We start from the raw sequence: 104,644 nt of genomic DNA, 5'->3' as shown, positions 1-104,644 counted from the left end.
AGGCCCTGGAGGGCCTCATCTAAACCTCGCCGGGAGGGGGGCCCGGCCCTGATCCGGCAAGGGAGGCATAGAGGATGGCAGTCAAGAAGTTCAAACCCTACACCCCAAGCCGCCGTTTCATGACGGTGGCGGACTTCTCCGAGATCACCAAGACCGAGCCGGAGAAGTCCTTGGTCAAGCCCCTGAAGAAGACGGGGGGCCGTAACAACCAGGGCCGCATCACCGTGCGCTTCCGGGGGGGTGGCCATAAGCGGCTTTACCGCATCATCGACTTCAAGCGCTGGGACAAGGCGGGCATCCCCGCCAAGGTGGCGGCCATTGAGTACGACCCCAACCGCTCCGCCCGCATCGCCCTTCTGCACTACGCCGACGGGGAGAAACGCTACATCATCGCTCCCGAGGGCCTGCAGGTGGGCCAGCAGGTGGTGGCGGGGCCGGATGCTCCCATCCAGGTGGGCAACGCCCTTCCCCTCCGCTTTATCCCCGTGGGCACCGTGGTCCATGCGGTGGAGTTGGAGCCCAAGAAGGGGGCCAAGCTGGCCCGCTCTGCTGGCACCGGCACCCAGATTCAGGGCCGGGAAGGGGATTACGTGATCCTGCGCCTGCCCTCGGGAGAGCTTAGGAAGGTGCACGGGGAGTGCTATGCCACCATCGGGACCGTGGGCAACGCCGATCACAAGAACATCGTCCTGGGCAAGGCGGGGCGCACCCGTTGGCTGGGCCGCAAGCCCCATGTGCGCGGCGCCGCCATGAACCCGGTGGACCACCCCCACGGCGGTGGTGAGGGCCGGGCGCCTCGGGGCCGTCCCCCGGCCTCCCCTTGGGGCTGGCAGACCAAGGGGCTTAAGACCAGGAAGCGGCGCAAGCCCTCCAGCCGCTTCATCATCGCCCGCCGCAAGAAGTGAGGTGAGCCATGCCGCGTAGCTTGAAGAAGGGCGTATTCGTAGACGACCACCTCTTGGAGAAGGTGCTGGAGCTCAACGCCAAGGGGGAGAAGCGGCTCATCAAGACCTGGAGCCGCCGCTCCACCATCGTCCCCGAGATGGTGGGCCATACCATTGCGGTCTACAACGGCAAGCAGCATGTGCCCGTCTACATCACCGAGAACATGGTGGGGCACAAGCTGGGAGAATTTGCCCCCACCCGCACCTACCGGGGGCACGGGAAAGAGGCTAAGGCCACCAAGAAGAAGTAGCCATGGAAGCGAAAGCCATTGCCCGTTATGTGCGCATCTCCCCCAGAAAGGTCCGCCTTGTGGTGGACCTGATCCGGGGGAAGAGCCTCGAGGAGGCCCGCGCCATCCTGCGCTACACCAACAAGCGGGGGGCCTATTACGTGGCCAAGGTGCTGGAGTCCGCCGCCGCCAATGCGGTCAACAACCACGACATGCTGGAGGACCGGCTTTTCGTGAAGGCGGCCTTTGTGGACGAGGGGCCCGCTTTGAAAAGGGTGCTTCCCCGGGCCCGGGGCCGGGCGGACATCATCAAGAAGAGGACCAGCCACATCACGGTGATCTTGGGAGAGAAACATGGGAAATAAGATCCACCCCATTGGGTTCAGGCTCGGCATCACCCGGGACTGGGAGTCCCGCTGGTATGCGGGCAAGAAGCAGTACCGCCACCTCCTCCTGGAGGACCAGAAGATCCGCGAGGTCCTCACCAAGGAGCTCTACCCGGCTGGTTTGGCCCGCATCGACATCGAGCGGGCCGCGGACAACGTGGCTGTGACCGTGCACGTGGCCAAGCCGGGTGTGGTCATCGGCCGGGGCGGGGAGAAGATCAAGGTCCTGAGGGACACCCTTTCCCAGCTCACCGGCAAGAACGTGGCCCTGAACGTCCAGGAGATCCACAACCCCAACCTCTCCGCACCTTTGGTGGCCCAACGGGTGGCGGAGCAGATCGAGCGCCGCTTTGCCGTGCGGCGGGCCATCAAGCAGGCGGTGCAGCGGGTGATGGAGGCGGGGGCTAAGGGAGCCAAGGTGATCGTCTCCGGCCGCATCGGCGGCGCTGAGCAGGCCCGCACCGAGTGGGCCGCGGAGGGCCGGGTGCCCCTTCACACCCTTCGTGCTAACATAGACTACGGTTTCGCTTTGGCCCGCACCACCTACGGGGTGCTGGGGGTCAAGGCTTACGTGTTCCTGGGCGAGGTGATCGGTGGACAGAAGCCCAAGGTCCGCCCCGAGGGGCCGAGGGCGGAGGAAAAGCCCCGCCGCCGCCGCCCAGCGGTGCGTGTGAAGAAGGAGGAGTAGGCCATGTTGATGCCCAGGCGCATGAAGTACCGCAAGCAGCACCGGGGTCGCCTGAAGGGGGCCACCAAGGGGGGGGACTACGTGGCCTTTGGGGACTATGGCCTGGTGGCCATGGAGCCCGCCTGGATCACCTCCCAGCAGATCGAGGCCGCCCGTGTGGCCATGGTGCGCCATTTCCGCCGCGGGGGCAAGATCTTCATCCGCATCTTCCCCGACAAGCCCTATACCAAAAAGCCCCTCGAGGTGCGGATGGGTAAGGGTAAGGGCAACGTGGAAGGGTACGTGGCGGTGGTGAAGCCCGGCCGGGTGATGTTCGAGGTGGCGGGCGTCACGGAGGAGCAGGCCCTCGAGGCCTTGCGCATCGCCGGCCACAAGCTTCCCATCAAGACCAAGATCGTGAGGAGGGACGCCTACGATGAAGCCCAGTGAGATCCGCAAGCTCTCTTCCAGTGAGATCGAGAAGCTGGTTCGGGAGAAGAAGCGGGAGCTGATGGAGCTTCGTTTCCAGGCCTCCATCGGCCAGCTCTCCCAGAACCACAGGATCCGGGAGACCCGGCGCCTCATCGCCCGGCTCCTCACGATCCTGAATGAGAGGAGGAGGGCCAATGCCTAAGAAGGTGCTGACCGGGGTGGTGGTGAGCGACAAGATGCAGAAGACCGTCACGGTCTTGGTGGAGCGCCAGTTTCCCCACCCCCTCTACGGCAAGGTGATCAAGCGCTCCAAAAAGTACCTGGCTCATGATCCTGAGGAGAAGTACAAGGTGGGGGACGTGGTGGAGATCATCGAGTCCCGCCCCATCTCCAAGCGCAAGCGCTGGCGGGTGCTGCGCCTGGTGGAGGGGGGAAGGTTGGACTTGGTGGAAAAGTACCTGGTGCGTAGGCAGAACTACGCCAGCCTTTCCAAGAGGGGAGGTAAGGCATGATCCAGCCCCAGACCTATCTGGAGGTGGCCGACAACACCGGGGCCCGCAAGATCATGTGCATCCGCGTGCTTAAGGGCTCCAACGCCAAGTACGCCACCGTGGGGGACATCATTGTGGCCAGCGTCAAGGAGGCCATCCCCCGAGGGGCGGTGAAGGAAGGCGACGTGGTGAAGGCGGTGGTGGTGCGCACCAAAAAGGAGGTTAAGCGCCCCGATGGCTCCGCCATCCGCTTTGACGACAACGCCGCCGTCATCATCAACAACCAGCTGGAGCCCCGCGGCACCCGCGTCTTCGGCCCCGTGGCCCGCGAGTTGCGCGAGAAGGGCTTCATGAAGATCGTTTCCCTGGCTCCGGAGGTGCTCTAATGCGGGCCAAGGTGCACGTAAAGAAGGGAGACACGGTTTTGGTGGCCTCCGGCAAGTACAAGGGCCGGGTGGGCAAGGTGAAGGCTGTGTTGCCCAAGAGAGGAGCGGTCATCGTGGAGGGGGTGAACATCGTTAAGAAGGCGGTGCGGGTGAGTCCCCAGCACCCCCAGGGTGGCTTTGTGGAGCAGGAAGCACCCCTGCATGCCTCCAAGGTGCGCCCCATCTGCCCCGCGTGCGGCAAGCCCACCCGGGTGCGCAAGAAATTTCTAGAGGATGGCCGCAAGATCCGGGTTTGCGCCAAGTGTGGCGGATCTTTGGACGTGGAGGAGTAAGATGCCCCTGGATGTGGCGCTAAAAAGGAAATACTACGAGGAGGTCCGGCCCGAGCTCATCCGCCGCTTCGGTTACCAGAACATCTGGGAGGTGCCTCGGCTGGAGAAGGTGGTGATCAACCAGGGGCTGGGGGAGGCCAAGGAGGATGCCCGCATCCTGGAGAAGGCTTCTCATGAACTGGCCCTCATCACCGGCCAGAAGCCGGCCATAACCCGGGCCAAGAAGTCCATCTCCAACTTCAAGCTCCGCAAGGGGATGCCTATCGGCCTTAAGGTTACCCTGCGCGGCGACCGGATGTGGATCTTCCTGGAGAAGCTCCTTTCCGTGGCCCTTCCCCGCATCCGCGACTTCCGCGGGGTGAACCCGAACAGCTTTGACGGCCGCGGCAACTACAACCTGGGGTTGAGGGAGCAGCTCATCTTCCCGGAGATCACCTACGACATGGTGGACGCCCTTCGGGGCATGGACATCGCGGTTGTGACCACCGCCCGGACCGACGAGGAGGCCAAGGCCCTTCTAGAACTCTTGGGCTTCCCCTTCCGGAAGTGAGGCGAGCATGGCGAGAAAAGCGTTGATCGAAAAGGCCAAGCGTACTCCCAAGTTCAAAGTGCGGGCCTACACCCGTTGCGTGCGCTGTGGGAGGGCCAGGAGCGTGTACCGCTACTTCGGGCTCTGCCGGATTTGCCTTAGGGAGCTGGCCCACAAGGGGCAGCTTCCCGGGGTGAGGAAGGCCAGCTGGTAGGCCGTGGCTGGTCGAGGGGGTTCCCTCGAGACCGCATGGTCCAGGAGTGAGGTAAAAGGAGAGAGGAAATGTTGACGGACCCCATTGCCGACATGCTGACCCGGATTCGTAACGCCACCCGGGTCTACAAGGAGAGCACCGAGGTACCCGCCTCCCGCTTCAAGGAGGAGATCCTCAAGATCCTGGCGCGGGAGGGCTTCATCAAGGGGTACGAGCGGGTGGAGGTGGACGGCAAGCCGGTGTTGCGGATTTACCTCAAATACGGACCCCGGCGTCAGGGGCCGGATCCCCGGCCCGAACAGGTCATCAACCAGATCCGCCGCATCAGCCGTCCTGGAAGGCGGGTGTACGTGGGGGTCAAGGAGATTCCTCGGGTGCGCCGCGGCCTGGGGATTGCCATCCTGTCCACGCCCAAGGGCGTCCTTACCGACCGGGAGGCCCGGCGTCTGGGCGTGGGCGGGGAGCTTATCTGCGAGGTGTGGTGATGTCTAGGATTGGCCGGCTTCCCATTCCCCTGCCTAAGGGGGTCACTGTGGAGGTGGCCCCGGGGCTCGTCAAGGTTAAAGGCCCCAAGGGCGAACTTTCCGTACCCATCTCCCCGGAGATGCGGGTGGTGGTGGATGGAGGGGTGGTGCGGGTGGAAAGGCCCTCGGATGAGCGCCGGCACAAGAGCCTGCACGGCCTCACCCGGACCCTCATCGCCAACGCCATTAAGGGGGTTTCCGAGGGGTACGTGAAGGAGCTCCTCATCAAGGGCATCGGCTACCGGGCCCGGCTTGTGGGACGGGCGGTGGAGCTCACCGTGGGCTTTAGCCACCCCGTGGTGGTGGAGCCCCCCGAGGGCATCACCTTCGAGGTGCCCGAGCCCACCAAGATCCGCGTTCTGGGCATAGACAAGCAGAAGGTGGGCCAGGTGGCCGCCAACCTGCGCGCCATTAAGAAGCCCAGCGCCTACCACGAGAAGGGCATTTACTACGCGGGCGAGCCCGTCCGCCTTAAGCCCGGCAAGGCCGGGGCCAAGAAGTAGGGGGAAACATGGCACGGCTTACCGCATACGAACGACGCAAGTTCCGGGTGCGTAACCGCATCAAGCGCACGGGCCGGCTCCGCCTGTCCGTCTTCCGGAGCCTTAAACACATCTACGCTCAGATCATCGACGACGAGAAGGGCCATACCCTGGTGGCCGAGTCCAGCCTGGCCCTGAAGCTGAAGGGTAACAAGACCGAGGTGGCCCGGCAGGTGGGGCGGGCCCTGGCGGAGAAGGCTAAGGCCCTGGGGATCACCAAGGTGGCTTTTGACCGTGGGCCCTACAAGTACCACGGCCGGGTAAAGGCTCTGGCGGAAGGGGCCAGAGAAGGGGGCTTGGAGTTCTAGGTTGCCTAGCGAGGAGGAAGCATGCCCGAGACCGATTTTGAAGAGAAGATGATCCTGGTGCGGCGCACCGCCAAGACCTACCAGGGCGGCCGCCGCTTCCGCTTCGGGGCCTTGGTGGTGGTGGGCGACCGGCAGGGCCGGGTGGGCCTGGGCCTGGGCAAGGCCAAGGAGGTGCCCCTAGCGGTACAGAAGGCGGGGTACTACGCCCGCCGCAACATGGTGGAGGTGCCCATCCAAAACGGCACCATTCCCCACGAGATTGAGGTAAAGTACGGGGCCTCCAAGATCCTCTTGAAGCCTGCGGCCCCGGGCACGGGGGTGATTGCGGGGGCAGTGCCCCGGGCCATCCTGGAGCTTGCGGGGATCACGGATATCCTCACCAAGGAGCTGGGGAGCCGCAACCCCATCAACATCGCCTACGCCACCATGGAGGCCCTCAGGCAGCTTAAGACCAAGCAGGATGTGGAGCGCCTGCGGAAAGGCGGTGAGGAGTGATGGCCAAGCTTAAGGTTAAGCTGGTGAAAAGCCCCATTGGGTATCCCAAGGACCAGAAGGCGGCCTTGAAGGCCCTGGGGCTGACCAAGCTCCACAAGGAAAAGGTCTTTGAAGACCATCCCGCCATACGGGGGAACATCAAGAAGGTGGCCCACCTTGTGCGGGTGGAGGTGCTGGAATGAAGCTTACCGATCTAAAACCCAATCCTGGGGCCAACAAGAGGCGGAAGCGGGTGGGGCGGGGCCCCGGCTCCGGCCACGGTAAGACGGCCACCCGGGGGCACAAGGGGCAGAAGTCCCGCTCCGGCGGGGTCAAGGACCCCCGCCGCTTTGAGGGGGGGCGCTCCACCACCCTGATGCGCCTGCCTAAGCGGGGCATGCAGGGACAGGTGCCCGGGGAGATCAAGAGGCCCAAGTACCAGGGGGTGAACCTGAGGGACCTGGCCCGCTTCGACGGGGAGGTGACCCCGGAGGTGCTGGTCCAGGCGGGAATCCTAAAGAAGGGTTACCGGCTTAAGGTGCTGGGGGAAGGGGAGGCCAAGCCCCTTAGGGTGGTGGCCCACGCCTTTTCCAAGAGCGCCCTGGAGAAGCTGAAGGCTGCAGGCGGCGAAGCGGTTCTTTTGGAGGCCTAAGATGCTGAAGGCCTTCCGGAGCGCCCTAGCCATCCCCGAGCTGCGTCAGCGCATCCTCTTTACCCTGCTGGTGCTGGCCGCCTACCGCCTGGGGGCCTTCATCCCTACCCCCGGGGTGGACCTGGACAAGATCCAGGAGTTTTTGCGCACCACCCAGGGTGGGGTCTTCGGGATCATTAACCTCTTCTCTGGCGGCAACTTTGAGCGCTTTTCCATCTTTGCCCTGGGCATCATGCCCTACATCACCGCCGCCATCATCATGCAGCTCTTGGTAAACGTCATCCCTGCCCTGGAGAAGCTATCCAAGGAGGGAGAGGAGGGGCGCCGCATCATCAACCAGTACACCCGCATCGGCGGCATCGCTCTGGGGGCCTTCCAGGGCTTCTTCTTGGCCACGGCGTTCCTGGGGGCAGACGGGGGGCGCTTCCTCCTCCCCGGCTGGGCCCCCGGGCCCTTCTTCTGGCTGGTGGTGGTGGTCACCCAGGTGGCGGGGATCGCCCTCCTCCTGTGGATGGCGGAGCGCATCACCGAGTACGGCATCGGCAACGGCACCAGCATGATCATCTTTGCCGGGATTGTGGTGGACTGGCTGCCGCAGCTTTTCCGCACCGCGGGGCTCATCCGCACCGGGGAGGTCAACCTGGTGGCCTTCCTCTTTTTCCTGGCCTTTATCGTCTTGGCCTTTGCCGGGATGGCAGCGGTGCAGCAAGCGGAAAGGCGCATTCCCGTCCAGTACGCCAGAAAGGTGGTGGGCAGGAGGGTCTATGGGGGGCAGGCCACCTACATCCCCATCAAGCTGAACGCTGCCGGTGTCATCCCCATCGTCTTCGCTGCCGCCATTTTGCAGATTCCCATCTTCCTCACCGCCCCCTTCCAGGACAACCAGGTGCTCCAGGCCATCGCCAACTTCTTCAACCCCACCCATCTCTCTGGTCTCCTCATCGAGGTGGTGCTCATCGTCCTTTTCACCTACGTCTACACCGCGGTCCAGTTCGACCCCAAGCGGATTGCGGAAAGCCTCCGGGAATACGGGGGGTTCATCCCGGGCATCCGCCCAGGCGAGCCCACGGTGAAGTTCTTGGAGCATATCGTTTCCCGACTGACCCTCTGGGGGGCCCTCTTCCTGGGCTTGGTGGCGGCCTTGCCCCAGATCATCCAGAACCTCACCGGGGTGAAGAGCATCGCCTTTTCCGGCATCGGCCTTCTCATCGTGGTGGGCGTGGCTTTGGACACCCTCAGGCAGATTGAGAGCCAGCTGATGCTGAGGAACTACGAGGGGTTCCTTTCCAAGGGCCGCATCCGCGGCCGCACGCGTTAGGGGGGAGGATGGGGGAAGCGGTGATCTTCTTGGGGCCGCCGGGGGCGGGAAAGGGCACCCAGGCGGCCAGGCTGGCGGAGGAGCTGGGCTTTAAGAAACTCTCCACTGGGGACATCCTGCGGGACCATGTGGCCCGGGGCACACCCCTGGGGCAGGAGGTGAAGCCCATCATGGACCGGGGGGACCTGGTTCCGGATGAGCTCATCCTGGCCCTTATTCGGGAGGAGCTTTCGGAGCGGGTGATCTTCGATGGCTTCCCCCGCACCTTGCCCCAGGCGGAGGCCCTGGACCACCTGCTTCAAGCCACCGGGACCCGGCTCCTTGGGGTGGTGCTGGTGGAGGTGCCGGAGGACGAACTCATCGCCCGTATGCTCAAGCGGGCGGAGCTCGAGGGGCGCTCGGACGACAACGAGGAGACCATCCGGCACCGGCTCCGGGTCTACCGGGAGAAAACCGAGCCCTTGGTGCAGTATTATGAAAAAACGGGTGCCTTAAGGCGGGTGGACGGCCTGGGTACCCCCGATGAGGTCTACGCCCGCATCCGGGCAGCCCTGGGAATCTGATGGCCATCAAGCTGAAGAGTCCATGGGAGATTGAACGCATGCGGGAGGCGGGGGCCCTCCTCACCGAGGTGGTGGAGGAGGTAGCCCGGCATGTGGAGCCGGGCATCACCACCAAGGAGCTGGACCGGATCGCCCTCGAGGCCATAAAAAAGCGCAAGGCCAAGCCGGCCTTCCTGGGTCTTTACGGGTTTCCCGCCACGCTCTGCACCTCGGTGAACGAGGTGGTGGTCCACGGCATCCCTTCGGAGGAGCCCCTGAAGGAAGGGGATATCCTTTCCGTGGATGTGGGCCTCATCTACGGGGGGTTTGCCGCCGACATGGCCCGCACCTTTCCCGTGGGTAGGGTTTCCCCGGAGGCGGAAAGGCTCATCCAGGATACCGAGGCCGCCTTCTGGGAAGGGATGAAGTACCTTAGGCCTGGCTACCGCATCGGGGATGTGGCCCATGCGGTGCAGACGTTTCTGGAAAGCCGTGGCTATGGGGTGGTGCGGGAGTTCGTGGGCCACGGGGTAGGGCGAGAGATCCACGAGGACCCGCAGCTACCCAACTTCGGCAAACCGGGAACGGGCCCCAAGATCCGGCCTGGCATGACCCTGGCCCTCGAGCCCATGGTCACCCTACGCCCGGCTTCTGTGGTAATATTGGAAGATGGCTGGACGGCGAGCGCCGGACCTGGCAACCTCGCCGCCCACTACGAGAACACCGTCTTGGTGACGGAAGAGGGCCCGGAGCTTCTCACCGGGGTTTCCCTTGTGCGGGCGCGGTAGGAGGGGTATGGCGAAGGAGAAGGACACCATTCGGGCGGAAGGCGTGGTCACCGAGGCTTTGCCCAACACCACGTTTCGGGTGAAGCTGGATTCGGGACCGGAGATCCTGGCCTACATCTCGGGCAAGATGCGCATGCACTACATCCGCATCCTGCCCGGAGACCGGGTGGTGGTGGAGATTACCCCCTACGACCCCACACGGGGCCGCATCGTGTACAGGAAGTAGGAGGCGAGATGAAGGTACGGGCATCGGTTAAAAAGATGTGCGAGAAGTGCAAGGTGGTGCGCCGGCACGGCCGGGTGTACGTGATCTGCGAGAATCCCAAGCACAAGCAACGGCAAGGGTAAGGAGGGAACGTGGCGAGGATTGCAGGTGTGGAGATTCCCAGGAACAAGCGGGTGGACGTGGCCCTCACCTACATCTACGGGGTAGGGCCGGCCCGGGCCAAGGAGGCCTTGGAGAAGACGGGCATCAATCCGGCAACCCGGGTGAAGGACCTCACCGAGGCGGAGGTGGTGCGCCTTCGGGAGTACGTGGAGAACACCTGGAAGCTGGAGGGTGAGCTCAGGGCTGAGGTGGCCGCCAACATCAAGCGCCTCATGGATATCGGCTGCTACCGGGGCCTCCGCCACCGCCGTGGATTGCCGGTGAGGGGGCAACGCACCCGCACCAATGCCCGTACCCGTAAGGGACCCCGCAAGACTGTGGCGGGCAAGAAGAAAGCCCCTAGGAAGTAGTTCTAGGGCCAGTGGATACTCCTAAAGCTGAGGGAGAGTATGGCCAGAAAAGCGACCAAGAAGAAAGTCAAACGGCAGGTGGCCAGCGGGAAGGCGTACATCCACGCTTCTTACAACAACACCATCGTCACCATCACTGACCCGGACGGCAACCCCATCACCTGGTCCTCGGGTGGGGTCATCGGCTACAAGGGGAGCCGCAAGGGCACGCCCTACGCCGCCCAGCTTGCGGCCATGGATGCGGCCAAGAAGGCCATGGCCTACGGCATGCAGAGCGTGGACGTGATCGTGCGCGGCACCGGGGCGGGCCGGGAGCAGGCCATCAGGGCCCTCCAGGCCTCGGGCTTGCAGGTGAAGTCCATTGTGGACGACACCCCTGTGCCCCACAACGGCTGCCGGCCCAAGAAGAAGTTCCGCAAGGCTTCATAAGGAGTAGGAGAAGATGGGTCGTTACATTGGTCCAGTTTGCCGTCTTTGCCGCCGGGAAGGAGTCAAGCTCTATCTAAAGGGGGAGCGTTGTTACAGCCCCAAGTGCGCCATGGAGCGCCGTCCCTACCCTCCAGGGCAGCACGGGCAGAAGCGCACCCGCCGCCCTTCCGACTATGCGGTGCGCCTGAGGGAGAAGCAGAAGCTCCGCCGCATCTACGGGATCTCCGAAACCCAGTTCCGTAACCTCTTTGAGGAGGCAAGCCGCAAGAAGGGGGTTACGGGTACCGTCTTCCTGGGGCTTCTGGAGTCCCGCTTGGACAACGTGGTCTACCGGCTGGGCTTCGCCGCTAGCCGCCGCCAGGCGCGGCAGATGGTGCGCCACGGCCACATCACCGTGAACGGCCGCCGGGTGGACCTTCCCGCCTACCGGGTGAAGCCGGGGGATGAGATCGCCATCGCCGAGGGTAGCCGCAACCTGGCCTTCATCCGGGAGAACCTCGAGGCCATGAAGGGCCGCAAGGTGGGCCCCTGGCTCTCCTTGGATGTGGAGGGAATGAAGGGTAAGTTCCTGCGCCTGCCCGATCGGGAGGACCTGGCGCTTCCCGTGAACGAGCAGCTGGTGGTGGAGTTCTACTCCAGGTAGCCCTAAAGGGGCCCGGCTGGGCTGGGCCCATGTGTGCTGGCAAGGAGGTCTATGTTAGAGAGCAAGCTGAAGGCCCCGGTCTTCACGGTGCGCACCCAGGGGCGGGAGTACGGGGAGTTTGTCCTGGAGCCCCTGGAGCGGGGATTCGGCGTCACCCTGGGCAACCCCTTGCGGCGGATTCTCCTTTCCTCCATCCCCGGGACCGCGGTCACCAGCGTCTACATTGAGGATGTCCTCCACGAGTTCTCCACCATTCCTGGGGTCAAGGAGGACGTGGTGGAGATCATCCTGAACCTCAAAGAGCTGGTGGTGCGCTTCCTGGACCCCAAGATGCAGACCACCACCTTGGTCCTGAAGGCGGAAGGGCCCAAGGTGGTCAAGGCGGGGGATTTCGTGGTGCCCCCCGATGCGGAGATCCTGAACCCGGACCTCACCATCGCCACCTTGGACAGGGGGGGTAAGCTTTACATGGAGGTGCGGGTGGACCGGGGTGTGGGGTACGTGCCCGCCGAGCGCCACGGCATCAAGGACCGCATCAACTCCATCCCCGTGGATGCCATCTTCTCCCCCGTGCGCCGGGTGGCCTTCCAGGTGGAGGATACCCGGCTTGGCCAGCGTACCGACTTGGATAAGCTAACCCTGCGGATCTGGACGGATGGCTCCGTCACCCCCTTGGAGGCCTTGAACCAGGCGGTGGAGATCCTCAAGGAGCACCTTTCCTACTTCGCCAACCCACAGGCCTCCGCCCTGCCCACTCCGGAGCCGGTCCCGGCGGAGCGCACGGAAGGGGAGGAGGACCTGGACCTGCCCCTGGAGGAGCTTGGGCTTTCCACCCGGGTTCTCCATAGCCTCAAGGAGGAGGGGATTGAGTCGGTGCGGGCGCTTTTGGCCTTGAACCTCAAGGACCTCAAGAACATCCCCGGCATCGGGGAAAGGAGCCTCGAGGAGATCCGCGAGGCTTTGGCCAAAAAGGGATTCGCCCTAAAGGAGTGAGACCATGCGCCACCTGAAGTCTGGAAGAAAGCTGAACCGTCACTCTTCCCACCGCCTGGCCCTTTACCGCAACCAGGCCAAAAGCCTTCTCACCCACGGCCGCATCACCACCACCCTGCCCAAGGCCAAGGAACTCACCGGCTTCGTGGATCACCTCATCCACCTGGCCAAGCGGGGGGACCTGCACGCCCGCCGCCTGGTGCTCCGCGACCTGCAGGACGTGAAGCTGGTGCGGAAGCTCTTCGACGAGATCGCCCCCAAGTACCAGAACCGCTCCGGAGGGTACACCCGGGTGCTGAAGCTGGCGGAGCGCCGCCGGGGGGATGGGGCGCCTTTGGCCCTGGTGGAGCTGGTGGAGTAGGAGCGCCGAAAAAAGGGAAGGATGCCCGTGAGCGTCGGGCCCCGGGATGGGTTACCGGCGCTTATACCCCTTGCTGTTGAAACCTTCCCTCCCTTCACCTGGCGAGGGCCTTGGATACCCTTTCACCGGGGCCCCCATGCGGACAAAGTCCGCGTGGGGTGGTATTACTCGTTCTCTCCTCCCCGTCCCCGGAGGAGCCTTAGGAGCTGGTCTTCCAGCTCGCCAATATAGGCGGCCAGGGTGTTCCCGTGCTTTTCCAGGGTTTCCGCCAGGCGGGCCTCGAGGGCCCGGATCTCCTCCCTTTCCACTTCCGAAAGCCGCCTGAGTTCCTCTTCCAGGTAGCGCCTGAGCTCGGTGTAACGGCTTTCTTCCGCTTCCTCGGCCAGCTTCTTGTAGTGGAGAAGCTCCCGGGCGTAGCGCCTCACCTCCAGCAGGGCTGCGGTTTCCAAGCCGATGGTGAAGATGAGGTAGAGGAGGGAAACTATCCCCAAAGCCACCACCAGGACCAAGCCCAAAGGGGCTTCAATCCGGGTGAGCCCCAGGGACAAGGAGGTGGGTTTGGTGATCTCTCCCCAGTTGAGCCAGGAGAAGAGGACCAAAAGAAGAAGGAAAAGGAGGACAAAAAGGGTCCGCGCGCTCATAGGTCAGCCTCCATAGGACACGGGGGATTATACACTCTTGCCCATGGGCTACCTCTACCTGCTCCTGGCTGCTTTCCTTTGGGGTCTCATCGGTCCCATAAGCCGCCTGGCCTTTCAGGAGGGGCTTGCCCCCCTGGCCGTGGCCTTCTTCCGGGCGGGCATCGCCTGGGTCTTCTTCGGCCTGCACGCCCTGCTCCTGCGCCAGGTCAGGGTGGAAAGGCGGGATGCCTTGCCCCTCCTTCTTTTCGGCCTGGTGGGGGTTTCCCTCTTCTACGGTTCCTATCAGCTGGCGGTGGTCTACGGGGGGGCGGCCTTGGCCTCCGTCCTCCTGTACACGGCCCCGGCCTGGGTGGCCCTTCTTTCCCTGTTGATCCTGAAGGAGCCCTTGGACCGCACTGGCCTTTTGGCGGTGGCCCTGACCCTGCTGGGGGTGGGGCTTATGGGCGTGGGGGGAGGAAGTGGGGTACGGGTTCTGTACCTTGCCCTTCTCTTTGGGCTCCTTTCCGGCTTCACCTATGCCCTTTACTACATCTTTGGCAAGCTCTACCTTCCCCGCTACGCCACCCCCACCCTCTTCCTCTACGCCCTGCCCGTGGGGGCCTTGGGGCTTCTGCCCTGGGTAGAGTTTGCTCCTTTGAGCCCAAGGGCCATGGAAGCCTTGCTCTTTTTGGGGGTATTTTCCACGTACGGGGCCTATTTGGCCTACTACGCGGGGTTGAAGCGCCTTCCCGCCACCCGGGCCAGCGTGGTGGCCACCCTCGAGCCCGTGGTGGCCAACCTGTTCGCCTTTCTCCTCTTTAGAGAGGTGCTTTCCCCCTTGGGCTACCTGGGGGCCTTGCTGGTCCTCCTGGCGGTCCTCCTCACCGTGCGGCGGTAAACTCGGGGTATGAAGCGCTTCCAAAGCGTATTCCTCCTCCTGGCGCTGGCTCTGGCCCAGAGCCACGATCCGCAAGACCCGGCCCAGTTCTCCGCCCTGCCCCAAGGGTATTCCGTGCGCTTCCAGGCGGCGGCGGGGGAGGTCCGGGAGGCCCACCTCCTCCAGGAGGGGCGGGCTTGGCCCATGGCCCGGCAGCTCTCCCTGCCGGGGCGGGAGGTTTGGCGGGGGGTTCTCCCCGAGGCCCGGCCCTACCAGATCCGCCTGCGCACCCCGGAGGGGGAGCGGCTGCTCGGCCCCTTCCTGCCCCCCGCCCATCCCTTCCGGGCCCTCCCCTGGCTGGAGGGAAGGGTGGGGTACCAGATCTTCCCCGACCGCTTCCATAACGGCGACCCCAGCAACGACGCCCTGGCCCTGGAGCACAGCGAGTTCCGCTACAACCTGGTCTGGCAGGAGCGGGGCGGACCCAGGCCCTACCTCTCCCGCTGGGAGGATCCTCCAGGGCCCATGCACTGCTGCCACCAGTACTACGGCGGCGACCTGCAGGGGATTCTGCAGAACCTCCCCTACCTGGCGGAGCTGGGGGTGGGCCTCCTCTACCTGAACCCCATCTTCCTGGCGGGGAGCGCCCACGGCTACGACGTCCACGACCCCTTGCGGGTGGCCCCCCACCTGGGGGATGAGGCCCTCCTGGGAGAGCTCCTGCGGCGGGCCGAGGCCTTGGGCATCCGCGTGATCTTCGACTTTGTCCCCAACCACACCGGGCTCGGCTTCTTCGCCTTCCAGGACGTGGTGCGCCGGGGGCCCGCCTCCCCGTACTGGGACTGGTACTTCATCCGGCGCTACCCCTTCCGCCCCGGGGACCCCACCGCCTACGAAAGCTGGTGGGGGGTGGCCAGCCTGCCCAAGCTGAACACCCTGAACCCGGAGGTCCAGGCCTACCTCTTCGGGGTGGCGGAGCACTGGGTGCGCTTCGGCTTCCGGGGGGTGCGGGTGGACGCCCCCTTGGAGCTCCTCAACGCCGAGGCCTTTTTCCGCGAGCTCAGGCTCCGCCTGCGGGCGGTGGACCCCGAGGTCTACCTGGTGGGGGAGATCTGGGAGCGGGCCCCCCGCTGGGTGCGGGGGGACACCTTCGACAGCCTGATGAACTATGCCCTCGGCCGGGACATCGTCCTGCGCTACGCCCGGGGCCTCCACCCCGCCCTCTTCGGGGGGCCCAGGGCCCTGAGGGAGCTGGCCGAGGTTTACGCCCTCTACCCGGAGGCGGCCGCGGCCATGGGCTTCAACCTGGTGAGCTCCCACGACACCTCCCGCCTCCTCTCCGACCTCGGGGGGGACCTGGCCCGGGCCCGGCTGGCCCTGGCCCTCCTCTTCGCCCTCCCCGGGGTGCCCGTGGTCTGGCAGGGGGAGGAGTGCGGCCTTCTGGGGGAGCGGGAGCCCCACGATCTCCAGCGGCGCCCCATTCCCTGGGGGGCCTGCTCGGAGGAGATGCGGGGCTATGTGCGGGCCCTGGCGCGGCTCAAGCGGGAGGAGCCTGCCCTGCGGGCGGGGGCCTTCGCCACCCACCTGGCCGAGGGGTCCCTCCTCTCCTTCTGGCGGGGGCAGGGGGAGGGGGCCCTGCTCCTGGCCTTCAACAACGGCCAGGCCCCTGAGATCCTGCCCCTGCCCCCGGGGGAGTGGCGAGACCTCCTCACGGGGAGGCGCTTCCTGGGCCAGGCGGAGGTGCCCGGGGTGGGGGTGCTTTACCTCAAGAGGGCCTCGAGGTAGGGCTGCCAGTCCGGGGGGATCTCCTTCAGGTCGGAAAGGAAAAGGGGCGCCCTGGGCGCCCGGGGGAGCTTCAATAGGCGCATTCCCGCCTCCTCGGGGGTGCGGTCCCCCTTCTTCAGGTTGCAGGGGCGGCAGGCGGCCACCAGGTTCTCCCAGGTGCTCCGGCCACCCCGGCTTCGGGGAAGCACGTGGTCCACGGTGAGCTCCCCTCCTTGGCGGCCGCAGTACTGGCAGGTGTAGCGGTCCCGCCTCAGGATGTTGCGACGGTTTAGGGGGATGCGGCTTGGCCCTCGCCGCACCAGGCGCTTCAGGCGGATGACGCTGGGGACGGGGATCCGGGTGGAGGGGGTGTGCAGGTAGCGCCCGCTTTCCGAAAGCATCTCCGCCCCACCGGAGAGCACCAGGAGGACGCTGCGCTTGATGCTGGCAAGCCCCATTACCTCGTAGGCAGCGTTCAGCACCAGCACCCGGGGGACATCCAGGTCCAGGGCCTTGCCGGAAGAACCCACGTCCTTAGAATAGCAAAGGCCCTTCCCCTGGAGCTGTGCTATGCTTAAGGCAACGACGGGTTTGGAGGCCCTTATGACGAGACCTTTTCCCAAAGCCTTAACCCTTCTCCTGGGGCTCGGTCTGGCTTTGGCACAACCCGCTTGGGAGCGGGCGGAGTCCTTGTTCAAGGCCGGGGAGTATGCCCAAGCCGTCCTGGCTTATGAGGAGGCCCTGGCCCAGGACTATGGCCGCCTCGAGGCCCACTTGGGCCTTGGGGTGAGCCTCTTCCGCTTGGGCCGCCTCGAGGAGGCCCGCTTCGCCTTTGACCAGATGGTCCGGGTTTTCCCCGAACGTTACGAGGGCCATTACAACCTGGGCCAGGTGTACCTGCGCCTGGGAAAGCCCAAGGAGGCAGCGGAGGCCTTTGCCAAGGCGGCGGAGCTTTCCCCCACGGAGGAAGCCTACCTGGGGTGGGCCAGCGCCCTTGCCGAGGCAGGCCAGGCCAAGGAGGCGGCGGAGGTTTTGCGCAAAGGCCTTACCCCGGAGCGAAGCCCCGCCTACCACCTGGCCCTGGCCCAGGCCCTTTACGCCGCGGGGGCCCGGGCCGAGGCGGTGCCGGTGCTCTACGGCCTTCTCAACCGGGAGCCCAGGGTGGCCGAGGGTTGGGACCTTTTGGCCCGCATCCTGGCGGAGGAGGGACTTAAGGAAAGGGCCCTTAGAGAGCTGGACCGGGGTCTCAAGGCGGTGGAGGGGAAGGCCAGAGCGAGACTCCTTTTGCGCAAGGCCCTTCTTTCCTCCCGCCCGGAACCCCTCCTTAAGGAGGCCTACGCCCTGGATCCTTCCCTATGGGAGGCCGCCTACCTCCTGGGGCAGGCTCGCCTGGAGGCGGGGGACGCCAAGGGGGCCCTGGACTACCTGCTTTCTGCCTACCGGGCCAGCCCCGAGCCCCAGGTGGCCCTGGCCCTGGCGGCGGCCTACCTGCGGCTTAAGGACTATAAGAACGCCTACCGGTACGCGGAGGAGGCAGGACCCCCGGGGAGCTTCCTCAAGGCCCAGGCCGCCTACGCCTTGGGCCGGAAGGAGGAGGCTTTGAAGCTCCTCGAGGGGCTTACCTCCCCGGAGGCCCAGGCCCTTAAGGGTACGTTGTTGCTGGAGATGGGCCGCTTCGAGGAGGCCTTGGCGCTCCTGCGCCCCCTCTACGAGTCCGGCCGCGATCCAGGGGTGGGGGTGAACCTGGCGGCAGCCTTGGTGGCCCTGGGGCGCTTTGGGGAGGCGGAGCTGGTCCTCAGGGAGGTGCTGGGAAGAGCCCCCAGGCAGGCGGCGGCCTGGTACAACCTGGGCCTGGCCTTAAAGGGCTTGGGCCGGGATGCGGAAGCCGAGCGGGCCTTGAACCAGGCGGCGGCCCTAGGCTCGAGGGAGGCGCGGGCCCTGCTTCGGAGGTAGGATGCGCTGGCTACGGGAGAACTGGCTGGACTTCCTCATCTTTCTCCTCATCGCCTTGGTGGCGGCGGGCATTGTCCTTTACCTGACGGGCATCAACCCCTTCGCCCGGCCAAAGGTGGGTGCCCCCCCTGCACCTGGGCCTGCGGCCACCTCGCCTCCTGGGCCTTCGGTGGCCCAGCCGCTCCAAGTGGCGCCCGCTCCCCAGTCGCCTTCTTCCGAAGCCAAGCCCGCTCCTGAACCCGTGGTTACCGTGCTTCCCTTGCCTCAGGCCCCTGCGGAATCGGCTCCTACCAGACCCGCTGTGGAAGCCAAGCCCACGACTTCCGCCGGGTCCAGATCCTCCCCCATGGCTCCCTCCCTTCCGGCCCCTGCGCCCAGCGGGGCTTACCGGGTGGCGGTGGGGGCCTTTGCCAATCCGGAAAACGCGGCCAGGCTTCGCCAGGAGCTGGCCCAGAAGGGGTACCCGGCTCGCCTGGAGCCTTCGGGAGGCCTTACCCGGGTGGTGGTGGGTCCTTACGCCACCGAGGCCGAGGCCAAACGGGTGGCGGAGGCCTTGGCCGCCTACGGGGCTCAGGTGTACCGCGGCCAGGGAGCGGCCCCGCCGGCCTCGGGTACCCTTTACCTCCAGGTGGGGGCTTTCCAGAAGGAGGAAAACGCCCTAGCGCTGGCCGCGAAGCTCAAGGAAGTGGGCCTGCCTGTGGTTCTGGTGAAGGATGGGGTCTACCGGGTGCGGGTGGGCCCGGTGGCCGAGGAGGATAAGGAAGCGCTCAAGGCTAAGGTGCAGGCCTTGGGCCTCGAGGCCCTGGAGGTGCGATGAAGGTTCCCAGTGCAGCCATCAGCCGGTTGGTCACGTACCTGCGCATCCTGGAGGAGCTGGAGGCCAAGGGGGTTCACCGCACCAGCTCCGAGCAGCTGGCGGAGGAGGCCCAGGTCACGGCGTTTCAGGTACGGAAGGACCTTTCCTACTTCGGTTCCTACGGCACCCGGGGGGTGGGCTACACGGTGCCCGTGCTCAAGCGGGAACTCCGCCACATCCTGGGCCTGAACCGAAAGTGGGGCCTGTGCATCGTGGGTATGGGCCGTCTGGGTAGCGCTTTGGCCGACTACCCCGGGTTTGGAGAAAGCTTTGAGCTGCGGGGATTCTTTGACGTGGATCCGGAGAAGATTGGCCGCCGGGTGAGGAATGGGGTGGTGGAGCCCATGGACCTCCTTCCCCAAAGGGTGCCCGGCCGCATAGAGATCGCCCTCCTCACCGTGCCCCGGGAGGCGGCCCAGGAGGCCGCCGATCGCTTGGTGGCCGCGGGGATCAAGGGCATCCTGAACTTCGCCCCCACGGTGCTGGAGGTGCCCAAGGAGGTGGCGGTGGAGAACGTGGACTTTTTAGCGGGCCTGGCCCGGCTCAGTTTTGCTATACTGAATCCCAAATGGCGAGAGGAGATGATGGGGTGAGATTATGAAAATGCTCAAGCTGCTAGCAGGCGTTCTGGTGATGCTGCTTCTTTCGGCCTGCTCCGATGTGTTCTTCCATCAGCCCTATCGGGTGCTTCTGGAGCCCGCCCAGCTGGGCTACGAGGTGGACGACCAGGGGAAGATCACGGTGGTGGGCAACAACGCCTACGTGCAGGTGGTCCCTGGGGCTCCGGGGGGCTACCTGGAGCGTTACGAGTACAGGGTGGTGGACGATTCGGGGAACGAAATTTTCGCGGGCTCTTCCCTGGGAAGCGGCTTTGTGGGGGTAGAGGTCCCCGCCGGCAGAGAAGAGGTAGGGGGCCAGGTGGTTTACCTTTCCAAGCAGTCGCAGCCCTTTACCTTCAGCTTGGACGGGAAGGTGGCTCGCGAGCACCTGACCCAGGACGCTCCCCTCAACTGGCGCTACTTGGTGACCTGGTACGTGACCACGCATAACGGGACCCTTGTGGACTGGACGCAAGAATATCAAGTCAAGTACCCTCTTAGGAGGTGATTTTGCTATGAAGTTGCGCCTGGCGTTTGCGGTGGGGGTTGTGGCCTTCTTGGCTCTTCTTGGGGGGTGCGCAAATTGGTCAGGCCAAGGCCCTGCCTCCGGCTCGGTTTCTCTTTCCGTGGGTATTGAAAAGCCCCGCGCAGATGCGCCAACTAACTCTAGACAACTTGTGGTGAAGGCTACGGCTACAGGCGGTCGCATAGACCGGGTTGAAGTGGAGTACCAAGGGCCTCAAACAGGCAAGGTATCCCTATCTCCTCAAACCGGTTCTTGGCTGGGTGATCTTCCAGGTGCGTTGCCTTCTGGTAGTTACACACTAACCGCAAAAGCCTACTCCGGGTCTCAAGTAAAGGACAGCGTCCCGGTGAAGTTTACGTTGGATGTGGACCCTCCTACCGTTCAGTTCCTTGCCCCCAGCTTGTCTGTTTTGGGGTCGGGATCTGTTGAGGTGCGGGTAAGGGCCACCGACGCTTTGTCTGGAGTGCTTGGAGTCCAGCTTTATGCGGGAACCCGGCTTTTGGGGGATATGACTCCCACCCCCTCTAGTGAGTACGTATTTAGCCTTGATGCATCTTCCCTGGCTTCAGGATCTGTGAGCTTGCGTGCCGTTGCTAAGGATGGTGCGGGCAACCAAGGCGAGGCCACTTTAGCGATCACGGTGGACAAGACGCCGCCCACGGTGACGTGGCTTGAGCCTGCGGACGGGGCGGTGGTGTCTGGGACTGTGCCCTTGCGGGTGGAGGCCACGGACAACGTGGGCGTGGCGAAGGTGGAGTTCTTCGCCGGGTCCACGAAGATTGGGGAGGACAACTCTGCGCCGTACGAGATCAGCTGGAACACGGCGGCGTACCCTGACGGACCGGTGACGCTGAAGGCGCGGGCGGTGGACGGTGCGGGGAACGCCAGCGAGGCCACGCTTACGGTGACGGTGGCGAATGCTCCGGAGATTGTCTGGCTTAGCCCCACCCCGAACCAGAAGCTGGCCGGGGCGGTAGAGCTTCGGGCGGAGGTGCGGGCGCGCCGTGCGGTGGATCGGGTGGAGTTCTACTTCGGGGATACTCCGGAGACCTTGGTGAAGATTCCCGGCTTCGGCTCGGTTGACCCAAGCGGGGTAGTTTACACCCTCTCTTGGGATGTGCTGCGGGTGAGCCCGGGTTCTTACTTACTCAAGGCAGTAGTGGTGGACGTATCCGGGTCTAGGGGTGAAGCCACGATACCGGTGGAGGTGACTTCTACCTTTGAGATTTTCTCCCCTAAGGACGGTGACCAGGTTGGGCCGGGTGCACAACGTCAGATCGTGGCCGTCACCGTGGGGGTAAACGGTACCCTGCCCGCTGGGGTCAGCGTCAGCCGAGTGGAAATCTACATCAACGGCCAAAGCGTGGGGAACGCCACCGCCCAAACAGCCGGAGATGGTTCGCAGATCTACGTGTATGACTGGGATACCGCCGTGGCCGTGCCCGGCCATGATCCCACGGCTTCCGGCGATCGGGTGATCACCGCACGGGTGTACTACACGGGAGGGGACACCTTCACCAACGGGGTGCGGCTCTCGTACCTACCCTGAGGCAAGAAAGTGTTTTGCTGGCCCCGGGTGCACCCGGGGCCCTTGGCCTATACTGGGGGGCGTGACGGTCCTTCCCGACCTCGAGGCCCCCCTCCTCCGCTTTGAGGAGGCCCTTTCCGAGCTGGTCCAGTCCGACGTCCTCTTCGTGCGCCTCATCCACCAGGACCTGGTAACCGCAGGGGGGAAGCGCATCCGCCCCCGGCTGGTCTTCCTGGTCTCGAGGGCCCTCGGGGGGGCACCCTTTGAGATGGAGCTGGCCCTGGCGGTGGAGCTTCTCCACTCCGCCACCCTGCTCCACGACGACCTCATCGACGACGCGGAGACCCGCAGGGGCAAAGAGGCGGCCTTCCGCCGCTACGGGAACGCGGTTTCGGTGCTCTCCGGGGACTTCCTCCTCTCCCGCCTCCTCCACGTGATCGCCAAGACCGGGCGCATGGAGCTGGTGGAGCGCTTCGCCCAGGTGGCCAAGACCCTGTCGGAAGGAGAGGTCCTGCAGTTCCAGGTGACGGCTTTGGAGGACTACTCCCTGGAGAACTACGAGCGCATCATCACCGCCAAGACGGCGGTGCTCATGGAACTCTGCACGGAGGGCCCCGCCCTCCTCAAGGGCGTGGATGGGGAGGTGCGCCAGGCCCTGGCCCGCTTTGGCCTCCTCTATGGGCAGGCCTTCCAGATGCGGGACGATTACCTGGACCTCATGGGCACCCCTGAGGCCTTGGGCAAACCGGTGGGGGGGGACCTTAGGGAGGGCAAGGCCACCCTCATCACCCTCCTTCTCATGGAGCGCTTCCCCGAGGTGCGGGAGGTCCTGCGCCGCAAGGGGCGGGAGCCGGGGGACCTGGAGCGCCTCCGCGCCCTGGCCCGGGAAAGCGGGGTGGCGGAGGAGGTGGAAAGGGTCATCCGCGAACGGGCCCGCCTGGCCGTAGAGGCGCTCAGGCCCCTTCCCGACTCCCCCTACAAGGAGGCGCTGCGGAGCCTGGCCCTGAAGGAAGCCGAGCGGTTGGCCTAGGGGCCGTTCGTCCCCCTGGGGCGGGGTATAATCCCCCTCGGTGATGCTATGGCCATTCCCGCGTACCGGCCTCCGGAGGATCCTGGCCTCTGGGAGGCTTTCCTTGCGCGTTTGGAGAAGACCTTGAAGGTGGCCCAGGTCCACCCCACCACGGTGGAGTACCTGGCCCACCCCAAGCGCTTGGTGACGGTCTCCCTCCCGGTGGTGATGGATGACGGCAAGGTGCGGGTTTTCCAGGGCTACCGGGTGGTGCATGACATCGCCCGGGGGCCGGCCAAGGGGGGGGTGCGGATCCACCCCTCGGTCACCTTGGGCCAGACCGCGGGCCTGGCCGCCTGGATGACCCTGAAGGCCGCGGTCTACGACCTGCCCTTTGGCGGGGCTGCGGGGGGTATCGCCGCCGACCCCAGGCTCCTTTCCCGCAGGGAGCTGGAACGGCTGGTGCGCCGTTACACCGCCGAGCTGGTCAACCTGATCGGGCCCGACATCGACATCTTGGGCCCCGACCTGGGGACCGACCAGCAGGTGATGGCCTGGATCATGGACACCTACTCCATGACCGTGGGCTCCACCGTGCCCGGGGTGGTGACGGGCAAGCCCCACGCCCTTGGGGGCACGGAGGGCCGGGACGACGCCGCGGGGCTCGGGGTGGCCCTGGTGCTCAAGGAGCTGGCCCGGCGGCGGGGGCTTCCCCTGGAAGGGGCCAAGGTGGCGGTGCAGGGCTTCGGCCAGGTGGGGGGCAGTTTCGCCTTGCATGCCCAGGGAATGGGCTTGAAGGTGGTGGCGGTATCCACGGCCCGGGGGGCCATGTACCAGGAAGAGGGCCTCGAGGTGGCCGAGGTCCTGCGCCACTACGAGGCCACAGGAGAGCTTCCCCGCTACGACCTGGCCCCGGAGGAGCTTTTCGCCTTGGATGTGGACTACCTGGTCCTGGCGGCTCTCGAGGGGGCCTTGGACGGGGAAACGGCCAAGGCGGTGCGGGCCAAGGTGGTGTTGGAGGCCGCCAACTTCGGCCTGACCCCTGAGGGTGAGGCCTACCTCCTGGGCAAAGAAGTCTTGGTGGTGCCGGACCTCCTCACAGGGGGTGGGGGGCTTCTGGCGAGTTATTTGGAATGGGTGCAGGACCTCAACATGTTCTTCTGGAGCGAGGAGGAGGTACGGCAAAGCTTCGCTAAGAGCGTGGCCAGGGCGGTGGCTGAGGTGTGCAATCGGGCCGAGCTCCTTTCCACCGACCTGCGCACCGGGGCCATGGCCCTGGCTCTGGAGCGGGTGAACGAAGCCACACGGTTAAGAGGCGTCTATCCCTAAGAGGAGTGTCCATGAAGAGCGAGCCCCTTTCCTACCTGGGCAAGGACGGCGGTCCTTGGGAGATCTTCGTGGAGCAAGTGGACCGGGTGGTCCCCTACCTGGGGCGGTATGCCCCTTTGGCGGAGAGCCTTAAGAGGCCCAAGCGGGTCCTGATCGTGGACGTGCCCGTCCACCTGGACGACGGCACCGTGGCCTACTTTGAGGGTTACCGGGTCCACCACAACACCGCCCGGGGGCCGGCCAAGGGTGGAGTGCGCTACCACCCCGAGGTGACCCTTTCCGAGGTGATGGCCCTGGCCGCCTGGATGACCATCAAGAATGCCGCCGTGGGCCTGCCCTATGGGGGCGGCAAGGGGGGCATTCGGGTGGACCCCAAGAAGCTTTCCCCCGGGGAGCTGGAGCGCCTGACCCGCCGCTACACCTCGGAGATCGGGATCCTTCTGGGCCCGGATCGGGACATTCCTGCTCCCGATGTAAACACCGGGGAGCGGGAGATGGCTTGGATGATGGACACCTTTTCCATGAACGTGGGCCGCACGGTGCCGGGGGTGGTGACGGGGAAGCCCATCGCCTTAGGGGGTTCCCTGGGGCGGCGGGATGCCACGGGACGGGGGGTGTTCGTGACCGCCAGGGCGGCGGCGGAGAAGATCGGTCTTCCCATCGAAGGGAGCCGGGTAACCCTCCAGGGCTTCGGCAACGTGGGGAACGCTGCCGCCCGCATCTTCCACGACCACGGGGCCCGGATCATCGCCATCCAGGACCACACGGGCACCATCTACAATGAGGCGGGGATAGATCCTTACGACCTTCTCAAGCACGTGGCGGAGTTCGGGGGGGTGCGGGGTTACCCCAAGGCCGAGCCCTTGCCTAACCCCGAGTTCTGGGCGGTACCCACGGAGTTCCTCATCCCCGCCGCCCTCGAGAAGCAGATTACCGAGCAAAACGCCTGGCGCATCCAGGCCAAGATCATCGCCGAGGGGGCCAACGGTCCCACCACTCCCGCCGCGGACGACATCCTGCAGGAGAAGGGCGTTCTGGTGGTGCCCGATGTCATTGCCAACGCCGGGGGCGTCACGGTGAGCTATTTCGAGTGGGTGCAGGACTTCAACTCCTACTTCTGGACGGAGGAGGAGATCAACGCCCGCCTGGAGAGGGTCCTCAGAAACGCCTTTGAGGCGGTGTGGCAGGTGAGCCAGGAGAAGAAGATTCCCTTGCGCACCGCCGCCTACGTGGTGGCCGCCACCCGGGTCCTCGAGGCCCGGGCCCTCCGGGGCCTTTACCCCTAGATGCCGGGAGCCCGTGGGAAAGGGTGCTTTGCGCTTTGGCTCCTGCCCCGGCTCTTCGGGCGTAGGCTGGATCCTGTGGAGCGGCCCCAAGGCTTGGATCCCCTGGGCTGGCCCCGCTATGGCCGCGTGACCCTGAAGCCCTTTAGCGCGGGGCTCACCGAGGAGGAGTGGAAGGGGCTTTATGAAACCTTCCGTGACCCCGAGGTGGCGGAGTGGAATGGCTCGAGCCCCTTGCGCTCCCCCTTCTGGCTTTTCAAGCGCTTCGTCCTGGCGGAGATGCGTCGCAAGGACCGCCTGGCCTTTGTCATCCTGGACGAGAGGGGAGAGTATCTGGGCACCCTGGAGCTTTACGACCTCACCCCGGAGGAGGCCACCTTGGGCATCCTCATCGGGCGGAAGGACCGCTGGGGCCAGGGCTACGGCACGGAGGCGGTGCGGGCGGCCTTGTCCTACGCCTTCGGTCCCTTGGGGCTTACGCGGGTAAAGCTCCGCACCTTTGCCCATAACCTTAGGGCCAGACGGGCCTTTGAGAAGGCGGGTTTCCGCCAGGTGGGCCTGGGCCTGGGGCCTAAGGGAAGGGAGGATGTGTACATGGAGGTGATCCGTGGTCAGCCGGAAGGCTAGCGTGCGCATCTTGAGCCCAAGGCTTAGGGAAGAGGTCTTTGCCCTTTTACCCGAAGAGGTGGAAGTAGATTACCTGGACGAGCCTTGGCCCAAGGCGGTGGACTTCTTCCTGCCTCCTTTCGGCCAGGAGGAGGTGGTGCGGCGGGTGCTGGAACAGGTGGAGGTCAAGGTGGTCCAGACCCTGTCCGCTGGGGTGGACTGGATCCTGCCCCTTGTGCCCGAGGGGGTGGTGCTTTGCGATGGCTCGGGCATCCACGACGTGCCCGTGGCGGAGTGGGTGGTGATGGGCCTTTTGGCCCTCCTTAAGGACCTGCCTGCCTTTTTGCAGGCCCAGGGGGAAGGGCGCTGGGCTCCCAGGGTGCTGGCTGACCTCGAGGGCAAGAAGGTGCTCCTATTGGGCTACGGTTCCATTGGGAGAGCCGTGGAGGAGAGGCTTAGGGCCTTTGGGGTGGAGGTGCTTCCCGTGGCCCGGCGCCCCCGCCCAGGGGTCTACACTCCTCAGGACCTCCCGCATCTTCTGCCCCAGGCGGATGCCGTGGTGGTTCTCCTTCCCCTTACCCCCGAAACACGGGGGCTGGTGGGCCGGGACTTCCTTTCCTGGATGAAGCCGGGAGCCCTTTTGGTGAATGCTGGCCGGGGGCCAGTGGTGGACACAGAAGCCCTCCTCGAGGCGCTACGGGAGGGGAAGGTTCGGGCGGCCTTGGATGTCACCGACCCTGAGCCTTTGCCTTCCGACCATTCTCTTTGGCGGGCTCCTGGAGTCCTCATCACCCCGCATGTGGCCGGGCTTTCCCAGGGTTTCCACCGCCGGGCGGCCCGGTTTTTGGCGGAGCAGGTCCTGCGGTACCTGCGGGGGGAGCCCCTTTTAAACGTGGTGCGGGAGGGGTACTAAGTACCCCGTCGTGGCTTGCGCCACGATGGGGGCCCCAAAGAGCCCATAAGCAAGCCGCTTTGGCTTTGGCCGATGGGGTAACCTTTGCGTGGGGGTACTTAATACCACCCCGTGTGGACCTTATCCGCGTGGGAGCCCCGGTGGAAGAAGCGGGGGAAGGGTCCAGGGGCCAAGGGTAGAAGGCCCCGTTGCGGCTTGGGCTGCGGCGGGGGCCTCAAAGGGAGGGGCATATGGAGGTGATCCTGCACGGCGACCTGAGGCGCTTTGGGGAGCGCCTGGAGGTGGAGGCCAAGACGCCCAAGGAAGCCCTGGAGAAGCTGGGCATTCCCCTGGAGGAGGTTTGGCTTTTGGCGGTGGGGGAGCGGGTGGTGGGCCTGGACGAGCCCGTGGAGGGCCCCCTCGAGGTCTACCCCCCCATCGCCGGGGGTGGTATACTGGAAGTCCTGCCCTAAAAGGCAGGGGGCGCCAAAGGGGGGGAGCCGCCCGACGCCCACCCCGCGTAGAAAGGAGCAGGATGGAGAAGAAGGAACTCCTCTCTACGCCCGTGGTCCCCATCGACATCAAGGCCTTCGACGCCGGACCCATCCTCGAGGCCATGGGCAAGACCGCCTTCCAGGCGAGGAACCTCCACCGGGCGGCGGAGATCTACCTCAAGATGCTGGAGGACGACGCCACCGTCATCCTCACCCTGGCGGGGAGCCTGGTTTCTGCCGGTCAGGGCCTCATCATCCATGACCTGATCCGCAAAGGCCTGGTGGACGTCATCGTGGCCACCGGCGCCAACATTGTGGACCAGGATTTCTTTGAAGCCTTGGGCCACCGCCACTACCAGGGGGACCCCAAGGCCGATGACGAAACCCTGCGCCGCCTCTGGATCGACCGCATCTACGACACCTACATCGACGAGGAGGAGCTCCGCCACACCGACTACACCATCGCCGAGATCGCCGATGCCCTGGAGCCCCGCCCCTACTCCAGCCGGGAGTTCATCTGGCACATGGGCCGCTACTTGGCGGAAAGGGGCCTAGGGGAGGGGAGCATCGTCCGGGCCGCTTACGAGGAGGGGGTGCCCATCTTCGTGCCCGCCTTCTCCGACTCCTCCGCGGGCTTCGGCCTGGTCTACCACCAGGTGAAAAACCCCAAGGCCCACGTGACCATCGACTCCGTGGCCGACTTCCGCGAGCTCACCGAGATCAAGCTCAAAGCCGGCACCACGGGCCTGGTGATGCTGGGGGGCGGGGTGCCCAAGAACTTCGCCCAGGACATCGTGGTGGCCGCGGAGGTCTTGGGCCACCAGGTGGAGATGCACAAGTACGCCATCCAGATCACCGTGGCCGACGAGCGGGATGGGGGGCTTTCCGGCTCCACCCTCTCCGAGGCCCAAAGCTGGGGCAAGGTGGACGCCGCCCTTTCCCAGATGGTCTTCGCCGAGGCCAGCCTGGCCTTCCCCCTCCTGGCCTCCTACGTGTATCACCGGGCTCCCATGCGGGCCAAGCGGCGCTACGCGGACCTCTTCGCTGAGGAGGTTCCCGCCTAAGTACCCCGTCGTGGCTTGCGCCACGACGGGGCCCCAAAGAGGCTGTGAGCACGCCGCTTCGGCTTTGGCCGATGGGGCAACCTTTGCGTGCGGGTACTTAGCCCGTTGGGGTTCCCCCCGCTTGGGGTTATGCCCGGGCGGGGGGGTTCTGCTGGACCAACCCGCCCTCCTTTTGGTAGACTTCCGGCAAATGCCTGATGAGCTAAGGCTATACCTGAAGGAGCGGTTTGGCGTCTGGGGGCCGGTTTCCCCGGGGCGCTTTGAGGCCGAGTTGGCCAAGCGGGTGGGAAGTCCCGCCAAGCGGGAGCCTGTTCTCAAGGCCTGGCGGGCCTACCTTTCGGGGGGCGGCAGGGAGGCGGTGCGAAGTTTCTACCAGGAGATCCTCAAGGTGCCCAAGGGGGAGGCCCTGGTCTACGGCATGCACCTGCCCTTTTTGGAGTTCTACGCCCGGGAGGTGCCTTCCCGCTTAGAGGGGCAGGTTTTGGAGGTGGGGGCCTTCACCGGGGCCTTGGTGGGCTATTTGCAGAGGAAGCGGCCCGAGCTTTCCTTCCACGCCCTGGACGGGGTGGAGGAGGCCGTGGAGCTTGGGAAAAAGCGGGTGCCCGAGGTGGCCTGGCACCTGGCCTGGGCGGAGGAGGCGGAGCTTCCCCCCTTTGACACCCTGCTTCTCCTTTCCGTGTTCCCCGAGGGCTTTGTGGACCAGGAGCTGGAAAGCCGCCTCGAGGCCCCCTCCTTTTGGAAACGCTTCGGTTTCTTTGAGCGCCTTCCCCTTTTCGCCCGGCTGTTGAAGCCCGGTGGGCTTTTGATTTACGGCCACGGGCCCTTCCTGGGCAAAAGCCCGGAAGGGGTGGAGGAAGGCCTAAAGCACCTGGGGTTTGACCAGGTGGAGCGGGTGGGGGAAGGGGAGTACTTTCTGGTGCTGGCGAGAAGGCCCGAGGCACTGGAGGTTAAGGAGGCGGCCTGGTCCCTGGCGGTGGACGAGGAAGCTTCCCTGGAGCTTGAGGAGGCACCCCTGCGGGTTCCCGTTCTGGTTCAGGAGGATCTTTCCGAGGTGCGGGAGCTTCTGGCCGCAGGGCGGTATGCGGAGGTGCTGGCCCATCTGCCCGAGGAAGTGGAAGGGGAGGCGGCCTGCCTGAGGGGGCGGGCCCTTTTCGCCCTTTCCCGCTATGCCGAGGCGGAGGAGGTCTTAAGGCGGGCCCTTTCCGAGGAGGCGGAGGACCTAAGGGCCATGGTGCTGGTGGAGCTCGGGGAGTACGAGCGGGCCAGGCCCCGCCTCGAGGCCCTGGCGGGGAGGGGAGGAAGGTACCGCATCTACCTGGGCCGGGTCTACCTGAGCCTGGGGCGGTATGCGGACGCCCTCAGGCAGTTTGTGGAATCGGGCCTGCCCGAGGCGGAAGGGTACGTGCGGGAGGCCCTGGAACGGATCACCGAGCGCATGCGCCGCTTCGCCCGGGAAGGAGAGTGGGCGGAGGTAAGCCGCCGGGCGGAGTTTGTGGAGGACCTTTCCCCAACCCTACTGACCCGGGAGATGCTCCGGCTTGGCCTGAAGGCGGCCCTGATCCAGGGGCTTTTTGCCCGGGCGGAGCGGTATGCCAGGAGGCTTGCGGATCTGGACGAGGCCGAGGGCTTTTTGGGGCTTGCCCTGGTGGCCCTAAGGGTCCGCTCTCCGCTGGAGGTGCGGCCCATGGAGGACTTGAAGCCAGTGGAGCCCTACCTCACCGAGGCCTTGGCCCGGGCGGAAATCCCTGAGGCCTTGCTGCTTCTCGGGATGCTCCGGGAACGGGAGGGGCGCCACCTGGAAGCCCTACGCCTTTTGGAACGGGCGGCGGATCGGGGAACAGGGGAGGTGGCGGGCCTGGCCTACCACCACCTGGCCCAGGTGAAGCGGGCCCTCAGGCGGCCCCTTAAGGAGATCCTGGGGGACCACAAGCGGGCCCATGCCTTAAGGGCCTACCCTGCCCCCTACCTTTTCCAGCTGGCCCAGGAGGCCCTGAAGGGGGGAGAGGAGGTCTTGGCCAGGGAGCTTCTCTCCCGGGCCCGGGATGCCGGGCTTTCCGAGGTGGCCGAGGAGGACCTCATGGGGCTCCTTGCCCTTCTGGAGAGGCTGGAGGGTCCCTGGGCGGCCTTTAGCCTTCTCTACCAGGCCCTGGGCCGCACGCCAAAGCCCCCCCTGGAGCTTCTGGCCCTGGCCTACCGGCTTTCCCGTGGTTTCCGGGAAAGTCCCGAGGCCTCGGAGGTGCGGGGGCAGTACTTGGCCGCCCTGTATGCCGAGGGGCGGGGGGAGGAGGTGGAGCGGCTTTTGCTGGAGGAGCTGAGGGCCGATCCCCAAGCCCTGGAGGTGCTCTTTGACCTGGCGGAGCACTACGAAGGCCAGGGGAACTGGCGGAAGGCGGCGGAGCACTGGCAGAAGGCCTTGGAGGTAGCCCTTTATCGGGAAAAGGACCTGGACCTTTCCCGGGAGGTCTTAAGAAACCTCCTCTTCCTAAGGCCTCACGACGAGAGCCTTTCCCTTTACCTGGAGGAGCTTAAGGCGGTGAGCCGGGGCCTGGAGGCCTTGGGGGAAAGCCCAAAGGCCCTGCCCGAGACCAAGGAGGAGCTCTTAGAGGAAGGCTTGCCCCAGTTCCACGGGGAGCACCTTCTGGTGGTGGGCGGGCATACCCAGCTCAGGAGCCGGCTGGTTCCCCTCCTCGAGGCCCGGGGCCTCAAAGTGGACTGGTTTGATGCGGATACCGCCGGGGTGGGCAAGGAGGCCCTAAGGCGGATCCAGAACCGCCTGGAGAGGGCCCATGGCCTCATGGTGGTTTCCAGCTATGTGGGCCACGACTTCTCCGAGCCCGTGCGCCTAGAGGCGGAGCGCCTGGGGGTTCCGGTCTACGTGATCCCGGGGCGGGCCCGGGGGGCCACGGGGTTTTTAAGGGCCCTCAAGGCCTTCGCCCCCGAGCTCTTCAAACGGGCCCTCAAGGGGGTACAGTAGGGTTCATGGAGGCGACGGTTCTGAAGCTGGGCTACTCCCCCTGTCCCAACGACACCTTCATCTTCTACGCCCTGACCCACGGCCTTGTGGAGAGCCCGCTTCCCGTGGAGGCGGTTTTGGAGGACGTGGAAACCCTGAACCGCTGGGCTTTGGAGGGGAGGCTACCCCTGACCAAGCTCTCCTATGCCGCCTATGGGAGGGTGCGGGACCGGTATGTGGCCCTAAGGAGCGGGGGGGCTTTGGGCAGGGGCGTGGGCCCTTTGGTGGTGGCCAAAAAGCCCTTGAGGAGCCTGAAGGGAGCCCGGGTGGCCATACCCGGGCGGAACACCACGGCCTTTTTGCTCCTCTCCTTGTACGCGGAAGGGTTTGAGCCGGTGGAGGTGCGCTACGACCGGATCATGCCCCTGGTGGCCCAAGGGGAGGTGGAGGCGGGCCTCATCATCCACGAAAGCCGTTTCACCTACCCGGAGTACGGCCTGGTCAAGGTCCTGGACCTGGGGGAGTGGTGGGAAGGGGAAACGGGCCTGCCCCTCCCCTTGGGGGCCATCCTGGCCCGGCGGGACCTGGGGGAGGGGCTCATCCGGGCCCTGGACGAGGCGGTGCGGCGGAGCCTGGAATACGCCTTTGCCCATCCTGAAGAAACCCTTCCCTACCTAAAAGCCCATGCCCAGGAGCTTTCGGAGGAGGTGATCTGGGCCCATGTGCGCACCTATGTCAACGGGTTCAGCCAGGACGTGGGGGAGGAAGGGGAAAAAGCGGTGAAAAGGCTCTTCGCTGAGGCCGAGGCCCGGGGGCTTATCCCTGCCTCCGAAGCCCCCCTATTTTTGTAAACTCGGGGCATGTTCCAGGAGCTTTCCCTCGAGGCCCGGCGGGAGATGGCCAGGGTGTTCCAGCCCAAGAGGGTCTTGCGGGGTACCCCCCTCTACGCCCTGGGGGACCGGGCGGACGGGGTGTACCTGGTGCGGGAAGGGCTTGTCTGGCTGGAGGGGCCCCGCTCGGCGGAAGGGGAGCCCGCCACCTTGGGGGTGGTGGGGCCTGGAGGGCTTTTTGGGGAGGAGGCCCTAGTGGGGGGAGGAAGGCGCACTTCGGGGGCCACCGCCCTAACCTACGCTGAGTTCCTCTTCGCCCCCCAGGAAGCCCTGGCCCCCGTGCGGGCGCGTTTTCCCGAGGTGGAGCGCTTCCTCCTGGAGGCCCTCTACGCCCGGCTCAAGGAGGCGGAGGAGCGGCTTTGGGAACTGCGCCACCTTTCCGTGAGCCAGCGCTTGGCCCGGCTTCTCCTGAGGTTAAGCCAGGCGGGAGAGGTGGCCTTTTCCCACCAGGACCTGGCCCGCATGGTGGGGGCCACCCGGGAGACCGTGACCAAGCTCCTGGGGGAGTGGGCCCTTTCGGGGGTAGTGGACCTGGGCTACCGTAGGGTGGAGGTCCGGGAACCCCAGGCCCTTGCCCGCCTGGCCGAGGCGCTTTAGGCTTTGAAGCATGGAAGCCCAGGTCCTGGCCCAGCTTTTGGGCCTACCCCAGGGGGAACAGGTCCTCAAAGAGCGCTTGGGCCGGGAAGGCCATCCCCAACTCTCCTCGGCGCTTGCAGCTTACCTGAAGCGTCTTCAGGCTCCACGGGAGGTCCTGGCGGCCCTCGAGGGCCTGGGGCAGGGGGCGGTGGTCACGGGCCAGCAGGCGGGGCTTCTGGGGGGGCCTGCCCTGACCTTCTACAAGGCCCACACCGCTTTGGGCCTGGCGGAAAAGGTGGGGGCGGCTTCCCTCTTCTGGGTGGCTTCCCAGGACCACGATGTGGAGGAGGTGCGCCACCTTCACCTTCTCCTGGAGGAGGAGGTGCGTACCCTATCCCTACCCCTGCCGCCCCTTCCCGCAGGACGGATTCCTTTTGCCCCTTACCGAGAGGCGGTGAGGGAGTTTCTGGGTTCCTGGTCCCGGGATACCCGGGTGGCCTACGCCCTGGAGGGGGAAACCCTGTCTGAGTTTTTCGCCCGCACCCTCTTGGCCTTTCTGGGGGAGAGGGGCCTTATTCCCTTTGACCCCATGGCTCAGGAGCTTGCTCTCCTTTTCCAAAAGGCCCTGGAAAGGGAGCTGGAGGACCCCTTGGCCAGCGCCCAGGCCATCAACCAGGAGGCGGAGCGCATCCGCGCTTTGGGGGGCAGGCCTCCCTTGAAGCGCAAGCCGGGGGCCACCAATCTTTTTTTGGAAACCGATCAAAGAAGGTTGCTTTTTTATCAAGATGGAGCCTTTACCGACGGGGTGCGCCGCTATAGCAAAAAGGAGCTCCTGGAGATCCTTAGGACCGATCCCAGCCGCCTCACCCCTGCGGCGGGCTTGAGGCCGGTGTTCCAGGACCTGGTTCTGCCCACGGCGGGCTTCGTGGTGGGTCCCAACGAGTTCCGGTATGTGGCCGAGCTTTCCGGGGTCTACGCCCTTTACGGTATCCCCATGCCTGCCCTCTTCCTTCGCCTGAGGGCCGTGGTTTTGGAACCTCCCATCCACCGGATTGTGGAGAGGTACCGCCTGGATCCCTGGGCGTTTGTGGATGGGGGAGAGGATGCCTTTCTTAAGGCTGTCAAGGAGGTGCTGGAAGGGTTTAGGGAACTCGAGGCCGAGCTTTTGCGCCTCTTGGAGGAAGTGGAGGCCCTGGGCCAAAAGGCCCATGCCCTGGAGCCCACCTTGGAAAGGCCTTTCCGCCGCTTCCGGGCGAGGCTGAAGGGGGAGGGGGAAAGGCTTTTGAAGAAGCTCCTTCGCGCCCGCATGGGGCGGGATGCGGTCCTTCTCCATCATCTGGAGCGCCTCAAGCGGCACCTCTTGCCTCGAGGCCTGCCTCAGGAGCGGGTCTACCCCTTCGCCATGTACGCCTTGCGTCACCCCGAGGCCCTCCTCAGGCTCCGAGAGGCACCCATCTCGGGAAGGGCCACCTTGGTTTTGGGCTAGGTGGTAGGATGGGGGCAATATATGACGCATGGGTTAAAGGGTGCCCTTCTGGCATGCCTCCTTTTGCTGGTCTGGATCCTGCCCTCCCGGGGCCAGGAAGGGGACCTTCTCCTTAGGGTGCTCCTGAAGGAGGTGCCGGAGGGCCAGGAGGTGTCCCTCCTCCTGCCGGAGGGCCAGGGAACCGTGCGGGCCAGGGGGGAGGCCCAAGGGGTCTGGGTGGAGGGCAAGGTCCAGCCCTTTTGGGAGTTTCCCGGACCCTATTTCCGCCTGGATGGGCGCACCTATAGGGGTGGGGTACGGCTTCTCTCCCAAGGGGGAAAGCTTTTGCTGGTGAACTTGGTCCTTTTGGAGGACTACCTCCTCGGCGTCCTCCCCGCGGAGATGCCCGAGGGCTTTCCCCAGGAGGCTTTAAAGGCCCAGGCGGTGGTGGCCCGCACCTTTGCCGTGAATCGGCTGAACCCCCGGGCTCCATACGACCTCTGCGCCAGCGAGGTCTGCCAGGTCTACCTGGGTTTTGACGTGGAAACCGCCCGGCACACTGAGGCGGTGAGGGGTACCCGGGGGAAGGTCCTAAGCTACCAGGGAAGGGCCATTTCCGCGCTGTACCACGCCGACTCCGGGGGTATGACCGCGGGGAGCGAAGAGGTCTTTCAGAAGGCCCTGCCCTATTTGCGGCCGAGGCCGGACCCCTATGCCCGGGGTCCCAAAAGCCAGTGGCAGGTTTCCGTGAGTCCCGAGAGGGCGGCGGCGGCTTTGCGGGCCATGGGCCACACGCCCCAAGGCAGCGACTCCCCGGTGGTGCTGGAGCGGAGCGCTTCGGGTAGGGTGTGGCGCCTCCGGCTCCTTGGGGTGGAGATCCAAGGGCCCGAGGCCCAGCGGCTGGTGCGGAACCTGGGCCTGCCCTCGGCTTTGGTGGAGTTCAAGGGCTGGCGGGCGGAGGGCCGGGGGGCAGGGCACGGGGTGGGCCTCTCCCAGTGGGGGGCCAAGGGCATGGCGGAGGCGGGGTACGGGTACCGGGAGGTCCTGGGGCACTACTTCCCTGGCACCTTCCTTTCCGACTTGCTGCTGGGCCGGATATCCGGGGTGGAGACCGCCTGGATCCCTTCACGCTGGGGACTTGGCTTTTAGGTAGGCCTCCAGGGCTGTGGCGGTCAAGGTTTCCTCGGCTTCCCAGGGTGGCGCCAGAAGGAGGCGTTCAGGCCCAGGAGAGGAACCCTGGGAAAAGATCCGAGGTGTTCCCATGCGCCCATTATAGATTGCTTCTTTAGTAGGGCCATTGGCCATTGTGGCGAAGAGGCGGTTTTGGCTATGCTGATCCCCACGCCTATCGGACCCTTGTGGTTGGAGACGACCTCTGCGGGGGTGCGGCTCCTGGAGCCCGCCCTCTTTCCCCGGGGGCGGGAGGCGGAGGGGGCTTTGGCCCTTAGGGTGCGGGAGCACGTCCTGGCCTACTTCGCCGGGGAAAGGCCTGACTTTCTGGACATTCCCCTGGACTACGCCGGGTTTTCCCCGGCCCGGGTGGCCCTTTACGAGCGGGTGCGCCGCATCCCCTACGGGCGCACGGAAAGTTATGGAAGCCTGGCGCGGGAGCTTGGCCTCTCCCCAAGGGCGGTGGGGGCGGGGTTGCGGGCCTCGCCCTTCTTCCTCCTGGTGCCCGCCCACCGGGTGGTCCACGCCGACGGGCGGCTTGGGGGGTTTGCCGGGCAGGAGGGGCTTAAGGCCTGGCTCCTGCGCTTTGAGGGAGCCTGGCCCTAGACCTCCACCCAGATGGCCACAGAAAAAGGGGGAAGCTCGGGCCCACAAAGGCGTCCTCCTGCCGGGGTGCAGGTTTTTCCGGAGAGGAGGTCCACGGCCTGGGCCCCTCGAGGCAGGGCACCATGCAGGGGAAAATCCTGGCGGAAAGGCTCGGAAGCGGCGTTCACCACCACCAGGTAGGGCCCCCGGGTGAAGGCCAGGTGGCCGTCCACCGCGTAGATCCGCCCGTAGGGGGCGGTGCGGAGGAGGGGGTGTTCTTGGCGCAGGCGGGCCATCCGCCGCACGCTCTCCCGGATCTCCCGCCTCCAGCGGCCTTCCTCCCACACCATGCCCCCGCGGTTTTCCGGGTCGTGGCCGCCCTCCATGCCGATCTCCTCCCCGTAGTACACCGTGGGGTTTCCCGGCAGGAGGAAAAGCAGGGAAAGGGCCAGCTTAGCCCGCTCCACGCTTCCCCTAAGGAGGGTGAGGAGGCGGGGGGTGTCGTGGGAGGTGAGGAGGTTCATCTGGGCCCGCACCACCTCAGGCCGGTACCGGGTGAAGAGGTTCTCCAGCCGGTGGCTGAAGGCCAGGGCCTGCAGGGGTTCGATGCGCCCCAGGCCCGAGCGGGCGGCCAGCTCCTGGTCCAGGACCTCCCCTCCCACGAAGCCCAGGATGGCCCGGCTCAAGGGGTAGTTCATGGTGGCGTCAAACATGTCCCCCTGGAGCCAGAAGTCGGCCTCCTCCCAGATTTCCCCCACGATGTAGGCCTCGGGGTTGGCCCCCTTGACCCGGCGGCGGAAAGCCCGCCAGAACTCGGGGTCCTCGATCTCGTTGGGCACGTCCAGCCGCCAGCCATCCGCGCCGAAGCGGATCCAGTACTCCGCCACCTCCAGGAGGTACTCCCGCACCGCCGGGGTTTCCACCCGGAGCTTGGGGAGCTCGGGGTTGCCCCACCAGGCCTCGTAGTTGGGGTTCCGCCCGTAGGGGTTTAGGGGGAAGCCCTTTACGTGGTACCAGTCCCGATAAGGGCTCGCCTCCCCGTTTTCCAAAAGGTGCTGGAAGGCGAAAAACCCCCTTCCCGTGTGGTTGAAAACCCCGTCCAGGATGACGCGAATGCCGTGGGCATGGGCGACTTCCAGAAGGTGCCTTAGAGCCACGTTCCCCCCCAGGAGGGGATCCACCTGGAAATAGTCCGTGGTGTGGTATCGGTGATTGGCGGTGGAGGCGAAGATGGGGTTCAGGTAAAGGGCTTCCACCCCCAAGTCCTTAAGGTAGGGGATTTTCTCCGCTATGCCCCAGAGGGTGCCCCCCTTGAAGCCCCTAAGGGAGGGCGGGGCTTCCCAGGGTTCGAAGGGACCGCTGGGGGCGGGCTTGCCCGGGGGGCCTGCCCGGAAGTAACGGTCGGGAAAGATCTGATAGAAGAAAGCGCCCTCGTACCAGGCCACGGGCCCAAGTGTACCACGGGCGAAGGGTGCCTAGATCACAAAAATCCTTGTTCCCGGACCCAGGGTTCTGGTATCCTCCCGGGGTGAGGGGTATGGGGGGCCGCCTTTTCGTCATGACCGGGGCCAGCGGGGTGGGGAAGGGTACGGTGCGGGCTAAGGTGCTGGAGCGCACCCGCCTCTTCTACTCCGTCTCTATGACCACCCGTCCCCCGCGTCCCGGGGAACGGGATGGGGTGGACTACTACTTTGTGGACAGGGCCACCTTTGAGCTCCTGTTGCGGGAGGATGGATTCTTGGAGCATGCCGAGTACGTGGGGCACCTCTACGGTACCCCCAAGGCTCCGGTGGAGCGGGCTCTGGCCCGGGGGGAGGATGTCCTCCTGGAGATCGAGGTCCAGGGAGCCCTGCAGGTGCGCAAGAAGGTACCGGAGGCGGTCCTCATCTTCCTCCTGCCCCCTTCCCTTTCTGAGCTGAAGCGGCGTTTGGTCTACCGGGGCAAGGACGCCCCTGAGAAGATAGAAAAGCGGCTGAAGCAGGCGGAGTGGGAGATACGAAACGCCCACCTCTTTGACTATGTGATCGTGAACGATGTGCTGGAGGAGGCGGTGGCCGACTTCCTGGCCATCCTTACCGCCGAGAGGCGGCGTACCCCCAGGATGGGCGCTGCCTTGGAGAAGGCCCTTAAGCGGGATAAGGACCTGGAAGCGGAGCTGGACGAGATTCTGCGGAGGAGTTATGGCGGAACCCGGGATTGACAAGCTTTTTGGCATGGTGGATTCCAAGTACCGGCTTACCGTGGTGGTGGCCAAGCGGGCAGAGCAGCTTCTCCGCCACCGCTTCAAGAACACGGCCCTGGAGCCGGAGGAGAGGCCCAAGATGCGGACCCTCGAGGGCCTCTTTGACGACCCCAACCCCGTCACCTGGGCCATGAAGGAGCTCCTCATGGGGCGGCTGGTCTTCGGGGAGAACCTGGTGCCCGAGGACCGGCTGCAGCGGGAGATGGAACGCCTTTACCCGGTGGAAGAGGAGGAGTAGGTGGCCCGGGTCCTGGTGGCGGTGACGGGGGGGGTGGCGGCCATCAAGGCCCCCCACCTCCTCCGCCTCCTCAGGGCCCAGGGCCACGAGGTGCGGGTCCTGGCCACCCCCAGGGCCCTGGAGTTCATCACCCCCCTTTCCCTGGCGGTGGCTGCTGGAGGGGAGGTGGCCACGGAGGAGGCCTGGTTCAGGCCGGATGGCCGGGCCTTACACATAGAGCTCGCCCGGTGGGCCGAGGTGGTCCTGGTGGCTCCGGCCACCGCGGACGCCATGGCCAAGGCCGCCTTGGGCCTGGCCGACGACCTCCTTTCCGCCACGCTTCTCGCCGGGGCCAAGCGGGTGGCCTGGGCCCCGGCCATGAACGAGGCCATGTGGCTTGCCCCCAAGACCCAGGAGCATGTCCGGACCCTCGAGGCCATGGGCCATGCCCTTTTCGGTCCCGCCTACGGGCCTTTGGCGGCGGTGGGGGAAGGGGAAGGATGGGGACGGATGCTGGAGCCAGAGGAGCTTTTGGAGAGGCTTCAGGCCCTCCTCACGCCCAAGGACCTTAAGGGCCTTAAGCTTCTGGTATCCGCCGGCCCCACCCGGGAGTACCTGGATCCGGTGCGCTTTCTTTCCAACCCCTCCTCGGGCCGCATGGGCTACGCCCTGGCCGAGGCCGCCCGGGACCGGGGGGCGGAGGTGGTGCTGGTTTCCGGGCCCACGACCCTGCCCGCCCCTTGGGGGGTGGAGGTGGTTCGGGTGGAAAGCGCCTTGGAGATGCGAGAGGCCATTCTGAGGCGCTATTCCTGGGCCCAGGCGGTGGTGATGGCGGCGGCGGTGGCCGATTACCGCCCGGCGGAGGTGAGCCGGGAGAAGGAGCCCAAGGTGGCGGCGGAGAAGGTCCTCCGCCTTCTTCCCAACCCCGACATCCTCAAGGAGCTAGGGGAGAACAAGGGACCGAGGGTCCTGGTGGGCTTTGCCATGGAAACCGGGGAGGGATTGGCGCGGGCCAAGGAGAAGCTTCTCCGCAAGAACCTGGACCTCATTGTCCTCAACTGGGTGAACCGGGAGGGAGTGGGCTTCGGCAGCCTCGAAAACGAGGTGGTCCTCCTCCTCCGGGATGGCCGGGTGCTGGAACTCCCCCGCATGAAAAAGCGGCAGGTGGCCGACCGTATACTGGACTTGGTTAAAGAGTTCTGGAAGGGTTAGAGGGGTGTCTATGCGAAGCAAAGCGGAGCGGCACCGCGCCATTCAGGAGATCGTGAGCCGGGAGGAGATCGGCACGCAGAAGGAGCTGGTGGAGCGTCTGAAGCAGCTGGGTTTTGAGGTGACCCAGGCCACGGTGAGCCGGGACATCGCCGAGCTGAGACTGGCCCGGGTTTCCCTGGGCAAGGGGCGGCACAAGTACGCCCTGCCCTCCATGGAGCTTCCCGAGGACGTTTACGAGGAACTGAAGCGGCAGTTTGGCCTCTTCGTCAAGGACGTGGACCGGGGGGGGAATATCCTGGTGGTAAAGACGGCGGAGGGCCACGCCTCCGGCATCGCCCTTTTGATGGACCGCCTCAAGCGGGACGAGATCGTGGGCACCTTGGCGGGGGAGGATACCATCCTGGTGGTGGCCCGGACCGAGGAAGGGGCGAGGGCCCTGGAGGAGGAGTTCGGGGAACTCCTCGTGGCGGGGAAGATGCGCCTTTAGGCCTTTGTGCTGGAGCTTTTCCTCAAATCCTTCCTCACCCTCTTCGTGGTCATGGACCCGGTGGGGCTGGTGCCGGTGTTTTTAGCCTTGGCCGGGGACCGTCCCCCCAAGAAGCAGGCCCAGATCGCTAGGAAAGCGGTGCTGGTGGCAGGGGGGCTTCTGGTTTCCTTCTTCTTTTTCGGCCGGGGGCTTCTGGAGTACCTGGGCATCAGCTTGGATGCCCTGCGCATCGCCGGGGGGATCCTGCTTTTCCGCATCGCCACCGAGATGGTCTTCGCCCACCACGAGCGGGAAACGGAGGAGGAGAAGGATGAGGCCCGGGAGCGGGCGGACATCTCCGTTTTCCCCCTGGCCATTCCCCTCATCGCCGGACCTGGGGCCTTGGCCAGCGTCCTCATCCTGGGCGGGGAGGCCCGGGGGGTGCCTTGGGGCTGGGCGGTGGTGCTCTTCAACGTTTTCTTGGTCCTCTTCCTGGCCTATGTGCTCCTGGGGGCGGCGGTGAGGGTGCGCCGGGCCCTGGGGCGCACGGGGGTGAACGTGGTTACCCGGGTCTTGGGGATCCTCCTAGCGGCTTTGGCGGTGCAGTACGTGGCGGATGGGGTTAAAGCCCTTTTCTAGCCCTCTTGGCCTGGTACATGCGTCTGTCGGCCTCCCCTTTGAGGACCCGGGGCCGGCCCTTTTGCCAGTTGTCCACCCCTAGGCCGTACCAGAAGAGCTCCTCCTCCTCCAAGGAGGTGCGGGCCGTGAGCAGGCGCTCGCTGAAACCTTCCTGGGCCACCAGGTAAAAGAAGGCCCCTTCTCTTAAGAGGATGCTGCCCGCTTCAGCTCCTGGCACCACCGCCACGGCTTCGCGGATCAAGTCCTTGAGAAGGCCTTCCGGCTTCTCGTGTTGCATGAGTCCTTTCAGCACCCGAAGGAGGCTTTGGTAGGCCTTGGCCCGCACGGCCAGATGGCTGACCTCGAGGAGAAGCAGGTAGGTGCCTTCCGGGGCGGGCAGGCGCACCGCCTGGTAGGTCTTCGTCCCCACCTCCAGGGTGTCCCCCTGGGGAAGGGGAAGGCCTTCGGCCAGGGAGTTGCGCACCACCTCCGTTTCCCGGACAAGATAGGCGGGGTAGGGAGCCTCGAGGGGATTCATTCCTGGGCCTCCGCCCAATCCTGAACGAGGTGGCCGTTTCCTTCCAGAAGGAGGCGGGCGTGGGCCAGGGCGGCCTCGGTGTACTGGCCGGAGAGGAGGCGGGCGAGCTCCCGTATGCGCTTTTCCCCTTCCAGCACCTCGATGCGCACCTCCTCCCCCTCCTTCACCACCCTCAGGTGCCTTGTTGCCCGGGCGGCGATCTGGGGCAGGTGGGTGACCACCAGCACCTGCCGGAACTGGCCCAAGCGGGCCAGCCTTTCCGCCACCTTCCAGGCGGTTTCCCCCCCTATGCCGGCGTCCACCTCGTCGAAGACCACGGTGGGGGCCTCGGCCCCGGTGAGGAGGGCGAGGGCTAGGGCGATGCGGGAGAGCTCCCCGCCGCTGGCCGCGGAGAGGGGAGCGGGGGGAAGGTGGGGGTTGGCGGAGAAGCGGAACAGGACCTCCTCCAGGCCCTGGGGTCCGGGTTCGGGGAGGGGTTTGAGCTCCACCTGGAAGCGGGCTTTGGGGAAACCCAGGGCGGAAAGCTCCGCCTCCATTTCCTTTTCCAGCTTCCTTGCCGCCCGGAGGCGGGCTTCGGAAAGGCGCTCCCCCGCTTTGTAGAGGGCCTCAGAGGCCACCCTTAAAGCCCTTTCCAGCTCTAAAAGACGCTCTTCCCCTCCCTCCAGGGCCTTGAGCTCCTCCTGGGCCCTTTCCCCGTAGCGCAGGACCTCCTCCAGGGTGGGGCCGTACTTGCGCTTGAGCCTTTCCAGAAGGGAAAGGCGCTCCTCCAGCTGGGCCAGACGGCTGGGGTCTCCCTCCAGGCTTTCCAGGTAGTCCTCCAGCTCCCGGGCCACGGCCCGGCCTCCTTCCAAAGCCCCCTCCAGGTCCCGGGCCAGGGCCTCGAGGGCCGGGTCAAAGCGGCTTCCCGCCCTTAGCTCCCGCAGAGCCGCCTGAAGAAGATCCAGGGCACCCCCTTCCGCCAGGAGGGCATAGGCCTTTCCCGAGCGCTCCCTCAGGGCTTCCAGATGGCGAAGCCTTTGCGCCTCGGCCTCCAGCTCCTGATCCTCGCCGGGCCTGGGGTTGGCCTCCAGGATCTCCTTGAGCTGGAAGCGCAAGAGGTCCTCCCGCTCGGTCTTGGCCCTTAGGGCTTCCTCCAGGGTGCGTTTTTCAGCAAGGAGGGCCTGATGCTTCCTGTAGGCCTCCCCGTACTCCTGGAGGAGGCCCGGGGGCAGGAGGGCATCCAGAAGCTCCCGTTGCCTTTTAGGGGAGAGGAGGGCGATGGCCGTGTGCTGGGCGTGGAGGGAAAGCCACCTTTCCGCCTCCTCCTGGAGCTCTTTGAGGCTTACCACCTTCCCATCGATCCGCGGGGTGGAGCGGTTCCCGATGCGGCGGGAAAGGATGCGCTCCTCGCCCTCGCCTTGGAAGAAGGCGGTCACCAGGAGGCTATCGCCAAAAGGCCCCAAAAGCCCCTCGGACCTGGCCCCCAGGAGGAGGGCCAAGGCGTCCACCAGGAGGCTTTTCCCCGCTCCGGTTTCCCCGGTGAGGACGTTCAGCCCAGGGCCCAGCTCCAGGGTGGCCTCGCAGATGACGGCGAGGTTGCGCACCTCGAGGCGCTTGAGCATCCTCTTCCATTCTAAGGCTTCCCTAGGGCATGGGGTGGGCTAGGGCGAGCTGCCTAACCTCCTCTCGCAGGGCCTCCGAGGGCCCCTCCATGAGGGCCCGGTCGATGAGCTCCGCCACCAGGGGCATTTCCTCCGGGGTGAAGCCCCTTGTGGTGATGGCCGGGGTGCCGATGCGGATCCCCGAGGTGACCCTGGGGGGCTTGGGGTCAAAGGGGATGGCGTTTTTGTTCACGGTGATGCCCACGGCGTCCAGCCGCTCTTCCGCCTCCTTTCCCGTGAGTCCCTTAGGCCTTAGGTCCACCAGGAAGAGGTGGTTGTCCGTGCCTCCGGTGACGATGCGGTAGCCCCGATTTGCCAGCTCCTCCGCCAGGCGCCGGGCGTTTGCCACCACCAGCCGGCTGTACTCCTTGAACTCGGGCTGCAGGGCCTCAAAGAAGGCCACCGCCTTGCCGGCGATCACATGTTCCAGGGGGCCGCCCTGGATGCCGGGGAAGATGAGCTTGTCTATCTTTTTGCCCAGATCGAGGTCGTTGGAGAGAATAAGCCCGCCCCTCGGGCCCCTTAGGGTCTTGTGGGTGGTGCTGGTGACCACGTGGGCGTGGGGGAGGGGGTTTGGGTGAAGGCCCGCCGCCACCAGGCCGGCGAAGTGGGCCATGTCCACCACCAGGTAGGCCCCCACCTCCTCGGCGATCTCCCGGAAGGCCTGGAAGTCCCAGAAGCGGGGGTAGGCGCTTGAGCCGGCCACGATCACCTTGGGGCGGTGTTCCCGGGCCAAGCGGCGCACCTCGTCCAGGTCGATGAGCTCGGTATCGGGCCGGACCCCGTAGGAAACCACCTTGTAGAGCTTCCCGGAGAAGTTCACCTTGGAGCCGTGGGTGAGGTGGCCTCCCGCGGCCAGGTCCATGCCCATGAGGGTGTCCCCCGGCTCCATGAGGGCCATGTACACCGCCATGTTGGCCTGGGAGCCGGAGTGGGGCTGGACGTTGGCCCAAGCGGCGCCGAAGAGGGCTTTGGCCCGCTCTATGGCCAGGCTTTCCACCTGGTCGATGATCTCGCACCCCCCGTAGTAGCGGGCCCCGGGGTAACCTTCCGCATACTTGTTGGTGAGGACGCTTCCTACCGCCTCCCGCACCTGGGCAGAGACGAAGTTCTCGCTGGCGATGAGCTCCAGGCCTTCCCGCTGGCGCTTTTCCTCCAGGGCGATGAGCTGAAAAAGAGCCTCGTCCCGTAAGCTGGTCCTTACCATAGGCCGATTATAGGCCCTGCACCGGGGCGCCACCAGGTCACCTTTACCGGGAACCGGGGCCTTAGGAGGAGGCGGAAGGACCCCGGAAAAGGGTCTTTCCTTTGGTAAGCTTGGGACATGAAGGGAAGTGTTTTCCCGATTTTGAAGTGGGGGCTTGCCCTGACCCTGGCTATCCTGCTTTTGGCCATTATTCTCATCAACTTCACCTCCAGCCGCGACCTGCCGGAGCTGGTCCGGGTGCAGGTGGAGCGGTATGCGGTGTGCAGTTACTGGTTCTTCGGGTGGCACCTGGCTTCCACCGGTGCCTTCGCCTTTATCTTCCTGCTGGTGGGGTTTCTCCTGGGCCTTGGGACGGGGTTTTTCCTGAAGCGGGGGGTGGCCTCGAGGGGCTAGTGTCCCCCTGGCTCGGTTAAGTACCCCGTCGTGGCTTGCGCCACGACAGGGGCCCCAAAGAGGCCATGAGCACGCCACTTTGGCTTTGGCCGGTGGGGCAACCTTTGCGTGCGGGTACTTAGGGTGGGGATTAGGGATAGGGCCTAGAGAATTTCCAAGGCCAGTTTTTCCCCCTCCACGGGCACCCCGGCCGGGTAGTGCCCGTTAAAGCAGGCCAGGCACACGGGTCCCCCAATGGCCCGTTTGACTCCTTCCTCCGAGAGGAAGGCCAGGGTATCCGCCCCGATGAAGGCCCGGATCTCCTCCACGCTCTTCTCGGCGGCGATGAGCTCCTTGCGGGCGGCGGTGTCGATGCCGTAGTAGCAGGGAAACCGGATGGGGGGGCTGGAAACCCGGAAGTGGACTTCCCGGGCCCCTGCTTCCTTCAGCATGGCCACGATGTGGCGGCTGGTGGTGCCCCGCACGATGGAGTCGTCGATGAGCACCACCCGCCGGCCCCGCACCGCCGAGGTGGGGGAAAGCTTCAAGCGGGTCTTGAGGTCCCTTAGCGCCTGGGTGGGCTGGATGAAGGTGCGGCCCGCATAGGGGTTCTTGTAAAGGCCGTACTCCAGGGGAAGGCCGCTAGCCTTGGCGTAGCCCACCGCCGCCCCGATGCCCGAGTCCGGCACCGGCACCACGATGTCGGCCTCTGCCGGGGCCTCCCGGAAGAGCTCCATGCCCATGCGCACCCGGGCCTCGTAGGCCTCCACCCCGTCCAGGAGGCTATCGGGCCTGGCGAAGTAGATCCACTCAAAGGCGCAAGGGGCCGGGTTGGGGGGAAGGGCCTGGAGGCTTTTCAGCTCGCCTTCCTCCACCCAGACCACCTCTCCCGGGCGCACATCCCGGAGGTAGCGGGCCCCCATGAGCTCGAGGGCCGGGGGCTCGGAGGCGAAGGCGTAGCCTTTTGGGAGCTTCCCGATGGCCAGGGGCCGCACCCCATGGGGGTCCCGGAGGGCCACCACGGTCCTGCGGTCCATGAGGAGGATGGAATACCCTCCTTCCAGGGTCTTCATGGCCTCGGCGGCCGCCTCGGGGAGGGATAGGTGGCCCAAGCGGGCGAGGAGGAGGAGCATCACCTCGGTGTCCGAGGTGCTCTGGAAGGTGGCCCCCTCCAGGAGGAGGCGGTCCCGGAGGGGCTTGGCGTTGGTGAAGTTGCCGTTGTGGGCGATGGCCAGAACCCCGTGGGCGGTGCGGGCGGTGAGGGGTTGGGCGTTGAAGCGGAGGTTGGAGCCGGTGGTGGAGTAGCGGGTGTGGGCCAGGCCCATCCGGGCTTCCCCCAGGCGCAGGCGGGCTAAGCGCTCCTCCGTAAAAACCTGGTTGACTAGGCCCAGATCCTTCTCCACCAAAAACTCCTTCCCGTCCGATACGGCCATTCCTGCTGCCTCCTGCCCCCGGTGCTGGAGGGCGAGAAGGCCCAGATGGAGTAGCCCCGCCGCGTCCAGGGGTTCTTCGCTCCAAAGCCCCAAGACCCCGCACTCTTCCCTAGGCTTGTCCATCCAGTACCTCCCTCAGGGGCCGCTTCCAGGCGGCGAGGAGTTCCTGCACCCCCCACTCTAGCACCCCATCTGGGGTGAGGACCGTGAGGGTATTCCCCCCGGTTTCGCCCAGGACCCGGTGGGGGAGGCCGAGCTCCTCCAGGCGGAGGGTGGCCTCCTGGAGGTTCTCCTTGGCCACGGTGAATAGGATCCGACTCGGCGCTTCGCCGAAGAGGGTGGCAAGCTGGCCTGATGGCTGATCGAGGCCCCGGGGGCGCACCTCCACCGTGGCCCCCAGGCCGTAGGGGAAGGTCATCTCCGCCAGGGCCACCAGGAGGCCCCCCTCTGCCAGGTCGTGGGCGGTCTGGGTGAGGCCTAAGGCGATGAGCTCGCGGATGGCCTCCTGCACCCGGCGCTCCCGCTCCAGGTCCAAAGGGGGCGGGTGGCCCAGCTCCTGCCCGGTGAGGAGGTGGAGCACCTCGCTTCCCCCAAGCTCCCCCGCCTCCTCCCCGATGAGGACGATGGCTTCCCCAGGGCGCCTAAAGCCCATCTCCGCCCGCTTCCTGATGTCCAAGACCCCCACCACCCCCACCATGGCCGTGGGGGGGATGCGCCGCCCGCCGCTTTCGTTGTAGAGGGAGACGTTCCCGGAGACCACCGGCACCCCCAGGGCCTCGCTCGCCTCCCGGAGGCCGGCGATGGTCTCCTGGAGCTCAAAATAGCCCTCCGGGGTTTCTGGGCTTCCCAGGTTGAGGCCGTCGGTGTAGGCGAGAGGCCTCCCCCCCACCACGCTCACGTTGCGGCAGGCCTCCGCCAGGGCGTGCATGGCCCCAAGCCGGGGGTGGAGGCGGCTGTAGCGGGGGTTGTGGTCCACCTTGGCGGCGATGCCCAGGTTTGTGCCCTTCACCCACAAGACCGCCGCGTCCCCCTTGCCTGGGACCAGAGCGGTGCGGGTGCCCACCTGGTGGTCGTAGCGCTCGTAGACCGCCTCCCGGCTGGCGAGGTTGGGGGAGGCCAGGAGCCTGGGGAGGACCTCCTGGGGGTCGGCCTCCAGGGGGGGCAGGGGGGTTTCCCGAAGCCTCCTGATCTCCGGGTCCTCCCGCCCCACCCGCACGTAGGTGGGGGCTTCCGCCAGGGCCTCCGTGGGCACCTCGGCCACCACCTCCCCCCGGAAGAGGACGCGGAAGACCCTCTCGGGGATGGTCTTGGCCACGGGCACGCAGTCCAGGCCCCAGCGCTGGAAGACCGCCTCCAGCTCCTTCTCCTTCCCCTCCTTGGGCACCAGGACCATGCGCTCCTGGCTTTCCGAGAGGAGGAGCTCGATGGGCCCCATCCCTGCCTCCCGGGTGGGGACCTGGTCCAGGTGGAGCTCCACCCCCAGGCCCGACTTGTGGGCGAGCTCCGAGAGGCTACTGGTGAGCCCCGCTGCCCCCATGTCCTGCACGCCCTCCACCAGGTCCCGCTCGATGGCCTCGAGGGTAGCCTCCATGAGGAGCTTCCCCAGGAAGGGGTCCCCCACCTGCACCGCCGGGCGGTCCTCCTCCTTGTCCTCGGCGAGCTCCCGGCTGGCGAAGGCCGCCCCCCCGATCCCGTCCCGCCCGGTCTTGGCCCCGGCGTAGTAGATGGGCCGCCCCAGGGAGGCCCGGCTCCGCCTCAGGTGCTCCTCCCGGAGAAGGCCAATGCACATGGCGTTCACCAGGGGGTTTTCCCGGTAGCCCTCGTGGAAGTAGAGGTCCCCGCCCACCGTGGGCACCCCGATGGCGTTGCCGTAGTGGGCGATGCCGGAGACCACCCCCTTGAGGAGGTAGCGGCTACGGGCCTCCTCCGGGGGGCCAAAGCGCAGGGAGTCCAGGAGGGCGATGGGACGGGCCCCCATGCTCATGATGTCCCGGAGGATCCCCCCCACCCCGGTGGCCGCCCCCTGGAAGGGCTCCACCGCCGAGGGGTGGTTGTGGCTCTCGATCTTGAAGGCCACCGCCCACCCCTCCCCGAGGCGCACCACGCCCGCGTTCTCCCCGGGCCCCTGGAGGACCGCCTCCCCCTCCTTGGGGAGCTCCTTCAGGAGGGGGCGGGAGTTCTTGTAGGCGCAGTGCTCGCTCCACATCACCTTGAAGAGGAAGAGCTCCACCCGGTTGGGCTCCCGCCCGAGCCGCTTTTGGATCTCCCGGTACTCCTCCTCGGGGATGCCGATTTCCTTGGCGAAGGCTTCCATCACTCCAGAAGGGGTAGGAGCTCGCGGTGGTCCCGCACCTTGGCCGTGGGCTTCACCTCCCCGTTCACCTCCCGGTGGCCCACGTACTGCACCGCCCAGGGGTAGCCCGTGGCGAAAGCCCCCCGGATGTCCGTCTGGGGCAGGTCGCCCACGTGCAGGGCCTCCTCCGGGGCCACCCCCAGGGCCTCGAGAGCCGCCCTGAAGGCCTCGGGCTTGGGCTTCACGAACCCCGTCTCGTCGGAGAAGCTGTAGGCTTGGAACACGTCCAGGCCCTGCCGCCTCAGGTGCTCCCGTAGGAGGCGGCCCGGGGTCATGCCGGTGTCGGAGACCAGGCCCAGGGGGTACTTCTTGGCCAGTTCCTTCAGCACCCTTACCCCAGGGAGGGGTTTGAGGTCGGCCAGGAGGGAGCTTTCCTCCAGCTTCCTGGCGGTAAGGGCGATGAGCCCGGGGTCGTGGGGGGCTCCCAGGAGGGCGAAGATGCGGGCCACCCGGTCGTAGACGCTCATGTGCTCCCCCGCCTTCCAAGCCTCCTCAAAGGCCAGGGTGGCCTGGCGGTAGGCCTCCCGCACCTCGTGCTCCTCCGCGGGGTGCCCCGCTTCGGAGAGGGCGTCCAGGAGGATTTCGTACCGGGCGGGCATGACCCTTTCCAAAAACGCTTCCCCCTCGGTGAAGAGGGTGCCCCAGAAGTCAAAGGTGATGGCCTTGGGTTTCATCGCGCTACCTCCTCCACAAGCCCCAGAAAGAGGGGCAGTCCGTCGGTGCCGCCCAGGACCTCGTCCACCGCCCGCTCGGGGTGGGGCATCATGCCCAGGACGTTGCCCTTCTCGTTCACGATGCCGGCGATGTCGTTCAGGCTCCCGTTGGGGTTGTAGTCCCCTTCACCCCTTAGGGGGGCGTAGCGGAAGACCACCTGGCCTTCCCCTTCCAGCCTTTCCAGGGTTTCGGGGTCCGCGTAGTAGCGCCCTTCGGCGTGGGCGATGGGCAGGCGCAGGACCTGCCCCTTCCCATAACGCCGGGTGAAGGGGAGGTCGGTGCGCTCCACCCGCACCCCCACCTCCTTGCAGGTGAAGTGCAGGTTCAGGTTGGCCAGCAACGCCCCCGGCAAAAGCCCGGCCTCGGTGAGGACCTGGAAGCCGTTGCACACCCCGATGACCGGCCTCCCCTCCCGGGCGAAGCGGGCCACCTCCGCCATCACCGGGCTCTTGGCGGCCAAGGCCCCGGCCCTGAGGTAGTCCCCGTAGCTGAAGCCCCCGGGGAGGAAGACCCCGTCAAAGCCCTTTAGGCTTGTTTCCGTGTGCCACACGTACTCCGCCCTGAGGCCCGCCTTGGTGAGGGCGAAGCGGGCGTCCTCGTCGCAGTTGGAGCCGGGGAAGCGGACAATGGCCCACTTCATGAGAGTTCCTTTAAGGCCTCCAGGGTATAGACCTCCATCACCGGGTTGGCGAGGAGCTTCCCCATGGCCTTGGCTTTTTCCTCGGCCTGCAGGAGGTTCTCCGCCTGGAAGACCACCTCCAGGACCTTTCCTACCCGCACCTCTTCCACCGGGTGGCCGAGGCCCTTTAGGACGCCCTCCACCGCCCGGCCTTGCGGGTCCAGGATGCCCTCTTTCAGCTCGATGAGCAAGGTGGCTTGGTATCTCGGCATGGCTAGACCTTTTCGGGTTCGGAAAGAACGCGCCTGAGCACCTCCTGGTAAGCCTCCTCCACGCCCCCCAGGTCCTTGCGGAAGCGGTCTTTGTCCATGGGTTCCCCCGTCTTCTGGTCCCAAAGGCGCATGGTGTCGGGGGAGATCTCGTCGGCGAGGAGAATCTCCCCATTCCTTTTGCCGAACTCCAGCTTGAAGTCGATGAGGTCCAGGCCCCTTGGGGCGAAGAAGGCCCGAAGGAGCTCCCCCACCCTCAGGGTGGTGGCCTTCACCTGGGCGAGCTCCTCCTCCTCCGCCAGGCCCAGGGCCAAAATGGCCTCCGGGCAGATCAAGGGATCGCCCAGGGCGTCGCTTTTGAGGGAGAACTCCACCAGGGGGTTCTTCAAGGGGATGCCCTCCTGCACCCCGTAGCGCTTGGCGAAGCTCCCCGCCGCCCGGAAGCGGAGGATGACCTCGAGGGGGAGGATCTCCACCCTTAGGACCCGCATCTCCCGCTCGGAAAGCTCCTCCAGGAAGTGGGTCTTCACCCCGTGGCCCTCCAGGTAGCGGAAGAGGACGGCGGAAACCCTGTTGTTCACCACCCCCTTGCCCGGGATGAGGCCCCGCTTCTGGGCGTTGAAGGCGGTGGCCTCGTCCTTGAAGTAGACCCGTAAGGTGTCCTTCCCCTCGGGGTAGAGGATCTTGGCCTTGCCCTCGTAGAGCTTTTCCATGCGCCTCCTTAGGGACTCGGGTCCCGTCTGGCCTCTATTTTAGCCCAGGAGGGGCTACACTGAAGGCATGCCCTTGTCCCTGGACCTTCTACGCCCCATCGGGGAAAGGGAGCTTTGGCTCCTCTCGGAGCGCAATCCCGGCTATCAACTGGAGCTTTCGCCGGAAGGGAGGCTTTGGGTGAGTCCCACAGGAGGGCAAAGCGGCCGTCGCAGCCTTCAGCTGGCCTTGTGGTAGACCCCTAAAGGCCAAAGCGGGCGTAGATGGCGTCCACGTGCCTGAGGAAGGGTTCCGGGTCAAAGAGGGCTTTCAGGGCCTCCCCCTTCAAGGGGTTTTCTGGGTCTTCTTCCAGGAACGCCCGGAAATCCCGGCCCTCCTCCCAGCTCCGTAGCGCGTTGCGTTGCACGATGGCGTAGGCCTTATCCCGGGGAAGGCCCTTCTGAATGAGGGCGTTCAGCACCTGCTGGGAGTAGATGAGGCCGCGGGTGAGGTCCAGGTTGCGCTTGAGGTTTTCCTCAAAGACCACCAGGCCCGCCAGGATGCCCCTAAGCCGCCTCAGGGCGTAGTGGGCTGCGGTGGTGGCGTCGGGGAGGACGACGCGCTCCACGGAGGAGTGGGAGATGTCCCGCTCGTGCCAGAGGGCGATGTTTTCCAGGGCGGGCCCCAGGTAGCCCCGGAGAAGCCTGGCCATCCCCGTGAGGTTTTCCAGGCCCACGGGGTTTTTCTTGTGGGGCATGGAGGAGCTTCCCGTCTGCCCTTCGCGAAAGGGCTCTTGCACCTCCAGCACCTCGGTGCGCTGCAGGTGCCTTAGTTCCACCGCCACCCTTTCCAGGTTGCTTCCCAGGAGGGCCAGGGCGGCCAGCACCTCCCCGTGCCGGTCCCTAGGCACCACCTGGGTGGAAAGGGGTTCGGGCCTTAGGCCGAGCCGCCTCGCCACGTGGGCCTCCACCTCTGGGGGCACGTGGGCGTAGTTCCCCACGGAGCCCGAGAGCATGGCCACCCCGATGGTTTCCTGGGCCCGCCTTAGCCTTTCCTCGTCCCTCCCGAAGGCGGCGTAAAAGCTCAGGAAGCGGAGGCCGAAACTGGTGGGTTCGGCGTGGACCCCGTGGGTGCGGGCGATGGCGGGGGTGCGGCGGTAGCGGAGGGCCAGGCGCTTGAGCTCCTCCTGCACCCCCCTAAGCTCCTCCAGGATCAGGTCCAGGGCCTGCACCAGGAGGGCGTTTTGGGCGGTGTCCACCACGTCGGAGCTGGTGAGGCCCAGGTGCAGGTACCGCCCCACCTCCTCGTCTCCCGTCCACTCCACCAGGGCCCGGGTGAAGGCCACGAGGTCGTGGCGGGTGATCTCCTCCAGCTCCGCCACCCGCTGGGCAAAGCCTTCGTCCAGGGGCTTTTCCTCAAGCCGCTTTAGGAGCCTGGCTGCCAGGCCCTTAGGCACCTGGCCCAGGGCCTCCCAGGCCTCGAGGGCGTAGGCCTCCACCAGGGCCCAGGTGCGGTAGCGGCTTTCCTCCGACCACAGCCGGGCCATTTCCTGGGTCTGGTAGCGGGGCACCATGCCCTAAGGGTACTAGAAGGGCAGGGTGAGGGCGAAGTCCGCCCGGTAGCCTTCCCCTTCCGGCCTTAGGTTAAGGAGCAGGTCCGCGCGAAAAATCCCGTCCTGGCGGTTGCCGATGCGGGGCATTCCCCTTTCCGCGTAAGGGGGTTGGGCGTAGACCTGGCGCTGGACTTCCTCGGGGAAGAAAAGCTGGGTGGCGAAGCTTCGGCCTCCTGCTTCCACCCTGAGGTGTAGGTGGGGGGTGCGGCTTGGGTACCAGCCGGGGAAGAGGGTGAGGAACTCCACCTGGCCCTGGTTGTCCGTGGGCTGCCAGCCCCGGCAGAAGACCCCGGGGGCGTTTACCCCCGAGTAGCGGCCCAGGGCGTCCGTGTGCCAGAGGTCCACCCGCACGCCCCCAAGGGGCCGGCAGGCGCGGTCCTGCACCCGGAGGGTAAGCCGAAGGGGGATCCCGGGGAGCCCTTCCCTCAGGTCCCTCCGCCGGGGTACTTCCCTAAGGTAGTAGGGCCCTTCCGTGAGGGCCGGGGTGGGCGGGCACTGGGCCTGGGCCAGGGGGAAGGAGAGGAGAAGCCCTAACAGGGTGCGCCGTTTCATTTTCGCCTCAAGCTGAGGTCCACCTCCAGCCGGATGCGGTTCTCCACGCTGAGGAGGATGGGCACCCGGGGCTGGGTGAGCTGGAACCGTTCAAAGGGGAACTCGGTCCTAAGCCGAACCTTCACCTCTTCCCCCGAAAACTCCGCCTCCCCTTCCCACACCACCTCCTGAGTCACGTCCCGGATGGTGAGGTCCCCCACCACCCGCACGGGGAACCTGCCCCTTTGGGGCAGGGGGTTGGGCAGGCCCTCCACCGCCTTGGGCCGGAAGGTGGCGGTGGGGAAGCGGTCCGTCTGCAGGGTGTTTTGCCTGAGGTAGTTGTCCCGCCGCTGCTGGTCGCTGCGGAGTTCCCGCAGGTCCACCACGAACTCCCCCGTGGCCCTGGTGCCCTGGAGGGCCACCTGCCCTTTTACCGCCTGGGTGGTGCCCACGGCGTCCGTGATGCCGATCTGGACCAGCTGTTCCCGCACCCGGTAGCGGGCTTCCCCGGAAACCACCTCAAAGCTTTGGGCCAGGCTGGGAACCAGCAATACCAGGGTCCATACAAGCCATCGCATGCCTTACCACCTCCTTTTGCTATAAAAACCATAGCAGGTTGAGGTTAGACACCCGTTAGAGAAGCCAGGGTATACACTGGGTTCATGACCCGGGCGGTGCTCTTTGACGTGGGCAACACCCTGATCCTGGCAAGTCCCCGCTACTGGCTCTTCCCCCTCCTGCAGGAACGGGGGCTCAGGCCCACCAGGGATCCCCGGGCGGCCGCCCTGGAGGCCTTCCGCTTTTACGAGGCGCACCACCTGGAGGCCCGCGACCTGGAAACGGCCCTCGGGCTTTGGCGGGAGTTCCACCGCCGGCTCCTGGTGGGGATGGGCCTCGAGGCCCACGCCGAGGCCCTGAGCGCAGAGCTCATCGCCCGCTGGCGCGACCCCCGGATCTGGCCCCTGGCCCCGGGGGCCGAGGCCACCCTGCGGGCCCTGAGGGAACGGGGCTACCCCCTGGCGGTGGTTTCCAACTGGGATGCCACCCTGCCTGAGATCCTGGAGGTGGTGGGCTTAAGACCTTACTTCCAGCACCTTTCGGTGAGCGCCCTTTCCGGGGTGGCCAAGCCCGACCCCAGGCTCTTCCAGGAGGCCCTTTCGGCCTTGGGGGTGGCCCCGGAGGAGGCGGTGCACGTGGGGGACTCGGAGGCGGACCTCCTGGGGGCCCGGGGGGCTGGGGTCAGGCCCCTGCTCTTCGACCCCTCGGGGGAGAACCCGGAGGCCCTCCACCGCCTGGAAGCGGTGCTAGACTACCTGCCATGAGCGTGCGGCGGGCCATCTGGGGGGAGAAGGAGGAGGCCATAGAGAGGTCCTTGCGGGAGGTGGACGAGGACCTCTTCCGCTACATCCGGGACTTCGCCTACGAGGAGGTCCTGGCCCGGCCAGGGCTGGACCTCAAAACCCGGGAACTCCTGGCCATCACCGCCCTGATCGCCCTGGGTAGCCCCAAGGAGTTGGCCACCCACCTGGAGGGGGCCTTGCGGGTGGGGGCCACCGAGGAGGAGGTGCGGGAGGCCATCCTGCAGTCCGCCCTCTTCCTGGGCTTCCCCCGGGCCTTGGCCGCCATGAAACTCTTCCACAAGGTGCTCAAGGGCCGTGGTGCTCCTCACGCGGGGGAAGGATAGGGCGCTTGTGGAAAGGCTCGCCGCCTCGGGCATAGAGGCGGCGGAGGTGGCCTTGTTGGAGCAGGTGGACCTGCCGGGCCTCGAGGCCCTTCCCGGAAAGCTCCTCCAGGCGGACTGGGTGGCGGTCACCTCCAAGGAGGGGGCTAGGAGGCTCCTTTGGGCCTGGGAAAGGGCGGGAAGGCCCCCCCTTAAGGTGGCGGCGGTGGGGGAGGGGACAGGGGAGGTCCTGCGGGCAGGGGGGCTCCCCCCGGCCTTTGTCCCGGGAAGGGCCACGGCCAAGGACTTGGCGGAAGCCTTCCCGGAGGCGGAGAGGGTGCTCTTTGTGGCTGGGGATCTGGCGGGGCGGGACCTGGAGGTGGGGCTCCGCAGGCGGGGCATCCCGGTGGAGCGCCTCGAGGTCTACGCCACCCGGGAGCGGGCCCTGGCCCCGGAAGAGGTAGCCCTTCTGGAGCGGGCGGAGGTGGTGGCCTTCTTTAGCCCCAGTGGGGTGAGGGCCTTCACCCGCTGGACCCCAAGGCGGCCCAAGGCGGCCTGCATCGGCCCCAGCACGGCGAAAGAGGCCAGGCGGCTGGGCTTTGCCGTGTGGGAGGCGGCGGATCCGGGCCTAGAAGGGCTTTTCCGTGCCATACTTCGGGCGTTCTCATAGGGCATTGGTTAAGGTTTAGCCCCTGAGGGGATTCTTGTCCCTACCCGGGTGGCCTATACTGTCGAAAGACTATGGCCCTACCCCTTTACCTGGTGGGCCTTTCCCACAAGACCGCCCCTGTGGAGGTGCGGGAGCGGGCGGCCCTGGACCCAGCGGTGGCCCTGCCGGCGGCCCTGCGCACCCTGGGCAGGGCGGTGGTGCTTTCCACCTGCAACCGCACGGAAATCTACGGGGTGGGAAGCCCTAAGGAGGCCAAAGCCCTCCTCCTTGCCCGGGGGGTGGAGGCCCACCACCTTTACCAGAAGGAGGGAATAGAGGTCCTGCGGCACCTCTTTCGGGTGGCGGCGGGCCTGGACTCCTTGGTGATGGGGGAGGCCCAGATCCTGGGCCAGGTGCGGGAGGCCCTCTTCTTGGCCCGCGAACACGGGGCCACGGAAAGCCTTTTGGAGAAGGCCTTCCAGTCCGCCATCGCCCTCGGCAAGCGGGCCCGGAGCGAGACGGGCATCGGGGCGGGGGCGGTGAGCGTGGCCTATGCCGCCTTGGACCTGGCCCTGGCGGTGTATGGGGACCTCACGGGGCTCGTGGTGGCCGTTTTGGGGGCGGGGGAGATGGCCGAGCTCTTCCTCACCCACCTGAAGGCCCAGGGGGTGGGCCGGGTCCTGGTGGTGAACCGCACCCCCGAAAGGGCCGAGGCCCTGGCGGAGCGCTTCGGCGGAGAGGCCTACCCCCTCACGGCCCTCCCCGAGGTCCTGCGCCAGGCGGATTTGGTGGTGGCCTCCGCCGCCGCGCCCCACTACCTGGTGCGCCCGGAGGACTTGCCCAAAAGGGCCAAGCCCCTCTTCCTCATCGACATCGCCCTACCCCGGAACATTCACCCTGGGGTGGGCAGGCTCCCCTACGCCTACCTCTACAACCTGGATGACCTGGAAAGGGTGGTGGAGAGGAACCTAAAGGCCCGCCAGGGCGAGGTGCCCAAGGTGGAGGCCCTCATCGAGGGGGCCCTGGGGGACTACCTGGAGTGGTACGCGGGCCACCGGGTGCGGGAGGCCATCCGGGCCCTGAAGGGCTGGGCGCACCGGGAGGTGGCCCGCGACCTCCCCCAGGCCGACCCCCTTACCCGGCACAAGGAGGCGGGCCGCCGGGCCCATCCCTGGATCCTTTCCCTTAAAACCCGGACCAAGGCCTTCCTCCAAGGCCCCCCCTGCCCCGAGGACTGCCCCCTCCTGGCCTTCCGCCCGCGGCCATGACCCTCCCCGCCCTCCTGGCCCTAGGGGGGGTGCTCCTCCTGGCCCTGGGGCTTTTCTGGCCTCGAGGCCTGGCCCTGGGGGCCGCTTTCTACCTGGGGGCCGCCCTGGCCGATGCCCTCGCCAAGGGGTTCTTCGCTGGGCCGGCCCAGCCCGCCCTGGTCCTGGGGGGGCTTCTGGCCCTGCGGGGGGAGACCCTCCTCCTCCGGCCAAGGCTTGCCCCCCTGCGCCGCTACTTGGTCCTCCTGGCCCTCCTCCTGGGCCTCTTCGCCCTTAAGGCCCTCCCCCACCCCGGGGGGGAGCTCCCCCCCCTCCTCACCCTGGTCCACGCGGGGGCCTTCCTGGTGGCCTACCTGGCCCTGGCGGTGGGGGTGGGGGCGGGGGTGATGTGCGCCCTGCAGGACCTGCGCCTCCGGGCTGCTCCGGAAAAGGCCCTGCTTTCCGCCCCCCTTTGGAGCCTGCGCCGCCTGGAGCAGGGCTACCTCAAGGTGGGCTACTTGGCCACCACCTTGGGCCTGGGAAGCGGCATGGCCTGGGCCTGGGGCTACTTCGGCAGCCCCCTGGCCCTGGACCCCAAGGAGGTCTCCGTTCTCCTGGCCTGGCTCCTCCTCACCGCCTATTTCCTCTTGGAGGAAAGGCTTCGGGGCTACCCGCGCATGGGGCTTCTCCTCCTGGCCTACGCCCTCCTCCTCTTCGCCTTTTTGGGGGCGCCCTTCCTGGGCTCTCGGCACCCCTCGAGGTTGGGTTTGTAGATTTGTCAGACTAAACTTGACAGATTATAAAGCCATGCCTTACACTCTGAGGTAAGGAGGTGAGGCATGGGCGGGTTTGGGCTGGACCTGGAGGCGGCCAAGGAGCGGCACCGGGAGCTCCTTGCGGAAGCCGAACGGGAGCGGCTTCTTCGGCCCCTTAGAACCCCTTGGCGGAGGCGGCTCGCCAGTTGGCTCCGCCTCTTGGCCGAATGGCTGGAGCCCAAGCCCGCGGGATGGGGTATGGAGGAGGTCCGGCATGGAGGATAAACGGCGCATCCTGGAGATGGTGCGGGAGGGGGTCCTCTCTCCCGAGGAAGCCCTGGAGCTTCTGGCGGTCCTCGAGGAGGGGCCAAGGCCGGAGGCGCCTGCGGCCTCCCCAGCCCCGGGCCATCCCCAGATCCGGATCCTGGCCACGGGGGCTAACCTGGAGGTGCGGGGGCTGGGGGGCTTGGCCGAGCCGGAGGCGGAGGGCGGTGCCCTCCTGCGGGAAGGGGAAGGCTACGTGTACCGCGTGGCCTTTGGCGAAGGGGCGCTCCGGGTGCCGGAGGGGGCGTGGGTGGTCTTGGAGGCCAAGGGGAGCAACGTGGAGCTTTCCCGAGTGGCCCTGAAGGGCCGGGCCCTGGGGGCCAACCTGGAGGGCGAGGCCCTGGTGGGGCTAGACCTGGAGGTGGTGGGAGGCAACCTGGAAGCAAGCCTCCTCCTCCGGGAAGGGGGGCACCGCCTCTCGGTCCGGGCGGGGAACGCTGAGCTCCGCTTCCTGCCGGGTTCGGACCTCCTTCTGGAGGCCCACGTGCGCTTGGGGCAGGTGGAGGCGGAGGGCCCTTGGCGCCGGGTGGCGGGCCCGGGAAGCTTCCGGGGCTTCCTGGGCGAGGGCCGGGCCCAGCTTACGGCCCGGGTGGTCATGGGCAACCTGGAACTGGAGGCCTGAGATGCAGGAGAAGCGGCGGGTGCTGGAGATGCTGAGGGCGGGGGAGATCGGGGTGGAGGAGGCCCTGGCCCTCCTGGAAGCAGTAGAGGGGCCCAAGCCCCTCACGAAGCCGGCGGCTAAGCTCTTGCGCGTGCGCATCCACGCCCAAGACAAGGGGAAGCCGGTGCGGGTGAACGTGAACCTTCCTTTGGCCCTGGCGGAGCTTCTGGAGAAGTTCCTGCCCGAGGAGGCCAAGCTGGCCCTGGCGGGCCGGGGGGTGAACCTTAAGGACCTCCTGGCCCTGGTGCGGGAGGGGGTGCCCGAGGGCAAATTGGTGGAGATCGAGGCTGAGGAGGAGGGCCACCCGGTGCAGGTCTTGGTGGAGGTGGTGTGAGGCGGCTTCCCCCCTTGCGCCCGAGGTTCCTCTACCTGGTGGTGCGGGGGCCTTTCCCCTGGCCCCTGCCCCTGGTGCTGCCCCTTTGTGCCCTGGAGTGGGCCCTATTCCTCGCCCTTTTCCTCCTGAAGACCCGGAGGTTCCTCCGGGGGGGCCCTGCCCTGGGGGTGCCCTTGGGGAGGGTTTTCGCCCTGAGGGGCCTCCCGCCCCTGCCCCTGGTGGAGGTGCGGGTAGGGGCCCTGGAGGTGCGCCTTGTTCTCCTCTAGCCACCCTTTGGGGATTCCCGCCTTCCGGCGGCTTTTCCTCTCCCGCCTCCTCACCAACCTGAGCCTCGGCTTCACCGAGGTGCCCCTCCTCTGGTGGGTCCTGGAGCGCACCGGTTCCCCCGCGGCCCCGGCCCAGCTGGCCCTGGTGGCCTCCTTGGGCCTGGTCCTGGCGGCCCCCTTGGGGGGGCTTCTGGCCGACCGGGGGAGCAAAAGGCAGCAGATCCTCCTCTCCCAAGGGGCGGACGTCCTCCTCCAGCTCCTCCTGGTCCTGGCGGTTCTCCGCGCCCTTCCCCTCCCCGGGGTCTACCTCCTGGTGGGGCTTTCCGCCCTGGTCACCGGGCTGCGCCTCCCGGCCCTGGCCGCCCTGCAGCCCCTTCTGGTACCCCGGGAGGCCTACCAGCAAGCCAACGCCGCGGTGAGCCTGGGGATCGCCTTCAGCGTGATGGCCTCCTTCGCCCTCGCGGGGGCGGCCACAGGGTTTTTGGGGGTGGCGGGAGCCCTCCTGCTGGGGGCGGCCCTCCTGGTCCTGGGCCTCCTCCCCGCCCTGGGGCTGCCCGACCCCCGGGCGGGGGGCCGGGAGGCGGGGAAGCGGGAGGGAGGGGTCCGGGAGGGCCTGGGGACCCTCCTCGGGGACCGCCCCCTCGCTTTTTTGGTGCTGGCGGCTTTCCTCATCAACCTGGTCCTGGCCCCCGTGGGCCCCCTCATGGCCCCCCTGGCCCAGGTCCTGGGGGCGGGGCCTGAGGGGTACGGGCTCCTCGGGGGCTCCCTCTTCCTGGGACAGCTCGGGGGCATGGTCTACCTCAACCTGCGCCCCGTGGCCCCCAGGGTCTTCCCCCTGGCCGCCCTGGCCCTGGGCCTGGGGGTGGGGGGGCTGGGCCTGGTGGAAAGCCTGCCCTGGGCCTTGGCCTCCTTGGGGCTTGCCGGGGGAGCGGCGGCCTTCCTGAACGTCCTGGCCCTGACCCTCCTCCAGGGGCGGGTGGAGCCTGGCAGGCTGGGCCGGGTTTCCGGCCTGGCCCAGGCCCTCACCCTGGGAGCCCAGCCCCTGGGCCTGGCCCTGGCCTCCCCCCTGCTGGCCCGGCTGGACCTGGGGGAGGTCTTCCTGCTGGCGGGGGGGCTGGTGGGGCTTCTGGCCTTGGGGTGGCTTTGGGTGTGGAAGGAGGTGCACCCATGACGATGCCCGTGCGCTGCCCGGCCTGCGAAGGCCCTTTGGGGGTGAAGGTCCTCTTCTGCCCCAGTTGCGGCACCGAGGTGCACGGCCAGTTCGCCCTGAACGAGTTCGCCCTGTTGTCCAAGGAGCACCTGGACTTCCTCAGGCTCTTCGTGCGGGCTCGGGGGAACCTGAAGGAGGTGGAGCGGATTCTGGGGGTTTCCTACCCCACGGTCCGGGCCCGGCTGGACGCTCTCCTCAAGGCCCTGGGCTACGAGGCGGAGGAGGAGAGGGGCGAGGAGCGCCTCGAGGTGCTGGAGGCCCTGCGGCGGGGGGAGATCACCGTGGAGGAGGCGGTGGCGCGGCTGAAGGGAGAGCGAAGCTGAAGGCCGTGCCCTGGCCCACCTCGCTTTCCACCCAGATCTCCCCCCCGTGGGCCTCGAGGATGGCCTTCACGATGGCGAGGCCCAGCCCCGACCCCCCCCGCTCCCGGTCCCGGGCCTTGTCCACCCGGTAGAAGCGCTCGAAGAGGTGGGGGAGGTGCTCCTGGGGGATGCCCTCCCCGTCGTCCTCCACCCGCACCACCACCTTCTCCCCCAGGTCAAAGGCCTTGAGCCGGATGCGCCGGGCCTTGGCCTTGAGGGCGTTGGACAGCAGGTTGGCCAGGACCTGGTGGAGCCGGTCCGGGTCGCCCCGCACCCAGAGCTCCGGGGGGGCCTCCACCTCGATCGTCCCCTCGAAGCTCTTGGCGAACTCTTCCCTGACCTCCTCCAGGAGGTCCAACACCCTCACGGGCACGGGCTCCACCCGCCAGGTGCCGCTCTGGGAGAGCTCCAGGAGGTCAGCGACCAGCTTCCCCATGCGCTCCGCCTCCCGCTTCACCACCTCCAGGCTCTCCCGCTGGGCCTGGGTGAGGGGGGTGCGGCGCAGGAGGTAGCCCACGTGCCCCAGGATGGCGGTGAGGGGGGTGCGGAGCTCGTGGGAGGCGTCCTGAAGGAAGCGGGTTTGGGCTTCAAAGGCCTTTTGCATGCGGGAGAGCATGCCGTTTAAGGCCCGTACCAAAGCCGCCACCTCGTCCTTCCCCTCTGGCTCGGGCAAGGCTTCGGGACGTTCGGAGATGGCCTCGGCCCGCCTTGCCACCCATTCCAAGGGCTCCAGGGCCCGGGCCACCAGGTTCCGGGCCAGGAGGATGGAGAGGAGAAGGACCAGGAGGGCCGTGCCCGCGTAGATGCGGGCAAACTGGGCCAGGGTGCTTTCCAGGCTGTCTTCCGGGCGCCCCACCAGGAGGAGCCCCTTCCACGTGGTGCCCGAGAGGTTCACCTCCACCCGGCGGGCGTAGACCAGAAGGCGCAGGGGCGGGCCTTCCCGGGGAAGCTCGGCGTGGGCCCAGACCTCTCCCTGCTTCAGGAGGGCGCGGTAGTCGGCCTCCTTCAGGAGGAGGCGCTGGCTCCCCAGGGCCGGGCTTTTCTGCAGGCTGATGCCCCCCTCCCTGGCCAAAAGGGCCGGGTCTTCCTCGGGGAGGAGCTGGAGCTCGGCGTAGAGGCCTGCGGGAAGCCCGGCTTCCAGGAGGGCCTGCCCTCCCAGGTTGAGGAGGCGCACCACCTGGTTGCTGGCCTCCAGAAGCTCCAGGCGCAGGTTGCGGTAGAGGAAGCTTCGGAGAAGGCCCTCGAGGGCCAGCCCCAAAACCAGCAGGGTGGCGAGGAGGAGGCCTGCGGTGAGGAGGGTGATGCGGGTGCGCAGGGTCATGGAGGGGGCTTAGTCCTCCCGGAGCACGTAGCCCACCCCCCGCACCGTGTGGATGAGGCGCCTTTCCCCCGCGGCCTCCAGCTTCTTGCGCAGGTAGCCGATGTACACGTCCACCACGTTGCTCCCGCCCTGGTAGCCGGGCCAGACCTTCTCCTCGATCTCGTAGCGGCTGAAGACCTTGCCCGGGTTCTTGGCCAGGAGCTCCAGGAGCTCAAACTCCTTGTTGGAAAGCTCGATGCGCCGCCCAGAGCGGAAGACCTCCCGGCCCTCGAGGTTGATGATGAGGTCCGCCACCCGGATCTCCCCGGTGATGGCCGGGCTCACCCGGCGCAGGTGGGCCCGCACCCGGGCCAGGAGCTCCTCTATGGAGAAGGGCTTCACCAGGTAGTCGTCCGCCCCCGCGTCCAGGCCCTCCACCTTGTCCTCGATGCGGTCCTTGGCGGTGAGGATCAGGATGGGCACGTTGGAGGTCTTGCGGATGCGCTTCGCCACCTCGATCCCGTCCATGACGGGGAGCATCAGGTCCAGGATCACCAGGTTGGGGTTCACCTCCCGGAAGCGGGAAAGCCCGGTGATGCCGTCGTGGGCCACCTCGGTGCGGTAGCCCTCCGCCTGCAGTTCCAGCTCGATGAAGCGGGCGATGTCCTTCTCGTCCTCCACGATCAGGATCAGGGGGGGTTCCATACCCCCCAGGATACTCACTTTCTCATGAGAAAGCTAGGTGGGCAGGGCCGCCTCCAGCTCCGCCACCTTCTTCACCGTGCGCAAGAGGGCGTCGGGGTTGAGGCTTAGGGAGTCGATGCCCCGCTCCACCAAAAAGGCGGCGAACTCGGGGTAGTCGGAAGGGGCCTGGCCGCAGATGCCCACCTTCTTCCCCTTGGCGTGGGCCTTCTCGATGAGGAGGGCGCAGAGGGCCTTGACGGTCTCCCGCCGTTCGTCGAAGAGGGCGGCCACCCGCTCGGAGTCCCGGTCCAGGCCGAGGGCCAGCTGGGTGAGGTCGTTGGAGCCGATGGAGAAGCCGTCAAAGAGCTCGGCGAAGGCTTCGGCCTCGAGGACATTGGAGGGGATCTCCGCCATCACATAGACCTCGAGGCCGTCTTCCCCCCGCCTCAAGCCCCCCTCCGCCATCACCTCTAAAACCCTGGCCCCTTCCTCGGGGGTGCGGCAGAAGGGCACCATCACCATGAGGTTCTTGAGGCCCATCTCCTCCCGCACCTTCTTGACCGCCGCCACCTCGAGGAGGAAGCCCTCCTTGTAGTCCGGGTGGTAGTAGCGGCTTGCCCCCCGCCAGCCCAGCATGGGGTTTTCCTCCTTGGGCTCAAAGAGGTGCCCCCCGACGAGGCGGGCGTACTCGTTGGTCTTGAAGTCGGAAAAGCGCAGGAGGACGGGCCTGGGGTAAAAGGCCGCGGCGATGAGGCCGATCCCCTGGGCTAAGGTATCCACGAAGTAGGCCCTTTTGTCGGGGTAGGCTTCGGTGAGCTCCTCCACCTGGCGCCGCACCTTCTCGGGCAGGGTTTCGAAACGGGTTAGGGCCAGGGGGTGGATGCGCACGTGGCTGGCGAAGACGAACTCCATGCGCAATAGCCCCACCCCGTCCGTGGGCAGGAGGCTTACCCTTAGGGCCTCCTCCGGGGTACCCACGTTGACCAGGATCCGGGTCCGGGTCCTGGGGAGGGTTTCCGGGCGTACCTCCTCCACCTCAAAGGCCAGGGCCCCGCGGTAGACGCGCCCCACCTCCCCCTCAGCGCAGGAGACCGTGACCTCTTCCCCCTCGGGAATAAGCCGGGTGGCCCCCACCGCCCCCACCACCGCCGGTACCCCCAGCTCCCGGGCCACGATGGCCGCGTGGGAGGTGCGCCCGCCCCGTTCCGTGACGATGGCCGCCGCCTTCTTCATGATGGGCTCCCAGTCGGGGTTGGTGGTTTCGGTGACCAGCACCTCTCCCTCCCCGAAGCGCTCCATCTCCTTGGGGTCCTTGAGCACCCGGGCCCTGCCCGTGGCGATGGCCTCCCCCACCGCCAGGCCCTCCGCCAGGACCTCCCCCCGCTCCTGAAGGCGGTAGACCCTGAGGAGGGGGGCCTTCTGGGAGTGCACGGTTTCGGGCCGGGCCTGCAGGATGAAAAGCTCTCCCGTAGGTCCGTCTTTGGCCCACTCGATGTCCATGGGGGTGGGAGCCCCCCGCTTTTGGCTGTAGTGTTCTTCGATCTTCAAGGACCAGTCCGCGAGGAGGAGGACTTCTTCGTCGGAAAGGGCGAACTGGTTCCGGAGGTAGGGCGGGGTGGGGCGGTTTTTCAGGCGGCCCTCCCTGGGGTCAAAGGCCAGGGTAAGTTCCTTAGGGCCGAGCTTTTTGTGGACCAAGGCCCGGTAGCCGGCTTTAAGGGTTTCCTTGTGCACGTAGTAGGCGTCGGGTCCCACCCGCCCCTGGACGATGTTCTCCCCCAGTCCCCAGATGGCGGTGATGTAGACGAAGCCCGGGTGGCCGGTGTCGGGGTCCAGGGTGAAGATGACCCCGCTACTGGCGGTGTCCGCCCGCACCATGCGCTGCACCCCCACGGAGAGGGCCACCTTCAGGTGGTCAAACCCCATGTGGGCCCGGTAGCTGATGGCCCTGGCGGTGAAGAGGCTCGCCATGGCCCGCTTCACATGAAGGAGGAGTTCCTCCTCCCCTTGCACATAGAGGTAGCTCTCCTGCTGCCCGGCGAAGCTGGCGGTGGGGAGGTCCTCGGCGGTGGCGCTGCTGCGCACGGCTACAGGGAGGGCTTCCTCCCCGGCTTCCTGGGAAAGCGTTTGGTAGGCCTGGCGGATCTCCTCCTCCAGGTCCTCGGGATATTCCCCCTTCAGGATCAGGTTTCTCAGGCGGCGGCTTGCCCGGGCCAGGAGGATGGGGTCATCGGGGTCCAGGTCCTTAAGCTCCTGGACGATGGCCTCCTTGAGGCCGTTGGCCGTGAGGAAATACCAGTAGGCCTCGCTGGTGGTGGCAAACCCCCCGGGCACCTTCACCCCCAGGGGGCTTAGCTCCCGGATCATCTCCCCCAGGGAGGCGTTCTTACCCCCCACCAAAGGCACATCCTCCAGGCCCACCTCGTGAAAAAACCGGATCCAGCGCATACCTTGCCTCCTTCCTAGGGGATGCCCCCCTTCCTGAGAAGCTGCTTCAGGATTCCCTCGGCGCTTTCCCCCTCGTAAAGGGCCTCCTCCGTGAGGAAAAGCCGGTGGGGAAGGGCCAGGAAGGCCGCGTCCCTAAGCTCCTTCCAGTCCACCAGGGGTTTGGCCCTGAGGTAGGCCAGGGCCCGGGCCAGGGCCAGCCAGGCCTTGGCCCCCCGGGGGGAGAGGCCCATGCGCAGGCGGCCATCCTCCCCGCTCAGGAAGGCCACGTGGGTGATGGCCTCGAGGGCCTCCCTGGCCACCCTGACCCCCCGCACTTCCTCCTGGGCCTTGGGGAAGTCCACCCCCAAGGGTTCGGGAATCCGGGGTTCCTCCGTGAGGATCCTGAGCCACACCTCCCGCCTGGGGGGGCGGAAGGGGATTTTGGCGGTGAAGCGGTCCAGCTGGGCCTCAGGCAGAGGGTAGGTGCCCTCAAGCTCTAAAGGGTTTTGCGTGGCCACCACGAAGAAGGGCTCAGGCAGGGGGTAGCGCACCCCTCCTGCGGTCACCGCCCGTTCCTGCATGGCCTCGAGGAGGGCCGACTGCACCTTGGGCGGGGCCCGGTTGATCTCATCCGCCAGGACCACCTGGGCGAAGAGGGGGCCTCTCACGAACTCAAACCGCCCCTCCCGGAACACCTCGCTTCCCGTGAGGTCCTGGGGCAGGAGGTCGGGGGTGAACTGGATGCGCTTGTAGCTCAGGCCGCTTCCCTTGGCGAAGCTTTCCGCCAGGAGGGTCTTTCCCAAGCCCGGAACGCCTTCCAAAAGGGCGTGCCCCCGGGCCAGCAGGGTGGCCAGAAGGGCCTCTATGGCCTCCTCCTGGCCGAAGAGGACCTCCTGCAGGGCCTCCCGGAGCCGGGAAAGCGCTTGAAGGGGGGTTTCTGCCATGGCCTCCAAGGCTTACCCTTCCTCGGCGCTCTTGCGCTCCTGCACGATCTTCTGCGCCAAGTGGGGGGGCACCTCCGCGTAGTGGCTGAACTCCAGGGTGTAGGCCCCTGCCCCCCCGGTGAGGCTGGGGAGGGCCTTGTAGTACTCCAAAACCTCTGCCAGGGGCACCTCGGCCCGTACCGCCGCCAGGGCCCCCTCCTGCTCCATGCCCAGGATGCGCCCCCTGCGGGCCTGGAGGTCGGAGAGGATATCCCCCACCCGCTCCTGGGGGGCGATCACCTTGATCTGGTAGATGGGTTCCAGAAGAACCGGGCTTGCCAGCTCCATCACCTTCTTGAAGGCCATGCTGGCGGCGATCTGAAAGGCGAGGTCACTGGAGTCCACCTCGTGGTAGGAACCGTTGTAGATGATGGCCTTGAAGCCCATCACCGGGTAGCCTGCCAAGACCCCCTTCTTGGCCGCCTCGAGGATCCCTTCCTCAATGGCCTCCTGGTACTTGCTGGGGATGACGCCGCCGGTGATGCGCCACTCGAAGCTGTACTCGGGGGCGGGCTCCAGGCGGAGCCACACGTCCCCGTACTGGCCGTGGCCCCCGGTCTGCTTCTTGTACTTGCCCTGGCCCTCGGCCACCTTGCGGATGGTTTCCCGGTAGGGGACCTTGGGCACGGAAAACTCCACCTCCACCCCGTAGTCGGAAAGGCGTTCTTTGGCGGTGGTGAGATGAAGCTCCCCGTGCCCCCAAAGCAGGAACTCCCCCGTCTCCTCCTGGCGCTCCAGCTTGAGGCTGGGGTCCTCCTCCAGAAGCTTCCTCAGGGCCTCCCCCAGCTTGGCCTCGTCGGTCCTGCCCTTGGGCCGGATGGCCACGGGCACGTTGGGTTCGGGCAGGCGGGCGAAGGGCACCTCCTCGCTCTCTGGCCTCTCTCCTTGCCACAGGACCATCCCCCGGTGCAGGTTCTCCGCCTTGGGCAGGCCCAGGACAAAGCCGCCTTCTGCCTCCTCCACCTCCAGGAGGTCCTTGCCCATGGGCACGTAGAGGTGGGGGAGGCGCACCGGCCCCGCCTCGCTTTGCAAGATGTCCCCCGGCTTCAGCCGGCCCCGGTAGAGGCGCACGTAAGCCACCTGGCCCATGAAGGGGTCCACTTGGACCTTGAAGACCTTGGCCAGGGCGGGGCCTTGCCCGAAGCGCTCCTCAGGGGAGGGCAGGGCCTCCAGGATGAGGTCCAGAAGGGGCAAAACCCCGATGCCCTCCGTGCCCGAGGCCAGGGCCACCGGGTAGAGGAGCCCTTGGCGCACCGCCTCGTGGAAGGCCCTCTCCAGGGCCTCCCCGGTTACCTCTTCCCCCTCCAGGTACTTTTCCAGAAGGGCTTCGTCGGTTTCCACGATGGCCTCGAGGACCTCCTGGCGGAAGCGCTCGGCGCGCTCCTTCTCCCCCTCAGGCAGGGGCACTTCCACTTCCCCCCCGTTCTGGTAGCGGTAGGCCTTGCCGTGGAAGACGTCGATGAGCCCCACCCAGCGCCCGCCTTCGAAAAGGGGCAGGTCGATGGGCAGGATGTGGCCCAGGGTGGCCCGGAGGTCCTCCAAAAGGGCGTAGTAATCCCCTCCCTTGTCCAGCTTGGTGACCACCACCATGCGGGCCAGGCCCAGCCTCTCGGCCACGGTCCAGGCCCTTTCCGTGCCCACCTGTACCCCATTCTCCGCGGATACGGCCACCAAAGCGGCGTCGGCGGCCTCCAAAGCCCCCCTGATCTCCCCCACGAAATCCCCGTAGCCGGGGGCGTCCAGGAGGAAGATGCGGTGGCCCTTGTGGCGCAGGGGGGCTACCCCGGTGCGCACCGTGGTGCGGTGGAGCTTGGCCTCGGGGGTGTAGTCGGTGGTGGTGGTGCCGTCCTCCACCCGGCCCATCCGGTCCTTGGCTCCGGTTTTGTAGAGAAGCGCTTCGGTGAGGGTGGTTTTGCCGCTTCCCGCGTGGCCCACCAGGGCCACGGTGCGGATGGGAGAGGTTCCTGGGATCATCTTCCCTCCTTCTTGGTGCCCATAGTATAGGGCCAAGGAGGGGGCGATTGTCCCAAGTGCTCTACGTCCCGAGAAGGCTTCTGGAGGCGACCCGGGCCCACTTGGCCCGGGAGGCGCCCAAGGAGGGGGTGGGGCTTTGGGCGGGGAGGCGGGAGGTGGAGCGGGTTATCCCCCTGCCCAACGCCCACCCTGAGCCCCTTACCGGCTACCTGGCGGAGCCCTTGGCCCTCCTCAAGGCCTTGAAGGCGCTGGAGAGGGAGGGGCTTGCCCTCCTCGCCATCTACCACTCCCACCCCCGGGGCCCCGCCTTCCCCAGCCCCACGGACATCCGGGAAGCCCGCTGGCGGGTGCCCTACGTCATCTTCGGCATCGATGGGGTACGGGCTTTTCTACTCCCCGACGGACGTGAAGTTCAGCTTGTTATTGAGATGTCTACTGAAGAAAGTTGATGAGATTTGCGAGAAATTTTGGATCATTTGTGGTGACAATCCACACCTGTGGTTTGGTGCCATCTAGGTGTAATTCCACTGCGTCTTTATAAAGGCGTAGGCCAATTATCTTGTGGAGGGAGAAGCGGCGTATTTTTTTCGTTCCCCCAAAATAGAAATGCTTATCTGTTATCAGTAAAATCCCCTTGTCAACCAGGTGTAAGCGCTCCTTTGTGATAACTTGACGAGTGCGGTATTGTGAGGACCGTATGTAAACTCCCTTCGCTATGCGCACAGAAACGCCTGTTCCTGAGGATAGATACTCCTTTTCGCTTTTATATTCATAGAGCCCAATGTTTTCTTCAACCCAAATGGGCCGCTCTTCTTTTTGGAGTAGAAAGGGCAACGAGCCCTGTATGGAAACAGTAGGAATGTTCCCACGATTGAGATATAAAAGGATGGTTGCCTTGTTAAGCTGATCAAGGGCAGAACTAATTTTTCTCGCATCTTCTTTTGTGAGTAGTTGATTTGCTTTGTGTAAAAAAGTTGCCTCGTCGTCCGTCAAAAGATGATCTTCTAGCGCCCTTTCGATGGCTTTCGGCAAAAACTGAGAGATCAAATGTGAAAAACCCTTTTCTCCAACGAGTGCTTGTTGAGCAACCTGTTGTGCAATACTCAGCTTTTCTAAGTCAAATGACTCAAATGCCTTCGCTAAGAGGTCTCGTGCTTGCCTTTCGCCTTTCTTGAAGGTTTCTACACATTCCGGGTGAGCAAAAGAAAGGATACTTTTAGTGGGCTTACCGCAGTATCTGCAAAGGGGCATGTACCGATTTTAACCCCCGTAGAACCAACCCGTATCCCACATGACCAGGGGCTTGGCCTCAAAGCGCACCCCCGCCTCCACCACCTCCGCCACCACCACGCTGTGATCCCCGCCCTCAAAGATGTGGCGCACCTCGGCCTCCAGCCAGTAGGGAAGCTCGGTGAGTAGGGGGAAGCCGAAGGTGGGGGAGGGCTCAAAGGGATGGCCGTTCAGGGTGCTTCCCTCCCGCACCGTGGGTTTGAAGAAGTCCTGGGCGATCTGCTTCTGGTCCTGGGCCAGGGTCATGAGGGCGAGCCTTCCCGTGCGCCCGATGAGCTCGTGCAGGCGGCTATCCTGCTTCACCCCCAGGACGATGAGGGGCGGGGTAAAGGAGGCTTGGGTTACCCAGTTCACCGTGCCCGCGGCGTACTCCTCGCCGTCCCTGGCGGTCAGGATGTACAGGCCGTAGGTGAAGCTCCGGAGGACTTTCTTCTTGGCCTCGAGGTCCATACCGGTTTTCATTCTAGCCCTGGGCCAGGAGGGTCTGGATGAGGGCCTCGTGGATGTGGCCGTTGGTGGCCACGATGTAGCGGTGGCCCAGGCGGTAAGGCTTCCCCTCCAGGTCCGTGACCCGACCGCCCGCCTCCTCCACGATGAGCCAGCCCGCAGCTACATCCCAAGGGTTGAGCTTCACCTCCCAGAAGCCGTCCAGCCGCCCTGCGGCCACGTAGACCAGGTCCAAGGCGGCAGCCCCGGGGCGCCGCACCAGAAGCCCCTTGGAAAGGGCCCGCTGGAAATAGGTGAGGTTCTCCGGATCCTTGGCCACGTCGTAGGGAAACCCGGTGGCGAGGAGGCTTCCCAGAAGCTCCCTCCGCTCCGTGACCCGGATGGGCCTCCCGTTGAGGTAGGCCCCTTCGCCCCGCACCGCATAGAAGGCCTCCCCCCGGCTGGTGTCCAGCACCACCCCCACCTGGACCTGTCCCTCCACCTCCAAGGCGAGGGAAACCCCATAGAAGGGGAAGCCGTGGGCGTAGTTCACCGTGCCGTCCAAGGGGTCCACGATGAAGCGCAGGGTCTTACCGCCCTCGCTGCCTCCCTCCTCCCCCAGGAAGCCCGCCTCGGGGAAGCGGGAGAGGAGAAGCTCCTTGATGGCCTCCTCCGCCTCCCGGTCCGCCTGGGTCACCAGGTCGGTGGGGCCGGACTTGGTGCCTTGGGTGAAGCCCCGTTCCAGGTAGTAGCGGTGGATGCCCTGGGCCAGGTGGGCGGCCTCCAGCATGGCCTCGAGGTAGGGAAAGAGGGGGTGCTTCCTGCCGATCACGCCCCCATCATACCCCTGGCTTCCACGCTTCCAGGCGGGCGAAGAGGGCCTTGAGCTTGGCCTGGCTTTTCACCCCAGGGGCCTCCTCCACTCCGCTGGCCAGGTCGATGGCGTAGGGCCTTAGGGACAAGACCTCCTCCAGGTTCTCCGGGGTAATGCCCCCCGCCAGGATGACCCTTTTTTCCGTCTGCAAAAGGGGAAGAGCCCAGGCCCTGGGGTAGCCCTCCCCGCTCCCGGGGGCCTTCCCGTCCAGGAGGAGGGCGCTGGCCGGGTAGTCGGCCCACTCGGGCCTCGCCGGGCCTTCCAGGGCAAAGGCCTTGACCACTGGGTAGAAGCGCCCCACCCTTTCCGCCCACTCCGGGGGCTCTTGGCCATGGAGCTGGGCCACCTGAAGCCGGGCCTTCTCCATGAGCGCGAGCACCTCCTCTGGCTCCTGGTCGCGGAAGACCCCCACCCGCACCACCAAGGGTCCCAGGGCGGTGGAGATGCTCCGGGCGGCTTCCGGGGAGATGCGCCTTTTGGAACCCGGGGCGAGGACGAAGCCCAGGGCGTAGGCGCCCAGGGCCTCCGCCAGGAGGGCGTCCTCGAGGCGGGTGAGGCCGCAGATCTTCACCCGGATCAAGGCAGGAGGTCCTCCACCTTAAACCGCACCTCGGGGAAGGCCAGTGGGGAGAGGGATTGGCCGGGAACCAGGGTTTGGGTTTCCCCGTAACGCCCTTCCCGGGGTCCGCGGTGGACTTCCACCTGGTTCTCGGCCAGGTGGACCAACCACACTTCGGGAATACCCGCTTGGGCGTAAAGGGGAAGCTTGACCTCCCGATCGTAGGCCAAGGAGGCCTCGGCCACCTCCACCAGGAGGAGGACATCTTCCGGTCCCGGGTGGTCCTCGGCGTAGAAGTCCGCCTGGGGCCGTAGCAGGACCAGGTCTGGCTGGGGTTCAGAGTCTTCGGAAAGCCGTATGGGGTCCTGCACGCCCACCAAGGCCCGGCCTTCCAGGGCCCGGTGGAAAAGGGTGTTGATCTTCTTCACACAGGCCGCATGACGGCTACCGATGGGGCTCATTTCCACCAGGCTACCCTCCAGGAGCTCCACCCGTTCGTCTTCTCCAAGGATGCCCGCCTCGCCCAGGCGGTGGTACTCCCTCCGCGTGAAGCGCCGGGTGCGGATCATGCCCTTAGTGTACGTCCCCGGTGGGGGTTTGGCCCCCACCAGGGCAACCCTTAGCCGCACTTGGAATAGCCGCAGACTTGGCACTTCCAGCACCCTTCTTCCCGCACCAGGGCTTTTTCCCCGCAGGAAGGGCACTGGCTGGCGCCCGCCAGCTCGATGCTGCCTCCGGAGAGGCTTGGGAGGGGTTCCACCGCCGGTGGGGGTGGGGCCGCAGGTGCGCCCTTGAAGGCCTCCGGGATGGTTTCCAGGGCCACGGCGATGAGGTCCGCCTTGCTGGACACCAGCCTGCCCTGGTAGGTGCCGTAAAGACCGCCGTTGATGCCCCGGAGGGTGCGCACCAAGGCTTCTGGGGGCACGCCGTACTGCAGGGCGATGGACACCACCCGGCCCAGGGCCTCGGAGTCGGCGTTGGCCTCGTCCCCCGCCTTGCCCGAGGTGAGGATGACCTCAATGGGCCTTCCCCCCAGCAGGTTCACCGTGACCAGGAAGCTCCGCTTCTGCCCGTCCGGAGAGAGAAGCTTGACCATGTCGGTGAAGCCCAGAAGCCTCCCCGGGCGCTCGTAGACCGGCCCGCCGGGCCGGGAGGGGGCGGGGGGAGCTTCCTCCGAGGGGCCTGCCGCTTGGACCCCTTTGGCCTCGGGGACAGGCTCGGCCTTCTGCTCCTCTTTGGTTTCCTTCCTCACCGTGAGCACCTGGAACTCCCTCGAGCCGTCCCGGTACACGGTGATCCCCTTGCACCCCGTGCGGTAGGCCTCGGCGTAGGCCGCCTCCACGTCCTCCACGGTGGCCTGGTTGGGGAGGTTGATGGTGTTGTGGGAGAGGATGCCGTTGACCACATAGCTGTGCACCTCCTCCACCTCAATGTCGTACATCTCCACCTCGCCCACCTCTTCCACCTCCACCACCCGGTAGGCGAGGACCTCCGTGGGCCACCCCAGGCGATCCGCGGTTCGGTTGTAGGCTACCTGAACCCCCCGGTGGCGTATGGACTTCAGGTTGGCGTAACCCGGATGGTCCGGGCCCACGCGGGTGGCAGCTACCAGGGTTTCAGGAACGAAGACCCGATAGAGCTTTTCCACCCTGGGTATCCGCTTGTGGGACTCAATGGGCTCGATGAGGTCCTGCAGGGGGCCCGAAACCACCGCGGAATAGACGAAGTAGCTTTCCTTCGGTGCCTCCACCCGTTTGCGCCCTTGGTAGACCGTGGGCAGCCCGAAACTGCGGGCCAGCTCCGCTGCCTCGTAGGCCAAGCGCTGGCTCCGCCCCTCATAGACCACCAGGCCGAGGTCGGGCCGGGCGTACCCGTCGAGGGTGAGCCCCCTGAGGAAGGCCAGCTTCTCTTCGGGGCTGCCCTGCAGGATCTGTTGGGGGGTTCGCTTGTTCCGGGCCCCTTTGCCGATTAAGTCCTCCACCAAGCGGGCCAGGCGCCGGGAGGTCAAGTAGAGGTTGCGCACCCCGGTGCGCTTGTCCAAAGTGCACTTGGGTTGAGTCGCAAAAAGCTTCTGGACCACATCCCGGAAGGCCGCCTCTACCTCCTCGCTCTTGGTGGCGATGCCCACGAAGCCCGTGCTCTCCACCGTGGACCCGTCCGCGGCCATCATGCCCAGGAAGAGGGCCAGATCAGGGGACATACGCTCGGGAAGAGGCAGGTTCTTGGCGTTGATCAGCAGAGGGTAATCCTGCGGAAGGGGAGCGCCGCCCGGGCCGTGAGAGGGTACCAGCTTGCCCAGCACCACGTCTCCGGGAGCCAGGTCCCGCATGAGCCGCCAGCCGCTAGGGGTGAGCACCCGGTGGCTTTCCCAGGCCCCCACCAGCTCCGCCCCGTTATCCAGGCGGATCCTAACCGCCCGCTTCTTCCCGGCGGCATAATGGGCCGTGATGCGGTACCCTTCGGCGGTGTAGAGCCCCTCCACGGGGGCAAAGGTGTCCTCCGGGTGAGGGGGAGCGAGGTCTTCTATGGGTATCAGGCCGCGGGAGGTGGGGATCAGGGTGCCCTTGGCAATGCACTTGGAGAGGCTGTTGGCCGCCAAGCCCTCGGCGTCGAAGGCCCGCTGCACCACCCCCTGCATGCGCACGTGGTCCAAGGGGTGGATGTCGTGGGCACACTCGAAGACTTCCCGGATGGGCTCGGGCACGAAGGGGAGGTTCTTGACCGAGCCGTGCCCGTCCTCTTGGATGGCGGCGATCACCTTCTCCCAGTCCCACTTGCCGTCCTTCTCGTAGCCGGGGGCCGGGGGGTAGGCCTCCATGAGCTCCACGAAGAGGGGGTGTAAAAGGGGCTTATACTCCCCGCCGATCCTGCGCCAGACGAAGGGGCTGAAGACGGGCTCGATGCCGCTAGAAACCCCCATGAGCATGGAGGTGGTGCCGGTGGGGGCCACGGTGAGGACGGCCACGTTGCGCCGGGGCTTCACCCCCAGGGCCTGGAAGTAGTCCTGGTGTTCCTCGTAGAGGGGGAAGGGGCCCCGCTCCTCCGCCAGGGCCTCCGAGGCCCTTATGGCTTCTTCCCGCATGGCGGAGATGATCTCGTAGACCTTTTCCCTGGCCTTCTCGGAGGAGTAGGGGAGGCCCATCTTGATGAGGGCGTCCGCCAGGCCCATGACCCCAAGGCCCAAGCGGCGGAGCTTCTTGGCCGCCTCCTCGTTGTCGGGAAGCACGAAGCGGTTCACGTCCAGGACGTTGTCCAGGAAGCGGATGGCGGTGGGGACGTCCTTCCGGAACTCCGCCATCTGGAACTCCCCGTCCTTCACGTAGGCCGCCAGGTTCAAAGCCCCCAGGTCGCAGGGCTCGCCCACGGTGAGGGGGATCTCCCCGCAGTTGTGGCAGACAAGGCCTCCGGCCACCAGGCTGTGGGTGACCGGCTCGGTAAGGTCGTACACAGGTGCCGTGCCAGCGGGTTCCACCGAGGCCACCGTGGCCACAAAGGGTTTGCGGTAGCTACCCCGGGAGCGTTGCTGTAAAAAGGCACGCAGCTTCTCCTGCTTTTCAGGCTGGAGGAAGCCCACCGCCTCGGCAAAGCGATCGCGGTTTTGTCCTCCCAGGATGAGCTCGTACTGCTCGGCCACGGGATAGGCCCTACGCCCGCCCCGGCCGTCGGGCAGGAGCTTGTGCCCTGAGGCCCGCCGCCTGTGGATTTTCCCGTAGATACCCAGGTTGAGAAGGAGGAGCTGGACGTCCTGCAAAAGCCCCAGGCTGGAGGAGGCCAGGCGGACGGTGGCGTCTTGCTTCCTTGGGTTCACCTGAACCGAGCCGTCCGCGCTGAAGAGGCCCCGCAGGAACCCCACCACCGCTTCCCGAGGAGCCCGAAAGAGGCTTTCGGGGACCCGCTTTTCCGTGGCCTTGGCGGGTTTGACTCCCAGGGCTTGGAAGAACTCCGCGGGGATTCGGTTGAAGTGCAGGTGGTACGTGTTGAAGGGGGTTTCCTGAAGGGTTCCTCTGCCAAACCAGTCCTGGAGCAAGGTGGGCAGCCAGGACACCTCCTCAAAGTCCTTTCGCGAAAAGTAGAACCCTACCCCGTCTTCCCGCAGGTACCCGTCTCCCAGGAGCCAGCCTAAGGCCACGCCCAGTTCCTGGCTCCAACGGGTGGGCAGGTGGGCATACTGCGCCTTCACGTCCTCCCGGCCCTGCCCGCTTCGGCTTCCGGCAGTGGCCACCCGTTCCCGGACCACCGCCAGAACGGGTGGGGGAAGGAGGTCTTCCTTGGGGAAAAGCCCTTCGCCGCTTTGTACCAGAACGCGGTCTCCGGGCTTTAGCGTGCCAACTTCCCGGTAACCCTCTGGGGTGAGGACCAGGTGGTCGGGGGTGAGGGTGAGCTCCAGGCCCTCCCGGGTCCTGAGGCGTACCACAGGCTTCACCCCGGTGAAAAAGGCCTTGGCGGCCCGGCGTACCGTGGTGCCCGTGTGCGGTAAGGGGTGCCCTACCCCTCCGAAGGGAGCGCGGTTGTCGGTGACCAGGAAAAAGCTCCCTTTTTCGGCGAGCTCGGCGATGGGTACCAGGCCGTGTTCCGTGGGGATACGGGTGGAGCCCACGAAGCAGGGGTTGGTGGAGCGGATCTGGTACCGCTCCCCCAAGCCCTTGAGGGCGGAGAGCGCGTTGATCCGGTCCACGAAGATGAGCCCCGGCTCCCCCGTGGCCCAGGCGTGCCAGGCGATCTCGTGCCAGAGCCAGCGGGCGGGTACCTTGCCCCCGAAAAGGGGAATGGGTTTGGCCCCGTCCTCCCGCTCCGGAAGGCTTGGGATCTGACCCGTGTAGGGGCCTTCCAGGGGGTAGGGGTAGTACTTTCCCGGCACCTCAATGGGGGTCACGGGCCAAAGGGCGTCCTCCTCGAGGGCCTTCATGAAGGCGTCCGGGACCAGGATAGAGATGTTGAAGGTGGAGATGTCCCCCTCGGCCTTCTCCCGGTCCAGGTCCTTGGCGGTGAGGAAGTCCAGGAGGTCGGGGTGCTCGATGGAGAGGGTGGCCATCCCTGCGCCCCGGCGGGTCCCCCCCTGGCGCACCACCCGGAGGACCGGGGCGTACACGTAGCGCAAGGTGGCCACCGGGCCCGCCGCCTCTGCCCCCAGGGCGGCCCACTCTAGAAAGTTGTCAAAGATTTCAAAAAGGAAGCTCACGGGGCCGGAGCTGGTCCCCCCGGAGCCCCGGATGGGGGCCCCTTCCGGCCTGAGGAGGCTGAAGTCCACGTGGGGTTCCTGGCCCCGCCGGGCCAGGTGGGCGGCCTCCTTGGCGGCCTCGATGATGCCCCCCATGTCGTCCGGCACCCGGATGAGCTCCTGAGGAGGCTCCTTCACCGTGAGCACGCCGTAGCGTTCTGCCAGGGCCTTCAGCTCAGGGGTAAGTTCCCCATAGACCACCCGCACGAAATTCTTGAGGGCGATTTCCTCCTTAGGGCCATCAGGGTTGGTGGGGGGTCGCATAAGGCCCCGGATGAAGTCCTCCACGTCCTTGTGCTCGGCGGATAGGTAGGCCACACCCCGTACCGTCTGCCGCCTGCGGCCGCCCCGGGAGCGGTAGGGGTCCAGGTTGACCCCGTTGCCTCCGCCCACCTTGGTGACCAGGGCCAGCTTCTTGGCCACCTCCATGATGCCTTCAAAGCTTTCCGGTGGGTTCTCCGTGGCCCCTTGCACGAAGCAGTTCAGAAGGTTGCCGTGGGCGGTGCCGGCCCCCGCCAGGATGCGCCCCCCGGGGGAGAAGCGCTTGGAGGCCATGAGGTTGTAGAACTTCTCCTCCCAGTAGGCCCGGTCCTCGGGTTTTTCCACCTTGGCGATCTCCCGGGCCACCCGACGGAACATGCCGAGGATGTCCCCGTCCCCCTCCTGCAAATACTGGCGCTTGGCGATGGCTTGCGCGTGATCGTCAAAGAAATACCGTTCCATAAATCCTCCAGACCGTGTTTCCCCCACATCTTGGGGCAGACGCCTGGAATACTACAACCTTTAGGGTTTTCCTGGCAAGTGGGGAGGGTCACACTCCGCCCCCGGTTGTTGACTTGGCTCCCTTAGGCTACCAGAATGGAAAGGATGCGCGCGGCTTTCCGCACCTTGGGGTGCAAGGTGAACCAGGTGGAAACCGAGGCCCTCTTGGGCTTCCTCAAAGCCCTGGAGCCCGAGGTGGTCCCCCTCGAGGCGGGGGCCGACCTGGTGGTCATCAACACCTGCGCCGTGACCACCACCGCCGAAGCCGATGCCCGCAAGGAGATCCGCCGGGCCAGGCGGGCTAACCCAGGGGCCTTCATCGTGGTCACGGGGTGCTATGCGGAGCTCTCTCCCGAGGCGGTGCGGGAGCTGGGGGCGGACGCCGTGGTGCCCAATTCCCGCAAGGCGGAGCTCCCCAAGGTGATCCTGGAGCACTTCGGCCTTCCCGCGGACCCCATCACTACCCCCCCCAACGAGTTCTGGGGGGCAGGGGAAAGGGGGCTACTCAATAGCCGGGTGCGGGCCTTCTTGAAGGTGCAGGATGGCTGCCAGGCGGGGTGCGCCTACTGCATCATCCCCCGCCTCCGGGGCAAGGAGCGCCACCGGGATTACCGGGAGGCCCTGGCGGAAGCCGAGGCCCTTCTTCGGATGGGCATCCAGGAGATCGTGCTCACCGGGGTGCGGCTTGGCAGCTACCGGGGCCACCCCCGGGGCCTGGCGGGCCTGGTGGAGGACCTCCACCACCTGGGGGCCAAGGTGCGGCTTTCCTCCATTGAACCCGAGGACACGGGGGAGGATCTCCTTGGGGTCATCGCCCGGTATGCCCCTGGGGTCAGGCCCCACCTGCACCTTTCCCTGCAGACGGGCTCGGACCGCCTCTTAAGGCTCATGGGCCGCCGCTACGACAAGGCCTACTACCGCCAGCTGGTGCGAAGGGCCTACGAGCTTATCCCCGGCTTTGCCCTCACCACGGATGTCATCGCCGGGCTCCCCACGGAAACCGAGGAGGAGCACCGGGAGACCTTGGCCTTTCTGGAGGAGCTCAGGCCCACCCGGGTCCACGCCTTCACCTACACCCCCCGCCCCAAGACCCGGGCGGCCTCCATGCCCCAGGTGCCGCCGGAGGTGCGCAAGCGGCGCACCAAGGAGATCATCGCTTTGGCCCAGCGTCTGGCGGAGGAACGCATGAGGTCCAAGCTGGGGAGCCAGGTGGAGGTCTTGGTGGAGAGAATCCAGAACGGCTTGGCCTTGGGCCATACCCCTGACTACTACGAGGCCCGGCTTTCCGGCCCTGCCCGGCCGGGGGATACGGTTTTGGCACGGGTGGAGGGGGCGGAGGGGTACACCCTTTTGGGCCGGGTGGAGAGGGTGGAGCAGGAGGCTTCGCTTCCCTTGGAACTTCCCGTAAGGTAGACTTTTTCCCATGGAGTGCGTGTTCTGCCGCATCATCGCCGGGGAGCTTCCTTCCCGGAAAGTCTACGAGGATGAGGGCTTCGTGGCCTTCCACGACATAAGGCCCAGGGCCCCGGTGCACGTGCTGGTGGTGCCCAAGGAACACATAGCGAAGCTTTCCGACTACCCCGACACGGAGGAGGGTCAGAGAAGGCTTGGGGCTCTCTTCCGCACTGCCAACCGGGTGGCGAAGGCCCTTGGGCTTGAGGGCTACAAGCTTCAGGTGCACGTGGGGGAGAAGGGAGGGCAGGAGGTTTTCCACGTGCACGTGCACGTCATGGGCGCCCCCTAGGCCTCAGCGGCTCCGTGGGGCTTTAGGCTGGCCTCCTCCACTCCCGCCTTTTCCACCACCTCCTCGGCCACCAGGATGGGGGCCCCGGCCCTGAGGGCGAGGGCCATGGCGTCGGAGGGCCTTGCGTCCACCTCCAGCTCGATGCCCCGATGCTCCAGGATGAGTCGGGCATAGAAGGTGCCGTCCCGGAGGTCAATGATCTCCACCCGTAGCAGCTTACCTTGGAGCATTTCCATTACGGATAGCAGGAGGTCTGGGGTTAGGGGGCGGGGGGGCTTCTCCCCTTGCAGGGCCACCACGATGTGGTGGGCCTCGAGGGGGCCGATGACGATGGGGAGAAGCTTGTCGTTCTCCGTCCTGAGCAGGACCACCACGCTCCCGTTCTGGGGGTCCACGCCCAGGGTCTCGATCTTGGCGCTTAGCATACCTAGAGTATAGACTAGCGGCGTGAGGACCTACCCTGTGGAGATCGCCGGGGTTCGGCGCGACCTTCCCATCGTCCAGGTGGGGCCGGATGTGGCCGTGGCCCTTTTAAACCTTCTGGGGGACACTGAGCTCACCGAGGCCGCCGCCGAGGCACTGGCCGAGCGCTTACCCCCTGAGGTGGAAACCTTGGTCACCCCTGAGGTCAAGGCGGTGCCCTTGGCCCATGCCCTTTCCCGCATCACCGGCAAGCCCTACGTGGTGGCCCGGAAGACGGAGAAGCCCTACATGATCAACCCCGTGAGCCGCCAGGTGCTCTCCATCACCACGGGCAAGCCCCAGCTTCTGGTGCTGGATGGGGCGGATATCCCCCTCATCCGGGGGCACAAGGTGGCCATCGTGGACGACGTGGTGTCCACCGGTTCCACCCTTTCCGGCCTCCGGGAGCTCATCGAGAGCGTGGGGGGGCAGGTGGTGGCGGTGCTGGCGGTCTTCACCGAGGGCACGCCCCGCCAGGATGTCATCGCTTTAGGCCACCTTCCCCTCTTTAAGCCGGAATAGGAGGTTTTATGGAAACCTATCCCATCACCATCGGCGGCGTCACCCGCCACGTGCCCCTCATCGAGCCCTTGCCCGGGCGGCGCATCCCCCTGGTGGAGTTTTTGGGGGACCCTGAGCTGGTGCGGGCGGCGGCCCAGGCCCTAAAGCCCCTGGTGCCCGCGGGTACCGAGGTCCTCTTCACCACGGAAACGAGCCCGATTCCCCTCGCCCACGTGCTGGCAGAGGAGATGGGCTTGCCTTACGTGGTGGCCCGGCGCCGCCGCCGCCCCTACATGGAAGACCCCATCATCCAGGAGGTGCAGACCCTGACCCTAGGGGTGGGGGAGGTGCTCTGGCTGGACCGGCGCTTCGCCGAGAAGCTTCTTAACCAGAAGGTAACCCTGGTATCCGATGTGGTTTCCAGCGGGGAAACCATGAAGGCCATGGAGAGGATGGTGCTCCGGGCAGGAGGGCGGGTGGTGGGACGGATCGCCGCCTTCCGTCAAGGAAGCCCTACCCTGGAGGTGCTCACCGTGGCGGAGCTCCCGGTGCTCTGATCTCGTACAGCTCCGCCCGGAGGCCGAGCCTCCGGGCGGCTGCCACGTTCTCGGGGTCGTCGTCCAGGTAGAGGGTCTCTTCGGGCGCGAGGCCGAGGGCCTCCAGGGCGAGGAGGAAGGCCCTGGGGTCCGGCTTGGCCACGCCCAGGGCGCAGGAGGCGAAGAAGCCGTCCACATAGGGGGCCAGGCCGTGGTAGGCCAGGCTTTCCCGGAGGCTTGGGAGGGTGTTGGAAAGGACCCCCACCTTGAGCCCCTGGGCCTTGAGGCTCCGGAGAAGCGCCTCTGCTCCAGGGGCCTGGCGCATGAAGTGGTAGTAGCGCAGGGAAAGAAGCTTTGCTTCAGGCACGCGAAGCTCCTGGGAAACCCGCAACACCTGCTTCCTCCAGAAGCGGCCTTCCTCCTCGAGGGTCCGCACCTGGAGGTGGCGCACGGCTTCGTTGATCTCGTGCACCACCTGGGCCAGGACGGCCAGGGCCTTTTCCAGGCCAGCCCCGTGGATGGAAAGCTCCAGGGCCTTCTTGTAAAGGGCTTCCTCGTCCATGAGGAGCAGAACCCCGTCCCGGTCCAAAAGGGCTCCCCGCATGGGCCTAAGTGTAGCACCCCCGGGGCCTGACCTATGGGTCATTTGACCGGACGCACCCCTTCCTCGGTGGCCAAGAAGCTTACCGGCGCGTCCCAGGGGTCCCGGGGAAGGCAGGGAAACAAAAGGGCCTTGGGGATGACCCCAAGCTTCTCGGCCCGGACCGTGGCCAGAAAACGGTCATAATACCCCTTGCCGTGCCCCAGGCGGTAGCCTTCCTGGTCAAAGGCCAACCCGGGGACCACCACCAGGTCCAGGACCTGGGGGTCCACCGCCTGGGTGGTGGGTTCCAGGAGGCCGAAGGGTCCGGGGGCCAAGGGGCCTAAGGGGTGAACCGTAAGCCCCGTGCCGGCCACCTTGGGCAGGTAGTAGCGGGCGGGGTAAAGCCGGGTAAGGGAAAGGAGGTCCAGCTCGTGGGGCAGAGGATGGTAAAGGAGGATGGCCCGGAAGCCTCTGGCCTTAAGCCAGGGCACCAGGACCTCCACCACCTGCTCTGAAAGGCGTTCCCGGTCCAGGGTTCGCCAGAGGCGGAGGCAGTGCCGGCGCAGGGCGGGCTTGTCCACGGGGGGAGGGTACCACTCCACCCCCTTGACACTCAAGGTAGCTGAGTGTCAAAATGGCTGGACAGGAGGGTGGGTATGCCGGTCTACGTCTACAAGGGCCTGGAGACGGGGAACTACTACGAGTTTGAACAGGGTTTCCACGACGAGCCTCTCAAGGCGCACCCGGAAACCGGCGAGCCCTTGAAGCGGGTCATCACCCCTCCCGCCATCATCTTCAAGGGCTCGGGCTGGCACGTTAAGGACTACGCCAAGAAGGACTCCGGCTCCAAGTCGGAAAGCTCGGAGAGCAAAAAGGAGGAAAAGGAGGAGTAGTCCCGGTGCGTTTTGGGTCCGAAGCTCGGGCTTCGGGCCTTATACTTTTTTCTCAACTTGGCGGCGTTGGTGCTGGTCCTGCTGGGGGTGGGGCTCCTCTTTACCCCTAGGCGGGGGTATGGGCTTCCGTACCCGCACGCAAAGCTCGCCCCATCGGCCAAAGCCAAAGCGGCTNGCCAAAACCCACGACGGGGTACTTAAGGCCTCACACGGTCCCCAGGGGCGATTTCCAGGAGGCCCTCCCGCAACTCCAGCACCCCCCGGTAGGCGAGGCCCGGGGCGTAGGTTTCCCCAGGCTGGAGCCTGGCCACCTTGAGCACCCGGCCTTCGGCGTCCAGAAAGGCCAGCACCACCGGGAAGCGATAGCCCTGGGCGCTGAAGGGGGCGTCGGTGGCCTCGGGGAATAGGTAAAGGAGGGCCTCGAGCTCCTCCTTCCGCATCCCCAGGCCCCGGCTCCAGGCCTCCGGGGTGCGGGCTAAACGGGCCTGGAGCACCCTTTGGCCATGGGCTGTTTCCACCACCACCCTTTGGGGTGGAGGGGGGGTTTGCAGCCTCCTGGCGGCGAGCAGGTAGCCCATGAAGGAAAAGACGGAAAGGGCGATCAGCAGGGCAAAGGCCACCAGGGGGAAGAGGGGGTTCCGCTCCACCTTACCTGGGCCAGAACTTCAGGGCCTCCCCTCCCACCCTGGCCCCAGGGGTGAGGCTCCGCCTTTGGAACCAGCCTTGGTTCACCTCGAGGGCTCCTTGGTACACCACCCCGGGGTAGTACACGGGGCAGGGATCCTTGCGGCAGGGTTCCATGTCCAGGATGCGCAGGATGACCCCCTGCCGGTCAAAGAAGGCGATGGAAAGGGGAATGAGGGTGTTTTTCATCCAGAAGCCCCCGGCCGTAGGGGTGGGAAAGAGGAAAACCATGCCCTCATCCTCCCCTAGGCTTTTGCGGAACATGAGGCCCTGGGCCTGGCGCTCGGGGGTGTCCGCCACCTCTACCTTTAGGGTGTGGCGCCTTCCCCCTTGCTCCACGTAAAGGGTGCTCTTGGGAAAGGATAAGCCTTGGGCCAGGGCTGCAAGCCCCAGGACCATGGGGGCCAGCCACCGGGCGGGAGAAAGGAGCATGGGATCATTATGGCAGATAGGAAAGCTTTTACGGGAAGAGCTTGGAAATGCTGGACTGGATGGCCGCTTGCACCTCAGCCACCGGCCGGGTGGCGTCCACCACCCGGAAGCGCTGGGGCTCCGCTTCCGCCAGCCTAAGGTAGCCTTCCCTGACCTGCCTAAAGAACTCGAGCCCCGTCCTTTCCAGGCGGTCCGGCGTGGCTACCCGCCTAAGGGCTTCCTCCGGGGGCAGGTCTAGGAGGAAGGTGAGGTGGGGCTTCAGGTCCAAGGTGGCCCTCCTGGCCACCTCTAGGAGCCAGGGGAGGGGAAGGCCGCGGCCATACCCCTGGTAGGCCAGGCTGGAGTCCAGGTAGCGGTCGGATATGACCCAAAAGCCCTCCTCCAGGGCGGGAAGGATGACCTTGCGCACGTGTTCTGCCCGATCGGCGCTGAAGAGGAGGTACTCGGCTTCCGGGGAAAGGTCTTCCTTTAATAGGAGGTCCCGCACCCCTTTAAGCCCCCCGCCGGGCTCCCGGGTCAGGCGGACCCGGATTCCTTTCCCTTCCAGGAACCGGGCCAGGAGCTGGGCCTGGGTGGTCTTGCCGGAGCCGTCCAGACCCTCGAGGGTGAGGAAGAAGCCCTTCATAGCCCCGTGGGGTGGTCCAGGAAGACCCAGGGCAGGCCGAAGCGGGCCTCCAGATGCCTTGCCAAGGCCTTCACCCCGAAGACCTCGGTGTCGTAGTGCCCGGCGTAGATGACGTTCAATCCCCGCTCAAAGGTCTCGTGGAAGACGCTGTGCTTGGGTTCCCCGGTGATGAAGAGGTCCGTGTCCACCTGGCCGATGAGGCTCGCCGCCCCGCCAGATACGATGGTCACCGTTTCCACCAGGCCTTTGCCCCCTTGGTGGACCAAGGGCTGCATCCCGGTGAGCTGGCCCAGCATGTCCGCCACCTGGACCAAGGGAGTGGGAAGGGGAAACCGCCCCTTCACCCCCACGTCGAAGGGCTCCAGCCCCACCAGGCCCAGGGCCCGGGCCAGCTCGTGGTTGTTGCCCACCTCAGGGTGGGCGTCCAGGGGCAGGTGGGCGGCGTAGAGGCTGATCCCCCCCTGGAAGAGGAGCTCCAGGCGGCGCTTGTGGTGGCCCACGATGGGGAAAGGTTTGCCCCAGAAGAGGCCGTGGTGAACGAGGAGGAAGTCCACCCCCTCCTCGAGGGCCTTTTGGAAGATGGCCTCGGCGGCGTCCACCGCCGCCCCCACCTTCCGCACCTCCTTCTTCCCCTCCACTTGCAGGCCATTTAAGGAGAGGTCCTGGGGGAAGTCCTTTAGGCGCAGGTACGTGTCCAAGTAGCGCACCAACTCGTCCCGATCCATGGCGCCCAGCTTACCGGAAAGGCGGGCCTGGGGACAGGCGAATGACCGGTCAGTATTATGGGGGTATGGAACCGGAAATCCTTTTCAAGCTCCGCTTCCTGTCGGACCTGACCCCTGGCCCCGATGGCTTCCCCCTTTTCCTGCTGACCGATATCCAGGAGGGGGACCCGCCCCGGTACCGCTCGAGGCTGGCCCTTTTTGACGGCACCTTGCGCTTTCTCACCCAGGAGGAGGCCAAAAAGCCCCGCTATGCCCACCCCTACGCCTACTTCCTGCGCAAGGTGGGAGAGGCCCAGGAGCTCTTCCGCCTGGACCTCCGGGGGGGCGAGGCGGAGCGGCTCACGGAAACCCCGGGGGTTCTGGACTACGCCCTCTCCCCCGGGGGGGAGGTGGCCTTTTTGGCCCTGAAGGAGGCGCCCAAGCCCGGTAGCCCCCGGGTTTACCAGGGCTGGCCCTTCAAGTTTGACGGGCGCGGCCTCCTGCCCGAGGGCAATGTGGCGCTCTACCTTTGGAAGGAAGGGGAGAAGCGCCTTCTTCTGGACCGCTACCCGGCCCCCAAGGAGATGGTCTTCGCCCCCGAGGGGCTCTACCTGGTGATGGCGGAGGACGTCCTTGCCCAGGCGGAGGGGCGGGACACCCTCTACCTCCTGCGGGATGGGGTTCTGGAAAGGGTTTACGGGGGGGTGGGCCCCATCTTCGCCCTGGAGTGGAGCCCGGAGGGGCTCTTCTTCCTGGGCCACGTCTTCGAGCGGGGCGGGGGCACGGAGGCCCGGCTTTACCACCTGCGGGGCGGGGAGGCCCGGGTGCTCCTGGAGGGAAGCCTCCTGAACTCGGTGAACAGCGACCTGCGCTACGGCGCCCACCCCCAAGGGCCCAGGTGGGGCGGCGACGGGGTCTACGTGGTGCGCACCGAGGCGGGCCTGGCCCGGCTCTACCGGGTGGACCTTTCCGGGAAGGCCGAGGCCCTGCCCGCAGGGGGGAGCGTCCTCGCCTTCGCCCCCACGGAGCGAGGACTTTTCCTCCTCACCGAGGACTTCACCCGCCCGGCCCGCCTCGAGGGGCCCCTGGGCGTCTTCGACCCCAACGAGAAGGTTGCCCTCCCCTTAGCCGAGCCGGTCTACACCGAGTGGGCGAGCCCCGAGGGCCACCGGGTGCCGGGCTGGGTGCTCCTTCCGGAAGGGCCAGGGCCCCACCCCGTGATCCTCTACATCCACGGGGGGCCCCACACCGCCTTCGGGCGGGCGCCCATGCTGGAGTTCCAGCTCTTCCGCCAGGCGGGGTACGCGGTGGCCTTCGCCAACCCCCGGGGCTCCACCGGCTACGGCCAGGACTTCGCCCTCCTGGAAGGGGAATGGGGGGAAAGGGACGAGCGGGACCTCCTGGGCTTTTTGGACCACGTCCTCGCCCGCTTCCCCCTGGACCCCGCCCGGGTGGGGGTGGCGGGGGGAAGCTACGGGGGGTACATGGTGAACTGGCTCACCGCCCGCCACCCCGGGCGCTTCCGGGCGGCGGTTACCGACCGGAGCATCTGCAACTGGCTGAGCTTCTTCGGGGCCAGCGACATCGGTCCCCGCTTCACCTTCCTGGAGCTTTCCGCCAAGCCTTGGGAGAGGCCGGAGGTGCTTTGGGAGAAGAGCCCTTTGCGCTTGGTTCAACAGGTGCGGACCCCCACCCTGGTGGTCCACGCCGAGGGGGACCACCGCTGCCCCATCGACCAGGGGGAGACCTGGTACACCGCCCTCCTCCACCTGGGGGTGAAGGCCCGCTTCTTCCGGGTGCCGGAAGAAGGCCACGAGCTTTCCCGCTCCGGCCGGCCCGACCGCCGTGTGGCTCGGCTCAAGGCTTACCTGGACTGGTGGCGGGAAAACCTGTAGCCTCAGCGGCAAGCCAAAGCCCCACGCTGACCCATTCAGCGTGGGGTATTGGGTCGGGAGAGCTTCAGGCCTGGCTTTCCGCCACCGGCTCGGGAATGGGGCCGAAGGTTTCCTCGTAGCGGGCTATGTTCTCCGCCAGGCTCCGAAGAAGGGCCTTGGCGTGCTGGGGGCTCGTGATCACCCGGCTCACCACCATGGCCCCTCCCTGGGGCTGCAGGAGGGCGAAGTCCAGGATGAACTCGTTTTTGGTGTGGGCGATGAGGGCCAGGTTGGTGTAGCGCCCCAGGGCCACGTCCTTGTCGATTTGGATATCCAACTTCAGCTCGCTCATCTAAGCGCCTCCTCCAACTTGGGTACGGTCCTTTTCAAGGCTAGGCGTACCCGCCCCAGGCTTCTCACGCTGTCCAGAAGGAGGAGCAGGTGATAGCCGGGAAGGGGCACCAAAAGCAAGGCCCCCTCCGGGTACTCTACCATGACCTCCTCCACTCCTTCCTGGCCCAGGGTCTGAGCCAGGGCCTTGGCGGTGCCCAGAACCGTGGCTGCCCGGGCAGAAAGAAGGCTGGCTTCCGGGGCATCCCCTTCCCGGGCCTCTTCCACCACGAACCCGTCCTCGCTGAGGAGGGCGGCCACCCGTACCCCCTTGGTGGCCTTGAGTTCCTGTAGGGCTTGTTCCACCATGCCTCCTTATTTCAGAGGTTCTGCACCTTAAGGGCGATGCGGGTTAACTCCTGGCCCACGGCCTTGCGGTCCATGCCCCGCTCGATGACCGCTCCTAGGACGTACTCCCCCACCTTGAGGGCCAGGATCTCGTGGTTTTCCGTGGCCAGGGTGAAGCGGCGCACCTCCCCGGAGAGGGCTTCCGCCAAGGGAGTCATGTGCCGCACCAGGGAGGCCAGCTCCGCCGCCAGGACCTCTGCCGAGGGGTTGCCCCGGCCCAGGGCTTCGATGACCAGACCGTCCAGGCCCGTAAGCACCGCCCGCTTGACGCCAAAGGGGGCCAGGCTCTCTAGGTAAGCCATCCCGCCACCTCCGCTAGCTTTTCCACGGCCTTGGTTGTCTGCAGACGCGCCTGGCCCAGGTTGGCTTCTGGTGCCATGAGGAGAAGGAGGAAAAGTTCCTCGTGTCCCTTGCCTTCAGGCACGGGTCCCTGGGGTCGTCGCTCTAGCCTGCGCACCACGTGGACATAGCCTACCACGGGGTGGCCCCCCACCAAAAGCTCGTCCACCCGGGGGGTGCCCAGGCTTCCGGCGTAGGCGGCCTTGGCCTGGCGCAAAAGGGCGGCGTGTTCCGCCACGGCCGCCTCGAGGTCCACCCGCCTGCGCCTGGCCCCTTCCACCAGGAGCCCGTCCAGGGTGCCGATGGCGGCGGCAAAGGCGCCTTCCACCTGGTCCAGGAGGTGTTGCAAAAGCTCCTCTTCTACCCCCATACCCCCTTCCCCGTCGCCTAGAGGGGTTTCCTACCCTCCAGGGCCCGGCCCAAGGTTACCTCATCCACGTACTCCAGGCTTCCCCCCACGGGGAGGCCGTAGGCCAGGCGGCTGGCCCTGATCCCCCGCCGCTTGAGCTCCTCCGCCAGGAAGAGGGCGGTGGCCTCCCCCTCCACGGTCATGGAGGTGGCCAGGACTACCTCCTCCACCCCCGAAAGCCTGGCCCATAGGCTTTCCAGGTTGAGCTCCCTTGGACCCACTCCTTCCAGAGGGTTCAAGGCCCCACCCAGCACGTGGTAAAGCCCGTGGAACTCCCCGCTCCGTTCCAGGGCGAAGAGGTCGGAGACCGTTTCCACCACGGCGATCACCGACCGGTCCCGGGTTTCGTCCTGGCAGATGGGGCAAAGTTCCCCTTCCGCCAGGTTCCCGCAGATCCGGCAGACGCCCAAGGCCTTGAGCCCGGTCAAGGCCCTTTCCAGCTCCTCGACCTCCTCCCGGTGGAAGGCCAGGTGGAGGGAAAGCTTCTGGGCCGTCTTGGGGCCGATCCCAGGCAGGCGGGAGAGGGCGCGGGCTAGCTTGAGGAGGCTTTCCGGGTACCTCATCCTAGAAAAGCTTGCCCAGCATCTGCCCCACGCCGCCAAGCTCCCGGGCCATCTCCTTCTCCGAAAGCTCGTGGGCCTTCTTTTGGGCGTCCTGGATGGCCACCAGGAGGAGGTCCTCCAGGCCCTCCGGGTCGTCGGCGAAGGTCTTCAAGGCTTCGGGCTTGAGGCGCAGGGCGAGGATTTTGCCGTGGCCGTTGGCCTCCACCTCCACCAGGCCCTGGGCCGTGCCCACCACGGTCATGGTTTCCAGCCGCTCCTGGATCTCAGCGGCTTTCTTCTGGGCTTTCTGCGCTTCCTTCAAGAGCTTCTGCAGGTTCATGCTACCTCCTCCCTGAGTATAGTGGAAGGCATGGAGCGCCCAAGAAGGCTGCGTTCGCCCCTTCTAAGGCCCTTGGTGGCGGAGGTGGAGCTTAGCCCAAGGCACCTGGTCCTGCCGGTCTTTGTGAAGGAGGGAGGGGAGCCGGAGGAGGTTTCCTCCATGCCTGGGGTCTTCCGGCATCCCCTGGCCCAGCTCCCCCGCTTGGCGGAGGAGGTGCTCAAGGCGGGCCTGGGGGGGGTGATCCTCTTTGGTGTGTTGCCCGAGGAAGAGAAGGATTCCCTGGGGCAGGGAGCCTATGCGGAAGAGGGCATCGTCCAGCGGGCCATCCGCCTTCTGAAGCGGGAGTTTCCCCAGCTTCTCGTCATGGCCGACACCTGCCTCTGCGAGTACACGGACCACGGCCACTGCGGGGTGGTGCGGGAGGGCCCCTTGGGGTTTTACGTGGACAACGACGCCACCTTGGAGCTTTTGGCCAAGACGGCCCTTTCCCAGGCCCAGGCGGGGGCGGATGTGGTGGCTCCCAGCGCCATGATGGACGGGCAGGTCAAGGCCATCCGGGAGGCCTTGGACCGGGGGGGGTTCGCCCACGTGCCCGTCCTTTCCTACGCGGTGAAGTACGCCTCCGCCTTCTACGGCCCCTTCCGGGAGGCGGCGGGAAGCGCCCCCCAGTTCGGGGACCGCACCGGCTACCAGATGGACCCCAGGGCTGGGCTCTGGGACGCCCTGAGGGAGGCGGGGTTGGATGACCTCGAGGGGGCCGATATGCTCATGGTCAAGCCCGCCCTGCCCTACCTGGACGTGCTCGCCGCCCTCAAGGGCCGTTTCGCCAAGCCCCTCTTCGCCTACCAGGTTTCCGGGGAGTACGCCATGCTCAAGGCGGCAAGCCTCAGGGGCTGGCTGGACGAAAGGCGGGCGGTTCTGGAAAGCCTCTACGCCTTGAGGCGGGCCGGGGCCCAGGGCATTCTTACCTACTACGCCTTGGAGGCGGCCCGCTGGCTGAGGGAAGCTTAGGTCAGGCTTCCTGGGTCTGGCGGGTTTCTCGGGGTGCGGGGATGCCTCCGGTGAGGAGGGTGTAGAGGGCGGCCAGGCTCACCAGGCTGCCGGCCAGGAGGAAAACCCCAGGGGCCCCGAGGGAACCCTCCAAGGCCCCGCCCCACAGGGTGCCCAGCAGGACGGCGGCGTTCATCACCGCGCCGAAGGCGGCGAAGATCCGTCCCCGCATCTCCTGCGGGGTGTTGAGCTGCAGGATGGAGCGTGCGGGGACGATGAAGGCCATGTTGAGGAAGCCGCTGATGAAGAAGGCCGGGAGCACCCAGGCGAAGAAGGGGAAGGCCCCGATGGAGGCCTCGAAGATCCCAAAGAGCAAAAGGCCTAAGAGGAAGAGCCTCTCCCTGGGGATGCGCCTCAGGAGGTGGGGGAGGGCGAGGCCCCCCAGGATGGCCCCCAGGGCCATGGCCGCCTCCATGAAGCCGAAGCCCGCCGAACCCACCCCTAGCCACTTGATGGCCAGGACCACCCCAAGGGCGGTCTCCACGGAGCCGAAGGCGGCGGCCACGAACAGGGTGCCCACCGCCCGGCGGAGGGCGGGGTGGCTTGCCAGGTGGCCGATCCCCTCCTTCACCCGGGCGAAGAAGCCGGCCTTGGGAAGCCTTTGGGGCTTGAGGGAGGGGAGGCCCATCAGGATGAGCCCCGAGACCAGGTAGGTGGCGGCGTCCAGGTAGAAGGCGAAGGCTGGCCCCACCGCCGCCACCAGTACCCCTGCGGCCCCCACGAAGAGCACCTCGGAAAGCCGATCCGCCAGCAGGACCAGGCTGTTGGCCTCGTCCACTTCCTCCTTGGGGACCAGGTCGGGGACCACGGCGTTCTGGATGGGGTCGTGCAGGTCCCGCAACAGCTCAACCAGAAAGACCAGAAGGAGGAGGACGGGAAGGCTTTTGGCCCCCAGGAGGGGGATAAGGGCCACCAGGGGGGCCCGGAGGAGGTCGGACCAGACCAGGAGGCGCTTGCGGTCCTGGGTGTCGGCCCAGGCGGAAAGGAGGGGGGAGAAGACCACAGTGCCCACGAGCTGGACTCCCAGGACCAAAGAAACCCAAAGGGCCTTTTCTGTAAGCAGATAGACCAGCACCAGGAGGGCCACCCGGTGCACCTTGCTCCCCGCCTGGGAAACCAGGTAGGAAAGGATCAGGCGGGCGAAGGCCTTGTGCCGCAAAGTTTTCATAAAACCCCCTCGTCCGGGAGTATACCAAGAACCTTTTCATGTCAAGGGTTACCCATCACCAGATAGGCCAGCCGCCTTCCCTCCCGGGCCAGGACCACGGTTCCCTCCGGGAGGCGGTAGACCAGCAGGTCCTTGAGGCGGCGCGGTATCTCGCCCGCCTGGCCCACGTAAAGGACGTCCTCCTGGGGGTCTCCGGAAGGAGCGTTCCTGGGACGCAGGGAGAGGACGGTTTGCCCCACCTTGAGGGCTAGGGGCTCGGCCCCGATGGAAAGCAGGTGCACCTCCCCCCCGAGGGTTTCCCGGGTGGGGGGGCGGCGGCCCAGGTACTCCCTCAAGGCCTCCGCCAGGACCTGGGCTTCTTGCTCCCGCCCCAGGGCCTGGCCCACCTCCTGGAGGAGGGGGGCGGGGTCCGCCCCACCCAGGCGCTTCAGGGCGAGCTCCAAAACCTTGCGGGCGAAGTCCTGCAGGGCTTCCCACGGGGCCTGGCGGTACTTTTCCGCCAGCTCGGGGCCAAAGGCCTGGGGGCTGAACTCGCCTTTCAAGCGGGCGGAAAGGGCCCTGAGGAGGCGCAGGTAGACGTAGTCCTGGTTGGGGCTCAGGAGAAGGGCCAGCATCCGCCCCTCGGCCAGGAGCTCGTAGAGCCTGAGCCCGCTTCGCGCCTCGAGCCTCAGGTGGAGGAGATCCCCCTCTCGCACCGCCAGGACCTCGAGGTCCTCCCAGGGGATCACCAGGGTGTTCTCCAGCACATAATCCTCCCCACCCAAACCCAGGTGCCAGGTTCCTTCCACCTGGCTTAGGGTGAGGGTGAGGGGTCCCAAGGGGATCCGGCCTGGCCTCAAGGGTAAGGTAAGGAGGCTTTCCTCCCCTTGGCCGGGCTCGGGAACCCGGGGCCAGGGGGTTTCCCCTTGCGGGGTGGGGAGGAGGTTCAGGAGGGCTAGGGTCTTTTCCAATGCCACCCGGAAGCGGCGCCGTTCCTCTTCCAAGAGGAGCTCCCGCCGCCTTTCCTCCTGGGCCTCTTTCCTAAGGCGTTCTTCCAACCGGGCGATTTCCAGAGCGCTTGCCCCCAGGTGCTTGGCCTCCTCCAGGGCTTTTTTCAAGGGCATGAGGTCTCGCTTGGGGGGAAGGCCGTAGGCGTCGTCCCACTCCAGGATGCGGTTCAGGAAGCGGCGGATATAGGTGCGGGTTTCCTCAGGGGGCAGGGGGAGGTCCTGAGGAAGGTGCAGGGCAGTTTCCAAAAACTCCATCACCAGGGCCTCGGCCACCTTGGGGTCCTCGAGGTCCATGAGGCTATCGGATAGGGAGGGGATGGGGTGGGTGGGATGGAAGCGGGAAAGGTTGAAGTCCCGCTTGAAGGTTTCCTTTTCCCGGTACTCCAGGTAGTTCTGCAAGAAGGCGTGAATGAGCCTGAGCTCCTCCCGCCTTCCGGTGAGGAGGTTCTTGGCCCGGGCCTTGGCCTCCCGCTCTGCCAGGAGGCGCCACACCTTTAGGGCCATGGCCCGTAAGGGGGAGGGCTTTCCAGTGGGGGTGGGCTCCTCCAGGTTCTCCAGGGCCGGTGGAGGGAGGTCCAGGGGAGGGGTCTCCGTGGGTGGGGAAGGGTTAAGGCTTTGCCGCAGGGCCCGGAAGCGGGCATCAGCCTGGCGGAAGCGCTTGGCCAGGGGGCCGGGGAGGCGGGACTGGGCCAGGAAGGCTCGTAGTTGCAGGAGGGCCTTTTTCCCCCCCTTGGGTACGCGCCCCGCCACCAGGTCCTCCACCCGGTACTCGTAGAGGTCCACCAGGTCGGCCAGGTGCTCCACCCATTCATCCTATAATGGGTCCGATGCGCCTTGCTCCCCGGTACAGCGTGGCCGCGGTCTCCCATGTGGGCCGCCGCCAGAACAACGAGGACTTCCACCGGGTGATGCGCCTCGAGGTTCCCCAGGGCAACCTTCTCCTCCTGGCGGTGGCCGACGGCATGGGAGGCATGGAGGCGGGGGAGTGGGCCAGCAAGGTGGCCATCGAGGCCCTTTCCGAGGCGGTGCGGGCCTATGCGGAGCACCTGAAGGGGGGCCGGCCGGCGGTGGGCCTCTCCAAGGTGATGGAGAAGGCCTTCACCCTGGCGGCCAAGCGGGTGGAGAAGGAGGCGGAAAGGCTCGGGAAGAAGGGCATGGGCACCACCCTCACCGCCTTCCTCTATGCGGACTGGCTCAGGGAGGGGGTGGTGGGGCATATCGGGGACTCCCGGGCCTACCACCTCACCCCCAAGGGGCTTAAGCGGCTCACCGAGGATCACTCCTGGGTGGCGGAGCGCTTGAGGGAAGGGGTTCTGACCCGCACGGAGGCCGAGCGCCATCCCTACCGCAACGTCCTCACCCGGGCCTTGGGCCTGCCGGAAGCCCGCTTTGACCTCAAGGGGGTACACCTCGCTCCAGGGGAAGGGGTGCTTTTGGTTACGGATGGGCTTTACGGCCTGGTGCCTGAGGAGGAGTGGGTTTTGGGCAAGGACCTGCAGGCGAGCCTCGAGGGCCTTCTGGCCGAGGCTTTGCGCCGAGGCGGGGACGACAACGTGACCGCCATCGCCTTACGGGTGGAGTGATGCAGGGGCTATTGGCCTTCCTCCTGGTTCTCCTCACCGCAGCCCTGGCTTCTCGCCTTTCTTCTTGGCCCCTATGGTTCCTCCTGCTCCTCCTTTCGGGAGCCGCCTGGGCTACGGGGGTACGGGCGGAGGCGGTTTTCCCCTGGCTTCTCCTGGGCCTGGGGGTCATGGTGGCACCCCGGGTCTACCTGGGTCCCCGGCGGAGGGTCCAAAGGCGCTCCCGTACCCAGGCACGGGCTTCCTCCGGTTCCAAGACCACGGAGGAGGCCCAGGCTCTGCAAAAGCAGTACGAGATCCTGGAGAAGGTGGGCGTGGGGGGCATGGCCACCGTCTACAAGGCCAAGGACAAGAAAACGGGCCGCCTGGTGGCCCTCAAGGTGCCTCAGGAACGCTTTGTGGGCGACCCCCGGTTCGTGCGCCGCTTCCACCGGGAAGCGGAGGTCCTGGCCAAGATGGACCACCCCAACATCGTCAAGGTCTACGACCATGGCCAGGTGGATGGGGTGCACTTCATCGCCATGGAGTACCTGGAGGGGGAGGGTCTGGACAAGCTCATCGAGGAAAGGCGCCTTTCCCTGAAGCAGGCGGCGGCCATCCTCGCCCGGGTGGCCGATGCCCTTAAGCACATCCATGCCCAGGGCATCGTCCACCGGGACATCAAGCCGGGCAACATCATGGTGCTCAAGGGGGCCCTTAAGGAGGATGGGGTAGACCCCAGGGGGGTGCGCCTCATGGACTTTGGCATCGCCGCTGGCAAGGTGCTCACCCGTCTCACCATCACCGGAGCCCGCATCGGCACCCCGGTCTACATGAGCCCGGAACAGGCCAAGGGGCAGAAGCTGGACCACCGCTCGGACATCTACTCCCTGGGAATCGTCCTCTACGAGGCCTTAACCGGCCAGCCCCCCTTCACCGGGGGGTATGAGACCGTCATCCACCAGCAGATCTTCCAAGTGCCTACCCCTCCTAAGCAGCTCAATCCCCAGATTCCCCAGGTTCTTTCCGACCTGGTCTTGAAGATGCTGGAGAAGGACCCGGCCAAGCGCCCCTCCTTGGACGAGGCGATCCAGGTCCTCTCCGGTTCCTGGGAGGAGGACAAGGGCCTGCCCCACCCCTTCTACCTGCTCGTGGGGGTGGAGGCCAAGAAGGGCACGGTGCGGCTTCTGGACCTTTCCGGTACCGCTGCCCGGCTCCTTTCCGGCATTGGCTCGGGTCCGGGCTACTTCCCAGCTCCTCCCCTCTCCGTGGCCGCCGATGGGGAGGGGGGAATCTGGGTCTCGGTTTTTGAGCACGGGGCCAGGCTCCTCCACCGCTTCTCCCCGGAAGGGGAGCTCCTCCTTTCCACCGGGCCTTATGGCATGAAGCCGGGGGAGTTCCTCTTTCCCGCGGCCCTGGCGGTGGCCAACGGTAGCCTCTTCGTCTTGGACTCGGAGACCGCCACGGTGAGCCGGCTCGATTTGAAGGGGCAGTACCAGGGGCGCTTTGGCGGCCAGGGGCCGGGCCGGGGCACCTTTCAGGACCCCAAGGCCCTGGTGGCCACGCCGGAGTTCCTTTTCGTCCTGGACTACGGCAACCGCCAGGTGCAGCGCTTGGCCCTGGATGGGCGCTACCTTTCCCGTTATGCCTTCCGCCGCTCTAAAGAGAGCGAGGAGCTCAGGCTCCTGGGCGGGGTGGGGGTGGAGGGGGAGAGGCTTTACCTCTACGATGTGGAGGCGGCCAGGGTGCGGGTGGTGGATGTGGCGGGATCCCTTCTCGCCTCCTACACCCTGCCCCTGTTGGAGGGGGAGGACCGCATGAGCCTGGTGGAGCTCCTGCCCTTTGGGGGCATCCTCTATGCGGCCAGGCGTGGGGCGAGCCGTATCCATCGCATAGACCTGAGGACCGGGGAGGCCCTGCCCCCCTTGGAGGTGTACGCCCCCGTGCGGTCCCTTGCCCTTTGGCGGAACCCGGCATGAGGGTGCTTCTGGTGGAGGACGACCCAGGGGTTCGGGAGGCCTTGGAGCTAGGGCTTTCCCTCGAGGGGCACGAGGTCAGGGCCACGGAGAGCCCAAAGGAGGCCCTAAGCCTCCTTCCCTGGGCGGAGGTGGTGATTTTGGACGTGCTTCTGCCCGAACGGGATGGCTTTTCCCTGCTTAAGGATATCCGGGCTCGCTCGGAGGTACCCGTGCTGATGCTCACCGCCTTGGATGCGGTGGAGTGGCGGGTGAAGGGCCTCAAGGAGGGGGCGGACGACTACCTGGTGAAGCCCTACAGCCTCTCCGAGCTCCTGGCCCGCCTCGAGGCCCTCTGGCGCCGCGCCCATAGGGGGAAGGAGGCCCCGGAGGTTTTGGCCTACAAGGACCTGAGGCTTTATCCCAGGCGCATGGAGGCCTTCCGGGGGGAGAGGAGGCTTTCCCTTTCCCCCAAGGCGTTCCTCCTCCTGAAGGCTTTTCTGGAGTCCCCAGAGGAGGTGCTTTCCAAGGAGGCCTTGATGCTCCGGGTCTGGGGAGAGGAGGTGGACCCCGCCACCTTGGAGGTGCACCTCTCCCTCTTGAGGAAGGCCCTGGGGGAGCCCAACCCCATCCAGACGGTGCGCGGCTATGGCTACCGCCTTTTCCTCCCTTAGGGGGAGGCTTTTTGCCCTGCTCTTCCTGGCCCTCTTGCTCCTGGCCCTGCCCCTGGCCCTTCTTTCCGCCAAGGAGGCGGAAAGGGCCGCCAGCGAGGATCTGCGCCGGGCCCTTTACACCCGGCTTTACCTCCTTGGGGAGGAGGGGCCTGGGGAAGGGGAAGCCCTTCTCCTTGAGCTTTTCCGCCTGGCCCAGGTCTATGGGGGAGGCACGGGCTTCGTGATAGGGAAGGAGGGGGTGGCCTTTACCGAGGTGCCCTCCCCCAACCTTCCCCCTGGTCTCCTCGAGGCCCTTGCTCAGGGACAAGCCTACCAGGGAGTGTGGCGGGGGGTGCTCTACGTGGCCCTGCCCCGGGAAGAGGGAGGGTTTGGCCTGGCGGTCCCCTTGGAGGGAGTTGCCGGCCTGGGGCGGAGGCTTCTCCTCCTCTACGCCTCCTGGGGTGGAGGGGTGCTTTTGGCCATCTTTCTGCTCTCCGCCCTGGGGCTTGCTTGGGCCCTTCGCCCCCTGGGGCAGCTGGCCAGGCTCCTGGAGGCCCGGCGGCCTGAGGACCTAAGCCCCCTTCCCGACCCTGGTTTGGCGGAGCTAAGGCCCTTGGTGGAGGCCTTGAACAGCCGCCTGGCCCAGGTGGGGGGGCTTCTTAGGGAGCTTTCCGAGAAGGAGGAGGCGGCCCGCCGGTTTGCCCGCCTTGCCTCCCACGAGCTTCGCAATCCCCTGGCCGCCTTGAAGGGGTACTTGGAGGTGCTCCTGCGCAAGCCCGAGCCCAGGGCCCTTACCGGGGCCTTACGGGAGGCGGAAAGGATGGAGGCCTTGCTCTCCGGGCTCCTCAGGTTATCCCGCCTCGAGGCCACCTCCCCCAGGCTTATCCCCTTGGACCTGCGGGCTTTCTTGGGGGAATGGGGCCTGGAGGTAGAAGGGGAAGGCCAGGTTCTGGCGGACCCCGAGCTTCTCGCCCTGGCGGTGGAAAACGTGTTGGACAACGCCCGCCGCCACGGGAAGCTTCCCCTTAAGGCCAGGGTCCAGCGGGACAAGGAGGGGGTTTGGCTTTGGCTTGTGGACTCCGGGCCCGGCTTCCCCAAGGACCTCTTGCCCCGGGCCCTGGAGCCCTTTGTCCATGGGGGAAAGGGCACGGGCCTGGGCCTCGCCTTGGTGGCGGCGGTGGCCCGGGCCCATGGGGGAAGGGCATGGGTGGAGAACCAGGACGGGGCAGCGGTGGGGCTTTGCCTGCCTTTGGCTTCCCTTAAGGTTTCGCCCGATGCGCCCTTTAGCCAGAGGGGATAGCCTCCAGTTCGGAGGTGGTAGGGAATGAGACGGGTGCTCATGGGTTTGGTTCTCCTGATGGCGGGCCTTTCCTTGGCCCAAGGCACGGATTACCAGCAGGCGGCGGTAGCCTCGGCGGCCTTGGCCAGGCTCCAGGCGGTGGCCCAGGGGGCCACGGGCGAGGAAAAGCTTCTCACCTGGGCCAAGGAGGTGAAGGCCCGGGCGGAGGAGAGCTACGAGGCCAAGGCGTACTTCAAGGCGGCGCGGGAAGCCCAGGCCGCCCTTCTCCTTTTCCGGGCAGCCTCAGGGGAACCCCAGGTGCAGGCCCGGGGGCCGAGGCCAGCCCCCCGTATGGGGATGCACCATCCCTTTGGACCCAGGGGCCATGCCTTTGCCCCGTGGGGTAAGGGGCGGCCGGGCCTGGATGCCCGCTTGACCCAGCGGGTCCCGAGGGTGGTGGACCGGGCGGAGAAGGAGCTCACCTACTACCGGGCCCAGGACAGCCTGGTGAAGGATCTGGTGGCCGAGGCCAAGGATAGGCTTTCCAAGGAGCCCGGCCGGGCCTTCCTGCTGGCCCGGGCGGCCTTGGCCCTGATCTCGGCCGAGCGGGGCTTCTAAGTACCCCGTCGTGGCTTGCGCCACGACGGGGGCCCCAAAGAGGCCATGAGCACGCCCCTTCGACTTTGGCCGGTGGGGCAACCTTTGCGTGCGGGTACTTGAGGCCAAATCTGTCAAACTGGGAAGGATGCGGTGGTTTGGGGTCTTCCTCCTCCTGGCCCTTGGGAGCTGGGCCCTGGGGGAGGAGGGCCCCAAGGGCTTTGGCCCCTCGCCCGAAGAGGTGCTGACCCAGTGCTTTAGGGTGGTGCGGGCCCTCGAGGTCCAGGCCCTCTACCGGGAAGGGGATACCCTGGTCCTGGTCCTGGGCCAAGCGGCGGGGGAGAGGCCCCTGCTGCTCTTGGCCCTCGAGGGGGGTAGGCCCATGCCCTACATGGGTCCCATCCGCGGCAGGCCCATGCGGATGCGCCCCTTCTTCTTCCTGCGGGAGCTCTCCCTGGCCCGGCGGGTGCTGGTCCTGCCAGAGGGGTACCGCTGTTTCGTCCTCCACCGGGGGCGGGTGGTGGGAGTGTTGCGCCTGGGCTTGGATCTTACTCCCCTGCCCCTTTCCCCGGAAGCCATTCCCTGAGATGAATCCAACCTGGCTTTCGCCAGGTTGGAGGTCCAGGGAGATCCCTTCCGCAAGCCTTTTTCTTGGAGTGTGTAAGGGGTAGGGTTCGCGACGAAAGGGCATAAGGGTTTCCTGGGCTTTCCGGTTTTAAAATGCCCCCATATGAAGCCTGGCCTCTATCCCCTCCTGGGCCCCCCGGCATCGGGGAAGACCACCCTGGCCCGGGAATGGGCCTTGGAGGTCTTGAGGCGGCGAGGAAGGGTTTACTGGGTAGGCCTGCCCCACCAAAGGGCCTACGTGTACCGCCTTTTTGGGGGGGAAGGGGCGGTGCTGGGCCTGGAGTTCATGTCCTTCCAGGCCCTTTACTACCGGGTGCTGGCGGAGGTGGGCCGGCTTGGGCCCTTGCTTCCTGGGGCGGGAAGGGTGGCCCTGGTGGGGGAGGCCCTTAGGGGCCTCTACGGGGAAGGGATTGCCCCCGGGGAGGCCCGGCTTTTCGCCCGAGCGATAGCGGAACTCAAGCGCTATGGCCTCTCTCCCTTCGCCCTGCCCAAGGATGGGGAGGCGGGGAGGCTCAGGCGGGTCTACTTCGCCTACGAGCGCCTGAAGGGAAAGGCCCTGGACTATGACGACTTCCGCCACCGGGCGGGCCGCGTACCCCTTCGCCTGTTTCCCAGGCCGGATCTGGTGGTGGTGGACGGCTTCCGGGAGGTGGGTCCTTTGGACCTCCGCTTCCTTAAGCGCCTGGCCCGGGAGGTACCCGTCCTCCTCACCCTGGAGCTTCTTCCGGAGGGGCTGGAACCCTGGCAGACCCTTTCCCCCATGCCGGTGAGGAAGGAGGTCTGGGCCCTGGCCAACCCGGTGGAGGAGGCCCGCCACCTCCTGAGGGCCCTGAAGCGGGCCCTGGCCCCCAGGGCCTTGGGGGGCGAGGGCCTAGACCCCTTTGAGGTGATGGTGGTGGCCCCGGAGGACCGCATCCCCGGGCTTCTCCTCTTTCAGGACGAGTACGGCTTGCCCCTTTACGACGGGCGGGAGGGGGCCTTGGCGGACACGGAGGAGGGGGAAAGGGTCCTGGCCCTCCTGAACCCCATGCCCACCGGGCGGGACCTTCTGGCCCTGGGGTTTTCCGCCCTGGGCCGAAAGGCCTTGCGGCTTGGGCTTGCGGGGGAAGAGGCCCTGGCGCTTTTGGCGGAAAGGGAGGGCTTGCTTCAGGAATGGCAGGCGTTTTTGGCCCTGCGCACCCCCGGGCCTGATCTTCTGGCCTGGGGGGAGGAGGTCCTGGAGCGGCTTGGGGTGGCGGCCAAGGAGCTCTTCCTCTCCCGGCTGCGCCTGGCTTTGCGGGCAGACGGGGGAAACCCCTTGGCCTGGTGGCGGAGCCTCCTTTTGGATGAGACCCTGCCTAAAGAACTCCCCCGGGGAGTGGCCCTCCTCCCGCCGCTTCGGGCCATGGGGGTGCGGGCCAGACGGGTTTACGTGCTGGACTGGGTGGCAGGGCGCTACACCCTGGGAGAAGGGGAGGACTACTTCCTTTTGGAGGAGTTGCGGGAGCGGGGTCTTCTCCAAGGGCTTCCCCGGCGCCTGCGGGGCCTGGACCCCCTCTTCCTGGAGGAGCTGGCCACGCGGGGGGAGGAGGTCTTTTTGCTCTACCCAGAAGCCGGGCCTTCGGGGGCCTACGAACCCCTGGAGAAGGGAATCAGGCCCGAGCCCCTGCCGCCTTCAGGCCGCCTCGAGGCCCTGCCGGAGGAATCCTTCACCCCACCCCTCCCCACCTCCCACGCCCCCCCGGCCCACCTGGAGGTCCTCCGCCGCCACGGGGAGTGCCCCTTTCGGACCTATCTGGAGCGCTTCCCCCTTCGCTCGGAGGATGGGGCCCTGGGCTGGCACCTCTTCCCCGAGAGGGTAGACGAGCTTTCGCAGCATCCGGAGGTAGGCTCTTGGCTGGCTCTCCACCAGGAGCACCTAAAGGGCATGGTCTTTTGGGCCCGCTGGCCGGGGGAGCGCTTCGCCCTGCGCCTAGACGGGGTGCGCCGGGAAGCGGGGGGGCGGGTGGTACACCTCTACCGCCTTCTCCCCCCAGGGGAGGACCCCGATCTGAGCCCCCGGCGGCGCTGGACGGAGTGGTACGCCCTCGGGGCCTTTTTGCAGAGGAAGGAGGTGGAGGAGGTCCACCTCTGGACCTGGGCCTTTCTGGGAGAACCCCGTCCTTTCCGCAAGAACCCCTACCGCAAAGGGGATAAGCCTCCCCAGCTTGAGGAGGTGCGGGCGCTTGTGAAGGAGGCGCTTCCTCGTTGGGGCGAAGGGGGGTTTTCCCCGAGGCCCGGCCGCCACTGCTATGCCTGTGGCCTGGCGGACATCTGCCGCAAGGAGGAGGTATGAGGCTCTACGTGGCTTCCGCGGGCACGGGCAAGACCCACGCCTTGGTGGGGGAGCTCCTGGCGCTTTTGCGCCAGGGGGTGCCCCTAAGGCGCATGGCTGCCGTCACCTTCACCCGCAAGGCGGCGGAGGAGCTCAGGCGGCGCATCCAAGGCGAGGTGGCCAGGCTCTCCTCCGCTTCTTGGGCAGAGGAGGCGCAGCGGGAGGTCTACGGGGCGGTTTTCACCACCATCCACGGCTTTATGGCCGAGGCCATCCGCCACACCGCTCCCCTCCTCTCCCTGGACCCGGACTTTACCCTATTGGACGAGCTTTTGGCCGAAGCCCTCTTCCTGGAGGAGGCGCGAAGCCTCCTTTACCTGAAGGGCCTGGACCCTGCTCTAGAGGAGTCCCTCCTTGCCCTTTACCGGAAGCGCTCCCTGGCGGGGGCGTTTCGGGCCCTGCCCGGGGCCGAGGGGCTTCTTGAGCTGTTCCAGGAGGTCCTTTCCGGCTACCACCGCCGCACGCGGGAGGCCCTGGGACCAGGGGACCTCGAGGCCCTGGCCCTTCGTCTGGTGGAACATCCCAAGGCGGTGAGAAGGGTGGTGGAGCGCTTTCCTTACCTCCTGGTGGACGAGTACCAGGATGTGAACCCCTTGCAGGGGCGGTTCTTCCGGGTCCTGGAGGAGGCGGGAGTGCAGGTGGTGGCCGTGGGGGATCCCAAGCAGTCCATCTACCTCTTCCGCAACGCCCGGGTGGAGGTTTTCCGCCAGGCCCTGGGGGAGGCGAAAGAGGTCCTACGCCTGGGGCAAACTAGGCGCCACGCCCAGGCGGTGGCCCATTTCCTGAACCGTTTTGTGGAGCGTTTCTTCCCTGAGTCCGAGCGGGTGCCGGTGGAGCCCTTGCGGGCGGAGGAGGGCCGGGTGGAGGTCCACTGGGTGGTGGGGGAGGAGCCCTTGGACCGGAAGCGGGAAGGGGAGGCGGCCCTCCTGGCGGAGCGCCTGCGGGCGCTTTCCAGCCAGGGCTACGCCTTCTCTGATATGGCGGTCCTGGTGCGAAGCCGCAGGAGCCTGCCCTTCCTGGAAAGGGCCTTCCGGGCCCTGGGGGTTCCTTACGTCCTCAGGCGGGGGCAGAGCTTCTTCAAGAGGCCCGAGGTGCGGGATGTGTACCACGCTCTGCGCCTTGCCCTGTTGGAGGGTCCCCCAAGCCCTGAGGAGCGCATTTCCCTCCTGGCTTTCCTAAGGGGTCCCTTCGTGGGGGTGGACCTCGGGCAGGTGGAGGAGGCCCTGCAGGCGGAAGATCCTCTTTCCCTCCTTCCCCCGGAGGTGCGGATGCGCCTGGATGGGCTCAAGACGCTTGCAGGCTTGCGTCCCCTCGAGGCCCTGAAGGCCCTTGTGCGGGACGAAGTCTTCCTAAGGCGGCTTTCCCGGAGGGCCCGGGCCAACCTGGACGCCCTTCTCCTCCTGGCCGCGGAGGAGCGCTTCCCCGACCTCGAGGCCCTCCTGGAGTGGTTGAAGGTGCGGGCTGAGGACCCGGAAACCTCCGAGCTTCCCGAGGGGGGAGAGGGGGTGCAGCTCCTCACGGTCCACGCGGCCAAGGGCCTGGAGTGGCCGGTGGTGGCGGTCTTTGACCTTGCCCGCCACGAGGGAGGGAAGCCCGAGCCCGTGCTGGTGGGCATAGACGGCGAGGTGGCCCTGGAGGGGACAGAGGGCTACCGAAACCTGAGAAGGACCCTGGCCCGTGCCCAGGAGGAGGAGTCCCTCCGGCTCCTTTACGTGGCCCTTTCCCGGGCTAGGGACGTGCTTATCCTCACAGGGAGCCTTTCCGAACGGCCTGGACCCTGGGCCGAGGCCCTCATGGACCTGGGCTTGGGCCCTGGGGACCAGGATCCCCTGGTGCACCGCCACCCCTTGGCGGGCCTTCCTCCCTTGCCCTCCCCCCCACTCCTTCCCGAACCCCAGCCCCCCGCCCCTTACGCGGAGCACCGCATCCCGTCCAAGCGCTTTCCCCCGGTCTTTTCCCCCAGCGCTTATCGCAAGGGGGAGGGGGAGCCTTTGGCTCTTTCCCAGGCCCTCGAGGCCGAAACCCTCCCCGAGTACCCCCGGGCCCTGGGCACCCTGGTGCACTACGCTTTGGCCCGCAACCTGCACCCGGGGGACGAGGGGGCCATGCGGGCCCTCCTCCTGCAGGAGGTGGCCCTCCCCTTCTCCGAGGAGGAGCAGGAGCGCCTTCTTGCGGAGGTGCGGCTCCTCCTTTGGAACCACCGGCGCATGCTGGGGGAAGTCCTTCCCGCTTTGGAAGACCGGGAGGAGGACCACGCTGAGCTTCCCCTGGTCCTGCCCCTTGGGGGCACCGTCTGGTATGGGGTTTTGGACCGGCTTTACCGGGTGGGGGGCAGGTGGTATCTGGAGGACTACAAGACCGACCAGAGGATGGCCCCGGAGCATTACCGCCTGCAGTTGGCCCTCTACCGGGAGGCGGTGCGGCGGGCCTGGGGGGTGGAGGCCGAAGGCCGTTTGGTCTATTTAAGGCACGAAAGGGTTCACGTCTTCTCGCCAGAGGAGCTTCAGGAGGCCCTTCTGGAGTTGGAAAACACCCCTGGGATCCTCTCCCAGGGGCTCGAGCCGGACCTTCTTTAGCGCTTGGAGTACTGGGGTGCCCGGCGGGCCTTGTGCTTGCCGTACTTCTTGCGCTCCACCACGCGGGCGTCCCGGGTGAGGAAGCCCAGGGGCTTCAGCTTGGCGCGGTAGTCGGGGTTGTACTGGAGGAGGGCCCGGGCCACCCCCAGCTTGATGGCGTCGATCTGGCCGCTCTTGCCGCCTCCCCGCACGGTGATGTAAGCGTCAAAGCGCCCCAGGGCATCCACCACCCTCAGGGGCTCGAGGGCCGCCACCGCCTTTATCAAACCCTGGAAATAGTCTTGGAAATCCTGGCCGTTCACGGTGACCTTGCCGCTTCCGGGTCTCAAAAAGACCCTGGCCACCGCCTCCTTACGCCTTCCGGTGCCGTAGTACTGCTCCATCACCTGACCTCCAGCTTAACGGGTTTCTGGGCCTGGTGGGGGTGGGTGGGGCCGGCGTAGACCTTGAGGCGCTTGAAAAGCTTCCGGCCCAAGGGCCCCTTGGGAAGCATGCCCTTCACCGCGTGCTCCAACACCCTCTCCGGGTGGGTGGCCAGCATCTTCTCCGCGGGGATCTCCTTCAGGCCCCCCTGGTAGCCGCTATACCGGGTATAGATCTTTTGCTTCAGCTTCTTGCCGGTGAGGCGGATCTTGTCGGCGTTGATCACCACCACGAAGTCGCCCATGGGAAGGTTGGGAGTCCAGTCGGGGCGGTGCTTGCCGCGTAGCAGGGTGGCGATCTGCGTGGCCAGCCGCCCTAAGGTTTTGCCCTCGGCGTCAATAAGAACCCACCGGGGTTCGATCTCCTTGGGTATGTACGTCTTGGGCTGCATGTGTTTGGGCCCTCCTTCAACTCTGTGTGCCAGGCACCATGTTCTTGCCGGGGGATCGGGGGACCCCGCAAGAACGCCAAAGAAAACTGTACCATAACCCCGGGGTCTTTTGCCAGATGTGGTAGGCTGAAGTCCCGTGAACGGGGTTTCCGAGAACGCGCAACGGCCGAGGAAGTACGTGTTTGTCACCGGGGGTGTGGTGTCCAGCCTGGGCAAGGGCATCCTCACCTCTTCCCTGGGAGCCCTTTTTCGGGCCCGGGGGTATAGGGTTACCGCCATCAAGATTGACCCCTACGTGAACGTGGATGCGGGGACCATGCGTCCCTATGAGCACGGGGAGGTCTTCGTCACCGCCGATGGGGCGGAAACCGACCTGGACATTGGCCACTACGAGCGCTTTTTGGACCTGGACCTCTCCCGGGGCAACAACCTCACCACGGGCCAGGTCTACCTCTCGGTCATCCAGAAGGAGCGCCGGGGGGAGTACCTCTCCCAGACGGTGCAGGTGATCCCCCACATCACCGACGAGATCAAGGACCGCATCCGCAAGGTGGCGGAGGAGCAGGGGGCCGAGGTGGTGGTGGTGGAGGTGGGGGGCACGGTGGGGGACATCGAGAGCCTTCCCTTCCTGGAGGCCATCCGCCAGTTCCGCTTTGACGAGGGGGAGGGGAACACCTTCTACATCCACCTCACCCTGGTCCCCTACCTGGAGACCAGCGAGGAGTTCAAGACCAAGCCTACCCAGCACTCCGTGGCCACGCTTAGGGGTGTGGGCATCCAGCCCGACGCCGTGGTCCTGCGCTCGGTGAAGCCGGTGCCGGAGGAGGTGCGGAAGAAGGTGGCCCTTTTCACCAACGTGCGCCCCGGGCATGTGTTCAGCAGCCCCAACGTGGAGCACATCTACGAGATACCCCTCCTCCTCGAGGAGCAGGGCCTTGGTCGGGTGGTGGAAAGGGCCTTGGGC

General features: G+C 66.4%; 126 protein-coding genes (2 of these 126 only partly in view). 83 read left to right on the top strand and 43 right to left on the bottom strand.

Features of this window, described 5'->3' with window-relative positions; all coding sequences use genetic code 11:
• The 28 genes from L1087_RS08240 to rplQ all read left to right on the top strand — a co-directional run.
• Positions 1-23 carry the 3' end of a 50S ribosomal protein L23 gene (locus L1087_RS08240; RefSeq protein ID WP_015718106.1) on the top strand. Its footprint begins 268 nt before the window's first position, so only the last 23 of its 291 coding nucleotides appear in the window; its start codon lies beyond the left edge, outside the window; its stop codon occupies positions 21-23.
• 51 nt (positions 24-74) lie between these two features.
• Entirely contained in the window at positions 75-905 is an 831-nt protein-coding gene (gene rplB / locus L1087_RS08235) for a 50S ribosomal protein L2 (RefSeq protein ID WP_038041257.1), read from the top strand.
• An 8-nt stretch (positions 906-913) separates the two neighbouring features.
• Positions 914-1,195, top strand: a complete 282-nt coding sequence (gene rpsS / locus L1087_RS08230) for a 30S ribosomal protein S19 (protein WP_011173711.1) — start codon at positions 914-916, stop codon at positions 1,193-1,195.
• Between the two features lie 2 nt (positions 1,196-1,197).
• Positions 1,198-1,539, top strand: a complete 342-nt coding sequence (rplV, locus tag L1087_RS08225) for a 50S ribosomal protein L22 (RefSeq protein ID WP_038041258.1) — start codon at positions 1,198-1,200, stop codon at positions 1,537-1,539.
• Positions 1,529-2,248 (top strand): 30S ribosomal protein S3, encoded by a 720-nt coding sequence (gene rpsC / locus L1087_RS08220; RefSeq protein WP_038041259.1) that lies wholly within the window; start codon positions 1,529-1,531, stop codon positions 2,246-2,248. Before rplV ends, rpsC begins: the two co-directional genes overlap by 11 nt.
• 3 nt (positions 2,249-2,251) lie before the next feature.
• Positions 2,252-2,677, top strand: a complete 426-nt coding sequence (gene rplP, locus L1087_RS08215; protein WP_038041260.1) for a 50S ribosomal protein L16 — start codon at positions 2,252-2,254, stop codon at positions 2,675-2,677.
• Positions 2,664-2,861, top strand: a complete 198-nt coding sequence (rpmC, locus tag L1087_RS08210; RefSeq protein ID WP_038041261.1) for a 50S ribosomal protein L29 — start codon at positions 2,664-2,666, stop codon at positions 2,859-2,861. The genes rplP and rpmC overlap by 14 nt, the downstream gene beginning before the upstream one ends.
• A complete protein-coding gene (rpsQ, locus tag L1087_RS08205; RefSeq protein WP_135259884.1) occupies positions 2,854-3,171 on the top strand; it encodes a 30S ribosomal protein S17 in 318 nt (105 codons plus the stop codon). The genes rpmC and rpsQ overlap by 8 nt, the downstream gene beginning before the upstream one ends.
• Positions 3,168-3,536, top strand: a complete 369-nt coding sequence (gene rplN, locus L1087_RS08200) for a 50S ribosomal protein L14 (protein ID WP_015718099.1) — start codon at positions 3,168-3,170, stop codon at positions 3,534-3,536. The genes rpsQ and rplN overlap by 4 nt, the downstream gene beginning before the upstream one ends.
• The gene (gene rplX / locus L1087_RS08195) at positions 3,536-3,868 is read left to right on the top strand and encodes a 50S ribosomal protein L24 (RefSeq protein ID WP_038041263.1); all 333 of its coding nucleotides are present in this window, start codon (positions 3,536-3,538) and stop codon (positions 3,866-3,868) included. The genes rplN and rplX overlap by 1 nt, the downstream gene beginning before the upstream one ends.
• A gap of 1 nt (position 3,869) precedes the next feature.
• Positions 3,870-4,418, top strand: coding sequence for a 50S ribosomal protein L5 (rplE, locus tag L1087_RS08190; RefSeq protein ID WP_038041265.1), 549 nt, complete (start codon positions 3,870-3,872; stop codon positions 4,416-4,418).
• A gap of 7 nt (positions 4,419-4,425) precedes the next feature.
• Entirely contained in the window at positions 4,426-4,611 is a 186-nt protein-coding gene (locus L1087_RS08185) for a type Z 30S ribosomal protein S14 (RefSeq protein WP_038041266.1), read from the top strand.
• Positions 4,612-4,679: 68 nt separating this feature from the next.
• Positions 4,680-5,096 (top strand): 30S ribosomal protein S8, encoded by a 417-nt coding sequence (rpsH, locus tag L1087_RS08180; protein ID WP_038041268.1) that lies wholly within the window; start codon positions 4,680-4,682, stop codon positions 5,094-5,096.
• Entirely contained in the window at positions 5,096-5,638 is a 543-nt protein-coding gene (gene rplF, locus L1087_RS08175; RefSeq protein ID WP_135259883.1) for a 50S ribosomal protein L6, read from the top strand. The genes rpsH and rplF overlap by 1 nt, the downstream gene beginning before the upstream one ends.
• Positions 5,639-5,646: 8 nt before the next feature.
• Positions 5,647-5,985: a 50S ribosomal protein L18 gene (rplR, locus tag L1087_RS08170; RefSeq protein ID WP_038041271.1), complete on the top strand. Its 339-nt coding sequence runs from the start codon at positions 5,647-5,649 to the stop codon at positions 5,983-5,985.
• A 21-nt stretch (positions 5,986-6,006) separates the two neighbouring features.
• The gene (gene rpsE, locus L1087_RS08165; RefSeq protein ID WP_028493551.1) at positions 6,007-6,480 is read left to right on the top strand and encodes a 30S ribosomal protein S5; all 474 of its coding nucleotides are present in this window, start codon (positions 6,007-6,009) and stop codon (positions 6,478-6,480) included.
• Positions 6,480-6,662: a 50S ribosomal protein L30 gene (gene rpmD / locus L1087_RS08160; protein WP_038041272.1), complete on the top strand. Its 183-nt coding sequence runs from the start codon at positions 6,480-6,482 to the stop codon at positions 6,660-6,662. The genes rpsE and rpmD overlap by 1 nt, the downstream gene beginning before the upstream one ends.
• The gene (gene rplO, locus L1087_RS08155) at positions 6,659-7,111 is read left to right on the top strand and encodes a 50S ribosomal protein L15 (RefSeq protein WP_234558436.1); all 453 of its coding nucleotides are present in this window, start codon (positions 6,659-6,661) and stop codon (positions 7,109-7,111) included. The genes rpmD and rplO overlap by 4 nt, the downstream gene beginning before the upstream one ends.
• A 1-nt stretch (position 7,112) precedes the next feature.
• Positions 7,113-8,429 (top strand): preprotein translocase subunit SecY, encoded by a 1,317-nt coding sequence (secY, locus tag L1087_RS08150; protein ID WP_135259881.1) that lies wholly within the window; start codon positions 7,113-7,115, stop codon positions 8,427-8,429.
• An 8-nt stretch (positions 8,430-8,437) separates the two neighbouring features.
• Positions 8,438-8,992, top strand: coding sequence for an adenylate kinase (locus tag L1087_RS08145; protein ID WP_234558435.1), 555 nt, complete (start codon positions 8,438-8,440; stop codon positions 8,990-8,992).
• Positions 8,992-9,759 (top strand): type I methionyl aminopeptidase, encoded by a 768-nt coding sequence (map, locus tag L1087_RS08140; RefSeq protein ID WP_038041277.1) that lies wholly within the window; start codon positions 8,992-8,994, stop codon positions 9,757-9,759. Before L1087_RS08145 ends, map begins: the two co-directional genes overlap by 1 nt.
• Before the next feature lie 7 nt (positions 9,760-9,766).
• Positions 9,767-9,985, top strand: a complete 219-nt coding sequence (infA, locus tag L1087_RS08135) for a translation initiation factor IF-1 (RefSeq protein ID WP_003043942.1) — start codon at positions 9,767-9,769, stop codon at positions 9,983-9,985.
• Between the two features lie 8 nt (positions 9,986-9,993).
• The gene (gene rpmJ / locus L1087_RS08130) at positions 9,994-10,107 is read left to right on the top strand and encodes a 50S ribosomal protein L36 (protein ID WP_014514895.1); all 114 of its coding nucleotides are present in this window, start codon (positions 9,994-9,996) and stop codon (positions 10,105-10,107) included.
• Between the two features lie 9 nt (positions 10,108-10,116).
• The gene (gene rpsM / locus L1087_RS08125; RefSeq protein ID WP_015718087.1) at positions 10,117-10,497 is read left to right on the top strand and encodes a 30S ribosomal protein S13; all 381 of its coding nucleotides are present in this window, start codon (positions 10,117-10,119) and stop codon (positions 10,495-10,497) included.
• A gap of 39 nt (positions 10,498-10,536) precedes the next feature.
• Positions 10,537-10,926, top strand: coding sequence for a 30S ribosomal protein S11 (gene rpsK, locus L1087_RS08120; RefSeq protein ID WP_015718086.1), 390 nt, complete (start codon positions 10,537-10,539; stop codon positions 10,924-10,926).
• Positions 10,927-10,939: 13 nt separating this feature from the next.
• Positions 10,940-11,569, top strand: coding sequence for a 30S ribosomal protein S4 (gene rpsD / locus L1087_RS08115; RefSeq protein ID WP_015718085.1), 630 nt, complete (start codon positions 10,940-10,942; stop codon positions 11,567-11,569).
• A 51-nt stretch (positions 11,570-11,620) separates the two neighbouring features.
• Positions 11,621-12,562, top strand: a complete 942-nt coding sequence (locus tag L1087_RS08110; RefSeq protein ID WP_038041278.1) for a DNA-directed RNA polymerase subunit alpha — start codon at positions 11,621-11,623, stop codon at positions 12,560-12,562.
• A gap of 4 nt (positions 12,563-12,566) precedes the next feature.
• The gene (gene rplQ / locus L1087_RS08105) at positions 12,567-12,923 is read left to right on the top strand and encodes a 50S ribosomal protein L17 (RefSeq protein WP_234558434.1); all 357 of its coding nucleotides are present in this window, start codon (positions 12,567-12,569) and stop codon (positions 12,921-12,923) included.
• Between the two features lie 164 nt (positions 12,924-13,087).
• On the opposite strand, the gene L1087_RS08100 is transcribed toward rplQ, so the two are convergent.
• A complete protein-coding gene (locus L1087_RS08100) occupies positions 13,088-13,564 on the bottom strand; it encodes a DNA cytosine methyltransferase (protein WP_234558431.1) in 477 nt (158 codons plus the stop codon).
• A 43-nt stretch (positions 13,565-13,607) separates the two neighbouring features.
• Between L1087_RS08100 and L1087_RS08095 the strand changes: the two genes are divergently transcribed.
• Both L1087_RS08095 and L1087_RS08090 read left to right on the top strand, forming a co-directional pair.
• Complete coding sequence (locus L1087_RS08095; RefSeq protein ID WP_234558429.1) at positions 13,608-14,441, top strand: DMT family transporter; 834 nt, start codon at positions 13,608-13,610, stop codon at positions 14,439-14,441.
• A 9-nt stretch (positions 14,442-14,450) separates the two neighbouring features.
• A complete protein-coding gene (locus tag L1087_RS08090; protein ID WP_234558427.1) occupies positions 14,451-16,205 on the top strand; it encodes a glycoside hydrolase family 13 protein in 1,755 nt (584 codons plus the stop codon).
• Here the strand turns inward: L1087_RS08090 and L1087_RS08085 are convergent.
• Positions 16,181-16,693, bottom strand: a complete 513-nt coding sequence (locus L1087_RS08085; RefSeq protein ID WP_234558445.1) for an HNH endonuclease — start codon at positions 16,691-16,693, stop codon at positions 16,181-16,183. The genes L1087_RS08090 and L1087_RS08085 overlap by 25 nt on opposite strands.
• Before the next feature lie 94 nt (positions 16,694-16,787).
• On the opposite strand from L1087_RS08085, the gene L1087_RS08080 reads away from it, so the two are divergent.
• The 18 genes from L1087_RS08080 (at position 16,788) to L1087_RS07995 (ending at position 35,983) form a co-directional block, all read left to right on the top strand.
• Positions 16,788-18,137, top strand: a complete 1,350-nt coding sequence (locus tag L1087_RS08080) for a tetratricopeptide repeat protein (protein WP_234558425.1) — start codon at positions 16,788-16,790, stop codon at positions 18,135-18,137.
• Between the two features lies 1 nt (position 18,138).
• Positions 18,139-18,954 carry an SPOR domain-containing protein gene (locus tag L1087_RS08075; RefSeq protein WP_234558423.1) on the top strand — a complete coding sequence of 272 codons (816 nt, stop codon included), beginning with the start codon at positions 18,139-18,141 and terminating at the stop codon, positions 18,952-18,954.
• Positions 18,951-19,586, top strand: a complete 636-nt coding sequence (locus L1087_RS08070; protein WP_219759697.1) for a redox-sensing transcriptional repressor Rex — start codon at positions 18,951-18,953, stop codon at positions 19,584-19,586. Before L1087_RS08075 ends, L1087_RS08070 begins: the two co-directional genes overlap by 4 nt.
• Before the next feature lie 4 nt (positions 19,587-19,590).
• Complete coding sequence (locus tag L1087_RS08065; RefSeq protein ID WP_234558421.1) at positions 19,591-20,100, top strand: hypothetical protein; 510 nt, start codon at positions 19,591-19,593, stop codon at positions 20,098-20,100.
• A 7-nt stretch (positions 20,101-20,107) separates the two neighbouring features.
• Positions 20,108-21,667 carry an Ig-like domain-containing protein gene (locus L1087_RS08060; protein ID WP_234558419.1) on the top strand — a complete coding sequence of 520 codons (1,560 nt, stop codon included), beginning with the start codon at positions 20,108-20,110 and terminating at the stop codon, positions 21,665-21,667.
• A gap of 61 nt (positions 21,668-21,728) precedes the next feature.
• Positions 21,729-22,676, top strand: coding sequence for a polyprenyl synthetase family protein (locus L1087_RS08055; RefSeq protein WP_234558418.1), 948 nt, complete (start codon positions 21,729-21,731; stop codon positions 22,674-22,676).
• Between the two features lie 48 nt (positions 22,677-22,724).
• Positions 22,725-23,984: a Glu/Leu/Phe/Val family dehydrogenase gene (locus L1087_RS08050; protein WP_234558417.1), complete on the top strand. Its 1,260-nt coding sequence runs from the start codon at positions 22,725-22,727 to the stop codon at positions 23,982-23,984.
• Between the two features lie 11 nt (positions 23,985-23,995).
• Positions 23,996-25,270: a Glu/Leu/Phe/Val family dehydrogenase gene (locus tag L1087_RS08045; protein WP_038041294.1), complete on the top strand. Its 1,275-nt coding sequence runs from the start codon at positions 23,996-23,998 to the stop codon at positions 25,268-25,270.
• Between the two features lie 102 nt (positions 25,271-25,372).
• On the top strand, positions 25,373-25,894 hold the full coding sequence (locus L1087_RS08040; protein ID WP_135343149.1) for a GNAT family N-acetyltransferase: 522 nt from the start codon (positions 25,373-25,375) through the stop codon (positions 25,892-25,894).
• A 1-nt stretch (position 25,895) separates the two neighbouring features.
• Positions 25,896-26,786, top strand: a complete 891-nt coding sequence (locus L1087_RS08035) for a 2-hydroxyacid dehydrogenase (protein WP_234558443.1) — start codon at positions 25,896-25,898, stop codon at positions 26,784-26,786.
• A gap of 230 nt (positions 26,787-27,016) precedes the next feature.
• A complete protein-coding gene (locus tag L1087_RS08030; RefSeq protein ID WP_234558416.1) occupies positions 27,017-27,238 on the top strand; it encodes a hypothetical protein in 222 nt (73 codons plus the stop codon).
• 62 nt (positions 27,239-27,300) lie between these two features.
• Positions 27,301-28,323 carry a 1,9-bis(guanidino)-5-aza-nonane synthase gene (locus L1087_RS08025; protein ID WP_234558415.1) on the top strand — a complete coding sequence of 341 codons (1,023 nt, stop codon included), beginning with the start codon at positions 27,301-27,303 and terminating at the stop codon, positions 28,321-28,323.
• A gap of 190 nt (positions 28,324-28,513) precedes the next feature.
• On the top strand, positions 28,514-31,297 hold the full coding sequence (locus L1087_RS08020; RefSeq protein ID WP_234558414.1) for a tetratricopeptide repeat protein: 2,784 nt from the start codon (positions 28,514-28,516) through the stop codon (positions 31,295-31,297).
• Positions 31,298-31,302: 5 nt separating this feature from the next.
• Positions 31,303-32,127, top strand: a complete 825-nt coding sequence (locus L1087_RS08015) for a menaquinone biosynthesis family protein (protein WP_234558413.1) — start codon at positions 31,303-31,305, stop codon at positions 32,125-32,127.
• Positions 32,128-32,136: 9 nt separating this feature from the next.
• A complete protein-coding gene (locus L1087_RS08010) occupies positions 32,137-32,763 on the top strand; it encodes a Crp/Fnr family transcriptional regulator (protein WP_015718065.1) in 627 nt (208 codons plus the stop codon).
• 10 nt (positions 32,764-32,773) lie between these two features.
• A complete protein-coding gene (bshC, locus tag L1087_RS08005; protein WP_234558412.1) occupies positions 32,774-34,228 on the top strand; it encodes a bacillithiol biosynthesis cysteine-adding enzyme BshC in 1,455 nt (484 codons plus the stop codon).
• 21 nt (positions 34,229-34,249) lie between these two features.
• Positions 34,250-35,356 carry a SpoIID/LytB domain-containing protein gene (locus L1087_RS08000; RefSeq protein WP_234558410.1) on the top strand — a complete coding sequence of 369 codons (1,107 nt, stop codon included), beginning with the start codon at positions 34,250-34,252 and terminating at the stop codon, positions 35,354-35,356.
• A 180-nt stretch (positions 35,357-35,536) separates the two neighbouring features.
• Entirely contained in the window at positions 35,537-35,983 is a 447-nt protein-coding gene (locus L1087_RS07995) for a methylated-DNA--[protein]-cysteine S-methyltransferase (protein ID WP_038041309.1), read from the top strand.
• Here the strand turns inward: L1087_RS07995 and L1087_RS07990 are convergent.
• A complete protein-coding gene (locus L1087_RS07990; protein ID WP_038041312.1) occupies positions 35,980-37,407 on the bottom strand; it encodes a glycoside hydrolase family 13 protein in 1,428 nt (475 codons plus the stop codon). The two genes, L1087_RS07995 and L1087_RS07990, sit on opposite strands and share 4 nt — an antisense overlap.
• 92 nt (positions 37,408-37,499) lie before the next feature.
• Between L1087_RS07990 and gmk the strand changes: the two genes are divergently transcribed.
• From gmk to L1087_RS07965, 5 genes are read left to right on the top strand one after another with little or no spacing between them, the layout of a single operon-like run.
• A complete protein-coding gene (gmk, locus tag L1087_RS07985) occupies positions 37,500-38,162 on the top strand; it encodes a guanylate kinase (protein WP_038041314.1) in 663 nt (220 codons plus the stop codon).
• A complete protein-coding gene (gene rpoZ / locus L1087_RS07980; protein WP_038041316.1) occupies positions 38,143-38,442 on the top strand; it encodes a DNA-directed RNA polymerase subunit omega in 300 nt (99 codons plus the stop codon). Before gmk ends, rpoZ begins: the two co-directional genes overlap by 20 nt.
• On the top strand, positions 38,443-39,633 hold the full coding sequence (gene coaBC, locus L1087_RS07975) for a bifunctional phosphopantothenoylcysteine decarboxylase/phosphopantothenate--cysteine ligase CoaBC (protein WP_234558408.1): 1,191 nt from the start codon (positions 38,443-38,445) through the stop codon (positions 39,631-39,633). It begins immediately after the preceding gene.
• A 10-nt stretch (positions 39,634-39,643) separates the two neighbouring features.
• Positions 39,644-40,120: an arginine repressor gene (gene argR / locus L1087_RS07970; protein WP_038041320.1), complete on the top strand. Its 477-nt coding sequence runs from the start codon at positions 39,644-39,646 to the stop codon at positions 40,118-40,120.
• Between the two features lie 6 nt (positions 40,121-40,126).
• Complete coding sequence (locus tag L1087_RS07965; RefSeq protein ID WP_135259860.1) at positions 40,127-40,738, top strand: MarC family protein; 612 nt, start codon at positions 40,127-40,129, stop codon at positions 40,736-40,738.
• Here the strand turns inward: L1087_RS07965 and L1087_RS07960 are convergent.
• Genes L1087_RS07960 through glyA form a run of 3 tightly spaced genes read right to left on the bottom strand, consistent with a single transcriptional unit; the run spans position 40,722 to position 44,102 of the window.
• Positions 40,722-41,255 carry a hypothetical protein gene (locus L1087_RS07960; protein WP_234558407.1) on the bottom strand — a complete coding sequence of 178 codons (534 nt, stop codon included), beginning with the start codon at positions 41,253-41,255 and terminating at the stop codon, positions 40,722-40,724. The two genes, L1087_RS07965 and L1087_RS07960, sit on opposite strands and share 17 nt — an antisense overlap.
• Positions 41,252-42,856, bottom strand: a complete 1,605-nt coding sequence (locus L1087_RS07955; RefSeq protein ID WP_234558405.1) for a DNA repair protein RecN — start codon at positions 42,854-42,856, stop codon at positions 41,252-41,254. Before L1087_RS07955 ends, L1087_RS07960 begins: the two co-directional genes overlap by 4 nt.
• Positions 42,857-42,878: 22 nt before the next feature.
• Complete coding sequence (glyA, locus tag L1087_RS07950; protein WP_234558404.1) at positions 42,879-44,102, bottom strand: serine hydroxymethyltransferase; 1,224 nt, start codon at positions 44,100-44,102, stop codon at positions 42,879-42,881.
• Positions 44,103-44,219: 117 nt separating this feature from the next.
• On the opposite strand from glyA, the gene L1087_RS07945 reads away from it, so the two are divergent.
• Positions 44,220-44,495 carry a hypothetical protein gene (locus L1087_RS07945; protein WP_038041329.1) on the top strand — a complete coding sequence of 92 codons (276 nt, stop codon included), beginning with the start codon at positions 44,220-44,222 and terminating at the stop codon, positions 44,493-44,495.
• Positions 44,496-44,638: 143 nt separating this feature from the next.
• Here the strand turns inward: L1087_RS07945 and purF are convergent, their stop codons facing one another.
• Genes purF through purC form a run of 6 tightly spaced genes read right to left on the bottom strand, consistent with a single transcriptional unit; the run spans position 44,639 to position 50,575 of the window.
• A complete protein-coding gene (gene purF, locus L1087_RS07940; RefSeq protein ID WP_234558403.1) occupies positions 44,639-46,030 on the bottom strand; it encodes an amidophosphoribosyltransferase in 1,392 nt (463 codons plus the stop codon).
• Positions 46,017-48,221, bottom strand: coding sequence for a phosphoribosylformylglycinamidine synthase subunit PurL (gene purL, locus L1087_RS07935; RefSeq protein ID WP_234558402.1), 2,205 nt, complete (start codon positions 48,219-48,221; stop codon positions 46,017-46,019). The genes purF and purL overlap by 14 nt, the downstream gene beginning before the upstream one ends.
• Positions 48,221-48,934 carry an HAD family hydrolase gene (locus L1087_RS07930; protein ID WP_234558401.1) on the bottom strand — a complete coding sequence of 238 codons (714 nt, stop codon included), beginning with the start codon at positions 48,932-48,934 and terminating at the stop codon, positions 48,221-48,223. Before L1087_RS07930 ends, purL begins: the two co-directional genes overlap by 1 nt.
• Entirely contained in the window at positions 48,931-49,614 is a 684-nt protein-coding gene (gene purQ / locus L1087_RS07925; protein WP_038047928.1) for a phosphoribosylformylglycinamidine synthase subunit PurQ, read from the bottom strand. Before purQ ends, L1087_RS07930 begins: the two co-directional genes overlap by 4 nt.
• Positions 49,611-49,865 (bottom strand): phosphoribosylformylglycinamidine synthase subunit PurS, encoded by a 255-nt coding sequence (purS, locus tag L1087_RS07920; RefSeq protein WP_135259854.1) that lies wholly within the window; start codon positions 49,863-49,865, stop codon positions 49,611-49,613. The genes purQ and purS overlap by 4 nt, the downstream gene beginning before the upstream one ends.
• A gap of 2 nt (positions 49,866-49,867) precedes the next feature.
• The gene (gene purC, locus L1087_RS07915) at positions 49,868-50,575 is read right to left on the bottom strand and encodes a phosphoribosylaminoimidazolesuccinocarboxamide synthase (RefSeq protein ID WP_234558400.1); all 708 of its coding nucleotides are present in this window, start codon (positions 50,573-50,575) and stop codon (positions 49,868-49,870) included.
• Between the two features lie 67 nt (positions 50,576-50,642).
• On the opposite strand from purC, the gene L1087_RS07910 reads away from it, so the two are divergent.
• Entirely contained in the window at positions 50,643-50,810 is a 168-nt protein-coding gene (locus L1087_RS07910; RefSeq protein WP_234558399.1) for a hypothetical protein, read from the top strand.
• Between the two features lie 4 nt (positions 50,811-50,814).
• Here the strand turns inward: L1087_RS07910 and purB are convergent, their stop codons facing one another.
• The 3 genes from purB to L1087_RS07895 are packed head-to-tail and all read right to left on the bottom strand — an operon-like array spanning position 50,815 to position 53,273.
• Positions 50,815-52,125, bottom strand: a complete 1,311-nt coding sequence (gene purB / locus L1087_RS07905) for an adenylosuccinate lyase (protein ID WP_234558398.1) — start codon at positions 52,123-52,125, stop codon at positions 50,815-50,817.
• A 12-nt stretch (positions 52,126-52,137) separates the two neighbouring features.
• A complete protein-coding gene (locus L1087_RS07900) occupies positions 52,138-52,716 on the bottom strand; it encodes an intradiol ring-cleavage dioxygenase (RefSeq protein WP_135259851.1) in 579 nt (192 codons plus the stop codon).
• Positions 52,713-53,273 (bottom strand): YceI family protein, encoded by a 561-nt coding sequence (locus L1087_RS07895; RefSeq protein ID WP_038041345.1) that lies wholly within the window; start codon positions 53,271-53,273, stop codon positions 52,713-52,715. Before L1087_RS07895 ends, L1087_RS07900 begins: the two co-directional genes overlap by 4 nt.
• Positions 53,274-53,357: 84 nt before the next feature.
• Here L1087_RS07895 and L1087_RS07890 point away from each other — a divergent pair, with 84 nt between their 5' ends.
• The 11 genes from L1087_RS07890 to L1087_RS07840 all read left to right on the top strand — a co-directional run bounded on the left by L1087_RS07890 (position 53,358) and on the right by L1087_RS07840 (position 60,121).
• Positions 53,358-54,017, top strand: a complete 660-nt coding sequence (locus L1087_RS07890; protein ID WP_135259850.1) for an HAD family hydrolase — start codon at positions 53,358-53,360, stop codon at positions 54,015-54,017.
• Positions 54,014-54,379 (top strand): carboxymuconolactone decarboxylase family protein, encoded by a 366-nt coding sequence (locus L1087_RS07885; protein ID WP_038041348.1) that lies wholly within the window; start codon positions 54,014-54,016, stop codon positions 54,377-54,379. The genes L1087_RS07890 and L1087_RS07885 overlap by 4 nt, the downstream gene beginning before the upstream one ends.
• Entirely contained in the window at positions 54,351-55,025 is a 675-nt protein-coding gene (locus L1087_RS07880; RefSeq protein WP_234558396.1) for a uroporphyrinogen-III synthase, read from the top strand. Before L1087_RS07885 ends, L1087_RS07880 begins: the two co-directional genes overlap by 29 nt.
• A 71-nt stretch (positions 55,026-55,096) precedes the next feature.
• Positions 55,097-56,272 carry a glutamyl-tRNA reductase gene (gene hemA / locus L1087_RS07875; RefSeq protein WP_234558395.1) on the top strand — a complete coding sequence of 392 codons (1,176 nt, stop codon included), beginning with the start codon at positions 55,097-55,099 and terminating at the stop codon, positions 56,270-56,272.
• A complete protein-coding gene (gene ccsA, locus L1087_RS07870) occupies positions 56,269-57,021 on the top strand; it encodes a cytochrome c biogenesis protein CcsA (protein ID WP_234558394.1) in 753 nt (250 codons plus the stop codon). Before hemA ends, ccsA begins: the two co-directional genes overlap by 4 nt.
• A 66-nt stretch (positions 57,022-57,087) precedes the next feature.
• The gene (locus L1087_RS07865; protein WP_234558393.1) at positions 57,088-57,288 is read left to right on the top strand and encodes a hypothetical protein; all 201 of its coding nucleotides are present in this window, start codon (positions 57,088-57,090) and stop codon (positions 57,286-57,288) included.
• Positions 57,278-57,949: an SHOCT-like domain-containing protein gene (locus L1087_RS07860; RefSeq protein WP_234558392.1), complete on the top strand. Its 672-nt coding sequence runs from the start codon at positions 57,278-57,280 to the stop codon at positions 57,947-57,949. The genes L1087_RS07865 and L1087_RS07860 overlap by 11 nt, the downstream gene beginning before the upstream one ends.
• A 1-nt stretch (position 57,950) precedes the next feature.
• Entirely contained in the window at positions 57,951-58,322 is a 372-nt protein-coding gene (locus L1087_RS07855; RefSeq protein WP_234558391.1) for a DUF2089 domain-containing protein, read from the top strand.
• Positions 58,319-58,588, top strand: a complete 270-nt coding sequence (locus L1087_RS07850) for a hypothetical protein (protein WP_234558390.1) — start codon at positions 58,319-58,321, stop codon at positions 58,586-58,588. Before L1087_RS07855 ends, L1087_RS07850 begins: the two co-directional genes overlap by 4 nt.
• Positions 58,575-59,759 carry an MFS transporter gene (locus L1087_RS07845; protein WP_234558388.1) on the top strand — a complete coding sequence of 395 codons (1,185 nt, stop codon included), beginning with the start codon at positions 58,575-58,577 and terminating at the stop codon, positions 59,757-59,759. The genes L1087_RS07850 and L1087_RS07845 overlap by 14 nt, the downstream gene beginning before the upstream one ends.
• A 2-nt stretch (positions 59,760-59,761) precedes the next feature.
• Positions 59,762-60,121 (top strand): DUF2089 domain-containing protein, encoded by a 360-nt coding sequence (locus L1087_RS07840; protein WP_234558442.1) that lies wholly within the window; start codon positions 59,762-59,764, stop codon positions 60,119-60,121.
• Here L1087_RS07840 and L1087_RS07835 read toward each other — a convergent pair.
• Genes L1087_RS07835 through L1087_RS07815 form a run of 5 tightly spaced genes read right to left on the bottom strand, consistent with a single transcriptional unit; the run spans position 60,075 to position 67,525 of the window.
• Positions 60,075-61,481, bottom strand: coding sequence for a sensor histidine kinase (locus L1087_RS07835; RefSeq protein ID WP_234558386.1), 1,407 nt, complete (start codon positions 61,479-61,481; stop codon positions 60,075-60,077). The genes L1087_RS07840 and L1087_RS07835 overlap by 47 nt on opposite strands.
• Before the next feature lie 9 nt (positions 61,482-61,490).
• Complete coding sequence (locus L1087_RS07830) at positions 61,491-62,165, bottom strand: response regulator transcription factor (protein WP_135259841.1); 675 nt, start codon at positions 62,163-62,165, stop codon at positions 61,491-61,493.
• A gap of 33 nt (positions 62,166-62,198) precedes the next feature.
• Complete coding sequence (ppsA, locus tag L1087_RS07825) at positions 62,199-64,589, bottom strand: phosphoenolpyruvate synthase (protein ID WP_234558384.1); 2,391 nt, start codon at positions 64,587-64,589, stop codon at positions 62,199-62,201.
• A 14-nt stretch (positions 64,590-64,603) separates the two neighbouring features.
• A complete protein-coding gene (locus tag L1087_RS07820; protein WP_135259839.1) occupies positions 64,604-65,512 on the bottom strand; it encodes an AAA family ATPase in 909 nt (302 codons plus the stop codon).
• 12 nt (positions 65,513-65,524) lie between these two features.
• Positions 65,525-67,525 (bottom strand): elongation factor G, encoded by a 2,001-nt coding sequence (locus L1087_RS07815; protein ID WP_234558382.1) that lies wholly within the window; start codon positions 67,523-67,525, stop codon positions 65,525-65,527.
• A 56-nt stretch (positions 67,526-67,581) separates the two neighbouring features.
• Here L1087_RS07815 and L1087_RS07810 point away from each other — a divergent pair, with 56 nt between their 5' ends.
• Positions 67,582-67,974 (top strand): Mov34/MPN/PAD-1 family protein, encoded by a 393-nt coding sequence (locus tag L1087_RS07810; protein ID WP_386082895.1) that lies wholly within the window; start codon positions 67,582-67,584, stop codon positions 67,972-67,974.
• Here the strand turns inward: L1087_RS07810 and L1087_RS07805 are convergent.
• The 6 genes from L1087_RS07805 to L1087_RS07780 are packed head-to-tail and all read right to left on the bottom strand — an operon-like array spanning position 67,958 to position 76,615.
• The gene (locus tag L1087_RS07805) at positions 67,958-68,776 is read right to left on the bottom strand and encodes a hypothetical protein (RefSeq protein ID WP_234558377.1); all 819 of its coding nucleotides are present in this window, start codon (positions 68,774-68,776) and stop codon (positions 67,958-67,960) included. The two genes, L1087_RS07810 and L1087_RS07805, sit on opposite strands and share 17 nt — an antisense overlap.
• Before the next feature lie 9 nt (positions 68,777-68,785).
• Complete coding sequence (locus L1087_RS07800; RefSeq protein WP_234558375.1) at positions 68,786-69,265, bottom strand: flavin reductase family protein; 480 nt, start codon at positions 69,263-69,265, stop codon at positions 68,786-68,788.
• 13 nt (positions 69,266-69,278) lie between these two features.
• Entirely contained in the window at positions 69,279-70,073 is a 795-nt protein-coding gene (locus L1087_RS07795) for an inositol monophosphatase family protein (protein WP_234558373.1), read from the bottom strand.
• A gap of 7 nt (positions 70,074-70,080) precedes the next feature.
• Positions 70,081-70,692 (bottom strand): phosphoribosylanthranilate isomerase, encoded by a 612-nt coding sequence (locus L1087_RS07790; RefSeq protein WP_234558441.1) that lies wholly within the window; start codon positions 70,690-70,692, stop codon positions 70,081-70,083.
• The gene (locus tag L1087_RS07785; protein ID WP_234558371.1) at positions 70,692-71,243 is read right to left on the bottom strand and encodes a Uma2 family endonuclease; all 552 of its coding nucleotides are present in this window, start codon (positions 71,241-71,243) and stop codon (positions 70,692-70,694) included. The genes L1087_RS07790 and L1087_RS07785 overlap by 1 nt, the downstream gene beginning before the upstream one ends.
• Before the next feature lie 50 nt (positions 71,244-71,293).
• Positions 71,294-76,615: an LAGLIDADG family homing endonuclease gene (locus tag L1087_RS07780; protein ID WP_234558369.1), complete on the bottom strand. Its 5,322-nt coding sequence runs from the start codon at positions 76,613-76,615 to the stop codon at positions 71,294-71,296.
• A gap of 144 nt (positions 76,616-76,759) precedes the next feature.
• Between L1087_RS07780 and L1087_RS07775 the strand changes: the two genes are divergently transcribed.
• Positions 76,760-78,067 carry a MiaB/RimO family radical SAM methylthiotransferase gene (locus L1087_RS07775; protein WP_234558440.1) on the top strand — a complete coding sequence of 436 codons (1,308 nt, stop codon included), beginning with the start codon at positions 76,760-76,762 and terminating at the stop codon, positions 78,065-78,067.
• 10 nt (positions 78,068-78,077) lie between these two features.
• On the top strand, positions 78,078-78,398 hold the full coding sequence (locus tag L1087_RS07770) for a histidine triad nucleotide-binding protein (protein WP_038041378.1): 321 nt from the start codon (positions 78,078-78,080) through the stop codon (positions 78,396-78,398).
• Here the strand turns inward: L1087_RS07770 and L1087_RS07765 are convergent.
• A complete protein-coding gene (locus L1087_RS07765; RefSeq protein ID WP_038058217.1) occupies positions 78,395-78,823 on the bottom strand; it encodes a bifunctional nuclease family protein in 429 nt (142 codons plus the stop codon). The two genes, L1087_RS07770 and L1087_RS07765, sit on opposite strands and share 4 nt — an antisense overlap.
• A gap of 22 nt (positions 78,824-78,845) precedes the next feature.
• Here L1087_RS07765 and L1087_RS07760 point away from each other — a divergent pair, with 22 nt between their 5' ends.
• Positions 78,846-79,382 (top strand): phosphoribosyltransferase family protein, encoded by a 537-nt coding sequence (locus L1087_RS07760; RefSeq protein WP_234558367.1) that lies wholly within the window; start codon positions 78,846-78,848, stop codon positions 79,380-79,382.
• Between the two features lie 8 nt (positions 79,383-79,390).
• Complete coding sequence (locus L1087_RS07755; protein WP_038041381.1) at positions 79,391-79,918, top strand: phosphoribosyltransferase family protein; 528 nt, start codon at positions 79,391-79,393, stop codon at positions 79,916-79,918.
• On the opposite strand, the gene L1087_RS07750 is transcribed toward L1087_RS07755, so the two are convergent.
• Positions 79,890-80,501, bottom strand: coding sequence for an HAD-IA family hydrolase (locus L1087_RS07750; protein ID WP_038041383.1), 612 nt, complete (start codon positions 80,499-80,501; stop codon positions 79,890-79,892). The genes L1087_RS07755 and L1087_RS07750 overlap by 29 nt on opposite strands.
• Positions 80,502-80,539: 38 nt before the next feature.
• On the bottom strand, positions 80,540-81,061 hold the full coding sequence (locus L1087_RS07745; RefSeq protein WP_234558366.1) for a 5-formyltetrahydrofolate cyclo-ligase: 522 nt from the start codon (positions 81,059-81,061) through the stop codon (positions 80,540-80,542).
• A 75-nt stretch (positions 81,062-81,136) separates the two neighbouring features.
• Between L1087_RS07745 and L1087_RS07740 the strand changes: the two genes are divergently transcribed.
• Positions 81,137-81,373 carry an FmdB family zinc ribbon protein gene (locus L1087_RS07740; RefSeq protein WP_038041385.1) on the top strand — a complete coding sequence of 79 codons (237 nt, stop codon included), beginning with the start codon at positions 81,137-81,139 and terminating at the stop codon, positions 81,371-81,373.
• Between the two features lie 197 nt (positions 81,374-81,570).
• Here L1087_RS07740 and L1087_RS07735 read toward each other — a convergent pair whose 3' ends face one another.
• Genes L1087_RS07735 through L1087_RS07720 form a run of 4 tightly spaced genes read right to left on the bottom strand, consistent with a single transcriptional unit; the run spans position 81,571 to position 83,839 of the window.
• Entirely contained in the window at positions 81,571-82,020 is a 450-nt protein-coding gene (locus L1087_RS07735; RefSeq protein WP_038041386.1) for a DUF192 domain-containing protein, read from the bottom strand.
• Position 82,021: 1 nt separating this feature from the next.
• Entirely contained in the window at positions 82,022-82,489 is a 468-nt protein-coding gene (locus L1087_RS07730) for a DUF192 domain-containing protein (protein ID WP_234558363.1), read from the bottom strand.
• Positions 82,490-82,517: 28 nt separating this feature from the next.
• The gene (gene tmk / locus L1087_RS07725) at positions 82,518-83,114 is read right to left on the bottom strand and encodes a dTMP kinase (RefSeq protein ID WP_038041387.1); all 597 of its coding nucleotides are present in this window, start codon (positions 83,112-83,114) and stop codon (positions 82,518-82,520) included.
• Positions 83,111-83,839 (bottom strand): Nif3-like dinuclear metal center hexameric protein, encoded by a 729-nt coding sequence (locus L1087_RS07720; RefSeq protein WP_234558361.1) that lies wholly within the window; start codon positions 83,837-83,839, stop codon positions 83,111-83,113. The genes tmk and L1087_RS07720 overlap by 4 nt, the downstream gene beginning before the upstream one ends.
• Positions 83,840-83,904: 65 nt before the next feature.
• Here L1087_RS07720 and L1087_RS07715 point away from each other — a divergent pair, with 65 nt between their 5' ends.
• Positions 83,905-85,713 carry a S9 family peptidase gene (locus tag L1087_RS07715; RefSeq protein WP_234558360.1) on the top strand — a complete coding sequence of 603 codons (1,809 nt, stop codon included), beginning with the start codon at positions 83,905-83,907 and terminating at the stop codon, positions 85,711-85,713.
• Positions 85,714-85,777: 64 nt separating this feature from the next.
• Here the strand turns inward: L1087_RS07715 and L1087_RS07710 are convergent, their stop codons facing one another.
• The 6 genes from L1087_RS07710 to L1087_RS07685 are packed head-to-tail and all read right to left on the bottom strand — an operon-like array spanning position 85,778 to position 88,060.
• Positions 85,778-86,044, bottom strand: coding sequence for a DUF3467 domain-containing protein (locus tag L1087_RS07710; RefSeq protein WP_038041390.1), 267 nt, complete (start codon positions 86,042-86,044; stop codon positions 85,778-85,780).
• Positions 86,041-86,391, bottom strand: a complete 351-nt coding sequence (locus L1087_RS07705) for a roadblock/LC7 domain-containing protein (protein WP_267964789.1) — start codon at positions 86,389-86,391, stop codon at positions 86,041-86,043. The genes L1087_RS07710 and L1087_RS07705 overlap by 4 nt, the downstream gene beginning before the upstream one ends.
• An 11-nt stretch (positions 86,392-86,402) precedes the next feature.
• Positions 86,403-86,732, bottom strand: a complete 330-nt coding sequence (locus L1087_RS07700; protein WP_038041391.1) for a roadblock/LC7 domain-containing protein — start codon at positions 86,730-86,732, stop codon at positions 86,403-86,405.
• Entirely contained in the window at positions 86,720-87,139 is a 420-nt protein-coding gene (locus L1087_RS07695) for a roadblock/LC7 domain-containing protein (protein WP_038041392.1), read from the bottom strand. The genes L1087_RS07700 and L1087_RS07695 overlap by 13 nt, the downstream gene beginning before the upstream one ends.
• Before the next feature lie 17 nt (positions 87,140-87,156).
• Positions 87,157-87,741 carry a recombination mediator RecR gene (gene recR / locus L1087_RS07690; RefSeq protein WP_234558358.1) on the bottom strand — a complete coding sequence of 195 codons (585 nt, stop codon included), beginning with the start codon at positions 87,739-87,741 and terminating at the stop codon, positions 87,157-87,159.
• Position 87,742: 1 nt separating this feature from the next.
• Complete coding sequence (locus L1087_RS07685; protein ID WP_135259826.1) at positions 87,743-88,060, bottom strand: YbaB/EbfC family nucleoid-associated protein; 318 nt, start codon at positions 88,058-88,060, stop codon at positions 87,743-87,745.
• 30 nt (positions 88,061-88,090) lie between these two features.
• On the opposite strand from L1087_RS07685, the gene hemB reads away from it, so the two are divergent.
• Positions 88,091-89,071 carry a porphobilinogen synthase gene (hemB, locus tag L1087_RS07680; protein ID WP_234558356.1) on the top strand — a complete coding sequence of 327 codons (981 nt, stop codon included), beginning with the start codon at positions 88,091-88,093 and terminating at the stop codon, positions 89,069-89,071.
• A gap of 1 nt (position 89,072) precedes the next feature.
• Here hemB and L1087_RS07675 read toward each other — a convergent pair whose 3' ends face one another.
• Complete coding sequence (locus L1087_RS07675) at positions 89,073-90,278, bottom strand: MFS transporter (RefSeq protein WP_234558355.1); 1,206 nt, start codon at positions 90,276-90,278, stop codon at positions 89,073-89,075.
• A 41-nt stretch (positions 90,279-90,319) separates the two neighbouring features.
• The gene (locus L1087_RS07670) at positions 90,320-92,071 is read right to left on the bottom strand and encodes a hypothetical protein (RefSeq protein WP_135259823.1); all 1,752 of its coding nucleotides are present in this window, start codon (positions 92,069-92,071) and stop codon (positions 90,320-90,322) included.
• 23 nt (positions 92,072-92,094) lie between these two features.
• Between L1087_RS07670 and L1087_RS07665 the strand changes: the two genes are divergently transcribed.
• From L1087_RS07665 to L1087_RS07630, 8 genes are all read left to right on the top strand, one after another.
• Entirely contained in the window at positions 92,095-92,850 is a 756-nt protein-coding gene (locus L1087_RS07665) for a PP2C family protein-serine/threonine phosphatase (RefSeq protein WP_167816952.1), read from the top strand.
• Positions 92,850-94,805, top strand: coding sequence for a protein kinase domain-containing protein (locus L1087_RS07660; protein WP_038041402.1), 1,956 nt, complete (start codon positions 92,850-92,852; stop codon positions 94,803-94,805). Before L1087_RS07665 ends, L1087_RS07660 begins: the two co-directional genes overlap by 1 nt.
• Positions 94,802-95,455: a response regulator transcription factor gene (locus L1087_RS07655; RefSeq protein ID WP_234558354.1), complete on the top strand. Its 654-nt coding sequence runs from the start codon at positions 94,802-94,804 to the stop codon at positions 95,453-95,455. The genes L1087_RS07660 and L1087_RS07655 overlap by 4 nt, the downstream gene beginning before the upstream one ends.
• Positions 95,430-96,734 (top strand): sensor histidine kinase, encoded by a 1,305-nt coding sequence (locus tag L1087_RS07650; RefSeq protein WP_234558353.1) that lies wholly within the window; start codon positions 95,430-95,432, stop codon positions 96,732-96,734. Before L1087_RS07655 ends, L1087_RS07650 begins: the two co-directional genes overlap by 26 nt.
• A 24-nt stretch (positions 96,735-96,758) precedes the next feature.
• Positions 96,759-97,331, top strand: a complete 573-nt coding sequence (locus tag L1087_RS07645; RefSeq protein WP_234558352.1) for a hypothetical protein — start codon at positions 96,759-96,761, stop codon at positions 97,329-97,331.
• 127 nt (positions 97,332-97,458) lie between these two features.
• Positions 97,459-97,896 carry a hypothetical protein gene (locus L1087_RS07640; RefSeq protein ID WP_234558351.1) on the top strand — a complete coding sequence of 146 codons (438 nt, stop codon included), beginning with the start codon at positions 97,459-97,461 and terminating at the stop codon, positions 97,894-97,896.
• 144 nt (positions 97,897-98,040) lie between these two features.
• A complete protein-coding gene (locus L1087_RS07635) occupies positions 98,041-100,251 on the top strand; it encodes a PD-(D/E)XK nuclease family protein (protein ID WP_234558350.1) in 2,211 nt (736 codons plus the stop codon).
• Positions 100,248-102,866, top strand: coding sequence for a UvrD-helicase domain-containing protein (locus L1087_RS07630; protein ID WP_135259816.1), 2,619 nt, complete (start codon positions 100,248-100,250; stop codon positions 102,864-102,866). The genes L1087_RS07635 and L1087_RS07630 overlap by 4 nt, the downstream gene beginning before the upstream one ends.
• Here the strand turns inward: L1087_RS07630 and rpsI are convergent.
• Both rpsI and rplM read right to left on the bottom strand, forming a co-directional pair.
• Positions 102,863-103,249: a 30S ribosomal protein S9 gene (gene rpsI / locus L1087_RS07625; RefSeq protein ID WP_234558348.1), complete on the bottom strand. Its 387-nt coding sequence runs from the start codon at positions 103,247-103,249 to the stop codon at positions 102,863-102,865. The two genes, L1087_RS07630 and rpsI, sit on opposite strands and share 4 nt — an antisense overlap.
• Entirely contained in the window at positions 103,249-103,680 is a 432-nt protein-coding gene (gene rplM / locus L1087_RS07620; RefSeq protein ID WP_234558346.1) for a 50S ribosomal protein L13, read from the bottom strand. Before rplM ends, rpsI begins: the two co-directional genes overlap by 1 nt.
• A 136-nt stretch (positions 103,681-103,816) precedes the next feature.
• On the opposite strand from rplM, the gene L1087_RS07615 reads away from it, so the two are divergent.
• Positions 103,817-104,644, top strand: partial view of a CTP synthase gene (locus tag L1087_RS07615; protein WP_234558345.1) — the 5' portion only. Its footprint extends 822 nt past the window's final position; 828 of the gene's 1,650 nt are visible here — the first part of the coding sequence; the start codon lies at positions 103,817-103,819; its stop codon lies beyond the right edge, outside the window.

It is taken from the genome of Thermus tengchongensis (assembly GCF_021462405.1).
Classification (GTDB): domain Bacteria; phylum Deinococcota; class Deinococci; order Deinococcales; family Thermaceae; genus Thermus; species Thermus tengchongensis.
Note: the sequence above shows the minus strand (reverse complement) of the source record. Positions and strands in the feature narration are given on the sequence as shown.

Bases quoted from the DNA above. Each gene is read 5' to 3' on its own strand.
- rplB (WP_038041257.1), top strand. From the start codon at position 75: ATGGCAGTCAAGAAGTTCAAACCCTACACCCCAAGCCGCCGTTTCATG.
- rpsS (WP_011173711.1), top strand. From the start codon at position 914: ATGCCGCGTAGCTTGAAGAAGGGCGTATTCGTAGACGACCACCTCTTG.
- rplV (WP_038041258.1), top strand. From the start codon at position 1,198: ATGGAAGCGAAAGCCATTGCCCGTTATGTGCGCATCTCCCCCAGAAAG.
- rpsC (WP_038041259.1), top strand. From the start codon at position 1,529: ATGGGAAATAAGATCCACCCCATTGGGTTCAGGCTCGGCATCACCCGG.
- rplP (WP_038041260.1), top strand. From the start codon at position 2,252: ATGTTGATGCCCAGGCGCATGAAGTACCGCAAGCAGCACCGGGGTCGC.
- rpmC (WP_038041261.1), top strand. From the start codon at position 2,664: ATGAAGCCCAGTGAGATCCGCAAGCTCTCTTCCAGTGAGATCGAGAAG.
- rpsQ (WP_135259884.1), top strand. From the start codon at position 2,854: ATGCCTAAGAAGGTGCTGACCGGGGTGGTGGTGAGCGACAAGATGCAG.
- rplN (WP_015718099.1), top strand. From the start codon at position 3,168: ATGATCCAGCCCCAGACCTATCTGGAGGTGGCCGACAACACCGGGGCC.
- rplX (WP_038041263.1), top strand. From the start codon at position 3,536: ATGCGGGCCAAGGTGCACGTAAAGAAGGGAGACACGGTTTTGGTGGCC.
- rplE (WP_038041265.1), top strand. From the start codon at position 3,870: ATGCCCCTGGATGTGGCGCTAAAAAGGAAATACTACGAGGAGGTCCGG.
- L1087_RS08185 (WP_038041266.1), top strand. From the start codon at position 4,426: ATGGCGAGAAAAGCGTTGATCGAAAAGGCCAAGCGTACTCCCAAGTTC.
- rpsH (WP_038041268.1), top strand. From the start codon at position 4,680: ATGTTGACGGACCCCATTGCCGACATGCTGACCCGGATTCGTAACGCC.
- rplF (WP_135259883.1), top strand. From the start codon at position 5,096: ATGTCTAGGATTGGCCGGCTTCCCATTCCCCTGCCTAAGGGGGTCACT.
- rplR (WP_038041271.1), top strand. From the start codon at position 5,647: ATGGCACGGCTTACCGCATACGAACGACGCAAGTTCCGGGTGCGTAAC.
- rpsE (WP_028493551.1), top strand. From the start codon at position 6,007: ATGCCCGAGACCGATTTTGAAGAGAAGATGATCCTGGTGCGGCGCACC.
- rpmD (WP_038041272.1), top strand. From the start codon at position 6,480: ATGGCCAAGCTTAAGGTTAAGCTGGTGAAAAGCCCCATTGGGTATCCC.
- rplO (WP_234558436.1), top strand. From the start codon at position 6,659: ATGAAGCTTACCGATCTAAAACCCAATCCTGGGGCCAACAAGAGGCGG.
- secY (WP_135259881.1), top strand. From the start codon at position 7,113: ATGCTGAAGGCCTTCCGGAGCGCCCTAGCCATCCCCGAGCTGCGTCAG.
- L1087_RS08145 (WP_234558435.1), top strand. From the start codon at position 8,438: ATGGGGGAAGCGGTGATCTTCTTGGGGCCGCCGGGGGCGGGAAAGGGC.
- map (WP_038041277.1), top strand. From the start codon at position 8,992: ATGGCCATCAAGCTGAAGAGTCCATGGGAGATTGAACGCATGCGGGAG.
- infA (WP_003043942.1), top strand. From the start codon at position 9,767: ATGGCGAAGGAGAAGGACACCATTCGGGCGGAAGGCGTGGTCACCGAG.
- rpmJ (WP_014514895.1), top strand. From the start codon at position 9,994: ATGAAGGTACGGGCATCGGTTAAAAAGATGTGCGAGAAGTGCAAGGTG.
- rpsK (WP_015718086.1), top strand. From the start codon at position 10,537: ATGGCCAGAAAAGCGACCAAGAAGAAAGTCAAACGGCAGGTGGCCAGC.
- rpsD (WP_015718085.1), top strand. From the start codon at position 10,940: ATGGGTCGTTACATTGGTCCAGTTTGCCGTCTTTGCCGCCGGGAAGGA.
- L1087_RS08110 (WP_038041278.1), top strand. From the start codon at position 11,621: ATGTTAGAGAGCAAGCTGAAGGCCCCGGTCTTCACGGTGCGCACCCAG.
- rplQ (WP_234558434.1), top strand. From the start codon at position 12,567: ATGCGCCACCTGAAGTCTGGAAGAAAGCTGAACCGTCACTCTTCCCAC.
- L1087_RS08100 (WP_234558431.1), bottom strand. From the start codon at position 13,564: ATGAGCGCGCGGACCCTTTTTGTCCTCCTTTTCCTTCTTCTTTTGGTC.
- L1087_RS08095 (WP_234558429.1), top strand. From the start codon at position 13,608: ATGGGCTACCTCTACCTGCTCCTGGCTGCTTTCCTTTGGGGTCTCATC.
- L1087_RS08090 (WP_234558427.1), top strand. From the start codon at position 14,451: ATGAAGCGCTTCCAAAGCGTATTCCTCCTCCTGGCGCTGGCTCTGGCC.
- L1087_RS08080 (WP_234558425.1), top strand. From the start codon at position 16,788: ATGACGAGACCTTTTCCCAAAGCCTTAACCCTTCTCCTGGGGCTCGGT.
- L1087_RS08075 (WP_234558423.1), top strand. From the start codon at position 18,139: ATGCGCTGGCTACGGGAGAACTGGCTGGACTTCCTCATCTTTCTCCTC.
- L1087_RS08070 (WP_219759697.1), top strand. From the start codon at position 18,951: ATGAAGGTTCCCAGTGCAGCCATCAGCCGGTTGGTCACGTACCTGCGC.
- L1087_RS08065 (WP_234558421.1), top strand. From the start codon at position 19,591: ATGAAAATGCTCAAGCTGCTAGCAGGCGTTCTGGTGATGCTGCTTCTT.
- L1087_RS08060 (WP_234558419.1), top strand. From the start codon at position 20,108: ATGAAGTTGCGCCTGGCGTTTGCGGTGGGGGTTGTGGCCTTCTTGGCT.
- L1087_RS08050 (WP_234558417.1), top strand. From the start codon at position 22,725: ATGGCCATTCCCGCGTACCGGCCTCCGGAGGATCCTGGCCTCTGGGAG.
- L1087_RS08045 (WP_038041294.1), top strand. From the start codon at position 23,996: ATGAAGAGCGAGCCCCTTTCCTACCTGGGCAAGGACGGCGGTCCTTGG.
- L1087_RS08030 (WP_234558416.1), top strand. From the start codon at position 27,017: ATGGAGGTGATCCTGCACGGCGACCTGAGGCGCTTTGGGGAGCGCCTG.
- L1087_RS08025 (WP_234558415.1), top strand. From the start codon at position 27,301: ATGGAGAAGAAGGAACTCCTCTCTACGCCCGTGGTCCCCATCGACATC.
- L1087_RS08020 (WP_234558414.1), top strand. From the start codon at position 28,514: ATGCCTGATGAGCTAAGGCTATACCTGAAGGAGCGGTTTGGCGTCTGG.
- L1087_RS08015 (WP_234558413.1), top strand. From the start codon at position 31,303: ATGGAGGCGACGGTTCTGAAGCTGGGCTACTCCCCCTGTCCCAACGAC.
- L1087_RS08010 (WP_015718065.1), top strand. From the start codon at position 32,137: ATGTTCCAGGAGCTTTCCCTCGAGGCCCGGCGGGAGATGGCCAGGGTG.
- bshC (WP_234558412.1), top strand. From the start codon at position 32,774: ATGGAAGCCCAGGTCCTGGCCCAGCTTTTGGGCCTACCCCAGGGGGAA.
- L1087_RS08000 (WP_234558410.1), top strand. From the start codon at position 34,250: ATGACGCATGGGTTAAAGGGTGCCCTTCTGGCATGCCTCCTTTTGCTG.
- L1087_RS07995 (WP_038041309.1), top strand. From the start codon at position 35,537: ATGCTGATCCCCACGCCTATCGGACCCTTGTGGTTGGAGACGACCTCT.
- gmk (WP_038041314.1), top strand. From the start codon at position 37,500: ATGGGGGGCCGCCTTTTCGTCATGACCGGGGCCAGCGGGGTGGGGAAG.
- rpoZ (WP_038041316.1), top strand. From the start codon at position 38,143: ATGGCGGAACCCGGGATTGACAAGCTTTTTGGCATGGTGGATTCCAAG.
- argR (WP_038041320.1), top strand. From the start codon at position 39,644: ATGCGAAGCAAAGCGGAGCGGCACCGCGCCATTCAGGAGATCGTGAGC.
- L1087_RS07960 (WP_234558407.1), bottom strand. From the start codon at position 41,255: ATGAATCCCCTCGAGGCTCCCTACCCCGCCTATCTTGTCCGGGAAACG.
- L1087_RS07955 (WP_234558405.1), bottom strand. From the start codon at position 42,856: ATGCTCAAGCGCCTCGAGGTGCGCAACCTCGCCGTCATCTGCGAGGCC.
- glyA (WP_234558404.1), bottom strand. From the start codon at position 44,102: ATGGTAAGGACCAGCTTACGGGACGAGGCTCTTTTTCAGCTCATCGCC.
- L1087_RS07945 (WP_038041329.1), top strand. From the start codon at position 44,220: ATGAAGGGAAGTGTTTTCCCGATTTTGAAGTGGGGGCTTGCCCTGACC.
- purF (WP_234558403.1), bottom strand. From the start codon at position 46,030: ATGGACAAGCCTAGGGAAGAGTGCGGGGTCTTGGGGCTTTGGAGCGAA.
- purL (WP_234558402.1), bottom strand. From the start codon at position 48,221: ATGGAAGCCTTCGCCAAGGAAATCGGCATCCCCGAGGAGGAGTACCGG.
- L1087_RS07930 (WP_234558401.1), bottom strand. From the start codon at position 48,934: ATGAAACCCAAGGCCATCACCTTTGACTTCTGGGGCACCCTCTTCACC.
- purQ (WP_038047928.1), bottom strand. From the start codon at position 49,614: ATGAAGTGGGCCATTGTCCGCTTCCCCGGCTCCAACTGCGACGAGGAC.
- purS (WP_135259854.1), bottom strand. From the start codon at position 49,865: ATGCCGAGATACCAAGCCACCTTGCTCATCGAGCTGAAAGAGGGCATC.
- purC (WP_234558400.1), bottom strand. From the start codon at position 50,575: ATGGAAAAGCTCTACGAGGGCAAGGCCAAGATCCTCTACCCCGAGGGG.
- L1087_RS07910 (WP_234558399.1), top strand. From the start codon at position 50,643: ATGCCCTTGTCCCTGGACCTTCTACGCCCCATCGGGGAAAGGGAGCTT.
- purB (WP_234558398.1), bottom strand. From the start codon at position 52,125: ATGGTGCCCCGCTACCAGACCCAGGAAATGGCCCGGCTGTGGTCGGAG.
- L1087_RS07900 (WP_135259851.1), bottom strand. From the start codon at position 52,716: ATGAAACGGCGCACCCTGTTAGGGCTTCTCCTCTCCTTCCCCCTGGCC.
- L1087_RS07895 (WP_038041345.1), bottom strand. From the start codon at position 53,273: ATGCGATGGCTTGTATGGACCCTGGTATTGCTGGTTCCCAGCCTGGCC.
- L1087_RS07890 (WP_135259850.1), top strand. From the start codon at position 53,358: ATGACCCGGGCGGTGCTCTTTGACGTGGGCAACACCCTGATCCTGGCA.
- L1087_RS07885 (WP_038041348.1), top strand. From the start codon at position 54,014: ATGAGCGTGCGGCGGGCCATCTGGGGGGAGAAGGAGGAGGCCATAGAG.
- hemA (WP_234558395.1), top strand. From the start codon at position 55,097: ATGGCCCTACCCCTTTACCTGGTGGGCCTTTCCCACAAGACCGCCCCT.
- ccsA (WP_234558394.1), top strand. From the start codon at position 56,269: ATGACCCTCCCCGCCCTCCTGGCCCTAGGGGGGGTGCTCCTCCTGGCC.
- L1087_RS07865 (WP_234558393.1), top strand. From the start codon at position 57,088: ATGGGCGGGTTTGGGCTGGACCTGGAGGCGGCCAAGGAGCGGCACCGG.
- L1087_RS07860 (WP_234558392.1), top strand. From the start codon at position 57,278: ATGGAGGATAAACGGCGCATCCTGGAGATGGTGCGGGAGGGGGTCCTC.
- L1087_RS07855 (WP_234558391.1), top strand. From the start codon at position 57,951: ATGCAGGAGAAGCGGCGGGTGCTGGAGATGCTGAGGGCGGGGGAGATC.
- L1087_RS07840 (WP_234558442.1), top strand. From the start codon at position 59,762: ATGCCCGTGCGCTGCCCGGCCTGCGAAGGCCCTTTGGGGGTGAAGGTC.
- L1087_RS07835 (WP_234558386.1), bottom strand. From the start codon at position 61,481: ATGACCCTGCGCACCCGCATCACCCTCCTCACCGCAGGCCTCCTCCTC.
- L1087_RS07830 (WP_135259841.1), bottom strand. From the start codon at position 62,165: ATGGAACCCCCCCTGATCCTGATCGTGGAGGACGAGAAGGACATCGCC.
- ppsA (WP_234558384.1), bottom strand. From the start codon at position 64,589: ATGCGCTGGATCCGGTTTTTTCACGAGGTGGGCCTGGAGGATGTGCCT.
- L1087_RS07820 (WP_135259839.1), bottom strand. From the start codon at position 65,512: ATGGCAGAAACCCCCCTTCAAGCGCTTTCCCGGCTCCGGGAGGCCCTG.
- L1087_RS07815 (WP_234558382.1), bottom strand. From the start codon at position 67,525: ATGATCCCAGGAACCTCTCCCATCCGCACCGTGGCCCTGGTGGGCCAC.
- L1087_RS07805 (WP_234558377.1), bottom strand. From the start codon at position 68,776: ATGCCCCTTTGCAGATACTGCGGTAAGCCCACTAAAAGTATCCTTTCT.
- L1087_RS07800 (WP_234558375.1), bottom strand. From the start codon at position 69,265: ATGGACCTCGAGGCCAAGAAGAAAGTCCTCCGGAGCTTCACCTACGGC.
- L1087_RS07785 (WP_234558371.1), bottom strand. From the start codon at position 71,243: ATGATCCGCACCCGGCGCTTCACGCGGAGGGAGTACCACCGCCTGGGC.
- L1087_RS07780 (WP_234558369.1), bottom strand. From the start codon at position 76,615: ATGGAACGGTATTTCTTTGACGATCACGCGCAAGCCATCGCCAAGCGC.
- L1087_RS07775 (WP_234558440.1), top strand. From the start codon at position 76,760: ATGCGCGCGGCTTTCCGCACCTTGGGGTGCAAGGTGAACCAGGTGGAA.
- L1087_RS07770 (WP_038041378.1), top strand. From the start codon at position 78,078: ATGGAGTGCGTGTTCTGCCGCATCATCGCCGGGGAGCTTCCTTCCCGG.
- L1087_RS07765 (WP_038058217.1), bottom strand. From the start codon at position 78,823: ATGCTAAGCGCCAAGATCGAGACCCTGGGCGTGGACCCCCAGAACGGG.
- L1087_RS07755 (WP_038041381.1), top strand. From the start codon at position 79,391: ATGGAAACCTATCCCATCACCATCGGCGGCGTCACCCGCCACGTGCCC.
- L1087_RS07750 (WP_038041383.1), bottom strand. From the start codon at position 80,501: ATGCGGGGAGCCCTTTTGGACCGGGACGGGGTTCTGCTCCTCATGGAC.
- L1087_RS07740 (WP_038041385.1), top strand. From the start codon at position 81,137: ATGCCGGTCTACGTCTACAAGGGCCTGGAGACGGGGAACTACTACGAG.
- L1087_RS07730 (WP_234558363.1), bottom strand. From the start codon at position 82,489: ATGCTCCTTTCTCCCGCCCGGTGGCTGGCCCCCATGGTCCTGGGGCTT.
- tmk (WP_038041387.1), bottom strand. From the start codon at position 83,114: ATGAAGGGCTTCTTCCTCACCCTCGAGGGTCTGGACGGCTCCGGCAAG.
- L1087_RS07720 (WP_234558361.1), bottom strand. From the start codon at position 83,839: ATGGATCGGGACGAGTTGGTGCGCTACTTGGACACGTACCTGCGCCTA.
- L1087_RS07715 (WP_234558360.1), top strand. From the start codon at position 83,905: ATGGAACCGGAAATCCTTTTCAAGCTCCGCTTCCTGTCGGACCTGACC.
- L1087_RS07710 (WP_038041390.1), bottom strand. From the start codon at position 86,044: ATGAGCGAGCTGAAGTTGGATATCCAAATCGACAAGGACGTGGCCCTG.
- L1087_RS07705 (WP_267964789.1), bottom strand. From the start codon at position 86,391: ATGGTGGAACAAGCCCTACAGGAACTCAAGGCCACCAAGGGGGTACGG.
- L1087_RS07700 (WP_038041391.1), bottom strand. From the start codon at position 86,732: ATGGCTTACCTAGAGAGCCTGGCCCCCTTTGGCGTCAAGCGGGCGGTG.
- L1087_RS07695 (WP_038041392.1), bottom strand. From the start codon at position 87,139: ATGGGGGTAGAAGAGGAGCTTTTGCAACACCTCCTGGACCAGGTGGAA.
- recR (WP_234558358.1), bottom strand. From the start codon at position 87,741: ATGAGGTACCCGGAAAGCCTCCTCAAGCTAGCCCGCGCCCTCTCCCGC.
- L1087_RS07685 (WP_135259826.1), bottom strand. From the start codon at position 88,060: ATGAACCTGCAGAAGCTCTTGAAGGAAGCGCAGAAAGCCCAGAAGAAA.
- hemB (WP_234558356.1), top strand. From the start codon at position 88,091: ATGGAGCGCCCAAGAAGGCTGCGTTCGCCCCTTCTAAGGCCCTTGGTG.
- L1087_RS07675 (WP_234558355.1), bottom strand. From the start codon at position 90,278: ATGAAAACTTTGCGGCACAAGGCCTTCGCCCGCCTGATCCTTTCCTAC.
- L1087_RS07665 (WP_167816952.1), top strand. From the start codon at position 92,095: ATGCGCCTTGCTCCCCGGTACAGCGTGGCCGCGGTCTCCCATGTGGGC.
- L1087_RS07660 (WP_038041402.1), top strand. From the start codon at position 92,850: ATGCAGGGGCTATTGGCCTTCCTCCTGGTTCTCCTCACCGCAGCCCTG.
- L1087_RS07655 (WP_234558354.1), top strand. From the start codon at position 94,802: ATGAGGGTGCTTCTGGTGGAGGACGACCCAGGGGTTCGGGAGGCCTTG.
- L1087_RS07650 (WP_234558353.1), top strand. From the start codon at position 95,430: ATGGCTACCGCCTTTTCCTCCCTTAGGGGGAGGCTTTTTGCCCTGCTC.
- L1087_RS07645 (WP_234558352.1), top strand. From the start codon at position 96,759: ATGAGACGGGTGCTCATGGGTTTGGTTCTCCTGATGGCGGGCCTTTCC.
- L1087_RS07640 (WP_234558351.1), top strand. From the start codon at position 97,459: ATGCGGTGGTTTGGGGTCTTCCTCCTCCTGGCCCTTGGGAGCTGGGCC.
- L1087_RS07635 (WP_234558350.1), top strand. From the start codon at position 98,041: ATGAAGCCTGGCCTCTATCCCCTCCTGGGCCCCCCGGCATCGGGGAAG.
- L1087_RS07630 (WP_135259816.1), top strand. From the start codon at position 100,248: ATGAGGCTCTACGTGGCTTCCGCGGGCACGGGCAAGACCCACGCCTTG.
- rpsI (WP_234558348.1), bottom strand. From the start codon at position 103,249: ATGGAGCAGTACTACGGCACCGGAAGGCGTAAGGAGGCGGTGGCCAGG.
- rplM (WP_234558346.1), bottom strand. From the start codon at position 103,680: ATGCAGCCCAAGACGTACATACCCAAGGAGATCGAACCCCGGTGGGTT.